The sequence below is a fragment of the Bradyrhizobium liaoningense genome, assembly GCF_018130825.1.
Lineage (GTDB): Bacteria > Pseudomonadota > Alphaproteobacteria > Rhizobiales > Xanthobacteraceae > Bradyrhizobium > Bradyrhizobium liaoningense_B.
The window spans coordinates 114,522-221,482 of the sequence record NZ_JAFCJS010000011.1 but is presented as its reverse complement, the minus strand read 5'-3'; the positions used below and the strand labels follow the sequence as shown (position 1 = coordinate 221,482).

Here is a 106,961-nt window from a genome sequence, read left to right as displayed (position 1 = left end):
GAGGACGGCAAGACCCCGATGGCGGTCGGTGTCGATTTGCGCGGTGAATCCTATGGCCTGCTGATCGACCAGATCGGCGAGGTGCTGCGCCTGCCCGAGGCTGGCATGGAAGAGAACCCCGTCAACCTCGATCCCCGCATGGCCAAGCTCGCCGGCGGCGTTCACCGCCTCGACGGCCAGCTCATGGTCGTGCTCGACGTCGATCGCGTCCTCGAGCTCGCGCCGGAGATGATGGCGGCCTGATACGGCGGCATCGCCGCCGACGTGCCAGTAATTGGAAGTGCCCCCGCAAAGGGGGAGGAAGCAGAGGTTCACATGCGAACTTGTCTCGTCGTTGATGATTCCAGCGTCATCCGCAAGGTTGCGCGCCGGATCCTGGAGGGCCTCGACTTCCAGATCCTCGAAGCCGAGGACGGTGAGAAGGCGCTGGAGGCCTGCAAGCGCGGCCTGCCTGACGCGGTGCTGCTCGACTGGAACATGCCGGTCATGGACGGCTACGAGTTCCTCGGCCATCTCCGGCGCATGCCCGGCGGCGACCAGCCCAAGGTGGTGTTCTGCACCACCGAGAACGACGTCGCGCACATCGCACGCGCGCTGCATGCCGGTGCCAACGAGTACATCATGAAACCGTTCGACAAGGACATCGTGACGGCGAAGTTCCAGGAAGTCGGACTTATCTGAGCGAACGCCCGGAGGCTGAACGGATCCTTCGGCGATTGTTTTCAACTGAACCGTTTCAGTCTGAGTTGGTGAGTAATGAGTGTTGCGTTCGCAGGTAATTCGACCACGGGCACGTCGCGCGAAGCCGGGCCGCTGCGGGTGATGATCGTTGACGATTCCGTCGTCATCCGCGGTCTGATCTCGCGCTGGATCGGCGCCGAGCACGACATGGAGGTCGCTGCTTCCTTGCGCACCGGGCTCGAGGCGGTCAACCAGCTCGAACGCATCAACCCCGATGTCGCCGTGCTCGACATCGAAATGCCCGAGCTCGACGGCATCTCGGCGCTGCCGAAATTGCTGGCGAAGAAGCGCGACCTCGTCATCATCATGGCCTCGACCCTGACCCGCCGCAACGCGGAGATCAGCTTCAAGGCGCTGTCGCTCGGCGCCGCCGACTACATTCCGAAGCCGGAATCGACCCGCGAGGCGTCCGCCGCCGACACCTTCCATCACGACCTGATCCAGAAGATCCGCCATCTCGGTGCGCGGCTGCGCCGCAAGCCCGCCGTTGCGAGCCCGCCGCTCGCGCCGGCGAGCCCGGCCCCGACCGTACGTGCACCAGCCATCGCGCGGCCGGCTGCGCCCGCACCGGCTCCGGCCTTGCATGCCCCGTCGTCGGGCGCGCTGTCGACGCGTCCGTTCTCGACCCAGGCACCGAAGGTGCTGCTGATCGGCTCCTCGACCGGCGGCCCGCAGGCGCTGATGGCGCTCGTCACCGAGCTCGGACCTGTCATCGACCGCTTCCCGGTGCTGATCACCCAGCACATGCCGCCGACCTTCACCACCATTCTTGCCGAGCATCTGGCGCGTTCGAGCCGCCGCCCGGCCGCCGAGGCGGTCGACGGCGAGCCGGTGAAGCCGGGACGCATCTATCTTGCGCCCGGCGGCAAGCACATGCGCCTCGCGCGCAGCGGCGCAGACACGGTGATCGCGCTCGACGACGGCCCCGCCGTCAATTTCTGCAAGCCTGCGGTCGATCCGCTCTTCACCTCCGCCATCGACATCTGGCATGGCGCCATCCTCTCGGTGATCCTGACTGGCATGGGCTCGGACGGCATGCGCGGCGGCAAGGATATCGTTGCGGCCGGCGGCAGCGTGATCGCGCAGGACGAAGCCTCCAGCGTGGTCTGGGGCATGCCGGGCGCGGCCGCCAATGCCGGCATCTGCGCGGCGATCCTGCCGCTCAACCAGATCGGCGCGAAGGTCAATCGCCTGTTCGCGGGAGACCGCTCGTGACGCCGACGGACTACGATTATCTGCGCAAGTTCCTGAAGGAGCGCTCCGGCCTCGATCTCTCGCCCGACAAGCAATATCTGGTCGAGAGCCGGCTGCTGCCGCTCGCCCGCAAGGCGAGTCTTCCGGGCATTCCCGACCTCGTGCTGAAGATCAGGAACGGCGACGGCCGGCTTGCGACCGACGTGGTCGAAGCCATGACCACCAACGAAACCTTCTTCTATCGCGACAAGATCCCGTTCGACCACTTACGCGACACCATCCTGCCGGGCCTGATCCGGGCACGCGCGGCGCGCAAGAGCTTGCGCATCTGGTCGGCGGCCTCGTCGACCGGGCAGGAACCCTATTCGATCGCGATGTGCGTGAAGGAGATGGGCTCGGCTCTCGCCGGCTGGCGCATCGAGATCGTCGCCACCGATCTGTCGCAGGAGGTGCTGGAAAAATCCAAGGCCGGCATCTACAGCCAGTTCGAGGTGCAGCGCGGCCTGCCGATCCAGCATTTGATGAAATACTTCACGCAAGTCGGCGAGCTCTGGCAGCTCAACGCCGACATTCGCGCCATGGTGCAGTTCCGCCAGCTCAACCTGTTGCAGGACTTCTCCCATCTCGGCACGTTCGACGTGATCTTCTGCCGCAACGTGCTGATCTATTTCGATCAGGACACCAAGGCGGTGATCTTCGAGCGCATGGCGAAGGCGATGGAGGCCGACGGCACCCTGCTGCTCGGGGCTGCCGAATCCGTCGTCGGCATCACCGACGTGTTCCGTCCGATCACCGAGCGGCGCGGCCTCTATCAGCTCAATCCCGCGCGCTCCGGCCGGGCGATGGGCGGACTGATGCCGCAGCCGCTGAAGGTCGCCGCGGCGAGGTGAATTCTCTCTGTCATTCCGGGCTCGCTCGCTTCGCGAGCGCCCCGGAATGAGGAGAAGATCTCACAAAATCGCATGCGGCAGAAACCGCGAGCCGTTGCCCGTGATCGGGCTCTCGTCCTCGCGGATCGACAGGCCGCACGGCTCGTGGTTCACCAGCCAGCTTCCGATCACCGGATAGAAGCCGGAAAAGTTCGGCAGCGGTGACAGCGCCTGCCGCACAAAACCTTCAGCGCCATAGGGGCCGGCCTGCTCGTCGAGCGGCATGCCGCCCGACACCAGCGTGACATTGGCGCCTTCGCGCGACAGCAGCGGCTTGCGTACATACGACGTTCCGAGCTCCGCCGCCCGCGCGTCATCCTCGAAGAAGGCCGGCAGCAGGTTGGGATGGTTCGGAAACATCTCCCAGAGCAGCGGCAAAATGCCCTTGTTGGAGAGCACAGCCTTCCATGGCGGCTCGATCCAGCGCGTCGGGGCCTCTTTCAGCTTTGCGCCGAAGGCGTCTTGGAACATCCATTCCCAGGGATAGAGTTTGAAGGCGAGCGCGATGTCGGCCTCGTCGAGATCGACGAAGCCGCCGTCCTCGTCGCGCCAGCCGACTTGTTCGATGTCGAGCAGCGTGGTCGAGAGTCCGGCCTGGCGCGCCGTGTCTTCGAGATAGGCGAGCGTGCCGGCGTCCTCGTCATTGCCGGTGGTGCCGGTGAGATGCAGGTGACGGCCGGCGGCGATCGACTTCCATGCCTCGATCAAGCGCTCGTGGATCGAGTTGAACTGATCGGCGCGCGAGGGAATGATGCGGCGTTCGATCGCCTGTTCGAGCCAGGTCCATTGGAACACGGCGGCCTCGAAGATCGAGGTCGGCGTATCCGCATTGTATTCGAGCAGCTTTGCCGGCCCCTTGCCGTCGAACATCAGGTCGAGCCGGCCATAGAGGCTGCGGTCGTCCCGCTCCCAGCTTTCGGCGATCAGGCTCCAGAACGCTTCCGGAATCTTCAGCCGTCGCAGATGCCGCTCGTCGCCGATCACGCGCCCGGCAAGCTCCAGGCACATCGCGTCGATCTCGCCGGTCGGCGTCTCGATGCCGCGCTCGATCTCGTCGAGCGTGAAGCCGTAATAGGCGCGCTCGTCCCAATAGCGGTCGCCGCCATTGGTGTGGAAGACGAAGCCGCATTGCGCTGCGGTCTCCCGCCAGTCGTCGCGCTCGAGACAGGTGATGCGCTGCATGGTCAACCGCCGCCCGAGAAGCCGTGCCCGAACGCGCCGAAGCCGCCGCGGCTCAAGCTGCTGTGGCCGGAATCGGATGACGTGCTCGACGAGGAATGGCTGGAGGAATCGCTGCTGAAGAAGCTCGATCGCGACGATGAGCCCGAGCCGCCGCTGCCGCCTGAGGAACTGCTCCTGCTGGTGCACGCGGTGCTCGTCTGCACCGCTGGATCCGTCCCGGGAGGAGGGGGCTCGCAGCTCTGCCGCGGCATCAGCGTGTAGGCGGTGGTGCCGACCGCGATCGTGCCCATCACGAGGAGAGCGACGTGACCGGAGCGCTTCACCGGCGGTCGGGAAGGCGGCGGCTCGGGAGGTGGCCGGCGCTTGCCGAACTGCTTGCTGGAGGGTTTGTCGGCCATCTCAGTAGATCATGCAGGCTGCGTTGAGGAGGCCGGCGGCGAGCGAGGACAGGCCGAGCCAGATGGCGGGCGCAAGCTCGCCGGCGGCGATCCGCGCCGACAGGTTCGGCACCGGCACCTTGACGAGGAAGAACACGATGACCTGCACGACCAGCGCGATCGTCGCCCAGATCAGGCAGTCCAGCACATTGGCCGAATGGGCGATCGCGCTCACCAGCGGTGCGACGAAGCCGAGCAGGCTGAGGCCGAGCGCGATCGCGGCGGCCGGCTCGTCGTCGCGGATCAGCTGGAACTCGTTGTAGGGGGTGATGCGGGTATAGACGAACAGATACGCCACGATCGCGATCAGGCCGGTGCAGAAATAGACCAGGAAGGCGGGCAGGCCGGCGAGTGATTGCAGGATCATCGTTCCCCCATCGTGCAGCGACCATTCGTCGGCGGGGAGAGCGTAGCGGTTCAACCACGGGAGCGCGACGAAGCAGCGCTCAGCTCCCCTAAAAAACGAAAACCCCGCCATTTGCGGCGGGGTCCAGGCTGGGAGGAGCAAGCCCGGGGGCTTGCGACGTAACCCTGAGATCAGGCGGGGATGCGCTCTTCGTGCTCGTGCGGCTCGCGCAGCACGTAGCCGCGGCCCCACACGGTCTCGATGAAGTTGCGGCCTTCGGAGGCGTTGGCGAGCTTCTTGCGGAGCTTGCAGATGAAGACGTCGATGATCTTCAGCTCCGGCTCGTCCATGCCGCCATAGAGGTGGTTCAGGAACATTTCCTTGGTGAGGGTCGTGCCCTTGCGGAGCGAGAGCAGCTCCAGCATCTGGTATTCCTTGCCGGTCAGATGCACGCGCTGGCCGCCGACTTCCACCGTCTTGGTGTCGAGGTTGACGACGAGGTCGCCGGTCTGGATGACCGACTGGGCATGGCCCTTGGAGCGGCGCACGATCGCGTGGATGCGGGCCACCAGCTCGTCCTTGTGGAAGGGCTTGGTCATGTAGTCGTCGGCGCCGACGCCGAGACCCTTGACCTTGTCCTCGATGCCGGCGAGGCCGGAGAGGATCAGAATCGGTGTCTTGATCTTGGAGACCCGGAGCTGCTTGAGCACGTCGTAGCCGGACATGTCGGGCAGGTTGAGGTCGAGGAGAATTATGTCGTAATCGTAAAGTTTACCGAGATCGACGCCTTCTTCCCCCAAATCGGTCGTGTAGACGTTGAAGCTCTCAGACTTCAGCATCAGCTCGATCGACTGCGCGACGGCGCTGTCATCTTCAATCAGCAAAACGCGCATGCCAGTTCCCCATAGTCGCCGCTCCTGGGCGTCAGGTCGGCCGCATTCGCGGCACTCAACAAAACGCCTTTGAACAACTGATTCGGATCCTGACAACAGATGGTTAACAAACTCTGATTCTGGAACGCAAGTCCCCCCGGTGCAATTTTTATCGAATCGCCCTAAGGTCTTGCGCTGGAAGCAGCTTTCGTTACCCCGATCCGTTCAAGCTCCACTTTAAGAGACGGGCCTAACCGACTCCCGCGACTCAGCCTTCTTCTGAAGGGGAGGCGCGCTCAGTCACAAAGACAGTGACGCAATGATTAATGATGCGGGTAAACACGAAGTTAAGCGCCGTTCAGAAATATGGCGAAACTTAAGAGTTTCACCGTGAAGGCCCGGAGCACGACGGCAATCACCCTCATGAAAGCCCTCTTATGAAGGCGGCCCCCTTATGAAGGCTCTTGCCGAACAGATCGGCGACATCGACGGCGTCAACATCTATGGCCGCGTGGTCGGCGTGCGCGGCCTGATGGTCGAGGTGGCAGGTCCCATCCATGCGATGTCGGTCGGCGCGCGGCTCGTGATCGAGACCGGCGCCAACCGTTTCATCCCCTGCGAGGTGATCGGCTTCTCCGGCAACAACGCCGTCGTGATGCCGTTCGCCGGGCTCGATGGCGTGCGCCGCGGCTGCAAGGCGGTCATCGCCAATGCGGCCAACCAGGTGCGGCCCTGTGCGGCCTGGCTCGGCCGCGTCGTCAATGCGCTGGGCGAGCCGATCGACGGCAAGGGGCCGCTGCCGCAGGGCTCCTCGCCGATGCCGTTCCGCAATACGCCGCCGCCGGCGCATTCCAGGAAGCGCGTCGGCGCGCCGCTGGATCTCGGCGTGCGCGCGATGAACACCTTTCTCACCTGCTGCCGCGGCCAGCGCATGGGCATTTTCGCGGGATCCGGCGTCGGCAAATCGGTGCTGCTGTCGATGCTCGCGCGCAATGTCGACGCCGCCGTCAGCGTCATCGGGCTGATCGGCGAACGCGGCCGCGAGGTGCAGGAATTCCTGCAGGACGATCTCGGCGAGGAGGGGCTCGCGCGTTCGGTCGTCGTGGTCGCAACCTCGGACGAGCCGGCGCTGATGCGCCGCCAGGCGGCGTATCTGACGCTCGCGGTCGCCGAATATTTCCGCGACGAGGACCAGGACGTGCTCTGCCTGATGGACTCGGTGACGCGCTTTGCCATGGCCCAGCGCGAGATCGGCCTGTCCGCCGGCGAGCCGCCGACCGCCAAGGGCTATACGCCGACCGTCTTCACCGAGCTGCCGAAGCTCCTGGAGCGGGCCGGGCCGGGCCTGGGCGAAGGCGCCATTACCGCGATCTTCACGGTGCTGGTCGACGGCGACGATCACAACGAGCCGATCGCGGACGCCGTCCGCGGCATCCTCGACGGCCACATCGTGATGCAGCGCTCGATCGCCGAGCGCGGCCGCTACCCCGCCATCAACATCCTCAAATCCGTCTCCCGAACCATGCCGAAATCAGCCGACCCGCAGTTCTGGCCGACCATCCAGAAGGCGCGGGCGGTGATGGCGACCTATGCCGACATGGAGGAATTGATCCGGCTCGGGGCCTACCGGGCCGGCTCCAGCCCCGAGGTCGACGAGGCGATCCGCCTGCACGAGCCGCTGGAAGCGTTCTTGCGGCAGCGCAAGGACGAAAATGCCTCACTGGCGGACGGCTATCGGCAGTTGGCGCAAATCCTCGGCAATTTGGAAACGGAACGCTAACTTTGTCAGTTCATCATCCGATCCCACAGAGTAGCAGAGCCGGTCTTGGCCCTAATCGGGCCTGTGGGGAGACCGGTGCCGTCCCACGTGCAGCTAGGGGACTTCTGGGGAGTACGAGTCGATGAAGTCACGTGATACCCTCATCCGCCTGAAGAAGTTCCAGGTCGACGAGAAGCGCCGCCGGGTCACCCAGATCGAGACCATGATCGCCGATTTCCAGCGGATGTCGGTCGATCTCGAACGCGAGATCCAGACCGAGCAGGAGCGTGCCGGGATCAACGATCCCTCGCACTTCGCCTATCCGACCTACGCCAAGGCCGCGATCCAGCGCCGCGAGAACCTGACGCGCTCGGCCGACGAGCTCAAGGGCCAGCTCGACGAAGCCAAGGCCGCTTTGGCCGAGGCCTTCGAGGAGCTGAAGAAGGTCGAGCTCCTGGACGAGCGCGACCAGGCCCGCGAGCGCGCCGAGGAGAACGCCCGTGAGCAGGCCGACCTCGACAGCATCGGCCTGATGCGCGCCCGCATCGGCGCCGTCGCTTAAACACACATCTATCGGTCAAACCACCGAGAATAGGCAAAACCCGGACCCGCAAGGTCCGGGTTTTCGTATGGGCTGTCCACAGCGCGGCGCCGCGCCCCTTGGTGGTCGGCTTTGCCGCGCGCTATGGTAGCGAAGTGCCGGGGCCTGCGCGGAACGCGACGGCCCACGTGTTGGGGGGCTGAATGCTGACGCCAGCAGAGCTGGTCGGGCTGATCGAGGCGGTCGCCAGGGGCGATCAGGCCGCGTTTGAGCGCCTCTACGTCGCCACCCGCGCGAAACTTTATGGCGTCGTGCTCCGTATCTTGCGTCGGCAGGATCTCGCAGAGGAGGTCATTCAGGAGACCTACGTCAAGATCTGGAACAGCGCCGGCCAGTTCAATCCGGCGCTCTCGTCGCCGATCACGTGGATGGCGTCGATCGCGCGCAACCGTGCGATCGACATCGTCCGCAAGAAGTCGGAAGTCTCCATCGAGGAAGAGCCTCAGGCGATGGAGGTTGCCGCCGACAGTCCCGATCCGCTGGCGCGCCGGGAGATGACCGAGGAGCTGAAGCGGCTCCTGGAATGCATCGGCCGGCTCGAGCCGGACCGTCAGAAGCTCGTGCTGCTCGCCTATTACAACGGCTGGAGCCGCGAGCAATTGGCGGAGAAGTTTTCGGCGCCCGTCAACACGGTGAAGACGTGGCTGCGGCGCAGCATGCTGGATATCCGGGAGTGCCTCGGATTGTGATGGCTCGGACGACGAGGAAGGTTCTGGACTGCAATTGATGGCCTACACGGAGGACCATATCGCGCTCGCCGCGGAATATGCGCTCGGCACCCTCGACGCCGACGAGCGCGCGCAGGTCGAGACCATGATGGCGGTGGACGCAGCGTTCGCCGAAATCGTGCAGGCCTGGTCCTATCGGCTCGGCGTCCTCAACCAGATGGTCGGCACGATCGAGCCGCGTCCGATCGTGTGGGAGAACATCAGGGCCGAGCTCGCGCGGACGGACTTTGCACAGGAGTCACCCGTGCAGGCCGAAGCCACGCCGCCTCCCGCGCCAGCGCTGGAATCGTCCCCGTTTGACGCTGTGTTGCCGCCTCCTTCGGACAGCGCGCCGCCGGCCGAGCCGCAGCCATCCGCAGCGGAGCCGCCGGAAGCGGCGCGGCCGGCTTCCGATACGCTCTCCGACGTCGCTCCGATCTTCATGCCGCAGGTCCATGCGCCCGATCCGGGCGTGGTGCATGCGCCGCCGCCAACCGTCGCCGACAACTCCAACGTGATCCGGCTCGAGGGCCGCGTGAAGCGCTGGCGCACCATCGCATCCGTCCTCAGTGCGCTTGCGGCCGCGCTGCTGGTGACGCTGTCGCTCCAGATCTTCCAGCCAGATGCGCTGCCGGGCGCGCTGCGTCCGCCGCCGCGCATCCAGACTGTCGAGGTCAAGGCACCGGCTCCGCTCGCCGCGTCCGCGCAATATGTCGCGCTGCTGCAGGGCCAGGGCGGCGGCCCGGCCTTCATCCTCACCATCGACGGCGCGACGCGGAATTTCACCGTGCGCAAGGTCGGCGCCACGCCGGAGCCCGGCAAGAGCTTTGAGCTGTGGCTGATCTCCGACAAGCTGCAGCGCCCGCGCTCGCTCGGCGTGATCGGCCAAGGCGAGTTCACCGCGCGTCCGCTGCTCGCCGGCTACGATGCCGACCTCGTCAACGGCGCGACCTACGCCGTCACCGTCGAGCAGGCCGGCGGCTCGCCGAGCGGCCAGCCGACCTCGGCGCCGGTGTTTTCCGGCAAGCTGATCGAGACCGTGCCGCCGGCGCAGCCGCAGGTGCCCGCGAAGAAGTAGGTGCTGCCGTAGCCCGGATGGAGCGCAAGCGTAATCCGGGGCCTTGCAATACGGAGAGACCGCCCCGGATTTCGCTGCGCTCCATCCGGGCTACAAGGTGTCGCCCTCGTCCATCCCGCCGTCGCATTTCGACAATCCCGGCCAAATCCCATCCCGGTTTGAACCTCCCCGCAATTCGCCGCGTCAAATCCCCGGAATTTGCAGTCGGCGCGGCCGATCATAGTGCCGAAGAGGGGCGAGAAATCAGATGGATGCAGCGAGAACGCCGGGCATCTTCATTCACCAATATGCAGGCCTGCCGATTGGTGCGGCCTTCGAGCATTGGCGCGACAGAGCCTTCGGCGCCTGCGGCCTCGACATCGGGCCGAGCCAGGGCGACAGCATCGATTGCCGGCTCCAGGTCAGCGTGGTCGACAATATCGTGCTCGCCATCCCCGAAGGCGCCTCCGCGCAATATTCGCGCACCCAGAGCCATCTTGCCGACGGCAGCGACGATCTCGTGCTGATCGCGGCACATGCGGGCCTCGTCCGCGTCGGGCAGAACGGCCATACCGTGGAGCTTGCGCCCGCGCAGATGGTGCTCGTCGACATGGGCATCACCGGTACCGTCGGCCACACCATTGAGGATCGTTTCACCAGCATCCGCATGCCGCGCCGCGCGCTGCTCGACATCAATCCGCGCGCCGAGGACAAGCTCTCGCAAGTGCTCTCCGACGGCGCGGTCGCCGAGACCATCTTCCGCTATCATGCGCTCGCCGCCAATCACGCGCCGCATCTCGACGCCGTCGGCCAGCGCCTGACCGCGCAGCACATGGTCGATCTCGTCGGTCTCCTGCTCGGCACCGATGCCGAGCACGCCAGCCTCGCGCGCGGCCGCGGGCACGCGGCGGCCCGCCTCGACCTGATGCAGGCCGACGTAATGGCCGCGCTCGGCCGCAACGATCTCTGCCTGGCCGAGGTCGCGACGCGCTCGGGGCTCAGCCCGCGCCAGGCGCAGCGCCTGTTCGAGCAGGCCGGCACCACCTTCACCGAATTCGTGCTGGAGCAGCGCCTCTTGCTGGCGCGAAAGCAGCTCGGCGATCCCCGGGCGAGGGCGCGCAAGATCAGCGACATCGCGCATTCCTCGGGCTTCTCCGACCTTTCCTATTTCAACCGCGCCTTCCGCAAGCGTTTTGGCGCGACGCCGTCGGAACTGCGCGAGGCGTAAGGCTCGCGATTTCGTGCAGCAGCCCTGCGCCGCCGCAGTTGGTCGATCGCGACGAATGCGCTATATCTGCTCGCGCGGGCAGGCCGCAGGATCTCTTTGGAAAGTGCGAGTAGGCGGACATGGCGCGTATCGTCGTGCTCGGCGCCGGGTTTGCAGGTCTGTGGGCGGCCATCGGCGCCGCGCGCAAACGCGACGAGATCGGCGCAGCGGGCGGTGACATCGAGATCCGCGTCATCGACCGCAATCCCTATCACAACATCCGCGTGCGCAATTACGAGACCGATCTCAGCGAGGTTGCGCTTCCGCTTGCGCAATTGCTCGATCCGATCGGCGTCACGCATGGCCTCGGCGAGGTCGAGGCCATCGACCCGGCGCATCGTCGTATATCGCTCGTCACCAGCGGCGGCGAGGAGACGCTGAGCTATGACCGTCTCGTGCTCGCGCTCGGCAGCGAGGTGATGCGTCCCGACATTCCGGGCCTTGCCGATCATGGGTTCGATGTCGATACCTATGCCGCGGCGCTTCGCCTCGAGGATCATCTCGCCTCGCTTGGGCGCAGCGCGCCGTCGCCGGGGCGTTCGACGGTCGTGGTGGTCGGCGCCGGCTTTACCGGCATCGAGGTTGCGGCCGAAATGCCGGACAAGCTGGCGCGCGCCGGCATCACCGGCAGCCGCCGCATCATCCTGGTCGATCCCAATCCGGCCGTGGGCGCCACCATCGGTGCGCAGGCGCGTCCCGTGATCGCGACGGCGCTCACCTCGCTCGATGTCGAGACGCGGCTCGGCGCGCGCGTCGTCTCGATCGAGGCCGCCGGCATTCGCCTGAGCTCGGGCGAGTTCATCCCGACCCAGACGGTGATCTGGTGCGCGGGCATGCGTGCGAGCCGGCTGGCGGCGAGCTTTCCGGGCGCGCGCGATCGCCTCGGGCGCCTGCTGGTCGATCCCTTCATGCGCGTTGCGGATCTGCCTGGCGTGTTCGCGGCCGGCGACGTCGCCTCCAGCGTGGTCGACGGGCTGCATCCGACCGTGATGTCCTGCCAGTTCGCCCGGCCCATGGGACGCTTCGCCGGCCACAACGTGGTGGCCGATCTTGTCGGTGAGCCGATGCTGCCGCTGCGGATCGACTGGTACGTCACTGTGCTCGATCTCGGCGGCGGGGGCGCGCTCTATACGGAGGGGTGGGATCGCGAGGTCCGCGCCACCGGCGCGGCCGCGAAGGCGACCAAGCAGACCATCAACCGCAAGCGCATCTATCCGCCGCTCAACGGCAGCAAGGATGAGCTGTTCGCGGCAGCGGCGCCGATCGTGCAGGCGCCGCCGCCGACCTACGGGACGCCGCGCCGTTGAGCCGGGTCATGCGTCCATCGGCCAATCGTCGGCAAATAACCCGAAGCAGACGTTCAACGCCGCCAGCTATTGAGCTTCAACGTAGCGTATGATGCTCTGGTTCTGGACGTTCGCCACCAATTCATCCGCGCGGGACAAGAGACGACGGAGCAGGGGCGACGGATTGGCCCGATTGTATCCCAGCGCCAAATCGACCGTTGGCGTGCCGCCCTCGAGCGCTCTGGCGACGACGTTCGGTGCCAGCATGTTCTGCGCATAGAGAGGGACGAGGCTAATTCCGCCCGTGGAGGCCACGAGCGACATGGCCGATGATATGTTTTCGCCTTCGTACTTCGCCTTCAGAGTAATACCGACCCGAGATGCGTAGTTCTGGATGACCTCCTGCAAGACGGGCGACGTTCTTGCCGAACTGACATAGATCTCGCGCGCGAGATCCTGGGGACGGATCTTCTTGCGCGATGCCAGACGATGTTCGGCCGGCAACACGGCTATCAAGGGCTCCTTCGCCAACATCTTGAAGACGACGCCCTCGTTGTCTTTCTCGGGACGAAGGAAGGCTATGTCCAACTTTCCCCGCATCAATGCGAGCGCGAGTTCTGGTGAAGATTGCGTGCTGAGCGTGACTTCAACATCGGGTGCTTCCTCGCGGAGGATGCGCAGAAGCTGGGGGAGCCACATCACCTCCAACCCGACGAGAAAACCCATCGAGAGGACGGGCCTTTGCGGTTGCGCCGTCTGCCGGGCCCCCTCCGTTGCCGCCTCAACCTGCAGCAGCGCCAGCCGCGCATGATCAAGAAACACTCTTCCGGCAGCGGTCAGCGTCACGCCGCGCGCCTGGCGCTCCAATAACTGTACGCCGACTTCGGCTTCCAGATCGCGGATCTGCCGGCTCAGCGACGGCTGAGAGGTGTTCAGTCGCCGCTGGGCGGCAGTGAGCAGGCTGCCTTCTTCAGCGACGGCAACGAAATAGCGCAGGTGCCGGAGTTCCATGACCCCTCGTATATCTTCCAGGCATAGCTCGAAGCGTACAAGGTCTTGGTCAGCGGCCAAAGAGAGATTTACCGTTTCGCAGTCTGCAACCAAAAAAGGACAAAGAACAATGTCGACTCCGAAGCCCAGCATCGCTTCTGCCATGGCCTTTGGGCCGATGGCTCCTGCTTCAGCAAAGTGATCCCCGCGCTCGAGGCCAAGGAAAGGGCTCGCTGGGGCCTTTGACTCTAAAACTCCGGCCACAAACTTTTCGATGAATGTCTAACAGCGCAGATGGAGCGACTCGATGCCCACGATCACGACGACAGACGGCGTAAAAATCTTCTACAAGGATTGGGGATCAGGTCAGCCAATCGTTTTCAGCCACGGTTGGCCGCTGACAGCGGACGACTGGGACGCCCAGGTGACCTTCTTCCTTCGCCACGGCTACCGCGTGATCGCCCACGACCGGCGCGGCCACGGCCGATCCGACCAGCCCGGCACCGGCAACGACATGGACCACTGGGTTGCCGACCTCGCGGCCCTGACCGAGCATCTCAACCTGCGCGACGCGATCCACATCGGCCACTCCACAGGTGGCGGTGAGGTGGCTCGCTATGTCGCTCGCCACCAGGAGCGCGTCGCGAAGGCGGCGCTGGTCGCTTCACTGACGCCGAACATGTACCGGAGCGAGGACAACCCGTCCGGTCAACCGCCGGAGTGGTTCGAAGCGATCCGGGCAGGCGTGCTGGGCAACCGGTCGGAGTTCTACCGTTTCGTCCCTGAGAATCCGTTCTACGGCTACAACCTGGATGGGGCGAAGCCTTCGGAGGCGATCATTGCCAACTGGTGGCGCCAGGGCATGGCCGGCGGTGCCCTCGCTCATTACGCAACCGTCGACTCCTGGCTTGAAGATTACACCGCAGACCTCAAGAAGATCACCGTGCCGGTGCTGGTAATGCATGGCGAGGCTGATCAAGTCGTCCCGTTCGCAAGTTCAGTGCCGCGCGCGGTCGACCTGCTGAAGAGCGGGTCACTGAAGACTTATCCCGGCTATCCCCACGGCATGCTCACCACGCATGCGGATGTCCTCAACCCCGACCTGCTCTCGTTCATCAGGTCGTGACGACATCTCTCATCGATTATCGCCTAGGAGTTTGGGGATGTAGATTGAGGAGGGTTCGGGTTTCGTCGGGTCGGCCCAGCCACAAGCCCTCGCGGTGCCCGACGGGCAAAACACGCTAACCGTGGGGCAACTCCCACCGGCAAAAATATTCTACTTTACCGAAATTCGGAGACGGCGTATCCATTGCGGCAACCCGGCCCAAGGAAGAGGGGCGTATCGCGATCGTCTCGAACGCGGGCCGGGCGGCGGTGGACGCGGGTCACATCGGCGCGAAGGGTTTTGCAGGGCGGGCGACCGTGAGCAAAATAAGTCGCGCACACGACCGGTGCGATCTGCGTACAGCAAAATCGTGTGGTCCTGGCGCCCGGGGTCTGTGCGCCAAGTCTTGCGGTGATGCGTGCGGCCCAACCGGGCCCTCGCGTCAGTCATCCGCAAGGCGACGGGGGCAATAGTGCATCGCTCCCCGGGGAGAGCACGACATAAGCCGTAAGCCCACTGCGCAGGGAAGGCCGGTTGCTCGGCTCCACCTGTATGCCGCTGTGCAGATTCTTGTTGCCACCTTTCGCACAGTGGACCGTGGGTGCCCGGCCGGCACCCGGTCTTCCCTGCGCCCTCTTTCAATCGAGGGCGAGGCGACGAAGCATAGCTCGGGCGAAAGATGCCGCGAGGATGCGAAGGTGTGTCTGCAATGAAGACGCGAATGAATGGAGCGACGCCGTGACCACTCACTCCGTCATTGCGAGCGCAGCGAAGCAATCCAGAATCTTTCCGCGGAGGGATCCTGGATTGCTTCGCTACGCTCGCAATGACGGTTGGAGAGGGCATGCGCTCGCAAGGACGAGCTAGCCCAGACGTGAGAAAGCGCCCGTGGGGGGCGGGCGCTTTCCGTAGTCGACTTGGGGTTGGGGTCGTCTACATATCCACGTGGCGACTTTGGGGGGCTGGTAAAGAGCCGCGTGAATTCACAAAACTCGTCAAATCTCCTTAGCGAACGAGGGACGCGTTCGAGCTGGTGATAGCGACCGGCTTGCCGGCCTTGATGACGCGGGCCGTCTGGGTCAGGCCTTCATCCGAACCCGAGCGTGCCGTGATGCCGAAGCCTGCCACCGCGATCCCCGCAACGAGGGCGACGACCACAATCTTCAAATGGGTCGCGCGATCGGCGCTGTAGATCGAGTGGTTCATGGAAGCCTCCTGCCGCCACCTACCCGAAGTAGTCGCCGGCCGTTCGAGGCAGGTTCATGCTTCCGGTGCCCAACAACGTAGTATTGGGTGGATTCGTTCCCAAGAGGCGATCACAAGAGCGTGACAGGACGTGAAAGATCGCGATCAAGAAGAGGCTCTTGATCGTTCTTTTTTATAATTATTTCAAAGCTGTAATGTGCCTGCCGGGCGCCTTTTCGGTCGTTGGTCCACAAGGCGCCAGGAACTCAAAAACCATTTGCCTGTGGCCGAAAAACACACGGCTTCTTAAGGCAAATCAGATGCTTCCGACCGTTTTCAACCTCGCCCTAGGGTGGATTTCAGCTTGTGACAACACAGTCGTCTGAGCCCGGAACCGCTCGACCAGGGAGCGCACGAAGGGACGAATTGCCGCGGAGGTGACCAGCACCGGCGCCTCGCCTTCGCGCGCGGCGCGCTCGAACGCCTCGCGCACGGCGGTCATGAACTCCGACAGCTTCGAGGGCTGCATGGCGAGGCTGCGCTCTTCGCCCTGGCCGATGATGGATTCGGCGAAGGCCTGCTCCCACCGCGCCGACAGCGCGATCAGCGGCAGATAGCCGTTATAGGAGGTGTTCTGCGCGCAGATCTGCCGGGCGAGGCGGGCACGGACGTGCTCGACCATGGTGGAGGGATTGCGCGAGAAGGCGAGCGAGTCCGCGATGCCCTCGAGGATGGTCGAGAGATCGCGGATCGAGATGCGCTCGGCGAGCAGCAGCTGCAGCACGCGCTGGATGCCGGAGACCGTGACCTGTCCGGGGACGATGTCCTTGACCAGCTCGCTCTGCTCCTTCGGCAGCTCCTTGAGCAGTTTCTGCACCTCGCCATAGGAGAGCAGGTCCGACATGTTGGCCTTGAGCAGCTCGGTGAGATGGGTCGAGAGCACGGTCGCGGCGTCGACGACGGTGTAGCCCTTGAGCGAGGCTTCTTCCTTGAGGCTGGCGTCGACCCAGGTCGCGGGCAGGCCGAAGGTCGGCTCGGTGGTGTGGATGCCGGGCACCTGAACCTGGCTGCCGCCGGGGTCCATGACCATGAACTGGTTCGGCCAGATCTTGCCGGTGCCGGCGTCGACCTCCTTGATCTTGATGATGTAGGTGTTGGCCTCGAGCTGAACGTTGTCGAGGATACGCACCGCCGGCATCACGAAACCCATCTCGATCGCGAGCGAGCGGCGCAGCGCCTTGATCTGCTCGGTGAGGCGGTCGGTGCCGTCGGGCCCGTTGACGAGCGGCAGCAGGGCATAGCCGAGCTCGATCTTGAGGTCGTCGATCTTCAGCGCCGCCGAGATCGGCTCTTCCGCCGCGGCCGCGCCGGCTGCACCCGGTGCACCGGCGGCAGGCGCGGCGTTTGCAGCTTCCTCGGCCTTCACGGCGGTACGCTTGTGGTTGCGGGCGTGCCAGGCGAGCGCGCCGGCGCCGGCGCCGAGCGCCAGGAAGGGGATGGTCGGAATGCCCGGCAGGGCCGCCAGCACCAGCATCACCGCCGAGGACATCGCCAGCGCCTGCGGATAGCCGGAGAACTGCTTCATCAGCGCCTTGTCGGCGGCGCCGGACACGCCGGCCTTGGAGACGAGCAGGCCGGCGGCGGTCGAGACGATCAGCGCCGGTACTTGGGTGACGAGGCCGTCACCCACCGTCAGCAGCGTGTAGCTGCGTCCGGCGTCGGCGAAAGACATGCCCTGCTGCGCCACGCCGATGATCATGCCGCCGACGACGTTGATGAAGACGATCAGAAGGCCGGCGATGGCATCGCCGCGGACGAATTTGGAGGCACCGTCCATGGCGCCGAAGAAGCCGCTCTCGTCCTCCAGCTCCTTGCGGCGCTGCTTGGCGACCTTCTCGTCGATCAGGCCGGCGGAGAGGTCGGCATCGATCGCCATCTGCTTGCCGGGCATGGCGTCGAGGTGGAAGCGCGCGGCGACTTCGGCGATACGGCCCGAGCCCTTGGTGATGACGACGAAGTTGACGATGATCAGGATGGCGAAGACGATGATGCCGATGACGAAATTGCCGCCCATCACGAAGCTGCCGAAGGCTTCGATGACGTGACCGGCGGCGTCCGTGCCCTCGTGGCCGTGCGACAGGATCAGGCGGGTCGAGGCCATGTTGAGCGACAGGCGCAGCATGGTCGAGATCAGCAGGATGGTCGGGAAGGCCGAGAATTCCAGCGGCGCCTGGATGAACAGCGACGTCATCAGGATCAGGATCGAGAGCGTGATCGAGATCGCCAGGAACAGGTCCAGCACGATCGCGGGCAGGGGAAGGATCAGCACCACCAGGATGGTGAGGATGCCGAGCGCCAGCGCGATGTCGCCGCGCTTGAGGATGTTGACGATCTCGTTGAGGGAGGGGACGCCGGGCTTGGTGCCGCCTACGCCCTGTCCCGCGGTGACGTCGACCATCGTAGCTGCCTCCCCGCGCGACTGCCGGCCGCGCGCCCCAAACGTCTGCGCGGCGGCCGATGGGCCGCCGTTCCGAAAGTGAGGCACCGCACTGGCGTCCACGGGGGGTCTCCCGTTCTACGCGGCTGACGACACTCGACTTCACTCGGCAATTCTTGCCGGGTGTATGGTTAGCAAAGGGTTAACGGAGGGTGCTGGCGGGGGCGGACCGGGGTGTTTCAGGGCTCCGCGGGCGTCATTCCGGGGCGATGCGCAGCATCGAACCCGGAATCTCGAGATTCCGGGTCTGGTCCTACGGACTATCCCGGAATGACGGGGCAGGTGGCAAAGCGCCCCTACTTCGCCTTCTGCATCTTCGTCACCGTGTACCCCGAGGTCGCCTCCTCGGCCTCGAAGGTCACCTTGTCGCCGACCTTCACCTGCTTGAGCATGGCGAGGTCCTTGACGCGGTACACCATGGTCATGGGCTCATCCATGCCGAGGCTCTTGGCCGGCCCGTGCTTGAGCGTGATCTTGCCCGCGCTCTCGTCGATCTTCTTGACCTCGCCGCCAATCGAAGCGCCTTCGGCCGCGATGGCTCCGGCAGCAAGGCTCACGGTCAGCGCCAGCGCTGCAGCGATGCGGATGATGCGGTTCATGGAAATCTCCACTGTTACTTGACGGTGACCTGGCCGACCATGCCGTACTCGCGATGGTCGGGGATCAGGCAGGAGAACTCGAAGGTGCCGGCCTTGGTGAATTTCCAGACGACCTCGGCCGTCTTGTTGGGCGCAAGCCGCACGCCGTTGGGCTCGTCGTGCTCCATGTGCGGATGCTTCTTCATCACCTCGGCATGCGCGAGATTCTCCTTGGTGGTCGCCAGCAGGAACTCGTGGTCCTCCTTGCCGACATTGCGCAGCACGAAGCGGATCTGCTCGCCGCGCTTCACGCTGATCTTCGACGGCTCGTACGACATCTCGCTCAGCGCGATCTCGATGGTGCGCGCCGGCTTCTTGGGATCGCCGGGCTCGCCCGCTGAAAAGGACGCATGGCCGTGATTTTCGTGCGCGCCGGCGGACGAGATCGAGAGCGCTGCCAGCGCGAGGACGAATGTGACGGTCTTCTTCATTGTAGTCTCCAGTTGGTGGTTCATCGAAACGCTCACATCTTCATGTTCTTCATCGGCGGACTGCCTGGTTTTTGCCGCGCCGGCTCTGCCGCCGGCGCCGTGACCTCGTAGGCGACGGTGCCTTGCGGGAATTTGTACGGACCGGGATCGCGGTAATCGTCGCGCGCGAGGTCCTCGCGGATCTTCATTACCGTGAACATGCCGCCCATCTCGATCGGCCCGAACTGGCCGGTGCCGGTCATCATCGGCAGCGTGTTGTCGGGCGCGGGCATCTCCATGTTGCCCATCGCCATGCCGGTCGAGCCCATGGCCATGCCGTCAGGCGCGAGCTTGCCGACGGCCTTGGCGAGATCCTTGCGCGACACGCCGATGAGGTTGCGCACGTCGTGCCCCATCGCGTTCATGGTGTGGTGCGACTTGTGGCAATGGAACGCCCAGTCGCCGGGATTGTCGGCGAGCACGTCGAACACCCTGACGGCGCCAACCGGCACGTCGGTGGTCGTCTCCGGATATTGTGCGCTTTCCGGAACCCAGCCGCCGTCGGTGCAGGTCACCGCAAAGCTGTGGCCGTGCAGATGGATCGGATGGTTGGTCATGCTGAGATTGCCGATGCGCACGCGCACCTTGTCGCCGAGCCTGACGGGCAGCGGATCGATGCCGGGAAATACCCGCGCATTCCAGGTCCACATGTTGAAGTCGGTCATCTCGTTGACATGCGGCAGATAGGTGCCGGGGTCGACGCGATAGGTGCTCATCACGAACACGAAATCGCGGTCGACGGGCCGGAAGTTTTGATCGCGCGGATGCACGACGACCATGCCCATCATGCCCATCGCCATCTGCACCATCTCGTCGGAATGTGGGTGGTACATGAAGGTCCCGCTCTTCTTCATCTCGAACTCGTAGACGAAGGTCTTGCCCGGATCGATGTGCGGCTGGTTCAGTCCGCCGACGCCGTCCATGCCGCTCGGAATGATCATGCCGTGCCAGTGCACGGTGGTGTATTCGGGCAAGCGGTTGGTGACGAAGATGCGGACCTTGTCGCCCTCGACCGCCTCGATGGTCGGGCCCGGCGACTGGCCGTTATACCCCCACAAATTCACCTTCATGCCCTCGGCGAACTCGCGCACCACGGGTTCGGCGACGAGATGGAATTCCTTCCAGTCGCCGTTCATCCGGAACGGCAGCGACCAGCCGTTCAGCGTGACCACGGGGCGATAGTCGGGGCCGCTGATCGGGTGCAGCGGCGGCTGCATCACCACCTTGTCCATGGTCGGCGCTTCCGGAATCGATGCGGCCTGGACGCGGCCGCTGATGGCCGACGCGCCGGCAAGCGCGGCGCTGCCCAAAAATCCTCGGCGGGAAAACATGCTGGCCTCCATCTCAGTGGCTGCCGCCATCGGCAGGTGCTGCCGCGGCGATGGTGGTTGACGTCTCGCCGCCGGCGGCAGTCGCGCCGCCGCCATTGACGGCGGTCTGCAGGTCGGCCTGGGCGAGGAAGAATCTTTGCCTGGCGTCGATGGCGCCGCGCAGCGACGCGAGGCGTTGCCGCGCTTCGGTGAGCAGTGCAAAGATGTCGACCTGCATGCTGGAGAAGCGCAGCTGCATCTCCTCGGTGATGATCTTGCGCAAGGGGATGATCTCGCGCTGGTAGTGGCTGGCGATGTCGTAGGTGGAGCGATAGGCACGATAAGCATCGCGCGCTTCGGAGCGCACATTCGCGGCCCGCTCGGTCAGGCGGTTGAAGGCGAGATTGTAGGTCTCGGCTGCCTGCCGCACGCGCACCTCGCCGCCGTCGAAGATCGGAATCTGGAACTGCACGTCGAAGCCGCGTTCGCGGAACGGCGGCCCTTCCGGATCCTGGGTGCGGCGGGAGATGCCTGCGAGATCGAGCAGAGTCACGAAGCGCGTCGCCTCGGTGAGGTTCAGGGCCTTTGCCAGCGCGGCCAGCTCCAGCCGTGCGATCTGCAGGTCGATGCGATGGGCGACCGCATCGACTTCGATCGAGGGCAGGGCCTGCGGCCGGCGCGGCAATGGCGGCAACTGGTTGGGCAGACGGAAATCCAGGCCGTCGTCCCACAGCCCCATCAGGCGCGCCAGCCTTTCGCGTGCGCTCGTCGCCGCCTGCCGCGCGGTGGCGAGATCGGCGGTGGTTTCGGCATAAAACACCTGCTCGCGGGCCTGATCGAGCTTGTTGAGCGAGCCGGTCTCGCCGAGCTTGACCGCAAGCTGCGCGGTGGATTCCGCCGTCGCTTTCGCGTCGGTGAGCAGCACCACCATCTCGTTGCCGGCAACGGTGTGGACATAGGCGCGGCGCACGTCGGCGGCGAGCCGCAGGGTCGCCAGCGCAGCGCGCAACTGCGCCCCGCGGAAACGTTCGCGGGCGATGTCGGAGCGGAACGGCAGGGTGGCGAGCGCAAGGATGTCGCCGACGACCTGGCGCTCGATCTCGCTCGCGCCATTGCCCGAGATCCGCGAGATCGAGAACACCGGATTGGGCGGCAGGCTCTGCTCCACCAGATCGGTTTCGGCCAGCGCCAGCTCGTTATAGGCGGCTTGCAGCCCCTTGTTGTTGAGCAGCGCGATCTGCACGGCCGCATCTACACTGAGCGTCCGTGCCAGCAACTGGCGAACGCGCGCGTCGACCGCGGCGGCGCCTTCGGCCGTTCGCACGAAGGCGACGTCCTTGTTGATGGTCTGGCTCGCCAGGTCCGAGACGGCCGTCATCCCGCTGTCCGGCGAAAATGCGGCGCAGCCGGAAAGGCCGAGCGCACTGAGGACGAGCAGGCCTCGCGCAAGAAGATGTGCCATGGCGCGCTCCTACCGGTCTTGCTTCGGTTGCGGCGTGACGGCGTCGTTGCGGTCCCGCCACGGCGCCGGCGTCGCAGGCCGCAGGCTGGTATAGGGCGCAATGGTCGAGCGATAGCCGACGCGCGCCACCTTCGCCGCGGGATCGGCGGGGTCGGCACTGGCGATGTGCGTCGTTGCCGGCATGCAGCCGGACAGCGCCAGCGCGGCGAAGGCCGGCAGCAGCCAATTGAATCGAAAGTGTCGTCCATCCACCGCAGATGCGGCGGCAGACTTCGCCCCGGAAAGCGCAAGCATGTCTTGTTCCTGATCTGGAGACCACAGGTTCGCGCGCGCAAAAGCGTGCGCGGACCAACGTCGTTGCGTCAGATCAGGCGATGGGGGGGCGGTAGTGCTGGGGCGGCGCCGTGCTGTGCAGGCTGGCCACGATCTCGGGCGTGCAGGTCGATGTCGGCTGGACCGGTGTGGCGACGATCGGCAGATCGGCCGGCAGCGCACTCACGCACATCATCGCGCAGCACGGGCCCACGGTTCCCTTGCCGCCATGTTGATGCGGCGCGGGGGCATCCTTCGCGGCGGTCTGGTGATGGGCGTGAGTTCCCGCATGGTCATGCGAGGCATCGCCATGCTGATGGTTCGCCATCTGGTGATGCACCGGCACGGGATCTGCGAGGAGCGCGTCGTCGAGGCATGGTGCGGGACCAGTGCCCAAGGCGAGGCTTGCCGCCGGCGCGAGCACGCAGAACAGATAGGCGAGGGCGATGATCCGCCCCACCTTGATCCGCATCGATCGCGTCAACCGCAACAACATTCCGCCGATATGCTCCTCGCGCGGCAAGGTTGCACACGCTGATTGCAAACTAATGTCAAAACGCGTCTTCGCCAAGCTCCTTCTTACCGCAGTGCACCGCGCATGCCCAATATATCGCCACGTTGCTTGACCGTGTGGCGATCCGCGGGCCATGGTCCGGCCCGTGCACGCACCCATTCATCCAGGACACGCGCCTGATTCGTTCAGCCCTGATTCCCGTCAGGCCTGGATGCGGCTCGTCATTGCGCTGGTGATCGGCTCGATCGGCGCCGTCGGCATGTGGGCGGTCGTGGTCGTGATTCCAGTGGTGCAGGCGGAATTCGGTGCCACGCGCGGCGCGGTGTCGCTGGCCTTCACGCTGATGATGTTCGGTTTCGGGCTGGGCGGCGTGATCGCCGGCAAGATCACCGACCGGTTCGGCATCGTGTCCGCCATGGCGATCAGCATTGCTTTTCTCGCCGTCGCCAATGTGCTTGCGGGCCTGTCAACTCAGCTCTGGCAGTTCGTCGCGGCGTATTTCCTGATCGGCCTCGGCACTTCCGCGACCTTCGCGCCGCTGATGGCGGAAGCCTCGCATTGGTTCGAGCGCTACCGCGGGCTTGCCGTGACCATCGTTGCCAGCGGCAACTACGTCGCCGGCACGATGTGGCCGCCGATCGTGAGCTGGGGCACGCAGACCGCCGGCTGGCGCTACACCCACATCGGCATCGGCATCGTCTGCGCGAGCACGATGGCGCTTCTGGTCCTCGTCCTGCGCGCACAGATGGGCGACGACCAGACCCGCGATCATGCCAATGCTCCGCCGCCGCGGGTGGATCTCAAGCTCTCGACCAACACGCTGACGGTGCTGCTCTCGATCGCCAGCATCTCCTGCTGCGTCGCCATGGCGATGCCGCAGGTCCATATCGTCGCCTATTGCGGCGATCTCGGCTATGGCGTCGCGCGCGGCGCCGAGATGCTGTCGCTGATGATGGCCTGCGGCATCGTCAGCCGCATCGGCTCGGGCTATCTCGCCGACAAGATCGGCGGCATCCGTACGCTGCTGATCGGATCGCTCGCGCAGGGCTTTGCGCTTGTGTTCTATTTGTTCTTCGACAGCCTGGCCTCGCTCTATCTGATCTCGGCGATGTTCGGCCTGTTCCAGGGCGGCATCGTGCCGAGCTACGCCATCATCGTGCGCGAAGCGATGCCGGCGAGCGAGGCGGCGACCCGTGTCGGCATCGTGATCTTCGCCTCCGTGTTCGGAATGTCGTTCGGCGGCTGGGTATCGGGTGTCATCTTCGATGCCACCGGCTCCTACGGCGCGGCCTTCGCCAACGGCGTCGCCTGGAACGCGCTCAATATCGGCATCGTCGTGCTGCTGCTGATCCGCTCGCGGATGGGCTCGGTGAAGACCGGTCCGGGCTTTGCGACCTAAACCGCCTGTCCCGCCTTCAGGAGCGAGCAGCCGGTGATCTTGTAGCTGCCGTCCGCCTGCTGCTCGAGCGTGTAGAGCGCCTCCCAGGCCTCGCCATTGGCATCAATGATATGGACGCGCTGGGCGATCCAGCTGCCCTCACTCTTGCTCTCGCCAAATTCGAAGCTTTTGTGACGATAGACAGGGGCGTAGCCGTTCTGCACCATCGACATGAAGATGTCGGGGGCGGGGAAGATTTCCTTGATCGCCGGTGCGGCATAGGAATAGGCGGCGCTCGCGTCGTCGCGGACGAACGCCTGCTCCTGGGCGCGGATGACGCTTTGGGCCGTCGCGACATCGTCGGCGCGTGCTGAAGGGGCGCTGAAGGCGACACAGAGGGCGACGAACAAGGCGGCAATGCGCATGGCAGGCTCCGCGTTGAAATCCCGGCGGTACCGATCCTAGCACGCCCACGGGAAATACGGGCTCGCTACCGCTTCCGTTTCACCGCCGGTTTTGCAGGCTTGGCCGCGGGGCGCGCCTTTGTCTTGACGGCCGGCTGCACGCGCAGGCCGTCGACGAACACGTCGAGCATCCGCAAGACCGACGACTGCCAGCCGGGCTGGTCGTGCATGTAGCACATGCCGATCAAGGCCCTGAGCAGATCCTCCGGGCTGATATCGGCGCGCATCTGGCCGGCCGCGACCGCGCGATCGAGCAGCGAGCCGATCGCCTTGGTTAGCCGGTCCATCGAGAAGGCGGCGAGTTCGGATGTGCTCTGGAACGTCAGCGCCAGCGCGGCCGACATGCCTTTTTTCGTGGCAACGAATTCGACAGCAGAATTCAGCCAGCGCCTGAGCGCATCGACCGGGTCCTTCGTAGTCTTCAATTGTTCGGCAAGTTCGCTGAGCTGCTCGACCTCGCGCCGGTACACCGCCTCGAACAGATCCTCCCGCGTTGGAAAGTGCCGATAGAGCGTGCCGATGCCGACGCCGGCGCGTTTCGCCACGGCCTCCAGGCTCGCCTCGGGGCCGCCGGCGTTGAACACGGCCTTGGCCGCCTCGAGCACGCGCTCGCGATTGCGCACGGCATCGGCGCGGGGCTTCCGGATCTGGTCGGTGTGGTCGTCCATATCAGGCAATGTAGATCACGAATTGGTTAGATTGAACCCTTGGCTGGCTGCATCGCGTTGTACGCGCACGGGCTTTGACGAATTCCAAATATTTCCGGGTGGCCCTTGTTAAGCGGAGGATGCCTCCGTATTTTCATTGAGATGTCGGCCGGGTTCCGCCTGGCTGGCGCATATCGACGGCGGCCACGGAGGTGGCGCGCTGGCCGATGACTCATGTCCATATCTGATCGGAGCCTTGTATGAACCACTCCATCAGCCTCACCGTGAACGGTGCGCGGCGCGATTTCGTCCTCGACGATCCGCGCGTCACGCTGCTCGATCTCTTGCGTGAGCGCCTCCATCTGACCGGAACCAAGAAGGGATGCGACCGCGGCCAGTGCGGCGCCTGCACCATTCTCGTCGACGGCAAGCGTATCAACTCCTGCCTCGCACTCGCCATCAGCCATGACGGCGCCGACATCCTCACCATCGAGGGCGTTGCGCGCGGCGATCAGCTTCATCCGGTGCAGGCCGCCTTCATCGCCCATGACGGCTTCCAGTGCGGCTTCTGCACGCCCGGTCAGATCATGAGCGCGATCGGCATGATGCAAGAGGCCCAGGCCGGCAACGATCCCGAGCGCATCCGCGAATGCATGAGCGGCAATCTCTGCCGCTGCGGCGCCTACGCCGGCATCGTCGATGCCGTGCTGGAGGCGCAGGCCGGGATGGACGAAACCAACCAGAGGCGTTCCGCATGAAACCGTTCGATTATGTCAGGCCGGCCACGGTCACGGAGGCCGTTGCCGCCGCCGCGCAGCCGGGCGCCGTTTATCTTGCCGCCGGCACCAATCTGCTCGATCTGATGAAAGGCGGCGTGAGCCGGCCGGATCGCTTGGTCGATGTCACGCATCTCGACGGACTCGATGCAATCGAAACGCTCGCCGACGGGTCGTTGCGCATTGGGGCGCTGGTGAGCAATGCCGATCTCGCGCATGATGCGGAGTTCGCGCGGTCGTATCCTGCGGTGGCGGAAGCGCTGCTCTCCGGTGCGTCCGCGCAATTGCGCAACGCCGCGACCGTCGGCGGCAATCTGCTGCAGCGGACTCGCTGCGCGTATTTCTACGATTCCGTCAGCCGCTGCAATAAACGCGAGGCAGGCAGCGGCTGCGATGCCCGCGACGGCGAGAACCGCGGCCATGCCGTGCTCGGCTGGAGCGAGAGCTGCATCGCCACCCATCCGTCCGACTTCTGCGTGCCGCTCGTCGCGCTCGATGCCGTCGTCGAGATCGAGGGCAGGAATGGCCGGCGCGAGATCGAGCTCGACGCGCTGCATCGCCTGCCCGGCAACACGCCCGAGCGTGAATCGGCGCTCGAGCCCGGCGACCTCATCGTCGCGGTACGCCTGCCGCCCGCAGCGCGTGGATTTTCCGCGCATGCGCGTTACCTCAAGGTCCGCGAGCGCACCTCCTATGCCTTCGCCGTCGTCTCGGCTGCGGCCGCGCTGCGCATCGAGAACGGCAGGATCGCGGAGGCGCGGCTTGCGCTGGGTGGCGTCGCCGCAAAGCCGTGGCGTGCCCGCGCCGCGGAGGATGTGCTCAGGGGCGTCGCGCCAACGGCCGACGCCTTCCAGGAAGCGGCCTGGCGCGCGCTCACCGACGCAAAGCCGTCCAGCGACAACGCCTTCAAGATCGAGCTGGCGCGCCGCATCGTCGTGCGCGCGCTGACCCTTGCCGCTGCCGGCACGCCCGCGCGCATCCCCGCGCTGCCGGCCTCTCCCTTTGCCTCGACCTCCGGAGCCATTCATGCCTGAGCTGAATCTCACCAGCGCACCCGCTCATCTGCGCCACGGCTCGAACATCGGCCAGCCGCTGACCCGCCGCGACGGCATCCTCAAGGTCAAGGGACAGGCGACTTACGCCGCCGACAATCACCCGCCCGGCATGCTGTTTGCGGTGATGGCGGTGTCCGGCATCGCACACGGCCGCGTGACCTCGCTCGATGTCGCTGCCGCAAAACGTCATCCCGGCGTGGTCGACGTCATGACGCCGGACCATAAGCCAGCGCTCGCGATCGACCCCGAGATCAAGACCAACCCGTTCGTGTTCCGGATGGAGGTGTTGCAAAGCAACGAGGTCCGCTACGCCAACCAGCCGATCGCCGTCGTGATCGCCGAGACGCTGGAGGCGGCGACGGAAGGTGCGGCGCTGCTGGCGCCGCGTTACGAACCGTTGCCCGCGCTCGTCGGGCTCGATGCCGGCGAAAGCTTCGTGCCGCCGGTCGTCGGTGTCGGCAATCCCACGGAGCTTCACCGCGGCGATGTCGAGGCGGGCCTCGCCTCGGCCGAGAAGCAGATCGACGCGATTTACGAGACGCCGCCGCAATATCACAACGCGATGGAGCCGCATGCGATCGTTGCCTCCTGGGACGGCGACCGACTGCAGATCGACATGCCTACGCAGGGCCTGATGCTGTCGCTGGCGCGCATCGCCGAGCTGTTCGGCATCGCGCACGACAAGATCCACATCCGCAGCCCGTTCCTCGGCGGCGGCTTCGGCTCCAAGGGTTTGATGGCCGGGCCGCCGACCCTCGGCATCATGGCCGCCAAGCTTGTCGGCAGGCCTGTGAAGCTGGTGCTGCGCCGCGAGCAGATGTACGGACCGGTCGGCCATCGCGCGCCGACGCGGCAGCGCTTGCGCATCGGCGCCGACGGCGAAGGACGCCTGACCGCGCTCGATCATCACGCGCGAACGGTCTCGAGCACGTTCGACGATTTCTACGAGCCCGCGGCCGACGCCTCGCACACGCTCTATGCGGCGCCTGCGATCCGCACCTCGCACGATGCCGTGCGCGTCAACACCGGCACGCCGCTGTTCATGCGCGCGCCCGGCGAGGCGACCGGCTCGATCGCGCTCGAGAGCGCGATCGACGAGATGGCCTGGGCCTGCGGCATCGACCCGCTCGCTTTCCGCCTCAAGAACTACGCCGAGGTCGAGCCGATGACGGGACGGCCCTTCTCCTCGAAGGCATTGCGGGCCTGCTACGCGCAGGGCGCGGCGCGGTTCGGCTGGGCAAAGCGTCCGCTGCAGCCGCGGCAGATGCGCGACGATGCCGGCCTGCTGGTCGGCTGGGGCATGGGCACCGCGACCTTCCCCGCCCTGATGTTCCAGGCCGAAGCCCGCGCGGCGATCCGCCGCGATGGCTCTGGCGTGATGGAGATCGGCGCGCACGACATGGGGCAGGGCGCCTGGACGGCGCTGGCCCAGATCGCGGCCGATGCCGTCGGCCTCGATATCGACCGTGTGGAATTCAAGGCCGGCACGTCCGACCTGCCCGATGCCGGCATTGCCGGCGGCTCGGCGCACACGGCAACCGCGGGTGCTGCGATCCACAGCGCCGGCGCGGCCGTGATCGCAAAGCTTGCCGACCTCGCCACCAAAGACGAACGCTCGCCATTGTTCGGCGCCGGCAATGCCGGTGTCATCGCGCGGGACGGCAGGCTGATCCGTCGTGATGACGAGAGCCGCAGCGAGAGCTATGCCGAGATCCTGGCGCGCGCCGGCGTTGCCGAGGTCGAGGCCCGCGGCACCGGCGCGCCAAATCCTGCGGCGATGGAAGAGTATGCGATGCACGCCCATGGCGCGGTGTTCGCCGAGGTGAAGGTCGATCCCGAGCTCGGCCAGGCCCGCGTCACCCGCATGGTCGGCGCCTTCGCCGCGGGGCGGATCGTCAATCCGCACCTGGTGAAGAGCCAGCTGTTCGGCGGCATGATCTGGGGCCTGTCCTTCGCGCTGCACGAGGAGGCCATCACCGATCGCCGCAGCGGCCGCATCATGAATGCCAATCTCGGTGAGTACCACATTCCCGTGAATGCCGACGTGCCGCCGCTCGACGTGATCACGGTCGAGGAGCACGATCCGCATGTCAACGCGCTCGGTATCAAGGGTGTTGGCGAAATCGGCATCACCGGCAGCGCCGGTGCGGTCGCCAACGCGGTCTGGCACGCGACCGGCGTGCGCGTGCGTCGCTTCCCGATCAGGATCGAGGAGTTGCTGACGCAGCCCTGAGAGGGAAGAGGCGGGGCGAGATCATCTCGCTCCGCCGCGTCTCGCTAATGCAGCTTCTTGCGGACCGCCTTGAGCGCCTCGCGCTGCATCTCGATGTAGGCGGCGATGGCCTTGCGCAGCTCGCGCGAATGGAGCTTGTCGGCATCGCGCTGGACTTCGTCGAGCGCGGCTTCTGCATTGGCGAGCGTGATCTTCATCTGCGAGCCCTGTTACGAAGCGGCCCCGGAGTGCCTAGGAGTCCGGGGCCATAACCTCAGCACCTCTAAAGCCAGGCTGCTCGGCTACGGTTCGAATATATAACGGTGTGGGCCGCAGAAATTGAGATGGCTCAAGCTCCGTAAGAAACCGGTAGCTCCGTAAGATCCCGGATGCGCCGATCGCGCGTCAGAACGTCGGCGGTGTGCAGGCCGAGATCACTTCGCACGGCTTGCCGCCGACGCAGCGGAAGCGGTGTGGGCGGCGGCTCTCGAAATAATAGGCATCGCCGGGATTGAGAATGCGGCGCTCGTCCTCGACGGTGACTTCGAGCTTGCCTGATATCACGATGCCGCCTTCCTCGCCGTCATGGACGAGATGAACGCGTCCGGTGTCGCTGCCGGGCTCGTAGCGCTCTTTCAGAATCTGCAGGCTGCGGCCGAACAGATTGTCGCCGACTTGCCGATACGAGATCGGCTTCTTGCCGACCTCCGTCAGCTCCTCCGCGCGGTAGAAGATCTTGCGCCTCGACTCCGGCTCCAGCGCGAAGAACTCGGCAAGCCCCATCGGGATGCCGTCGAGGATGCGCTTGAGCGCGCCGACCGAGGGGTTCATCTGGTTGGATTCGATCAGCGAGATCGTCGAATTGGTGACGCCGGCGCGTTTGGCGAGTTCACGCTGCGACAGCTTGTGGCGCGCCCGGATGAATCGCAGCCGTCCACCGATGTCGACGCTCATAGCCTGGTCCCGTGTTGCAGGTGTTGCGGATCGCGCAAATATGGACCGGCTGCCCCAGTGAAATCAATGGCTTGCAGGTCACCAGAAAAGGACTTGTTGCGCTTTTCAAGCCGTGGCTCTGGTAACCCGTCAGCAAAGGAGCGCGGCCGTGACCCTTCATCAGATTCCGAACACTATCAAGACCGACTCGTTCTGGATGCCGTTCACGGCCAACCGGCAGTTCAAGAAGGCGCCGCGCCTGTTCTCCTCGGCCGAGGGCATGCACTACACCACGGTCGACGGCCGCAAGGTGATCGACGGCTCCGCCGGCCTCTGGTGCGTCAATGCCGGCCACGGCCGCAAGCAGATCGCTGCCGCGGTCGAGCGCCAGCTGATGACGCTGGATTTCGCGCCGACCTTCCAGATGGGCCATCCGCTGGCCTTCGACTTCGCCGAGCGCCTCGCCGAGATCGCGCCGAAGGGCCTCGATCGCGTCTTCTTCACCAACTCCGGCTCCGAGTCGGTCGACACCGCGCTGAAGATCGCGCTCGCCTATCATCGCGCCAACGGCCAGTCGAGCCGCACGCGCCTGATCGGCCGTGAGCGCGGCTATCACGGCGTCGGCTTCGGCGGCACCTCGGTCGGCGGCATGGTCGCCAACCGTCGTGCGTTTGCGACCCTGCTGCCGGGCGTCGACCATATCCGCCACACCCACGATCTCAGCCGCAACGCCTTCGCCAAGGACCAGCCCGAGCATGGCGTCGAGCTCGCCGACGATCTCGAGCGTCTGGTGGCCCTGCACGGCGCCGAGACCATCGCCGCCGTCATCGTCGAGCCGGTGCCGGGCTCGACCGCGGTGCTGCCGCCGCCGAAGGGCTATCTGCAGCGCCTGCGCGAGATCTGCGACAAGCACGGCATCCTGCTGATCTTCGACGAGGTCATCACCGGCTTCGGCCGCCTCGGCACGCCGTTCGCCGCCAACTTCTTCGGCGTCACGCCGGACCTGATGACGACGGCCAAGGGCATTACCAACGGCACCATTCCCTGCGGCGCCGTGTTCGCGAGCCGCAAGGTGCATGATGGCATGATGGTCGGCCCGGAAAACCAGATGGAGCTGTTCCACGGCTACACCTATTCCGCGCATCCGACCGCCTGCGCCGCCGGCATCGCGACGCTCGACATCTACAAGGACGAAGGCCTGCTCACGCGCGGTGCATCGATCGCCGAATACTGGCGCGATGCGCTGCATTCGCTCAAGGGCCTGCCGAACGTCGTCGACATCCGCAATTGCGGCCTGATGGGTGCGGTCGAGCTGGCGCCGCGCGACGGCGTCGTCGGCGCGCGCGGCTATGACGTCATGGTCGACTGCTTCAACACCGGCCTCTATCTGCGCATGAGCGGCGACAGCTTCGCGATGTCGCCTCCGCTCATCGTCGAGAAGAGCCACATCGACCAGATGGTCTCGATCCTCGGCGACGCCATCAAGAAGGTGGCCTGATAATTGCTCTCGCCGTTGCGAGTTGTTTCCTTGCAGCGGCGAGCGTGATGCCGCGGGAGTTTGACGAAGCGTGAAAGTTCTGATCCTCGGCAGCGGTGTCATCGGTGTCACCTCTGCCTACTACCTCGCACGTGCCGGCCATGACGTGACGGTCGTCGACCGTCAGCCGGAGCCGGCACTGGAGACCTCTTTCGCCAATGCCGGCGAGGTGTCGCCCGGCTATTCATCGCCCTGGGCCGGTCCCGGCGTGCCGGTGAAGGCGGTCAAGTGGCTCTTGATGAAGCACGGCCCGCTGGTGATCCGGCCGAAGCTCGATCCCGTCATGTGGGTCTGGCTGCTCAAGATGCTGCGCAACTGCACCAGCGCGCGCTACGCGGTCAACAAGAGCCGGATGATTCCGATCGCGGAATATAGCCGCGATTCCTTGCGCGATTTGCGCCGCGACATCGGCATCCAGTATGACGAGCGCTCGCAGGGTACGCTGCAGCTGTTCCGCCAGCAGTCCCAGCTCGACGGCACCGGCGAAGACATCGCCGTGCTCAAGCAATACGGCGTGCCCTTCGAGGTGCTGAGCCGCGAGGGCTGCATCGCGGTCGAGCCGGCGCTCGCCGGCGTGAAGGAGAAGTTCGTCGGCGGGCTTCGTCTGCCGCAGGACGAGACCGGCGACTGCCACATGTTCACGCAGGCGCTGGCCAAGCATGCCCAGGCGCTCGGCGTGCGCTTCATGTTCAACACCGGCATTGACCGCATCGTCACCGAGGGCGCGCGCGTCAGCGGCGTTGCGACCAGTGCCGGCCTGTTGCAGGCAGATAGTTACGTGCTCGCGCTCGGAAGCTATTCGTCGCAGATGGTCGCGCCGCTCGGCATCTCGCTGCCGGTCTATCCGGTGAAGGGCTATTCGATCACGGTGCCGATCAAGGACGCCTCCGGCGCGCCGGAATCCACCGTGATGGACGAGAGCTACAAGGTCGCGATCACCCGCCTCGGCAATCGCATCCGCGTCGGCGGCACCGCCGAAATTTCCGGCTATTCGAGCAAGCTGTACGATGCGCGCCGCGCCACGCTCGATCATTCCCTGACCGACCTGTTCCCGCGCGGCGGCGATCTTTCCAAGGCGACGTTCTGGAGCGGCCTGCGCCCGATGACGCCGGACGGCCCGCCCGTGATCGGCCCGACCCAATACGCCAACCTCCACCTCAACACCGGCCATGGCACGCTCGGCTGGACCATGTCCTGCGGTTCGGGCCGCGTGCTCGCCGACATGCTGTCGGGCAAGAAGCCGGATGTCGATGTCAGTGCGCTGTCGGTGGAGCGGTACAAGCATCGGTTTGGGTGAGCGGTTTCCCCGCGAGTCCAAATCCATCACCGTCACCCTGAGGTGGCCGCTTCTTCAGCGGCCCTCGAAGGGCGACGGTCCGGCTGCATCGAGGCCGTACATCCTTCGAGGCTCGCCTTGCGATGCGATCGCATCGCAAGCCTCGCACCTCAGGATGACGGGATTGAAAGCGTAGCTGCGGAGCGAAGAGAAGCCTACCCCGCCCCCGTCACGCAATTCACCCACAGCACCACGGCCTTCGCATCATTCGCCGGGTTCGAAAACCGGTGCGGCCTGCGGCTTGCGAACCGAAAGCTGTCGCCGGTCTTCAGCGACCAGGTCTCGCTGTCCACCGTCAGCATCATCTCGCCTTCGAGCACGAGGCCGGCTTCCTCGCCGTCATGGGTGTAGAGCTCATCGCCGGTGGAGCCGCCGGGCTCCAGATGCACCAGGAACAGGTTGAGCCGGTTGTCGGCGCTCGCCGGGCTCAGCAATTGTTTTGAGACGCCAGTGCGCCAGAGCTTCAGCTCGGGTCGCTGCAGGCCGCGCGTCACCACCTGGTCGGAGGCGCCGTCGGCGCTCGGGCTCGCGCCGAACAGCGCGGCGATGCCGACGCCGAGCACGTCGGCAAGGGTTGCCAGCACCCGCAGCGATGGCGACGACAGGCCGCGCTCGATCTGGCTGAGAAAGCCGATCGATAAATCCGTGCGCGCGGCGACCGTCTCCAGCGAGAACTGCCTGACGCGCCTGAGGTCGCGGATGCGGCGACCGACCGCGACGTCCATCGCGGGCTCGGCCGGCCTGGCGACGGCCTTGGCTTTCACCTTCCTGGCCGGCTTTGCGGCGGCCGGTTTGCGCATTCTTTTGCCACCGCTCACGTCAAACCGCTTCCTTCATGTGCATGAAAACCGCTTGCATCACCTGCGAAAGTGTGACCAAATTTTCATATTGGTGAAAATAGGCCGAAACGGCTTGGCCCGCAACGTCTGCGAACAAGACATCCGCGAGCGCCGCCATGGGCCGGACCCAAAGGGGGATGTGATGAAGCGTTTCGTTCAGGCCGCAGTCGCGGCACTCGCGCTGTTTGCCGCCGCGCCCGGCTCGGCGCAGCAGGTGCTGAAGGTCGGCTCGACGCCGACAGGCATTCCCTTCACCTTCCTCGACACCAAGACCAACACCATCCAGGGCATCATGGTCGATCTCGTCACCGAGATCGGCAAGGACGCCGGCCTCAACGTGCAGATCGAGCCCATGGCGTTCTCGGCGCTGATCCCGTCGCTGACCTCGAGCAAGATCGACATCATCGCCGCCGCGATGTTCATCACCGCGCCGCGCAAGGAGGTCGTCGACTTCTCCGATCCGATCTACACCTATGGTGAAGGCCTCGTGGTGCCGAAGAGCGACACCAAGGCCTACACCACGCAGGAAGACCTGAAGGGCGAGACGGTCGGCGCGCAAGTCGGCACCGCCTTCGTCGACGCGCTGAAGAAGACCGGCCTGTTTGCCGACGTGAAAGCCTACGACACCATCCCCGACATCCTGCGCGACGTGAACACCGGCCGCCTCAAGGCCGGCTATGCCGACTATCCGATCCTTGCCTACAATCTGAAGCAGGGCGGCTTCCCCGAGGTGCGTCTCGTCGACGGCTACAAGCCCGTCACCGTCGGCTCGGTCGGTATCGGCGTGCGCAAGGGCGAGACCGCGCTGCTCGGCAAGATCAATGCCTCGCTGGCGAAGCTGAAGGCCAACGGCACGATCGACAAGATCCTCGAGAAGTGGGGACAGAAGGCGCAAGGTTGATTGGACCTGATCGAGCGAAGGCTGCCCGATGAAAGGCTTCTGGCACGACGCCGCCGAGTTCTTCCCGATCCTGATGAACGGCGTCGCACTGACGATCGTCGTCACCATCGGCTCGCTGCTGCTCTCGACGGTACTTGGCCTGATCTGGGCGATGATGCGGGTCTCCGGCATCAAGGCACTGTCGATGCTCAGCGCCAGCCTGATCAACGTGATCCGCGGCATCCCGATCATCGTGCTGTTGTTCTATCTCTACTTCGTGATGCCGGATCTCGGCGTCACGCTGTCGGCGTTGCAGGCCGCCATCCTCGGGCTCGGCATCGCCTACTCGGCCTACCAGGCCGAAAATTTCCGCGCCGGCATCGAGGCGATCGACAAAGGACAGATCGAGGCGGCGCAGTCGATCGGCATGGGCTGGTGGCTCACCATGCGCCGCGTGGTGCTGCCGCAGGCGGTGCGCATCGTGCTGCCGCCCTACGGCAACGTCATGATCATGATGCTGAAGGACTCCTCGCAGGCCTCGACCATCACGGTCGCCGAACTCGCGCTGCAGGGCAAGCTGATCGCGTCCTCGACCTTCAAAAACACCAGCGTGTTCACGCTGGTTGCGCTGATGTATCTCACCATGAGCATTCCTTTGATCCTGCTGGTCCGTCACTTCGAGAAGCGGGCCGGCAAGCGATGATCGAGCTGAGCGACGTCCACAAGAGCTTTGGCCAGAACGAGGTCCTCAAGGGCATCACGGCTTCCGTCGAGAAGGGCGAGGTGGTCTGCATCATCGGGCCATCAGGCTCCGGCAAGTCGACCATCCTGCGCTGCATCAACGGTCTCGAGAGCTACGACCGCGGCGAGATCAGCGTCGAGGGATTGAAGGTCGACCGCGATGCGCCGTCGATCGTGAACATCCGCACCCAGGTGTCGATGGTGTTCCAGCGCTTCAACCTGTTCCCCCACCGCACCGCGCTGGAGAACGTCGTCGAAGGTCCGCTCTTCGTGAAGAAGGAGCCGCGTGCCCAGGTGCTCGAGCGCGGCCGCGCGCTGCTTGCCCAGGTCGGCCTCGCCGAGAAGGCCGACGCCCATCCGCCGCAGCTCTCCGGCGGCCAGCAGCAGCGCGTCGCGATCGCGCGGGCGCTGGCGATGCAGCCCAAGGCCATCCTGTTCGACGAGCCGACCTCGGCGCTCGATCCCGAGCTCGTCGGCGACGTCCTCGGCGTGATGCGCAAGCTCGCCGACGACGGCATGACCATGGTCGTCGTCACCCACGAGATGGGCTTTGCCCGCGACGTCGCCGATCGCGTGCTGTTCATCGACGGCGGCGTCATCGTCGAGCAGGGGCCGGCGAAATCGGTGCTCAATCAACCGCAGCACGCGCGCACGCAGGACTTCTTGCGCCGCGTGCTGCATCCGCTCTGACCGGACTTCGCCATGACGCGCCTGCCTCTGCCGCCCTCGCTCTATGCCGACACCGCCGTCGCGCCGGTCGCAACGCCGCTGCTCGACGTCGACAAGTCGGTTTCCGTCGCGATCATTGGCGGCGGCTATACCGGCCTGTCCACGGCGCTGCATCTGGCCGAGCAGGGCGTCGAGGCGCTGGTGCTGGAGGCGCAGGAGCCGGGCTGGGGCGCATCAGGCAACAACGGCGGTCACACCAATCCTGGCCTGAAGCACGATCCCGATCAGATCGAGGCCGATTTCGGCGCCGAGCTCGGCCGCCGCATGATCGAGTTCTCCTACGGCACGCCGGACTTCACGCACGATCTGATCCGCCGCTACCAGATCCCGTGCGAAGCACGGCAGAACGGCACGCTGCGCGCGGCCTACAATGAGGCCAGCGCCGCCGCGATCGAAAAGACCGCGCAGCAATGCATCCGCCGCGGCATGCCGGTGTCGTACCTGAACCGCGAGCAGCTGCGCGAGATGACCGGCACCGACCGCTACATCGGCGCCATGCTTGATACCCGCGGCGGCGATCTGCATCCCCTCAGCTATGCCCGTGGCCTTGCGCGCGCCGCGATCTCTGCGGGCGCGAAAGTCCATGGCGAGACGCCGGCGCTGTCATTGCGCCGCGAGGGTACGCGCTGGCGCATCGAGACGCCGCGTGCGGTCGTGCATGCGGACAAAGTGCTGCTTGCGACCAACGGCTTCACCGACGATCTCTGGCCGGCGCTCCGCCGCACCATCGTGCCGGTGTTTTCCTCGATCGCCGCCACCGCGCCGCTCTCCGACGCGGTCGCCCGCTCCATCATGCCGACGCGCCCCGTGCTCTACGAGAGTGGCCACATCACCGTCTATTATCGCATCGACCAGCAGAACCGCCTTCTGATGGGCGGCCGCGGCCCGATGCGCTGGATCAGCTCGCCGCACGACGTCGCCTATCTTATGCGTTATGCGGAGCGGCTGTGGCCCCAGCTCAAGGGCGTCGCCTGGACCCATGGCTGGAACAGTCGGCTCGCCATCACCAAAGATCATTATCCGCATGTGCACGAGCCCGCGGAGAGCATGCTGATCTCGCTCGGTTGCAACGGCCGCGGCGTCGCGCTCTCGACGGCGATGGGCGCGCAGCTCGCGCGCCGCCTGATCGGCGGCACCAGGGCCGAGCTCGACATGCCTGTCACGGGCATCAAGCCGATCCCGATGCACGCGTTCTGGCCGGTCGGCGTGACGACCGCCGTGATTGCGGGCCGCGTGCGAGACCGGCTCGGCATATGAAGAAGGCGCCGCCTTGTTAGGGGCGGCGCCGCGTTAAAGTTGCTGCTCGCGTCAGCAGCGGCCCTGCTTCCACAGGCCGGGCGGGCAGCCCATGCCACGCCAGCCGACCTTGCGCCCATGGTACCATCCGGGTGGCGTGCCATGGTGATGATGGCCCATCCCATGGCCATGGCCATGACCGTGTCCGTGACCGTGTCCACCCTTTGCAAGTGTAGGGTTGGCAAACGCAAATCCGGCTGCAACGATCAGCGACGCTGCGAGCGCAAGTTTCTTCATCGTGTCCTCCAGTGGGGCGAGCGCACTTGTCCGTTCAATGAACCGACGGCGTGCAGCTAAGTTCCTTGCAAATGTGGAGGAGTCGTGACGCTCGCAGAGATGCGCAATCGTGCATCGGCGCAACGCGTGCTAGCACATTCGTGCTTGCAACATGCACGCGGCTCGCCGTTGGCACGCTCTCTCGTCAAACGGACTTTAGGCTTCCGCCACCGCGTCGGCCCAGGGCTGGAAGATCTCGACCGCGCCGGAATTGATCTCGCCCTCGCGCATCACCACGCTCGGGCAGGCGAATTTTTGCGGCAAAGCCTGCACGCGGCTCTCTTCATAGTCGAAGCGCGCGGCGAGCGTATTGCGCACCTCAGCCGGCAGGCGAGAATCGCCGATCACCACCGCGCCTTCGCTGGCGTCGATGCGCGGCTGGTGGATGGCGGCATCCAGGTCCATGCCGAAATCCATCGCGAAGGACACGATCTGCATGACCGACGGGAGGATGCGGCGCCCGCCGGAGGCGCCGACCGCGAGGCGTTTGCCATCCTTGGTCTCGGCGATGACGGGCGTGTAGTTGGTGAGGCAGCGTTTGCCGGGCGCGAGCGAGTTGGTGCTGCCCGGCGTCGGGTCGAACCACATGATGCCGTTGTTCATGGCGATGCCGGTGTGCGGCGTCACATATTTCGAGCCGAAGGACGAGAGCAGCGTCTGCGTCACGGCGGCCACGTTGCCGTCTCGGTCGACGACGGAGAAATGCGTGGTGCAGGCGGGTGCGAGATATTCGGCGCCGAGCGATCGCTTGCCGTCGGCATCGCCCATGTCCTTGAGACGCTCGCGATAGGCCGACTGCAGGGCGAGCGCATATTCGCTGTAGGCGGCCGCATCGGGCTCGCTTGCCGGCTTCAGATTTTGCTGCAGCAGGTGCAGCGCATGCGCCATGGTCGGTCCGGCCGTAAGCTCCGGCGTCGCAAAGACCTTGCCGCCGCGATAGGGGATCGCCAGCGGTTCGCGCAGATGGCTGCGGAACGCGGCGAGATCCTCCACCGACAGCGAGCCGCCATCGGCCTTGATGTCGGAGGCGATGCTCCTGGCGAGGTCGCCCTGATAAAAGTCGCGCGGGCCGGCCTCGGCGAGGTGCGACAGCGTCGCCTTCAGATTGTCCAACGGCAGCCGCGTCTCGGACTTGATGCCCCAGGGCGCGCTCGGCGGCAGGCCGTCCTTCAGGTATGTCGCCGCACTTGCGGGATAGCGCCTGAGATCGGCCGCCGAGTTCGCGATCGTCAGCGTGGTCCACCAATCGACCAGCATGCCTTCGCCGGCGAGTGCGACTGATGGTGCGACCAGGTCCTTCCAGGGCAGCTTCGCGTAACGGCGGTGCGCCTCCTCCATGCCGGCGACGACACCGGGCACCGCGACCGCGCCGGGGCCGTGGATGTTGCGGTCGTCCTTCACCCTCGGCCATGGAAACAGATCGGAGGCCGCGCCCTGGCCGCTGAGCGGATAATCGGCGGCGCGCAGGCTCTGCGGCGCACACATGCCGTAGTCGATCACCTCGGTGCGATTTTCCCTGGCGCGGTAGAGCACCATCGCGCCGCCGCCGCCGATGCCGCTATTCCAGGGCTCCAGCACGTTCAGCGCCATGGTGGTTGCCACGATCGCGTCCACGCAGTCGCCGCCCGCCGCCAGCACCTCGGAGCCCACTTCGGCCGCCCGCCGCGACTGCGCGGCGACGATGCCGCCCTTGGACTTGACGGCGGGTTTGCGGACGGTCTGGGCGAGGCTGAACTGGTGAGGCATGGTGTCGTCTTGATCTGTGTCTTGTTGTCTATGTCTTGGCTTCGTTGCGTCGACGTCGAGGCTTCGCATTGGCGGAGCGCGCGGACAATGGCACATTGCCGCCAACGAGAACATCCAAAGGGAGACGCGACATGGCAGGTGTGAAACAGGCGCGGGATGGCGCGGTCGGGATTCTGACCCTCGACGAGCCCGCGAGCCTGAACGCGATGACGCCGGACCTGCTCGGCGCGCTCGCTGCCGCGGTCGCCGAGACGACTGGGGACGAGGAGGTCCGCGCGCTGGTCCTGACCGGTGCGGGGCGTGGATTTTGCTCAGGACAGAATTTGAAAGCAGCCGGAGCGCTGGGCGAGGATCTCGCGGCCGGCGTCATGCGCTTCTACTGGCCGGCCTTCAAGGCGCTGCGCGAATGCCGCGTGCCCGTCGTCGTTGCCGTCAACGGGGTGGCGGCTGGCGGCGGCTTCAGCCTTGCGATGGCCGGCGACATCATCGTCGCGGCGCGCTCGGCGAGCTTCATCCAGGTGTTCAGTCGCATCGCGCTGGTGCCCGACCTCGGCTCGACCTGGCTGCTGCCGCGCCTGGTCGGCCGGCAGCGGGCGCTCGAGCTGATGCTGCTCAACGAGCCGCTGACGGCGGAACGCGCCCAGGAGATCGGCCTGGTGCGGCAGGTCGTCGACGATGCGCAGCTGATGGGGGAGGCGCTGGTGCTGGCGCGCCGCCTGGCGGAGGGCCCGACGCGCGCTTTGGTCGCAACCCGCACCCTGGTCGAGGAGAGCGAGCACGCGACCTATGAAGCGCAGTTCCACCGCGAGATCGAGCTGCAGGCCACGATCCGCAAGAGCGCGGACGCCATCGAAGGCCGCAATGCCTTCGTCGAGAAGCGCAAGGCGAAGTTTACGGGGAGGTGAAGGGCGCTGCCGTCCCCCAAACGCATCATGGCCGGGCCTTCGCCTCGCCGAAGCGGCTTCGGCCGCGCAGGCGGGACTAGCCCGGCCATGATGAGGAAGCGGAAATCAGCTTGAAAGCGCGGGAGCCGCGGAGCTCAGAGCGAGCGGTCGAGCCGGCTGGTCTGATATTTGGCGCGCCATTTCGGACCGGGCCCGCGCATGTAGTGAAGCTCGGGCCGGTAGGGGTTGCCGGCGATTCTCACCAGCGTCTGCCATTTGCTGGCGACGAAGCTCAGGGGCTGGCGGAGCAGGCTCAGTGAAGCGAATATCATGGCATCGACCTCAGTGCGGCTTGCCGAGCATGGCGGTGAAGGGGAGATCGAAGATCTCCTCGCCGTCGTCATCGCTGACGTGGATCACCCAGTCGCGCCAGTCTTCGGCACCGGGCGTCTGGATCATCGAGTGCATGATCTGGGCGGCGCGGTCGCGCGCCTCGGTCAGATTGGCGACGGCGGCGCCGTAGCGGTCGATCAGCGTGCCCTCGGTGTTGGAGCAGTGAAAATAGACCTGGACCATAAGCGCCTCCTGTAGAAAGCGGGACGGCAAACCGATACCACCCCAAGCATTCGCGAAACATTCGGGTCGAGCCCGGTAAGGGAATTTACGGAGATTGGTCGGCACCAAAGTCGTTACAGGTTTAATCACAGGCGAGTGATCACTGGACGGCGCCCGGGCGCCATGGAACAACGTCCGCGGGAAGTCGGGGGCACCGTGAACCAGTTCACATTCGGGAGCGGACGGCGAAATCTGCGCCTGCTGGCGGCAGTCCTGGCTGCCGCGCTGCTCGGTCTCTCGCCGGCTTCGTCCGAGCCGGTCAGGAAAAGCGGCTACGCGATCGGCTCGGACGTTTGCGGCAGCGGCGACCTCGCCTTTCCCAGGATCCAGATCGACATGAAGGCGGGATTTTGCGCCGGCCTCGTCGCCAGCGAAGAGGACCGCCTCAAATTCCCGCGTTCGATCATCCAGGTGCCCGGCCGCGACCTGTTCGTGGTGGCCGACATGGGCGGCTGGGGCCATACCGACGGGCGGCTGCTGCTGCTCGATCCGCATGCGCCCCAGGGCCAGCGGTTCAAGGAGCTGCTGACGGGGCTCGAATACCCGTTCGGTCTCGTGCTCGGCCCGGACAAAAAGCTCTATGCTTCGACCGCGGAGGCGATCTTCCGGTTCGATCCGCTCGCCGACAATCCGCGCAGCACGGTAGAGACCATCATTCGTCGCATGCCGGGGCGCCGGATCACGTTGCCTGACGGCACGAAGCTCGACGAGAGCGCGCACCCGCTCAAGCAGTTCGTCTTCGACAAGTCCGGACGCCTGTTCGTCAATATCGGCTCGCACAGCGACGACTGCATCACGCCGGCGCCGATCACGAAGCCCTGCGCCGCGGCCGAAGGCGGCGCCGCGATGGCTTCGATCTGGCTGTTCACGCCGCCCGCGGGCGGCGTGTTCCCGGCATTGAAGCCTGGCGATCCCGATCCGCCGCACACCGTCTATGCGCGCGGCTTGCGCAACTCGATGGCGCTGGCGCTGCACCCGAATTTTCCGGATGCCGGCTACGCCTTCCTGCAAGGCGAGAACGCCCGCGACCTGCCCGACATCTTCAAGCCGAATGAGGAGATCAACGCGGTCGAGCAGGGCAAGCACTATGGCTGGCCCTATTGCTACGACCTGTCGACGCCGAGTCCCGAATTCAGGCTCGTGCTGCAGTCAGGGACCTACAAATCGCTCTGCTCGGCCAATGCGCTCTACAAGCCACCGCTCACGCTGATGCCGCCGCATGGCGCGCCGCTCGCGATGCTCTACTATCACGGCGCCAAATTCCCCGAGCTGGAAGGCAAGCTGCTGGTCGGCCTGCACGGCTATCGTCCGACCGGCAGCCGCGTTCTCGTCTACGACGTCGACGATCACGGCTTTCCCAGGCCGAGCGCTCCGCCGGTGCGATATCACGTCAGTTGCGCGGCCGATCCCACGCGCAGCTTCCAGACCGATGCCGGCGAGGTCGCCGCCGCGCCGTTCGACGAGCTGATCACAGGCTGGCACCGCGTCAACGGCGCGCGGCCGCAAGGCGCTCCCGTCGGCATGACGGTCGCGGAGGATGGCGCGATCTGGCTGGTCGAGGACAAGAACCAGACCGTGATCCGGATCGATCGCGCCACCGGCGAGCTACCTCAGCCGCTGCCCTGCGATACGCGCAGCCAGGCGATGATCGACCAGCTCGCGGCCTTCGTCGCCAGGGATGCACAGAACAGCGTTCGCCTCACCACGTTGCGCAAGGGCCTCGTCGAGAAGCATTGCGTCGGTTGCCATTCGGATTTCGGCCTGAACGCGGGGCAATCGGATGCGGAGAAGGACAGGACGGTGCTCCGCTTCATGCTGTCCCAGGACGGCTGGATCTATCCTGGCGATCCCGACGCCGGCAGGCTGCGCACGCGCCTGCGCGGTCTCGGAGCCGAGAAGCTGATGCCGCCGGGCGGCGAGAGCCTGCCCAAGTCCGAGCCCGGTTACACGCGCCTGCTCGATACCGCGGACCTGCTCGTCGCCAAAATGGTTCCGGGCATGCGGATGCGGATCAAGCCCGGCCCGCCGCAGCGGAAGTTTTTCAGCAAAACCAACAAGGAATGCGGCGAAATACCGGCCGGAAAGGTCGTCGTCGTGACACAAAGGAGCGCTGTAGACAGACCCGGCTTCAGCCGATTCTTCCGGCCGGCCGATCCCTATCTGAATGGCGAGTGCACCGACGACGATGGCTATTACATCCGGCAGGACTTTCTGGTGCCTGTGCAGTAGCATCCTGCTTGTCGCGACGCCGCCGGCCGCTGCCGAAACAAAACTGTTCGACAGCGTGCAGGTGACGCCCGCCAGCGAATACACCTTCGGCATCGAAGGGCCCGCCGCCGATCTCGACGGCAATCTGTTCGTCGTCAATTTCGGCAAGCCCGGCACCATCGGCAAATTGCCTGCAGGCGGCGCCGCTTCGGAGCTGTTCGCGACCCTCCCCGAAGGCAGCGTCGGCAACGCGATCCGTTTCGATCGCAGCGGCACCATGTTCATCGCCGACTACAAGAAGCACAACATCTTCGCGATCGCGAAAGGCGCAACCGGGCCCGCCGTCTGGTTTCACTCCGACGAGATGAACCAGCCCAACGACATCACAATCGCACGCGACGGCACGATCTATGCGAGCGATCCGAACTGGAAGGGGCGCGAAGGCCACATCTGGCGCATTGCGAAAGCCGCGGACGGATCGGTGCAGGGGCAGGTGATGTCGGCGCCGCGCGCGATGGGTACCACCAACGGCATCGATCTCAGTCCTGACGGCAAGACGCTCTATGTCGGCGAATCCAGCAGCGGCCAGATCTGGTCCTATGCGATCAACGGCAACGAGCTCACCGCGGCAAAACTGGTCAAGGCATTTCAGCCCGACACCATCGACGGCCTGCGCACGGACGTTGCCGGCCGCCTCTACGTCGCGCGCATTCTCAAGGGCACCATCGCGCTGATGAAGCCGACCGGCGCGGTCGAGCGCGAGATCCCGCTGAAGGCCAAGGAGCCGACCAACCTGGCCTTCGGCGGCAGCGACGGCAAGACCGTCTTCGTCACCCAGCGCCAGGGCGGCTTCATCGAGGCCTTCCGCACCGACCAGCAAGGCCGCGAGCACTGCCTCCAGCGCGGGCGCTGCTGAGCACTTCAAAGGCGGTCTGCTTCCTGTGCAGGGCAGTGCGGCAGAGGCGGCATTCTTCTTGCTTGCATCTGGCCGCCGCAGGCATCAAGACATCTGTGGCATCGTCCTCAGCGACCACGGAGTGTTTGAGTGAAAGCCGTCCATACCGAACTGCACCGCAGCCACGATCCGCAATTCTTCCTGGTCCGCGGCGTCGTCAAGCGCACCACCGAGCAGCCGGAGCGCGCCGACCGCCTGCTCAAGGGCCTGAAGGACGGCAAGCATCAACTGGTCGAGCCGACCAGGTTCGGGCAGGGGCCGCGTGCGCGCATTCACAGTCCGGAGTACCTGACGTTCCTGAGCGAAGCCTGGGATGCCTGGACCGCGCTTGGCGATTCCGGTCCGGAGATGATCGGCAACATCCATCCCGTGCGCCACGCCGCGACCTATCCGACCCACATCGTCGGCAAGCTCGGCTGGCACACCGCCGACACCGCGGCGCCGATCGGCCCCGGCACCTGGGCCGCGGCCTGCGCCGCGACGGACGTTGCGGTCACGGCGGCGCAGATGGTGATGGACGGCGAGGATGCGACCTATGCGCTCTGCCGTCCGCCCGGCCATCACGCCTATCGCGACATGGCCGGCGGCTTCTGCTTCCTCAACAACAGCGCGATCGCGGCGGCGCATCTGCGCCTCAAGCACGAGCGCGTGGTGATCCTCGACGTCGACGTCCATCACGGCAACGGTACGCAAGGCATCTTCTACGCCCAGCCGGACGTCTACACGATCTCGATCCACGCCGATCCCGTCGCGTACTATCCCTTCGTGTGGGGCTACGCGCATGAGCGCGGCGAAGGCCCGGGCCTCGGCACCAATCTCAACATTCCCCTCGCCATCGGCACCGGCGATGACGGTTACATCCAGGCGATGGACGTCGCGCGCAAGGCGATCGAATCCTTTGCCCCCGGCGCCCTCGTCATCGCGCTCGGGCTCGATGCCTCCGAGCACGATCCGCTGAAGGGCCTTGCCGTCACCACGCCGGGCTTCCGCCGCATCGGCCAGGCCATCGCCAAGATGGGCCTGCCGACCGTGTTCGTGCAGGAGGGCGGCTATCTCTCGGATATTTTGGGCGCGAACCTGACTTCGGTGCTGGCGGGGTTCGAAGAGGCGCGCTGACCCTCGCCTCACTCCTTGAACAAAATCTGCTCCAGCAGGTCGATCCGCCTGATCCGGATGATGCTGCCGTCGATGGAAATGATGCGGCGGTTCTGGAAACGTTTCAGCATCATCGTCACCCATTGACGGGTCGAGCCGACCATGGCCGCGATCTGATCGTGGGTGATCTTGCGGTTGATGATGACGGTATCGCCGTCGGCCGTGCCGTGCAGCTCCGACAAGGTGAGCAGAAATTGCGCCAGCCGTTCGATCACCGACCGCGTGCCGAGAATCTGCGCCATCGACGAGTAGCATTTACCTTTGGCGACGAGGCCGTCGATCAGCGCCAGCGCGAAGCTGGGCATGCCGGTCAGGAGCTTCTCCAGAGCCGGGCCGGATAGCGCCGCGATCTCACAGGTCTCGATGGCGATGCCCGACCACATGTGGATGCCGCCGCCGGAGATCTCGGGGCCACCGATGAAATGTCCCGGCGTCCAATAGGCGAGCGTGATTTCGCGGCCTGACGGCGCGGTGTAGTAGACCCGCACCTGCCCGCGACGGATGATGAAGATGCCGTCGTGTCCATCGCCTTGGCTGAACACCATCTCGCCCTGCGGCACGGTGATCGTACGGGCGGCCGCGTGCACACGCGCCTGTTCCGGTGCCGGCAAACGATCGAGGAAATGCGCGCCGGCATTCAGTCCGTCGATCGTCTCGCTCATGAACAGGGCCGAGCTCGCGGGCCTTGCGCGTGTGCTGCGGGCGTGGCGCGCCTTCTCGGGGGCGGGCCAGTCGAACTGAACGCCCGCAAGAGGCCGCTCTGTGAAAGCGGCAGGCTCGGTCGCGGCAGCTTCCTTGAGTATGGTCATCGCAATCCGTCAGCTTTTCCGGAATCTTTGCGAATAGGTAAGAGCGGCGATGGCGCGATGTCCATCTCTTTGCGATCGTTCCAGATCACTTAGCAAAGCTTGATGTGTGCGGCGAGCGGTCGCGAAATGATTCCTCTGCCGGGGGCTTCGTCCTGAGAAAATCCTTTGCGGCGTTGCGCGTCGAAATTACGACGCGAGCGTTTCGCCATGCCGATGCAAATAATTGCTTCAAGCATTGCGACGCGCCTTCGATATTGCCGGCCAGCGTTTGTTGCCGGCACGCGCCCGGCTTGCCGAGGACAGTTCGATGATCGAATTCAGCTCTTTGAGAATAAGTGTCGCCGTTATCGCCATGACCGTTGCGATGCTCGAGCCGGCGCGGGCGGAGACGATCCGTGTGGCAGTCGGGACACAGGATACGACAATCAACTGCGCGACCGGCGGACTGCTCATTCGCGAGCTCAAGCTGCTGGAGAAGTTCCTGCCTCGTGACGGCAAGTACAAGGACGTCACCTACGACATCCAGTGGAAGAATTTCACGAGCGGTGCGCCGCTGACCAACGAGATGGTCGCGGGCAAGCTCGATTTCGGCGCGATGGCGGATTTTCCGGGTTCGCTGAACGGCGTTGCGTTCCAGAAGGCAGGACGCCGCAGCCTTTTCATCAGCGTATTGTCCGGCAGCACCGAGGGCAGCGGCAACGGCATCGTGGTGCCATCGAATTCGCCGGTGCAGTCGCTCGACGAGCTCAAGGGCAAGACGATCTCCGTTCCCTTTGCCTCGACCTCGCACGGCATGCTGCTTCGCGCCATCGAAGCCAGGGGCTGGAATCCCGAGACCGACGTCAACATCATCACGCAGGCCCCGGAGGTTGCGGGGCCGGCCTTGCAGGCGGGCAAGATCGAGGCGCATGCCGATTTCGTTCCGTTCGCCGAGCTGTTTCCGTGGCGCGGCTTCGCGCGCAAGATTTTTGACGGCGCACAGGCGAATGCCCCGACGTTCCACGGCGGCCTGGTTGATGCGGAGTACGCCGAAAAATATCCGGAGATCGTCGTCGCCTACCTTCGCGCCGCGCTCGAGGCCGATCGGCTTATTGCCGAGGAGCCCGAGAAATATAGCGAACTGATCGCCAAGGTGACCGGCATCGAGGCCGAGGTTGACTATCTCTTCCATGGCCCGCTCGGTCTTCAGACCCGGGACGTGACCTGGAAGCCGGAATACCGGCAGGCGGTCGCAACCTCGATCAAGACGCTGAAGCTGCTCAAGCGCGCGGACAGCGATCTCGATATCAATCAGTTCGTCACCGATAAATTCATCCGGATTGCGGCCGCGCAGGCCGGACGCGACTATGACGCGCAGCTGAAGAACTATGCGCAGCTGCCGCTTAGGGCCAAGGACGCCGCAACGGGTGCCGAGATCAGCGACTTCAGTCGCGTCGCGCAGGTCTGGGTCAGGGACGAGCCCCATGTGCGCCACTACGCCTCGCCCGAGAACGCGTTGAAGGCGCTCGCCGGCCTCGAGAAGGACGGCAAGGCCATCCGCGTGGTCTATGCCCAGGATCGCGAAAGCGGCATCAAGCTGTTTGCCAACCAGGCCTGGTTCGTGCGGTCGCCGCAAGGCGAGTTGAATGCGTTCCTGCTCAAGGATGCGGCCGAGCGATGGTCGAAGCAGAATGGCGGCGCCGTGCTCGACTTCGCGGCTGCGCGCGAGTCCCTCGTCGTGAGCCGGTGAGGCCATGGCGACGATTGTTCGGGCCCGGCCCGCGAAACTCCGGTGGACGATCCGCGGCCTTTCGATCCTCGCCTGCATCGCCGTGTGGCAGGTCGCTGCGACGACACATCTCAATCTCGGGATTGTCACCTTCCGCAATGTGCCGCCGCCTGTCGAGGTCGTCCAATCCGCCCTGGCCCTGTTCCGGTCGCCGAAACTGGCGGCGCATATCACCAGCAGCCTCTGGCGCGTGTTCGCTGGCTACGGTGCGGCGGTGGTGATCGGCGTGATCCTCGGTTTTGCGATCGGCCGATCGCGAGCCGCGAGCGACCTGCTGCTACCGCCGCTCGAATTGCTGCGGCCGATTCCGGCGGTGGCGTGGATACCGCTGTCGATCCTGATCTTCCCGTCGTCCGAACTCTCGATGATCTACATCACCTTCATCGGTGCGCTGTTTCCGATCGTGCTGAACACGGTCCACGGCGTTGCAAATGTCGACCGCCGGCTGGTCGCCTCGGCCCGCAGCCTGGGTGCGGGCGAGTTGGCGATCCTGACGGAGGTGGTGCTGCCGGATGCCGCGCCCAGCATCGTCACGGGCCTGGCGATCGGCATGGGCACCTCGTGGTTCTGCCTCGTCACCGCCGAGATGATCTCGGGCCAGTTCGGCATCGGCTACTACACCTGGGAAGCCTACACGCTCCAGAATTATGCCGACATCATCGTCGGCATGCTGATCATCGGCCTGCTCGGCATGGGATCGAGCTGGCTGCTGACGACGGCCGGCCGGCTTCTGATGCCCTGGCGCAGCCCGAAGGTGGCGCGATGAATATCCGGGTCGCGGATATCGGCGCGAGCAGCGTCGGCCGCATCGATGTCGCCGGTGTCTCGATTGCGCTCGGCGCGCGCTCCGACGCATTCGAGGCCGTGAGTGGCCTCGATGTCGCGATGGCGCCAGGCGAGTTCGTTTGCATCCTCGGTCCTTCCGGCTGCGGCAAGTCGACGCTGCTAGGTGCGCTGGCCGGGCATCTGCCGGTCACGGCTGGCCGGCTCATGGTCGACGGGCAGAAGATCCAGGGTCCGAGCCCCGATCGCGGCATGGTGTTTCAGCAGCACACGCTGTTTCCCTGGAAGACTGTTCGCGACAATGTCGCCTTCGGCCCGAAAATGCGCGGCCTTGCGAGGAGAGAGCGCGACCGTGCCGCCGACGCGATCCTGAAGCTGGTCGGCCTGTCCGGATTCGAGGCGTTCTATCCGGCGCAACTCTCGGGCGGCATGCAGCAGCGCGTCGAAATCGCCCGGGTCCTGATCAACCAACCGCGGGTGCTGCTGATGGACGAGCCCTTCAGCGCGCTCGATGCGCAGACGCGCGGCATGATGCAGGAGGTCCTGCTCGACATCTGGAGTAAAATTCCAACCACCACGGTCTTCGTCACCCACGACATCGACGAGGCGCTATTCCTCGCGGACCGCATCGTCGTGATGAGCGCGAGGCCCGGTCGGGTGATCGAGGATATCGTGCTGCCCTTTGCGCGACCGCGAGACCACGAGCTCGTGACTGAACCCGAATTCGTGCGCCTGAAGCGGCATGTCATGCAGCTGCTGCGGCGGCCGGAAGGCTCCGAGCCGCTGGCGCGGCTCAGCCCGCTCGGCGTGCCGTCCTAAAACATCCCGCTCGCCGCCAGCGCCTTGCAGACGTGCTGCATCTCGGTCTCGTCCGCGACCATGTCGAGCATGATCGTGGTCAGGCCCTTCGCCGCAAACGCCCTCAGCTTTGCGCCGATCTCCTCGTAGCTGCCGACGAGATAGGGGCAGTCCGCCTGGAAGGTCAGGAACGGCAGCAGCCAGTAGCCATTATCCTGAAGCTCGCCGCTCTGGCCTTCATACAGCCGCCGCTTCCATACGGAGTCGCTGTTCTCCACGGTGAGCGCGAGCAGCTCGCGATCGTCGGGGTTGTCGCGAAAGCGTGCCTTTGCCGCCTGCCGTGCCTCGTCGCTTCTCTCGCGTGCGAAGATGCCGAAGTTCATGCCGGGTGCCGCGGGGCCATGATCGAGATCGGGCGGCAGCATCTGCATCTTGATGCAGCCCGTTTCCTTCGCCACGCGCTGCGCTGCTTCCGATTGGCCGGCGATCAAGAATTCCGGCATCAGCTCCGCCGGCAGGCGTGGTCGAAGATGCAAATTGCTGGCGCGGTAGAACCGGCCCTCGATAGTCACGGGCCGCGGGCTCGAGAGCAGCTGGCGCATCAGCGCGACGAACTCGCCGAGCCTGATATAGCGGTCGGCATGGGTCTGCTCGTCGCCGAGGCCCTGCAAGTCGCTGATCGCGGTTCCCGTGATCATGTTGAGATAGACCTTGCGGCCGTAGAGCTGCGCAAAAGACGAGACGAATTTCGCCGCCGCGAACGGGTGCATGTAGACCGGGTTGACCGCGATCAGCGGCGAGCTTCGGGTCGTCTCCGCCATGATGTGCTGGGCCATGGCCCAGGGCTCGACGAACACGTCGTTGCCTTCGAACAGCAGAATGCCTTCGAAGCCGTTGCGGTCGGCGAACACCGCCACCCGCATCAGCTCGCCGACATATTGCTTGGGATCGCGGTTGCGCGAGATCGCGGGGAAGACGCGCAGCCGCGACGTCGTCATTCAGCCGCTTCCTGGAGCGGCCAGGCATTGCGGCTGATGGGAAGGCCGCCATGCGCCCGGGAGCCGTCGGCGATCGCGAGGCGATGCGAGGGGGAGGGCGAGCACAGCGAGAAGCGCCATCCCGAGGGATCGTCGGCGATGTCGGGCTTGAAGCTGATCTCGATGGCCTCGCGCGACACTTGCATCGCGAAGGCGTCGAGCGGCAGGTTGAGCCCGAAGCCTCTGGCCTTCAGATAGGCCTCCTTGAGCGTCCAATAGTCGAAAAAGCGCTCGATCGCCGCCGGCTCCGGCAGCTTGCGCAGCGTTTCGACCTCTTCCGGCGCAAAGAAGCGATTCGCGGTGGAAAGCGGGGCGACACGCCGTGACACGGTTTCGACGTCGACGCCGACAGCCTCGTGCCCCGATACGACGCAGGCGACGCAGCCGTCGGCATGCGACAGGCTGAAGTGCAGCGCGGTCGAGGTTCTGGGCGATGCGACAAACGGCCGCCCATAGCGGCCGGCCCCAAACGACCAGTCGGTGGGAGCAACATTCGGCGCGACCTGCGACAGCGCCAGGCGCAGCATGGCGTGCGCGAAAATATATTGCCGCCGATGCCGCTCGAACATGAAGCGGTCGGCGCGGATCCGTTCGTCGACCGAGAGCAGCCGTCGGCACGCGTCGGCCGCCCCCGGCGCGTCAATGGTCGCGATCAGTCCGACAAACAGTTCAATTCTGTCGTCTGCCATCAATTGGGCCTTTGGCGTCAGGCAGAGGCCAAATCCCCGGCTCTGACGGAAGAATCAACTGAGCAAGAATCAACCAGTGGACCGGTGTTAGCGGTCCACCCAGGCAAATTCTTGTCGATTTGCAGGCCGGTTTACAGGCGCAAGCTTGTGCGAGACCCCAACTCGACGAGCGAGCGGCTCAATTTCAAAACCGGAGGCCGGAAAATGAAGCCTGAAGATTCGTGCGGCGTCCCTGCCGACTAGTCTTACTTTTTCTTCTTGGCCTTCTTCGACCCGCTCAGCATCGAAAGGCTGGCGTCGACGTCCTTCAGCGCGGACTGGAGCTTCTTCTTCTCGGCGGTCAGCAGCTTTTGCAGCGCCTTGCGGTCCTTGTCGCTCAGCTTGGTGCCCTTGGTAAATTTGATGAAACCCATAACACTCCCCCGGTTGAAAATAATCGTCCAAATCAAAAAGGCGGGAATAATCTTGCGCGGCAGCGTCAAATAATCAAGATGCAACTTGATCATGCACAGCTTTGACGAGTGAACCTGTATTCGCCCTCGTGTACGGCCGGTCATGCCGCCTTGCGCGCGAGCAATTGGCCGAGTGGTGTGCCGGGTTGGTCGACGGCCGCCTCCAGCAGCGCGACGAAATTCGCCATCCATGTGCGGACGGTGTCGCCGTCGAGCAGATCGCGCTTGTAATTGCATGAACCGGTGATTCCGGTCGGGCGCTCCTTCAGCATCAGCGACAGCCAGGTCTGGTCGATCGGCAGCACCGGCTGGCCCTCGCGCGCGACGTTTCCGATCGATTGCACCGCAATCTCCGGCAGATCGAACGGCTGGCGCAGCGGATTCTGCAGCGTGAAATAAACCTGGAGCAGCGCGGCCGGGTCGATCCCCTCCCGCTCCAGATGGTCGGCCAGCATGCTGAACGGCAATTCCTGCCGCGCATGCGCATCGAGCACGCTCTGGCGCACCCGGCTCAGCGCCTGCGCGAACGACAGATCCGGCGTGATCGTCGTGCGGACGATCACCGTGTTCTCGAACGGGCCGACGATCCCGTCGGTGTCCGGCTGGGCGCGATTGGCCATGGCGGTGGCGACCGAGATGTCGGTGCGGCTGGTCCGCGCCAGCAGCAGGGCCTTCAGGCCGGTCAGCAGGCACATGAACAGTGTGCCGTTGTGCTGACCGGCGAATGCGGTGAGTCGTGCGATCAGATCGGGCTCGAGCCCGAGCGGATGGCGTCCGGTGGATACGCCGGAGCTCGCTTCGCCCTCGAAGATCGGAGCGGCGCCGCGCAAATTCTCCGTCCAGTCGGCGGCCTGGCGGCGGGCGGCGTCGGTGCTGCACCACCAGCGCTGCCAGCGCGCGACATCCGAAAAGGCCGGCGGCGGCCTCAGTAGCGGCGCCGCGGGGTGCCCGGCCAGTGCCGCATAGCGGCTCGACAATTCCTCGAACAGCACGCCGATCGACCAGCCATCGGCAATGGCATGATGCAGCGTCAGCAACAGCACGTGGTCGTCGGCATGGAGCCGCAACAGCCGCGCCCGCAGCAGCGGCGGCCGCGCGATGTCGAACGGGGTATAGGTTTCCTGCTCGATCAGGAGATCGATCTTCCTGAGCTCGAGCGCCCTGCGCCGCTTGTTGTTGTGCACCCGCCCGTCGCCGATGAGCTCGACGGTGAGGACGGGCCCGAGCTCGCTGGGTGTGGCAATGCGGCTGACGGGCTCTTCGCCGTTCCAGCCGAAACCGGTCCGCAGCGATTCGTGGCGACGTACGATGTCGCCGAATGCTTGCCCGAGGATGGCCGGATCGAGCGGGCCAGCGAGCCGGAAGGCAAAGGGCAGGTTGAACAGCGGCAGCCCCGGCAGGTTCTGCTCGATCCGAATCATCTGGTCCTGCGCGATCGAGAGCGTTGGCGACCCGCTTTCGACCAGCCGCGACACGCTTGCGGCAGGCTTGTGCGATTTCGCTGCCACGGCCTCGTCGACCCGACGGGCAAGCTCTTCGACCGTCGGCGCCTCGAAAATGGTCTTGATCGGCAGCGACACACCGAGCGCACGGGCGACGCGTGCCATCGCCTGGCCGGCCAGCAGCGAATGGCCGCCGAGATCGAAGAAATTGTCTGTCACTCCAAGGCTCTCGACCTTCAGCAGGTCGCTCCAGATGTCGGAAAGCACCTTTTCGGTGAAACGCCGCGCCGGCACGGCGGCATCCGGATCGGTCGTTTCCGGCAACGCGGGCGCCAGCAGCGCGGAGCGATCGATCTTGCCATGGGCATTGAGCGGCATCCGGTCCAGGAACAGGAAGGCGGACGGAATGGCATGGCCGGGCAGCCGGCTCTTCAAAAATTCGCGCAGTTCACTGGCGCTGACCCGGCTGTCGGGCGTGGCGACGATATGGGCGATCAGCCTGACATCGCCACCGGCCTCGCGGCGCGGTTCGACGATGCCGGCGCGCACGTCAGGATGGTCGGCAAGCGTGGTCTCGATCTCCTTGAGCTCGATGCGGTAGCCGCGGACCTTGACCTGATGGTCGGCGCGGCCGAGGCATTCGATCGTGCCATCGGCGCGGCGGCGGGCGAGGTCGCCGGTGCGGTACAGCCGGCCGCCGGCCTGGCGCGAAAACGGATCGGGCAGGAAACGCTGCCGGCTCTGCGCGGGATCGTTGACATAGAAGCGGCCGACGCCGGCGCCGCCGATGCAGAGCTCGCCGGTCACGCCGACCGGCTGCGGCTGGAGGTTGGCGTCGAGCACGTAGAGCTGGGTGTTCGGCAGCGGCGCGCCGACCGGAACGTTGCCCGTCGCGATCGCCGGCGCCCTGGTCAGACGATGCAGCGAGACGTCGTCGGAACATTCCGAGGCGCCATAGGCATTGATCAGCGGCACTTTCGGGCAGCGGGCGAACCAGGCGCGGCAGAGATCGACCGGCAGCGGCTCGCCGGTCGAGATCAGGAGCCGCAACTTCGCGAAGGCGCGCCGGACCTGTGCCTCGTCCATGTGGTCGAGGATCACACGGACCAGCGAGGGCACGATTTCCAGCACCGTGATGTCTTCGCGCTCGATTTCCCGCGCGAGTAGGATCGGGTCCTGCACGGTCGCGGTGCCGCAGACATGGACGCGCGCGCCGACCATGGGGCCTGCGAGGAACTGCCAGACAGAAATGACAAAACTCTGCGGCGCGGTCTGCGCGATCACGTCCCTAGGCGACAGCTTCAGCTCGGCAATCAGCGACGCCAGATGGTTCGACAGGCCGCGCTGCTCGATCATGACGCCCTTCGGCGCGCCGGAGGAACCCGACGTATAGATGAGATAGGCAAGGCTCGATGCCGCGCGTCGCGCGGCGCGGGCCGGTTTGGTCGCCCCTGGCGCGATGGTGTCGTCGATTTCGGCCACCTGGATGCGCTCGACCAAGGGCTCGAGCAGCGCCTCGACCATGGTCGATTGGGCGCGTCCGGTCAGCAGCACGCGGGCGCAGCTCGATCCGAGGATGGTCGCGAGCCGCGCAGTCGGTTGGTCCGGATCGAGATTCAGGAAGGCCGCGCCCACGCGCTGCACCGCGATCATGGCGGCAAGCAGATCGGGGCCGCGCTCGGCGAGCAGGGCGACCACCGTCTCGGGCCCGACACCCTCGCGCAGGAGCCAGCGCGCGATCGCCTGGCTGCGGCGCGCCAGCTCGCGATAGCTCAGGGATGCGCCACCGTCCGACACTGCGATCGCGTTCGGCGTCTTCTTCGCCTGGCGCTCGAAGCGTTCGCAGAGATTGCCGCGCATGGCGAAGTTGGCGGGAACGCCGTGGCCTTTCGCCAGCAGCTGCCGGCGTTCGGCCTCAGTCAGCAGCGGAAGGCGCGAGATGCGTTGTTCCGGATCGGCGATGACGGCCTTGAGCAGCGTCTTGAACTGCGCGGCCATGCCTTCGATCGTTGCCGCGTCGAACAGATCGGTGGCGTATTCGAAGAAGCCGGTGAAGCGCCCGTCGGCCTCGACCAGCTCGAGCGTGATGTCGAAGCGCGCCACTTTCGGGTCCACCTCCAGCCGCCGGGTCGACAGGCCGGTGAAGCGCGCCGCCTCGATCGAGGCGTTCTGCAGGATGAACATGATCCGGAACAGAGGATTGCCGTCCGTCCTTCGCGCGACCTGCAGCGCGCGCAGCACCTCCTCGATCGCAAGATCCTGGTTGCGATAGGCATCGAGCGTCACCTGACGCACCCGCCGCAACATCTCGCCGAAGCTCGGATCGCCGCCAAAATCGTTGCGCAGGATCAGGGTGTTGGCGAACAGCCCGATCAGGCGCTCGCTCTCGATCTGGTTGCGGTTGGCGATCAGCGATCCGGTCGCTACATCCTCGTGACCAGTGTGTCGGAACATCAGGCACTGGAACGCCGCGAGCAGGGTCATGAAGGGCGTGACGCCCTGGGCCTGGCTCAGCGCGCGGACGCTGCCCGAGAGGATTTTGGAGAACTCGAAATAGTGACGGGCGCCATGACCGCTCCAGACCTCCGGCCGCGACCGGTCGGTCCGCAGCGGCAGCGTGGTGACGCCGTCGAGCTGCGCCCGCCAGTAATCGAGCTGCTCCTTCGCCGCCGGCGTCTGCGCCCAGCCCTGCTGCCAGAGCGCGAAGTCGCGATACTGGAAGGCGGGCGAGGGCAGCGCCGCCACGTCCTTCTTGTGTGCCGCGGCATAATGGGCGGCGAGCTCCTCCCAGAACAACCGCTGCGACCAGCCGTCGGTGACGAGGTGATGCACGTTGACGACGAGCGCGTGGCTGGATCTGTCGAACGACAGCAATGTGACCTTCAGCGGCGGCTCGTGCGCCAGATCGAACGTGTATTGCGCGAGCTTGAGCGCCTCACGCCGGATGAGTGCCGACCGCTTGTCCGCGGGGCAGGGCTTGAGCTTGATCCGCTCGAACCGCGGCGGGGATTGCAGCACGCGCTGCACCGGCTCGCCCTGCCGTTCGACGAACACCGAGCGCAGCGCCTCGTGACGCGCGCAGATCGCGGTGAGGCCCGCAGAAAGCGCGGCGCCGTCGACCGGGCCTTTGAGCATCGCGACTTCGACGACGTTGTAATTGTAACGGGTGGGGTCGAGTCGCGAGAGCAGATACATCCGCTGCTGCTGGAACGACAGCGGCGCATCCGCTGTCGCCGCTGCGGCCTGGCGCCAGGCCGGTAGCGCATCGCGACGGGTTGCTGCAGTCTCCAGCCGGGCCGCAAGCGCGGCGACCGTGGCGCAATCGAAAATGTCCTCGAACGAGAAGTCGACGCTGAAGCGTTCGCGCAGGCGCGAGCGCATCTGCGTCACCGCGAGCGAGTCCGCGCCGAGCGCGAAGACGTCCTGATCGATGCCGACCTGCGGCAGCTCCAGCAAGCCGGCCCAAATCTCCGCGAGCTGAGTCTCCAGCGCATTGCGCGGCAGGCGCGTCTCGCCGGCATCCGACGTCTCCGCGATCAACCCGGCCAGCGCGTTGCGCTTGACCTTGCCGCTGGCGCCCTTCGGCAGCGCGGCCACGCTGCGGATCAGGCTCGGCACCTTGTACGCGGCAAGGCGCTTTCGCGCGAACTGGCGTAGCTGGTCCGAGCTCGCCTCGGAATTCGGTCGCAGCACCACGACGGCGGCGACGTTCTCGCCGAGCTTGGCGTGCGGGACGGCGAACACGCCGGCCTCCAGCACCGCGGGATGGCCGAGCAGCACGTCCTCCACCTCGAGCGGCGAGACCTTCTGCCCACCGCGGTTGATGACGTCCTTGATGCGGCCGACGATGAAGAGATAGCCGTCGGTGTCGAGATAGCCGAGATCGCCGGTCCGGAACCAGCCGTTGCGGAACGCGGCCTCTGTCGCCGCCTCGTCGTTATAGTAGCCACGCGTCATGTTGGCGCCGCGCAGCACGATTTCGCCGTGCTCGCCATTCGCGAGCGCACGGCCCGTCTCGTCCATGATCGCGATCTCGGGGCCCGCGGCGCGGCCGACCGATCCGACCTTGCGCAGCTCGAACGGATTGGCCGCGATCTGCGAGGCCGCTTCCGTCATGCCGTAGGTCTCGAGCACGGGAACGCCAAACGTCGCCTCCAGTCCGGAAAGGATCGCAGGGGCAAGCGAGGCCGAGGCGGAGCGGATCACGCGCAGCGACGAGGCCCGGACGCGGGCCGGGTCGGATTCCGCCGCCGTCAGCAGCGCGCGATGAATGGTCGGCACCGCCGTGTACCAGGTCGGCTGCAGCTCCCGCATCCAGCCGAAGAAGGACAAGGCGTCGAAGCCGTCGGTGCAGATCACGCTGGAGCCCGCGGCGAGCGCGGTCAGAAGGCCGGAGATCAAGCCATGGGCATGAAACAGCGGCAGGACGTTGAGCAGGCGATCATGGGATGTGAGCGACAGCACGCGGCCTGCATTAAAGGCAGAGAGGCACACATTGCGATGCGTCAGCGGCACCATTTTCGGCCGCGCCGCCGTGCCCGACGTCAGCAGGATGAAGGCATCGTTGTCGCCGCGCGAGGCGCCGCTCGTGCTCGCCGGCCCGACGGCCGGGCCCATGAACGTGCAGCCGCCGAGATCGTCTTTCGGACCCGGCACGAAATCGATCACCGCGATACCGAGCGCCTTGGCGACATCACGGCTCGGTGAGTTCATGTCGGCGCGGGTGACGAGCGCCGTCAGCTTCAATTCGCTGAAATAACGTTGCAGCTCGTCCGCCGTCAGGTCGGGATTGACGGGGATGCAGGCACAGCTTGAGGCAACCGCGATCAGCGCCAGCGCGCTGTCGGCCCCGCGCGGCAGCGCAACGGCAATCCTGTCGGCGGACGCAATGCCGAGCCCGCGCAGCGTACGCACGAGATTCTGTGTCCGCTCGCCAAGCGCGCCATAGGTGAGAGCCGGCCGGCCAGGGGCGAGCAGGGCGGGCGCCGCAGGACTCCTGCGGGCGTAGAAGTCGAGAAGGCCGCCGATATGAGAAAAGGTCTTCGTTTCCAGGCTCGCGCCGACCGATCCCGCTGCGGATGCAATGTCCGACAATGCCATTCCCTTTTGATCTGATTGGGCTATTCTTCCCAAGAGTTAGGGAACGCGTCCAGTCTGAGGTGAAGTTCGGGCCCCGAAATCTGTGGTTGAGGGGCCCCAAAGCCCTTCGACGGAGTGAAGGTCGGGCAGAATCACCATGCTGGAGAATGAGCCGGGCACGGCAACGGAAGGCGGGTTGAAGCGCTGGCTCGAGGGCGTCGGCCTCGGTCACTATTCCGATCTGTTCGCACAGCACCGCCTCGATCTCGACGTCCTGGGCGATCTCACCGAATCCGATCTGGTCGAGCTCGGATTGCCGCTTGGCGATCGCAAGCGGCTCCAACGGGCGATGGCGGCGCTATTCCAGGCTGAAACGGCGGAGCCGCCGGCCGCGGCAGGCCCGCAGACTCGGGCGGAGGTCGGAGCCGAACGGCGCCAGCTCACCACCATGTTCTGCGACATGGTCGATTCCACCTCGCTCTCGGTGCAGTTCGATCCGGAAGACGTGCGCGACATGATCGCGAGCTTCCGCGAGACCTGCGTCCGCGTGGTCAAGCACTACGAGGGCTTTGCCGCCCGTTTCGTCGGCGACGGCATCCTCGTCTATTTCGGCTATCCGACCGCACATGAGGACGACGCCGAGCGCGCGGTGCGTGCGGGGCTCGAGATCGTGCGGGTGCTGTCGACCGCGCGCGCGATCGAGCCGCGCGGTGCGCTCAGCCATTCGCCCGCCGTCCGCATCGGGATCGCGACCGGCCTCGTCGTGGTCGGCGATCTCGTCGGGCAGGGCACCGAAGAGCGCGACTCCGCGGTCGGTGAAACCGTCAATCTCGCCGCGCGGCTGCAAGCCCTGGCGCCGCCCAACGGCGTCGTGATCTCCGCCTCGACGCAGTCGCTGCTGAAGGGGAAGTTCGACTACCGCAATCTCGGTGTCCATGCGCTGAAGGGTATCTCGGAGAAGGCGCAAGCCTGGCACGTGGTGCGCGCCTCGCGGGTGGAGACCCGCTTCGCCGCCGCGATGGGCGCGCGGCTGACGCCGCTCGTCAACCGCGAGGAGGAGATTGCGCTGCTGATGGGCCGCTGGCAGCAGGCCAAGGGTGGCGACGGGCAGGTCGTGGTCAAGTTCGGCGAACCCGGCATCGGCAAGTCGCGCATCATCCAGGAAATCTTCGAGCGGATATCGGGCGACCGGCATGCGCAGGTCTCGTTCCAGTGCTCGCCCTACTACACCTCCACCGCGTTCTATCCGTTCGCCGAGCAGCTCAAATTTTCCCTCGGCCTCGACCGCGAGGATGCCTCCGCGTTGTCGCTGGCGAGCCTGGAGACCGCGATCGCCGCCGCCCATGGCGACATCGAGCAGGTCACGCCGCTGTTCGCCGCGCTGCTGTCGATTCCGACCGGCGATCGCTATCCGCCGCTCGACCTGTCGCCGCAGCAGCAGAAGGATGCGACCGTCGCGGCGCTGGTCGGCCACTTCCTCGGCCTTGCGCGCGAGATGCCCCTGGTGATCGCGTTCGAGGATCTGCACTGGATCGACCCGACCTCGCGTGAAGTGATCGACCTTCTGGTCGACCGGGTGCAGAACCGGCCGATCCTGGTCATCATCACCGCGCGCTCCGAATTCCAGCCGAGCTGGAACGCGCATTCGCACATCACCACGCTGGTTCTGAACCGCCTGAGCCGGCAGCTGCGCACGACGCTGGTCGAGCGCGTTGCCGGACGGGAGCTGCCGAAGGAGGTCGTCGAGGAGATCATCGTCAAGACCGACGGCGTGCCGCTGTTCCTGGAAGAGCTCACCAAGACCGTTCTGGAATCCAATCTCCTGACCGAGCGGCACGGACGCTACGTGCTGTCGGGGCCGTGGCGGCAGCTGGCGATCCCGGCAACGCTGACGGACTCGCTGATGGCGCGGCTCGACCGGATGGGCCCGTTCAAGCGGATCGCGCAGATCGGCGCCACCATCGGCCGCGAGTTCTCCTACGAGACGCTCCAGGCCGTCGCCAACACGCCGGCGGAGCAGATCGAGGCCGCGCTCAACCATCTGGAGGGGGCCGGGCTGGTCATGCGGCGTGGCCATCCGCCGGACGCACTCTACTCGTTCAAGCACGTGATGATCCAGAACGCCGCGCATGCGAGCCTCCTGCACAGCGAGCGCCGCAAGCTGCATGCGCGTATCGCGCAGGTGCTTAGCGAGATGTATCCGGAGAAGACCGATCGCGAGCCGGAGCTGCTGGCCCATCATCTCACCGAGTCAGGCCAGAGCGAGGGCGCCGCCAGCTTCTGGCTCAAGGCCGGCAAGCAGGCGGCCAGGAGCGGCGCCAATCTGGAGGCGATCGGCCATCTGCGCCGCGGCTTGAGCGTCGTGCAGGCCAATGCGCGCATGCAGGGCGCCGACGAGATGGAGCTCGAGCTGCGCATCGCGCTCGGCAACGTGCTGATCGCGGCCAAGGGCTATGCGGTGCAGGAGGTCGAGGAGAACTACATGCGCGCGCTCGAGCTCGGCCAGCAGCTCGACGACGACGAGAAGGCCTTCGCCGCGACCCGCGGCCTGTGGGTGTGTCACTTCATCCGTGCCGATCTCACCCGCGCGCACGATCTCAGCGTCGAGCTCCTGAAATTCGCCAAGCGCGAGCGGCTGAACGAGCGGTCGCAGCCGGCGCAGCAGACCGGCTATCTGATCGAGGCGCACCGTTCGATCGCGATGACCATGCTCTATCGCGGTCGCTTTGCCGCCTCGCAGCACCATCTGCATCGCTGCATCAATCTCTACAGCCCCGATCTGCATTCCGATCTGATGGTGCGGCACGGCACCGATCCCGGCGTCGTCTCGCTGTCCTATCTCGGCTATCTGCTCTGGTTCCTCGGCCGGCCCGACGCGGCGCGCCAGCACAGCGAGCAGGCGATCGCCAATGCCGAGAAGATTCGCCATCCTTTCACGCTCGCCTTCGCGCTCGTGTTCGGCGCCTATCTCTGCCAGCATCTGCGCGACGTCGAGGGCACGCGCGACTACGCCAACCGCGCCATGATCATCGCCACCGAGCACAATTTCCTGCACTGGAAGCAGCAGGCCGCGATCCTGCGCGGCTGGGCGCTGACGCAGCTCGGCGAGGCCGACGAGGGTCTCAGCCAGATGCGCCTCGGCCTCGACGAATACGAGGCGATGGATTCCTGGCTCGCCGGCTGCTGGTTCCGCTGCCTGCTCGCCGAAGCCTATGCCAAGGTCGGGATGCGCGATGCCGCCTTGCGCGCGCTGGACGGCGCGCTCGCGACCGCGCGGCGGACCGGTGATCATTCCTATCTTGCCGAAGTCTACCGCCTGCAGGGCGAGATCACGCTGTCGGACGGCGATCCGGCATCGGTGCAGGAGGCCGAGGATTTGTTCGGCCTGTCGCTGGAGACCGCGCGCAAGCAGGGCGCGCTGTCCTGGGAGCTTCGCACCGCCGTCAGCCTGGCACGGCTGTCGCATCAAGCCGGCAAGCGTGAGCACGCACGTCTCCTGCTCGTGCCGATCGTGGGCAGGTTCAGCGAGGGTTTTTACACGCCGGACCTCAAGCAGGCGATGCAGCTGGTCAACGAGCTCGATGCGGACGCGCCCGTTCGTGAACAGGCTGACGCGGCGAAATGAGCGATCTTGCCGCCGCGCGTGCGCGCTATGTGGAGTTGATCGCCAGGCGCGAGCGGATTTCCTCCAAGCGTCTGATCGACGCGCTCGCCACCGTTCCGCGCGAGGATTTTCTGGCCAGAGGCCCTTGGCGCATCAAGAGCGAGGCGGCACGCAGCTACCGGCTGACGCCGGATGCCGATCCCGTTCACCTCTACGACAATGTGCTGGTCGCGATCGACGCGCGCCGTAAGCTCGACACCGGACTGCCGAGCCTGTGGGCGCATCTGATCGACGTCCTCGACATCAAGGAGGGGGACCGCGTGCTCCAGATCGGCTGCGGGCTCGGCTATTTCTCGGCGGTGCTGTCGAAGCTGGTCGGCCCGAAGGGCCGCGTGCATGCGATCGAATGCGACGAGCGTCTGGCATCCCGCGCGGCAAGTTTCCTTCACGCCTATGCCAATGTCGATGTGGACCATAGTGATGGACGTGATCTGATCGGTGAAGTCGCCGACGTGATCATCGTGCATGCCGGCTTCCCGCACCCGCATCCACTCTGGCTCCAGGCGCTGCGCCCGCGCGGCCGCCTCCTGGTCCCGCTGACCCAGCGCGATCGCGAAGGTGCGGTGATCAAGATTACGCGGCGGGCGAAGGGCTTCGAGGCCGAGGCGGTGCAGCAGATCAGGATCTTCCCTGGCCAGGGCCGCGGCGTGACCGCGCTCGACGACCGCGTCGCCGACTGGTGGCAGCGCGCCGCCGCCCTGGCACCGCTGCGCTTTCGCGGGCTCGAGCAGGGGCTGCCGTCGGATGGCTAATTCTTCGTTTCATTTTACCTTGATTCCGTTTGTGAGTTTCCAGCATCTCGCAGTGCGGCTATGAGTGCGGCCTGACCGCCATCCGAGCGCGCCCATGCATTCCGTTGCCCTGCTGACTGCGAGCTATGCCAAGGATATCGAACGCTTTTCGCTGCTCAGCGAGAGCATCGACACGTGGCTGACGGGATACACGCGGCATTATGTTCTCGTTAACGATGAGGACGTCCCGCTGTTCGAGCGCTTCGCGTCCGACAAGCGCGTCATCGTTCCGGCCTCGCGCTACCTGCCGAAATGGCTGTTCGCGCTGCCGCCGGCGCTGCAGTTCATCAGCAAGCGGCGCGTCTGGCTGTCGCTGCTATCGTCGCCCGTGCACGGCTGGCACATCCAGCAGATCCTGAAGATCGCCGGCGTCCTCAGCGCGCCCGAGCAGCGCGTCTGCATCCTGGATTCGGACAATCTGTTCTTCCGCGAATTCGACGTCGGCCGGTATGCCGGCGGCGAGAAGACGCCGCTCTTCGTCACGCGCAAGGGGATCGACGCCGACCACCCCTTGCACGTGCTGTGGCTGCGCACCGTGGATCAGCTTCTCGGCGTCAAGGAGCGCGCGTTCCCGGCGGACGATTATGTCGGCAACGCGCTGGTCTGGGACAAGGACACTGCGCGTGCGATGACGGACGCCATAAAGTCGGCAACGGGCCTGAGCTGGGCCCTGGCGCTGTGCCGGAAGAAGAAGTTTTCGGAGTATCTGCTTTACGGCAACTTCGTCGCCAGTTCGCCGGAGCATCTTGCGGCACACCGGGTGACGGAAGACAGCATCGCGGTGTCGCACTGGGACGACACCCGCCTCGACCGCCCGGCGATCGAAGCGATGATGCGCGCAGCTTCCCCCGAGCAGGTCGCGCTCTGCATCCAGTCCTATTCCTCGACCTCGATCGAGGACATCCGCGACGTCTTCAGGCTGAACTCGGCTGACAGGCGCAGTCCGAGCCTGGCTCCCGATCAGATCGGAGACACGCTCGCCTTCGAGACGCCCAGGACACGCTAGCCTTTCAGGACATACTAGGCTTCAGGCGTTCTTCGTGAACTTGCTGATGACGTCCATGAACGGTTTTGGCTTGAATTCGCCGTCGAGCGGCAGCGGACGGTTCGGCTGCTTGTCCTTGCGGGCGAAGGTGCCGTTGATCCAGCTGTAGCGATCCGAGAGGCCCCAGGTCAGGATCGAGCGCACCGGTCCGCTGGCCGAGACGGCCGTCAGCAGGTCGTCGACGCGCTTGGCGACGATGGCGTCGCGCTCGGCGGGACCACCCGCCAGCTTCTGGTCGTCGACGTCGAGCTCGGTGACGAGCACCTCGAGGCCCCAGGAGCGCAGCTCGGTGACGAATTCGGCGAGCCCGTGCGTGTCGATCTCGAGCTCGGCATGCAGATGCGATTGCAGTCCCACGGCATGCAGCGGAACGCCCTGGTCGAGCAGCTCCATGATCAGGTTGCGATAGGCTGCGCGCTTGGCGATGAAGGAGTCCTTGGCCGACTCGATGTCGTATTCGTTGATCGCGAGCTTGACGAAAGGATCCGCCGCGGCCGCCGTGCGGAACGCCAGCGGAATCCAGTTCTTGCCGAGATGCTGCGTCCAGAACGTATCGCGCCGGTCGGTGATCCCCTTGGGATTGTCCGGGATCGGCTCGTTGACGACGTCCCACGACGTCAGCTTGTCCCTGTAGTAGGACACGACGGTGCCGATGTGGTCGAGATAGGCGCGCTCGACGCCCTTGGCATCCTTGATCTGCTTGGTCCAGTCCGGAATGTCGTGATACCAGGCGAGCGCGTGTCCGCGCATCGTCAGATCGTTCGCTCGCGCGAAATCGAGGATGGCATCGGCGCGCTCGAAGGCAAAGGTGTGCGCGTCCGGCCGCAGCATCGGCCATTTCAGCTCGAGCACCGGCACCACCTGTGTGCAATAGGTGCTGATGGCCTCGCCGAGCCTGGGATCGGCTTGCAGGTCCCAGAGCGTGGCCGCCGCACCAAAGCCCGGACGACGCTGGGCGAGCTTCGAGGCTGGTAATGCTGATGCAGAGGCGCCCGCCGCGAGAGTCGCAGCGCTGCCGAGGAGAAATTGGCGTCTGTCGAGCTTGGTCACGCGTGGTTCTGCATTACGGCTTCGGCGATCTCGTAATAGTGAAGCGCGCCCTTCTCGAGCGTCAGATTTTCGGTCACATAGTCGCTCGGCGCGAAGTCGCCGGCGCTCACATGCGACCAGAACTCGCTCCAGCCGGAGGTGAAGCCGGCCGCATCGGTGAAGGTCATGCCGCAGCGTGCGTCGAAATAAGGCACGGACGAGACGCCGCCTTCGTACCGCACCTTGTGCGGAAAATACTTCGGATCCTGCCACGGCCCGCCGCGATCCCACGCAAAGACGGGAACGCCGCTCGACAGCGCCTGCTGGCATGCGATGCCCTGGCTCTCATGCTCGCACAGAAAGATCATGCTGCGGCAACGCGCCAGCGCCGCCTTGTAGCCGTCTTCCTTGTAGTGACCGTAGCGGATCACCTCGACCGTGCGGCCGCTGGCCTCGAGATGCCTGCGGATCGGTTCGATCAGTTCGGGCTCGTATCGCTCGTAATCCCAGCGGACCTTGTCATAGAGCAGCACGTCCACGCTCTTGCGGTCGGCCGGCGTCGGCGTCCACAGGTCGGTGTCGATGCCGACGGGCCAGGCGTCGACATGGGGCCAGTGCGGGCGGAACATGTCGGCGTACCATTTACAGGGCACCAGGACGCGCTTCACCTGCAGGTCGTTCAGGCGCTCCGGTGCATCGACCGGGTGGTCATACATGGCGACCCCGAGCAGGAGCGGGTTCTTCCACTTGAACCAGTCGAGCACGAACGGTCGTCCGATGACGCAGGCGAGCTCCTCGGGGTGCTTCTGGATGTAGCGATAGTCGTTGACGCGGTAGCGGATGCCGAGCCGATCGAGACCCGCGCACAGATTGAGGAGGACGCGCCGCTGTCCGCTGATGAAGGACTCGCCCTTGACCAGGCGCCGCAGCAACGGCCGGACGTGGCGGTCTCCGGGAAACCAACGGTCGTCCCGCTCTTCAAAGAAAAGATTGAGGACCATCCTGTCGCGCTTTTGCATGCCGAAATCCGCCGGAACGAGCGGCGCGTCGGTGCCGCCATGCGGCCGGGAGGTCGGGTGCGCCCGCATTCGTTCGGCAACGTCCATGTCAGTCACTTCCACGCATCGGATGGGTCGGGCGACCTTTTGATATCATTGCTTCTTTTCAGTGATCCCGCCGGTTCCTACAAGGACAGGGCAAATTTAACGCTAACGCGCGATAACCGCTGACACGTTTCATTCGCGATCCGATTTGCAGGCTTATGCGACTATCTTGACCGGCGCTGGCGGCGCAATGCGATGGCCGCAGCAAAGGCCAACTGTTTTAACGCTCCGTTAATCCTCAAGGCGCCGCCGGTCCCGTGCTCGCATGTTGAATCGCCATTTCTCCATTTACCTCGTGGCCTACATCCTGCCGGCGGCGGTGGGCTTCTTCGCGGTTACCGCCTACACGCGGCTCCTGAACCCGGCGGAATACGGCGTCTATGTCGTCGGAATCAGCCTAGCCGGCATTCTCGGCGCGATTTTCTTTGCCTGGATCAAGCTGTCGGTGTCGCGCTATCAGGCCATGTCGGCGGAGGTGGATTTTCGCGGCACGGCGATGGTCGCCTTTGGGCTCACGGTCGCAGTGCTTTGTGCCACCACGCCGCTCGTGTTCCTGTTCCGCAGCGATGTCAGCGTCGAGCTGCTGCTCGCCAGCATGTTCGTCGCGATCATGGCCAATGCGGTCGACGTCGGCCAGGAATTCGAGCGCGCCAAGCTGCGTCCCTATCGGTTCGCCGCGATCTCGATCGTGCGCAGCGTCGCGAGCGTCGGCTTCGGCCTCGTCGGCATCTGGCTCGGTTGGGGCGGCATCGGCCTGCTGGCGGCGTTTGGCCTGGGATCACTCACCGGCATCATTCTTAATCTTGTCGGCGACCGCACCAGGATTGCGCGCTTCCAGCGCAGCCAGTTCATGCAGCTCGCGCGTTATGGCCTGCCGCTGACGCTGGCCGGACTTTCGGTCGCGCTGTATTCGAGCTGCGACCGTCTTATCGTCGCCTATCTCCTCGGCAAGGACGCCGCCGGCATCTTCGGCGTTGCCGCCGACCTGCCGCGCCAGTTCATGGTGATGATCGCCTCCAGCGTTGCCGCTGCGACCGTGCCCCTGGTGTTCCGGTCGCTGTCGGAGAACAACAATGAAGTCACGCGCGAGCGGCTGACCGAGAGCCTCGAGCTGCTGCTCGTCGTCGTCGCACCCGTCGCGATCTGGCTGGCGCTCGCCACCGACCAGGTTGCGGGCACGCTCGTGGGCGTCGATTTCCGTGCCGGCGTGTCGGCGCTGCTGCCGACCCTGGTGCTTGCCCGTTTCTTCGGCATCGCCAACCAGTTCTACGTCCAGATCAGTTTTCAGCTCGCCGAGCGTCCCTTCATGCTGGCGGCGCAGTCCTTCCTCACGCTGGCGGTGAGCGTCGTGCTGATGTTCGCGCTGGTTTCGGGCTACGGGATCTATGGCGCCGCGCTGGCGACGCTCGCGACCGAGGTGATCGGCTTCGTCGTTGCGGTCGTCCTGATGCACCGCGCCCATCCCGTGCCGTTCGACGCGGGCCGCCTCGCCGGCGTGGCCGTCTCCGCAGCGGTGATGGCGGCTGCGATCCTGGTCGCGCGCTCGCAGGCCAGTGGCACCGGCCTCGTCGCGCTGATCATCGTGAGCCTTGCCGGCGGGCTCGCTTATGCGGCAGCGGCCTGGCTGCTCAACGTCGCCAACGTGCGCACGCTCTCGCTCCGTGTCCTCAGGACCTTCAACCGGAAGGCGTTGGGCGTGTAGCGCGCCTCTGTCCGGCGGGGTTTCGCCGCCCTGACGTCAGGCCGGGCCGGCTGCAACCACCGGCGGGCCCCGGACATTCTGCCGCAGCGTGGACCGCCAGCTCCGGACCAGCCCCGGCCGCAAGCCGCCCTTCCGCCCGTGCGGGCCGTCGTATATGAGAGATTTACCGCCGGATCGTGCCGAATCTCGCCACAGACGGAACGTATGGCGGCTGTGATTTCTTAATTCAGAGATCGCAAACTGACATTTGACCGGCACGCGCGGACTGGCAGTTCGACCGAGGATGGCATGAAAAACCTGATGACAACGGCGCAATCCACCGTGGCGATGCGGCGTTGGCGGCCTCCCGGGATTGTGACGCTGGCGGCGATGGTCGCATTCGCGACGCTGGGCCCGGCGTCCGCAGCCAAGCAGGCGCGCCAGGCGGCTGAGGCGGTGGCGCAGCGCGAGGCCGGCGAGCCGATCATGGCGATCGTGTCGATCAAGAGCCAGCAGGTCACCTTTTACGACGCCGACGGCTGGATCATGCGCGCGCCGGTCTCGACCGGCACCACCGGGCGCGAGACGCCGGCCGGCATCTTCGCCATCGTCGAGAAGGACAAGGACCACCGCTCGACCATGTATGACGATGCCTGGATGCCGAACATGCAGCGCATCACCTGGAACGGCATCGCGCTGCATGGCGGGCCACTGCCGGGCTATGCCGCCTCGCATGGCTGCGTGCGCATGCCGTTCGGCTTTGCCGAGAACCTGTTCGACAAGACCAATATCGGCATGCGCGTGATCATCTCGCCGAACGACGCGGCGCCGGTCGATTTCACCCATCCCTCGCTGTTCGTGCCGAAGCGGGAGGCCATTGCGGCGGCGCCGGGCCGTATCGACAAGCTCTCGGCCGAAGCCGAGGAAGCCACACGGGCCGCCGACGAGACCAAGAAGGCCGCTGCCGCGGCCGCCAAAGAGGCGGCCTCGCTTCCGCAATCGCTGCGCAAGCTGGAGCAGCAGAAGGCCCGCGCCGACGCCGAGCTCGCCTTCGCCGACAAGACGCTTGCGAATGCAAAGACCGATCAGGCCCGCGCCAAGGCCGAGGAGCTGAAGCAGAAGGCGGCCGCCAAGGCCGCGGATGCAACGACGCAGCTCGATGCCGCCAAGGCCGCCGCGCAGCCGAAGCGCGACGCCGTCGCGGCTACGAAGGAGGCTGCGAAGATTGCAGCCACCAAAAAGGCCGACGCGGTGAAGGCGGCGACCGACGCCAAGCTCGCGCTCGAGCCGGTCTCGGTCTATATCAGCCGCTCGACGCAGAAGCTTTATGTGCGGCGGAACACGCACAAGCCGGCGCCGGACGGCGGCGGCGAGGTGTTCGACACCAGCATCGAGGTCCCCGTCACGATCCGCAATCCCGACCAGCCGCTCGGCACGCACATCTTCACGGCGATGGCGAAGACCGACACGGGCCTGCGCTGGAGCGTGGTCACGATCGAAAGCGGCGACGACGCCAAGACAGCGCTCGACCGCATCACCATTCCGCAGGAGGTGTGGGATCGCATTGGGCCGACCGCACTGCCGCGCTCCTCGATCATTATCTCGGACGAGCCGCTGAGCAGCGAGACCAATTACCGCACCGAGTTCGTCGCGGTGCTGAGCAACCATCCCCAGGGCGGTTTCATCACGCGCAAGCCGACCGCGCCATCGATGGACATTGCCAGCGACGACGGCTGGGACAATGGCGGCAACAATTTCGGCTTCTTCTTCCAGCAGCGCGATCCGTACGCGCAACCGGTCAATCCGCGCCGACAGCGCGGCCAGTATCCGTATTATCAATCGACGCAGCCGATGCAGCGGAGCTGGTGGTAAGCGCGCGGCCTCGGGCGACAACGCTTCGATTACGGCCGCGCGGTGATCACCAGCGCCTGAATCTTCGCTTCAACGGGGCCGGGGCCGTGGCAGGCCCGGATCTCCTCGGCAAGGGCGTCCGTCGCTGCCTGCAGCTTGCTCGCATCCCTCGCGTCGATCTCGTTGCGCAGCGGCGTCCCCTGGCAATAGGCGAACGCCACATATTCGGGCGTGGGCGCGCGGCTCATCGCGGCAAGCGTTTCGATCGAAATGTCGCGGAAGCCGGCTTGCTCCAGCTCTGCCTTGATGACGGCCTTGTCGTGATAGCCGTGCGGCGTCCGCGCCATGAAACGGGGCGGATCATCGGGAAAGACCTTTCCGAGCACGCGCGTCGCATCATCGGCGAACACGTTCTCCTCGATACGGTCCCAGACGTTGAACACGAACGTGCCGTTCGGCCGCAACACCCGCTTGGTCTCCGAATAGCCCTTAACACGATCCGGAAAGAACATGGCGCCGAACTGGCAGCAGACCAGGTCGAATGTGGCGTCGTCGAACGGCAGGGCGGTGGCATCCGCCTGGCGCCAGGTCATGCGCGGATCCTCACCCTGGCGCTGCGCCGCAACCGCGAGCATCGGTTCGTTGAGATCGGTTGCGACGTAGCGGATGCCGGGCGGTAGCGCTGCAGTCACGGCCCGCGTGACGGCGCCGGTGCCTGCGGCGGTTTCCAATATTGTGGACGGGGAGAGAGCCGCGACACGCTTTGCGATGTCGGCAGCGTAGTGGGCAAAGATCAGCGGGACGAGATACTCGTCGTAGATTTTCGGAATCGAGCCGGCGAAAACCTTGTCAGTGTTGGACATGCTTGCCTCGCTGAAGGTTGGACGCGAGGCGCATGTTACACAGGTTGCCGGCCACCGCACCAGCAGCGAGGTGACCCCCACCGGCGAAAAGCGCCTACGATTTGGCGACGACCTCGCGGATCGGACGCGTGCCGTCCCAGCTCAAGGCCGCCTGCCGCACCTTCTCGAAGAACGGACCCTTGGTGCCGCTGATGTCGGAGATCTCGATCACCGTTCCCGGATGCGCCTGCGTGTCGAAATAGGCAAAGCGTCCCTTGTCGCCGCCGATCTGGCCCTCATGGCCGATCCTGTAGCCCAGCCCGATCGCCTCGTCGTAGAGCGCCTGATAGTCGTGGCTCCAGTACGACATGTGCTGGAGGCCTTCGTGGCCGGCGTCCAGAAACTCCTTGTACAGCGAGGGCGCGTCGTTGCGCTGCTGGATCAGCTCGATCTGCAGATCGCCGGAGTTGGCGAGCGCAATGCTCATCTCGACCGATGAGTCCTGGCCGCGATGGCGGAACCAATCGGTCTTGACGCGGTCCATGTAATACCAGGGACCGACGCCCATCACCTCGATCCAGTGCTTCATCGCGGCCTGGATGTCCCGCACCACATATCCGTTCTGGCGCACCGCGCCGAAGATGCGGCTCATGCCCGCGCTCCCCTTGTCAGCCTGCTCACTTGACCTCGATGCCGGCGTCCTTGGCAACCTGTTTCCAGGCCGCGATGTCGCGGGCGTTGATGTCGCGCTGCTCCTCGCCCGGGACGAATTGCGGCGTGATGCCGAGCTTCAACAGCTTCTCCTTGACCTCGGCATCGCCGAGCGCGTCCTTGAGCGCCGCCGACAGCTTTTGCGCGATCGGCGGAGCAAGGCCCGCGGGCGCATACATCGCCCAGGACAGGCTGCGGTCGAACGGCACGCCCTGCTCCTTGTAGCTGGCGACATCGGGCAGGCTCGGCGAGCGTTCGCCGCAGGCGGCCAGCGCCTTGATCGAGCCGTCCTTCACCAACGGCGTCGCGGTCGCAACGTCCAGCGTCGCCAGCGAGATGTGGCCGCCGAGCAGGTCGCCGGCGAGCTTGGCGATGCCGTTGAACGGCACGTGCTCCATCTTGATGCCGGTCTGCTGCATCAGGATCTCCGCGCAGAACTGTCCGGTCGAGCCGATGCCCCAGCTGCCGTACTGGATCGGCTCGCCCTTTTTCGCCAGTGCAATCAGGCCCTTGATGTCATTGGCGGCAAAGTCCTTGGTTGCCACCAGGATGATCGAGGAGACGCCGACGCGCCCGATCGTCGTAAAATCCTTGATCGAATCGTAGGGCAGTTTTGGATAGATCGCCGGCGCCAGCACATGCGTGGTCATGCCGCCGACGGTGATGGTGTAGCCGTCGTTCGGTGACGTCGCCACCATCTGCGTGCCGAGCGTGCCGGCAGCTCCCGTGTGGTTCTCGATATAGATGCTCTGTCCGAGCGACTTGCCCATCCTGTCGGCGAGCAGCCGGCCGACCACGTCGCCGCCGCCGCCGGCCGCGTAGGGCAGCAGCATCTTGATCTTGTGGGTGGGGTAAGCGGCGGGGTCTTCCGCTCGCGCCGGCAGTGCGGCCAATAGCAATGCGAGAAACGAAAGCGTGACGGTGCGCAGCATCATGATGGCATTCCCTAATCTTCGAAACGAAATCGATAGGCCTCGCCGTGCCTGACAACGCGGCCTGCGGTCGGTGCCGGAAAATGGCCGGTGAGCAGATAGCTCGGCGTATCCGCGAGCTCCTCCAGCAGCGCCATCCGCGTTGCGACCGCCGCGGCCGGATCGACATCGGCGGCATTCGACAGCCACGGTGCCGCGCACTGGATCGGATGATGGATCACGTCGCCCGACATCACCGCGTGATCGTGGCCACCGTTGAGATGGATCTGCATGTTGCCGGCGGTGTGCCCGGGCGCGGGCGAAAAGCGTAAGCTCGCGTCACGATCGTTGAACAGGCGGTAATCAGTTTCGACAAGCTCCGCGAGGCCCGCAGCGACCACCGGCAGCACGGAATCCTCGAACGAGCCGTGGTTCACCGGGCTCTTCGGCGCCGCATTGTGCGCGGCCTCGAAATGCCGGTACTCCTCGCGGCCCATCAGATAGCGCGCATTGGGGAAGGTCGGCACCCAGCGGCCGTCGAGAAGGCGAGTGTTCCAGCCGACGTGATCGACATGCAGATGCGTGCACATGACGAAGTCGACCTGTTCAGGGGCAACACCCAGCGCCCGCAAGTTTTCGAGATAAGGCTGATTCAGGTTGTTCCACGCCGGCACGCGCGGCCGATGCTTGTGATTGCCGCAGCAGGTGTCGACGACGGCGGTCCAGCGCGGCGTGCGTACGAGATAAGAGTGGTGGCTGAGGATGAAGCGGCCGGTCTCGGGTTCGATATAGCGATGATCGAGCCAGCTGCGGTTCGCTGCGATGTCAACGTCGGTGACGTTGGCGAACAGCCAGGTCTTCTCAAAGGCGAGCGCGGGGATCTCGCTGACGAGATCCACCCGCATGCTGCCGATCCTCACCTGCCGCATGCTCAGTTCTTCAGGAGGTCGCCGAACGGGACCCAGCGCGTGCCGTCAAAGCGGATCAACTGCAGGCTCGTCATTGGCGTGTAGCGCTCGGGCGAGTTGTTCACCGCCGTGCCGTTGATCAGCATCGGCAGGCGCACGTCCTTCAGGCTGGTCGCCTGCTTCATCACATTGGCGCGGGTGAGATCGTTGCCTGATGCCTTCAGCACCGTCACCAGCGTCTGTGCGATGGTGTAGCCGTAGACGTTGAGCCAGTCGCTCTTGTTGGCGTCTGGCAGGTACTTGTCCATGAAGGCGGCCCATTCCCTGGTGCCGGCATCGTCCTTGTTGGCGGGGTCGGTCGCGTCCTTCAGGTACTGGCTGGAGATGACGCCGGTGGAATTGTCCTTGCCGGCCGGCTCCAGCACGCCGCTGATCGATGCCGAGACGTTGGAGATGATCGTCACGGGCTTCCAGCCGATCTCGCCGATCTTGCGGATCGCCTGCGCTGCGAATTTCGGCGTCGCCGCCACCAGCACGATTTCGGCACCCGCGGTCTTCAGTTGCAGGATCTGCGTGTCGACCGTGGGCGCGGAAGTCTCGTAAGCGGCGCGCGCGACGATCGCTTCGCCGCTGCCGAGCCCTTCCTCCAGCGCCTTCAGATAGTCCTTGCCGAGATCGTCGTTCTGGTAGAGCACGCCGATCTTGGCATTGGCGTGGCTCGCCTTGATGTATCTGGCGTAGGCGATCGCCTCGTCGCGATAGGTCGGCTGCCAGCCGACGGTCCACGGAAAGTTCTTCGGGTCGTCCCACTTCGCCGCGCCAGAGCCCAGGAAGAGCTGCGGCACCTTGCGGTCGTTGAGATATTTGTGCACGGCGCTGTTGGTCGGCGTGCCGACGCCGCCGAAGATCAAAAGAACCTCCTCGCTCTCGACCAGCTTGCGCGTCTGCTCCACCGTCTTCGGCGGGCTATAGGCATCATCGGCGATGATCATCTGGATGCGCCGTCCGTTGACGCCGCCCTCGTCGTTCACCTTGCGGAAATAGGCCTCCGCCGCTTTCGCGATCTGCGCGAACGCCGACACCGGTCCGCTCAGCGGCGCCGTGGTGCCGATCTTGATGGTCTTGTCGTCGGCGCCGGGATCGTATTTGGCGGATTGGGCGGAGGCGGTGTTGCTCGCGAGCAGCGGCAACAGGATGCATGCCGCGGCTAAGCGAAGGCGGGCAAAGCGCGCCATGAGGTCGTCTCCCCAAAATTGCTCTCCGCCTCTCGTTGGTGCGGAGTTGAAACGCGAGAACAGCGCCAGCAAGCAGGCTTGCGGACCGCGCCCGTTGCCGCCAGATTGGCGAAACGAACGATCGTTCGTACGGTTGACTAGCGAACGATCGTTCGTTAGTCAAGTCACATGGCTGTCCACACCTCCAGCGCGGCGGAAGCGGCTGCGCCCACGACGCGCGAGCGCATCCTCACCGAGGCGCTCAACCTGTTCGCGCAGAGCGGCTATGGCGGCGCCTCGATGCGCGAACTCGCCCGCCGCGTCGGCATCCGCGAGAGCAGCCTCTACAACCATTTCTCCGGCAAGGCCGCGATCCTCGAAGCGATCGTGAGCGAGCACGGCCCCGCAAGCTCCGCGAGCCGGCTCGAAGAAGTGCGCTACAAGCAGCTGGCGCGGCAGCCTGCCGCGTTCTGCCGGCAGTTTGCATTGGACCTTGTCGAGCAATGGTCCGATCCGCGCGAGCACCAGTTCCAGAAGGTCATCACCGCCGAGCGCAACCGCGTGCCCGGCATCCGCGCCAAGTTTGCCGACCATTTCTACGCGCGCGAGCAGAGCATGATGACGGACTATTTCCGCGGCTTCGCGCTCGCCGGCCTGATCTCGACGCCGGATCCGCGCGAGACTGCGCGGCTGTTCGCGGCCGGGCTCATCTATATCCGCCTCGAGCATTACGTGATGGGCGCGGTGCCGTCGCCGCGACCGAAGGTGATCGAGGCGATCGACCGCTATCTTGCCTTCTTCCTGTCGCTGATCGCGGCAGGCAATGACACCGACAACAAGAAACGAAAGCTCAAGGGAGAAACGCGTGGCAAGGCTGCCCCTGATTGATCCGGAGACGACGAGCGGCGACATCCGCGCCTCGTTCGACCGCATGCCGGTCAAGCTCAACATCTTCCGCATGATGGCCCACGCCGAGGCCAACATGATCCCGGCGATGCGGCTCGGCAATTCGATCCTGCACAAGCAGAAGCTCTCTGCCGTCAACCGCGAGCTCTTGATCCTGCAGGCCGCCCAGCTCGAAGGCGGCGCCTATGAATGGCGCCAGCACGTGCCGATCGCGCTCGGCGTCGGCTGCACGCAGGCGCAGGTCGATGCCGTCGAGCGTTCCGATTACGATGCCGCCGGCTTAAGCGAAGCCGAACGCGCCCTACTGAAGTTTGGCCGCGACGTCGTCGAGAACGTCCGCGTCGGCGAAGCCACCTTCGCGGCTGCTCGCGCGCATTTCAGCGATCAGGAGATCGTCGAATCCATCGTCGCGCTCGGCTTCTACATGATGATGGCGCGCCTGACTGAAGCGACCGAAACCGATCTCGATCCCGCGGCCGGCATGAAGGTCTATGACGGCGGCAAGAAGCAGGGCGGCTGACATGACTGAAGCCGAGACCAAGCCGGAGCGCTACGTCCGTCCGCCCAGCGCGGAGTCCTCCGGCGAAGCGCCGGGCAGGGGACGCTTGAAAGGACGCCGGATCCTCATTGTCGGCGGCGGCCAGCGCGTGTTCGATGCCGCCACCGACCCGATCGGTAACGGCCGCGCCATGAGCATTTTATGCGCTCGCGAAGGTGCGAAGGTCGCAGTCGCCGATCTCAACCGCAGCTCCGCCGAACAGACCGTGAAGCGCATCACCGACGAAGGCGGCGACGGTTTTGCGATTGCGGCCGATGTCACGTCGGAGGCGGATGTCCAGCGCATGATCGACGAAGCGCATCGCGCCATGGGCGGGCTCGATGGCATGGTGCTGAACATCGGCACCTTCGGCAAGACCGGGCTCGACAACGTCAGCCCAGAAGAGTGGAACAAGATCTACGACGTCAATGTCCGCGGCCCCATGCTGTGCTGCCGCGCCGCGATGCCGAAGTTCGACAATGGCGGCGCCATCGTCTTCATCTCCTCGATCGCCGCGCTTAAAGCCGGCTCGCAGATGGCGGTGTATGACTCCTCGAAAGCCGCGCTCGGCGGCCTCATGCGCAACATCGCCCATCTCGGATCGCGCCGCGGCATCCGCGCCAACCTCGTCTATCCCGGCCTCGTCGACACCCCCAACGGCCGCGAAGCCGGCGCCGGCCGCCCCAACCGCGGCAAGGGCCACATCCCGTTCGGCCGCCAGGCGACCGCATGGGAGATTGCTTACGCCGTGCTGTTCTTCCTGTCGGACGAGAGCGTCTACGTCACCGCGCAGACGCTCGCGGTGGATAGCGGTTTGAGCGGGATGTAGGCCCTGTTGCGCGTTCATCGCCCGTGCGATCGTGCGCGACAGATGAGATGGTCGACCGAGAGGTTCCCCGGCCCGTAAGCCATGATGCCGAGCGCCATGGCCGCCCAGGTGAGATGGATCGGCCAGCCGTCGGGTACCGTGAGCTCGACGATCACCGTCATGAACAACAATCCGAGCGCAGCAAACCGCGTGCCCAGTCCGAGCACCAGCAGGATCGGGAACAGGATCTCGCCCGAGCCGGACAGGAAGGCCATCACCGTTGGTGCCGGAAAATGATATGGCCCGCCCGGCAGGTGCAGCATGAACTCGTCGCTGAACAGCGTCACGGCGGTGTCGTTGAGCCGGAGGAAGCCGGCCCATTTGAGCATACCCGAGCGCCAGAACGGCACGGCGAGCGCGACGCGCAGCACGAGCTGGACCAGCGACGGGGCGGCAAGCGTCTGCACCAGTTGATTGGCCTTGTCGATGAGCAGGCCGAGGGGTGGAAGGCTGCCGCTTGCGGGCATGCGCTGGTCCGTAATCATGCTGGATCTCCAAAGGCAAATGAGATGAGCGCGCCGGCTTCGATCAGGCCGGCGATGTTCGCGGCGATGTCGAAGTCGGCTGATGCGTCGAACGCCGCCATTGCGGCCGCGCCGAGCGGCTCGCCGGACATCAGGCTGGCGGCAAAGACGGCGCCGCCGGGCGGAAGGTGGCGCACCGCGACGTCGCATTCGGGCCGGGTGATCAGGGCGTCTTCCGGCGTCGACGCATCGATGCGCACCACAGGCGCGCTGTCGCGGTTGGCGGCAAAGATCGTCACGGCCGCATAATGTGAGCGTACGATCCGTGTGGCCGGATGCGGCGTGAAGACGAGATCGCCAAGCCGTTCCGGCGCGATGGCGGACAGAAGCGCAGGCGACAGCGGTGATGCGTCGGCGGCGTGATAGGCATCGAGCCAGGCGCGCTCGATGCGCGCGACATCGGCCAGCCAGGGCATATCCTGCGCATGGGCGTAATTCGCGACGAAGTCCGGGAAGTCGCGGCCATAGTCGAACAGCAGCGGCGAGGTCGGCGGGCTATTGCGGACGTGGAAGCGCGCCATGGCGCGGAAGAAATCCGTGCCGGTGATGCGCTGCACCGCCGGATAGATCGCAGCCAGCGCATCGATCAGGCTGACCGTGACGTTGTTGCGGTAGACGTCATAGCGTCGGCCTGCCGGCTTGCCGTTTCGGCCGACCACGGTCGTCGGCTCGTCACGCGCGGGGTCGAGCAGCGGCGGCGCGAAGGCCGCGGCAAATCCGAGGTCAGCTTCAGGCCGCACGGCGATCCTCCGTCTCTGCGGCCGTCTGGCAGCGATCGAGGATCGCCTGCGCCGCGGCGGCCTCGGCGCGCAGGATCGGCCATTCCGGGATCTTGCTGTCCCATTCGATCAGCGTCGGCACGGGGCCGCGCCGCGCGATGATGATCTCGTACAGCTTCCACACGGCATCCGCGACCGGGCCGTCATGGCTGTCGATGAGGAGGAGGTTGCCGTCATCGTCGGTCTGCTCCGCGTGGCCGGCGAGATGAATCTCCCCGACGCGAGCAAGCGGAAAATCGGCCAGATAGTCGAGCGCTGAGTATCCGTGATTGGTCGCGGACACGAACACGTTGTTGATGTCGAGCAGCAGGCCGCAGCCGGTGCGCGCGGTGATGGCGCGAATGAAATCGGTCTCGCTCATCGTGGACTGGCGGAAGGTGACGTAAGTCGACGGGTTCTCCAGCAGTAGCGGACGGTGGATCGCCTCCTGCACCTCGTCGATGTGATCGCAGACGCTGGCTAACGTCGCCTCGGTATAGGGCAGCGGCAGGAGGTCGTTGAAGAAGCTGGTTTCATGCGTCGACCAGGCCAGATGCTCGGAGACCAGCGCCGGCTGATAGCGCGCGACGAGGCTGCGAAAGCGCGCCAGATGGGTCTTGTCGAGCGGCTGCGGCCCGCCGATCGACATGCAGACGCCGTGCAGGGACAGCGGATGGTCGCGGCGGATGGCTTCCAGCGCGCGATGCGGCGCTCCGCCCGCGCCCATGTAGTTCTCGGCATGCACCTCGAAGAAGCCGGCTTGCGGGCCGGCTTCGAGAATCGCCGGAAGGTGCTCGGGCTTGAAGCTGGTTCCGGCGACGCCGCCGAGCGGAAGTGAAAAGCGGAGCGGCACGGTGGCGGGCTTGGTGGCCGTGATCATGGTGCGTCTCCGCTTCCTTCGTGTTGGCGTGATGGATTGGCCGGGCCGCGTCAGACCGGCTTCAGCGAGCCCTTCTTGCCGCCGGGCAGCTCGATGCTGGTGCAGGTGCCGCCCTGGACGAATTTCCAGGCGTTGCCCTGGAAGTCGACGGTCGAGGTGCCCTGGCAGGTCGTGCCCGGTCCGGCGGCGCAATCATTCTGGCCCTTCAGCGCGACGCCGAAGCACTTTTCCTTCTTGGCGGCGATGGCGGCATCGGCCTCGGCCTTGGTCAGCGGACCGGCGGCGGCGAGGGTCGCGAGCGCGGTCGACATGGCGCCGGCGAGAGCAAGCGTAGTGACGACGTGTTTGGCAGACATCGAAGTTCTCCTTTTCAGATGCATCGCCTGGCAGGCGAAGGCGCATGGTCTTCTTCGTTTCGCGCGCAGCCGGCGTTACTGCCGGGATGCTCACGAGTCCGTGAGACCGATTGGTCGGGGCGCCCGGTTGGTGCGCTTGGGCCGGGATTAACGGGCAAGCGCCGGCGTAAATCCAATGCCTTGGCTCTATCGAGACGTTAGCCGCGGGGCATTGGTGCGGATGGCCCGCACCTGCCAGACGTAACGAAGGGCGGTCGGCGCCGTAGAGCGATGTCAGAGGGTGGGCGGATCCGCGAAGGCGAAAACGGCGATGAATGTTGATCCCGGACGGAGGCTTCAGGCGGTTGCAAAGCTGACGGTCAGCATTCGCCTCGCAGTGTCCGCCCTGGTCCTGGCCGCGATCCTGCTCACGGCCGCGCTTTCCAGCCTGCTGTGGTGGCGCACCGCGGAGGCAACCAGCCGCCAGCTCGCTTCCACCATCAACGAGCAGATCGTGGCGGCGGTGCGCAAGGAGGTCTCGGCCATCGTCGACGAGGCGCGCGCCGCGCATACCGCGATCCGCACGCTGTTCCTCCAGAACGTGCTCGACACCCGCGAGGCCGACAAGCGCGAGTTCGTTTTCCTGTCGCAGTTGCAGTCGCAGGCGACGATCTCCTGGGTCGCCTTCGGCTGGCCCGACGGCTCGTTCTTTGCTGCGCACAAGCTCGGCGATCGCCGGCTGGAAATGATGGAGATCTCGCTGACCGATCATCCGGGTCAGCGCCGCGTCGATGAATATGACGTCGTGCCCGGCGATATCGAATTCGCGAGTCGCCGTTTCGAGCCGACCGAGTTCCGTGTGGCCGATCAGGCCTGGTTCAAGGCCGGGCTCACCGCGGACGATCCGCGATGGTTCAGGGTGATGGACCATCCGACCGGCGAGCGGCCGTCGATTGCCTTTGCGGGACCGATCGACGTCTACCAGGAGCGGCAAGGCGTTCTGGCTGTCGTGATCGAATATACGAGGCTCGCGCGCTTCCTGTCGCAGCTCGAGGTCGGGCGTACGGGAACCGCCTTCATCGTCGATGATAGCGGTGAGCTCGTCGCAGCCCCGGACAAGGAGGCCGACGAGCTGCACCCTGCGCGCGGCGACATCACGCTGCTGCCGCTGGCGCGCGCAGCGCTCGAAAAGGCGGGCGAAGCCGGCCGCAAGGAGGCCCGGCGGAGCCGGCTGACATCACGTGGCGCGGCCTACGAGGTCGCGCTGACGCCGCTGCCGTTTCCCGGCTGGTCGCTCGCAACCGTGATCCCGGAGGCCGAATTTCTTGGACCCGTCGAGACGACGCTTCGCCGTCTGATCCTCGGCCTTGCCGTCGGCGCCGTGCTCGCGGCGCTGGCTTCGGCGGTGCTGGCGCGTTCCGTCATTGCGGCGCCGCTGTCGCGCGTCGTCGGCGAGCTTCGCCATGTCGAAGCGTTCGCGCTGGAGCAGGTCCGCCGGCATCCGTCGCGGCTCAATGAAATTGCGAGCCTGTCGGGTGCCATCGCCGAGATGGCCGCCGGCCTTTCCGCTTTCCGCAAGTTCATCCCCGCCGATCTCGTCCGTGCCCTGCTGCGTCAGGGCGTCGAGGCAAGGCCCGGCGGCAGCATCCAGGAGCTCAGTGTGATGTTCATCGATATCGCCGGCTTCACCGGACTGTCCGAGCGAATGGGCGATCGCGTGGTGCCGCTGCTGTCGCGCTATCTCGACCTCACTTCGGAAATCATCGTCGCCAATGCCGGCACCATCGACAAATTCATCGGCGATGCCGTGATGGCATTCTGGGGCGCGCCGCAGCCGCAAGGAGATCATGCCCTGCGCTGCTGTCGCGCGGCGCTGGCCTGCCGCAGGGCGATGGACGAGTCCGGCCTTGTCGACGATCTCGACCAGCCGCTTCAGATCCGCATCGGCATCAATTCGGGCCGCATGCTGGTCGGCAATATCGGCTCGGAGCTGCGACTGAATTACACCGTGATCGGCGATGCCGTGAACGTCGCCAGCCGGCTCGAAGGCGCCAACAAATCCTACGGAACGCGCATCCTGATCGGCGAAGCGACCGAACGCCTGGCGCGCGGCGCCATCGTCACGCGTGAGATCGAGAGCATCGCGGTTTACGGGCGGGAGGAGGGGCTCTCCGTTCACGAACTGATCGGAATCGTGGGTGAAGGTGTGACCGAAGCCGACTGGATCGCGGATTACGAGCGCGGCCTCGCCAACTATCGGGCGCGCCGGTTTGCCGTCGCGCTCGCCGATTTCGAGGCCGTGCTGGAGCAACGCGCCCACGACCGTCCCGCCGCGCTGATGCGTGACCGATGCCGGCAATTCATCGCGGCCGCGCCTGATGACGCTTGGCGTCCGATAGCGGCACTGACGTCGAAATGACGCGCTGATGCCGGCATTGTCGCGCCGGGATCGATATTGGTCGGATTCCGGCACCGGTCCCCGGCATGCCGCGCGCCCCGCGAGATTCAGATTGCGCGAGCTGACCATTCCGCCTAATAGAATTGGACAAATGACCAAATAGCATGGTCGGGCGGCCGAAAGCCGCGGCCGTGGAGGAACAGCTGCCCCGCGCGACATGCGCCGGCGGCCTCAGGGAACGGGAAGCGCAGCATGTCGCAGGCGAATGGTTTTGGTTTGGCGGGTGTCATCGGCATGCCCGTGGCGCATTCGCGCTCGCCGGTCATTCATAATTATTGGCTGAAGGCGCACGGCATCCGCGGCAGCTATGTGCCGCTCGCGGTCAAGCCGGAGCGGCTCGAGGATGCGCTCCGCGGACTCATCGCGCTCGGCTTCCGCGGCTGTAACGTCACCATGCCGCACAAGCAGACGGCGATGCCGCTGCTCGACCGCGTCAATGAAACCGCCAAGCGCATCGGCGCCGTCAACACCATCGTCGTCGAACAGGACGGCACGCTCTCCGGCTTCAACAATGACGGCAACGGCTTTGTGCAGAGCCTGCGCGACGCCAGGGCGGACTGGCGTGGCGATGCCGGGCCGATCCTGCTGCTCGGTGCCGGCGGCGCCTCGCGGGCGGTGGTGGTCGCATTGCTCGAGAACGGCGCACGCGAGATCCGCATCGCCAATCGCACGGCCGAGAAGGCCCAGGCGATCGCCAGGGAATTCGGCTCTGCGGTGAGCACGATTGCGTGGGAAGACCGCGGCGCGGCGCTTGGCGACGTCGCCCTGCTCGTCAATTGCACCGATCGCGGCATGGTCGGCAAGGCTGCTCTCGAGATCGACCTGTCGCGCTTGCGGGCGGAAACGCTCACCGCCGATCTGATCTATACGCCGCTCGAGACTCCGTTCCTCGCCGAGGCCCGCGCGCGCGGCTGCGTCACCGTGAACGGGCTCGGTCTGCTGCTCAACCAGGCCCGGCTCGCCTTCAAGGCCTGGTTCGGTGTCATGCCTGACGTCACGCCCGAGCTGATCAAGGCCATCGAGGCGACGTTCTGAACCGCCGGGGAGCTTGCGCCATGACGCTGCCGGTGTCTCCCAGGATCGATTGCCATATCCACGCCATCGATCCCGTCCGCTTTCCCTACGCTGACGACACGCCATACCGGCCAAGCGGGCAGGAGATCGCGCCCGCGGCCCAGTTGCTGCGCGTGTTCGATGCCTTCGATGTCAGGCACGCGCTCGTCGTCGCCACCAACACCGGCTATGGCAGCGACAGCCGTATCCTGCTCGACACGTTGAAGCAGGGCGGCGGCCGCTTTCGGGGCGTCGCCGTCGTCGAGAATGATGTCGACATCAGGGAGCTCGAGCGGCTGAAAGCCGCCGGCGTGATCGGCGTCGCCTTCAACGTGCCGTTCCATGGCGCCGCCTATTATCTTAAGGCCGCGCCGCTGCTGGAGAAGCTGAAGAGCCTCGAACTTTTCCTGCAGATCCAGGTCGAGCAGGACCAGTTGCTCGACCTGCTGCCGCTGATCGAAAAATCCGATGTGCGCCTGGTGTTCGACCATTGCGGCCGGCCCTCGGTCGCGCAGGGCCTGCAAGGCAAGGCGTTCCAGGCGCTGCTCGCAATCGGCCGCGAACGCGACGCGCACATCAAGCTATCCGGCTATTACAAGTTCTCCGAGCTGCCCCATCCGTATGAGGACACCTGGCCGTTCATCGCCGCGCTGGTCGAGGCCTTCACCCTCGACCGCTGTGTCTGGGGCTCGGACTATCCGTTCCTGCGCGCAGCCGAACGGCTCGACTACGGGCCGCTGCTCGCAGTGCTGACACAATTGTTTCCGGATCCGGGCGATCAGCATCGCCTGTTGTGGCGAACGCCGGCAAGGCTGCTCGGCTTCGACGGCGGGACGGATCAAACGAGATAACAACAGAGCAAATGGGAGGGAGGACGTCATGAGGCACTTTGCAGGGCCGATTGGAATCGCGATTGCGGCATCGCTGTGGGCAAGCGCGGCTTGCGCGCAAAGCACCGTGTACATCCCCGACGTCATCGAGCTGTCCGGGCCCGGCGCCGTCTCCGGCACCAATTGGCGCGACGGCGTTGCGCTCGCTGTCGACGAGATCAACAATGCCGGCGGCATTCTGGGTCGCAAGATCCAGACCGAGCACCTGGACACCCAGAGCAACCCCGGCATCTCGCGCGCCCAGGTGCAGAAGGTCCTCGACAAGGACCCTTATGCCGTGCTCGGTCCGATCTATTCGGGTTCGGTCAAGGTGAACATGGCACTGACGCAGGCCGCGGAGATCCCACAGATCGTCGGCGCCGAGGCCGCCGACATCACCACGCAAGGCAATCCCTGGGTGTTCCGCACCGCCTTCGGCCAGCAATTCTCGATGCCGAAGATCGCCAACTACCTGCACGACAAGCTCAAGGTGAAGGCGGTCGCGGTGGTCTGGGTCAACAATGATTTCGGCAAGGGCGGCCGCGACAATTTCGTCAAGGAGATGAAGGCGCGCAATATCGAGATCGCGGCCGATATCTCGACCGAGCAGGGCCAGGTCGATTTCGGCTCCGACGTCATCAAGCTCAAGGGCGCCAAGGCCGATGCGATCTTCGTCTACACCAACGAGGAGGAGAGTGCCCGCTTCCTCATCGAAGCGAAGCGGCAGGGCGTGGCAACGCCGCTGTTCGGCGAGACCACGCTGCTCAGCCAGAAGGTGGTCGAGCTCGCCGGTCCCGCCGCCAACGGCGTGCGCGGCCATGTCGGCCTGTCCGCCGATGCGCCGGTGCCGGCGATCGAGGACTTCACGAAGAAGTTCAGCGAGCGCTACAAGTACCGGCCCGATCACAACGGCATCAAGGGCTACACCGCCGTCTATCTCGTCAAATACGTCACCGAGAAGATCGGCAAGTTCGACAGCAAGGCCTTTGGCGCGGCAATGAAAGGCCTGACCCTGACGCCCGACAAGGCCCCTGGCATGCTGATGGAAGCCAGCTGGGATCAGAACGGCGACATCGACCGCGCCAGCTTCCTTGCCGAGATCATCGACGGCAAGCAGAAGATCGTCGAGACGCTGCCGAAGCTGAAGGGCGGCAAGGGCGAGTAGCGGCCCCGCCCGCGCCAGACTCAGAGCTCGTCGAGCGCGGCCCATTGCGGCACGTGCGCGGCGAGCTTGTCGAGCAGGCGCTCGAATTCGTTGCGCTCGGCCCGCGTGAGGCACGCGAGCATGGCGCGCTCCCGCTCGCGCAGGGCCGGGATGTATCGCGCATAGAGCGCGCGGCCGGCCGCCGTCATGAACAATTGCTGACGGCGGCTGTCGGTCTTGTCGGCGGCGCGCCGTATCAGCTTCTTCTTCTCCAGCGCGATGATGCCGCGACTGATATTGGCCTTGAGATGGCCGGAGAATTCGCAGATCTCGCTCGCGGTCACGCCTTCGCGGAAGTTCAGGAAGATCAGGGTGACGATCTCCGGTCGCGTCAGACCGAGCTCCATCTCGATCCGCCGGAACGACGGCTCGCGGTAGAAGTTCAGCACGTAACCCATCCGGTACGCGATCTGGAGCTCGGTCCCTCCGATCACCGCCGCGAGCGGCTCCCGCTCCGCCTGGAGGCCCTTGGTCGTGCCGTTCGATGATTTTCGAGATGGTCTCATATGAGACTTTCTGGTTGCTTTTCGATCCGGCATGATCTTAACATCGCCGCGCGGCCCGCAAGAACGGTCGTCGTCGATAGTTGTGGAGGAACGGATGGAGGCGACGCCGGCCTGGCGGAGCGCTACAGACCCGTCGTGCGAGCGCGAGGTTCGGTGTTTCTATGCGGGAACGCCGGCGCATCCGGTCTATGTCGATCATGTGGCATCGCCGCGCGCGGCCACGGGCAGGGCGCCCGTCGTCATGGTTCACGGCGCCGGTCACACCGGGACGTGCTATCTGGCGACGCCGGATGGACGGCCGGGTTGGGCGGTGCGGTTCGCCGCGGCTGGCCGGGATGTGTTGGTGCCGGACTGGCCCGGCCACGGCCGCTCGCCGCAACCGGCGGATTTTCCACGGCTGGGCACCGCCGACGTCGCCACCTCGCTGCTGGCGCTGGTCGAGCAGATCGGCCCTGCCGTGCTGCTGGTACATTCGGCGAGCGGACCGATGGCATGGTGGATGGCGGAGCGTCGTCCCGATCTCGTCCGCGCCGTGATCGGCATCGCGCCGGGGCCGCCGGCCAATCTGCTGCGCGATCTGCCCGACGATCCCGCATCGATCATCGCCTTGCGCGACGATGCCAGCGCCGGTCACCCGGTCTATTCGGATGAAACCAGGCCGGTGTGGCTGACGGCGGAGTTTGCTGCGGCCTATTGGGCCAATACGCCGCGCTTTCCGCAGGGCGCGTTCGAAAACTACTGCCGCTCATTCGCGCCGGAGAGCGCGCGCATCCTGAACGAGCGTTTCAACATCGCCGGCCGCGGGCTCAGGATCGGCGATCCCATGCGCCTGCGATCGACGCCGATCATGATCGTGACCGGGGACTGCGATCCGCGCCATCCGCGCGAGGTCGATGCGGCGACGGCCGGCTATCTCGGCGCAGAATTCGTCTGGCTTCCGGATCGCGGCATCGAGGGCAACGGTCACATGATGATGATCGAGGACAACAGCGACGATCTGGCCGCCATGATCCTGGCCTGGCTCGACGCCGTCAAATGCTGAGATATCGCATCGAGGGGGACGACAGATGAATTGGATTGCGCGCGCTCTGCTGCTGTTTGCGCTTCCCGTCGCCGCACAGGCGCAAGTCAGTGGCGACGTCGTCAAGCTCGGTGTGCTCACCGACATGGCCGGCGTCACCGCGGACATCACCGGCAAGGGCTCGCTGGTCGCTGCAGAAATGGCGGCCGATGAAATCGGCGGCAAGGTTCTGGGCAAGCCGATCCAGATCATTTCCGCCGACCACCAGCACAAGGCCGATGTCGGCTCGGCGATCGCCCGCCGCTGGTTCGACGTCGAGGACGTCGATGCGATCGTCGATGTGCCGAATTCGGGCGTTGCCCTCGCGGTCCAGGGCCTTGCCCGGGAAAAGAAGCGGATCGTCCTCTATTCCGGTCCCGGCACGACCGCGCTTACCAATGAGCAATGCTCGCCCTATGGCTTCCACTGGACCTACGACACCTATGCCGTCTCCCACGGCACCGCGTCTGCCGTGGTCAAGGCCGGCGGCAGCAGCTGGTTCATTCTGGCCTCCGACTATGCTTTCGGTCATCAGCTTCAGCAGGACGCGACCAGCGTGATCACCGCCTCGGGCGGCAAGGTGCTGGGTGTGGCCCGCCATCCGCTCAACACGCCGGACTTCTCTTCATTCCTGCTGAGCGCGCAGTCCTCCGGCGCCAAGGTGATCGGCCTCGCCAATGCAGGCAACGACACTGTCAACGCGATGCGGCAGGCCGGCGAATTCGGCTTGACGCAAGGTGGCCAGAATCTCGCCGCGCTGATCCTGTTCCTTCAGGACGTGCACGCTCTCGGTCTCAAGGGCGCGCAGGGCACTTACCTGACCACGGCGTCCTACTGGGACATGAACGAGGCGACGCGCGCCTGGTCGAAGACGTTCTTTGCGAAAACCGGGATGATGCCGTCGATGCTGCATGCCGGCGTCTATGGCGCCGTGCGCCATTATCTGAAGGCCGTCGCCAGCGCCGGCACCGACGACGCCGACAAGGTCGCAGCAGCCATGAAGGCGCTCCCCGTCGAGGACGTCTTCTCGGAGGATGCGCGCATTCGCGAGGATGGCCGGGTGACGCGCACCATGTATCTGGTCCGCGTCAAGAAGCCGTCGGACTCGAAATACCCCTGGGACTATTTCGAGATCGTACGCAAGATTCCGCCAGAAGAGACGGTCTGGCCGCTCGCGGAGAGCAAATGTCCGCTGGTCAAGGCCTCCAGCCGCTGAATCGGGGACGGCCGTCGAACGGAGTGGCAAAGCGAGCTCGCCACGGGCATGATGCGGGTGTGATATCTCGCCCTCTTGCGATCCCGGACGACCCCAACACATGAAAACCACGCTGCTCAGATCCGAAGACTACACCCGCTCGCCCTGGAAGAACGGCGGCGGCATCTTCACCGATATCGCGGGTGCCCATCGTGCAGACAGCCCGGTGAAGGACTGGAACAGCCTGCTCTGGCGCTTTGCCTCCACGCCGATCGTGGCGCCTGGTCCGTTCTCCTACATGCCCGGCATCGACCGCCTGCAGATGGTCGTCAAGGGGCGCGGGCTGGTGCTGAGGTCGCCGGGGCGGGAATTCGACGAGCGTGAACCTTTTACGACGGTGCGCTTCACCGGCGAGCTCGAGATCGTCACCGCGCTCGAGGCAGGTCCGGTCGAGGTCGTGAACCTGATGGCGCGGCGGGGCGCTGCAGAGATCGAGCTCGCGGCGCTGAGGGAACCGGGTGAGCGGCCATTGTCCGCCGGCACACATCTGGTCTACGCCGCGCATGGCGATTGCCGCATCCGTCTTGGCGGAGAGGATTTTGCGATTTCGCACGAATGTACGCTGAAGGTCGAGCTGACCGAGGCGTCCAGCCTGGCGCTCGTTTCAGGCTTGGCGGTGTTGGCGTCGATCCAGCTCGTCGGCTAGGCTGCAACCGCCCTTCCGATGCGCACGATCCGTGCAACTGGCTAGGTTGGCGCGACCCCGCCGGCGCACTATATCTGCTGTCGATGCAGACCGCCGCGAAGGGGCCGGATATGAACGCGCCACACCAGAATCCCCCTACGCTGTCCGACAGCGTTGTCGACTGGCTGACCAACGGCACGCGCGACGAGCGCTTCATCGACAACATCTTCGCGCAGATGTGCATCCGTCTCCAGCAGGCGGGCATTCCGCTCAAGCGGTCGACGATGCACGTCCGCATCCAGCATCCGCAATGGCTCGGCGCCGGTTTCATGTGGTCGGACGGCATGCGCGAGGCGAAGATAACGCGGGTCGACTTCGACGTGATCGAGCGATCCGAGTTCATCGGCAGTCCTATCAACGAAATGATGGACGGCGCGACCGAGCTCCGCGAGAAGCTCGAAGGCGATCCGTCGCTCGGCCGCAAGCACGCGCTCTATGACGAGATGCGCGCGAAAGGCTTGACCGACTACGTTGTCTGGCCGCTCCATCACACGCTCGGCAAGCGCCACTTCGTCACCTTCGCGACCGACCGGCCCGGCGGTTTCGAAGATGCGCATATCGCGGCCCTGAAGAACGTGCTGCCGGTGCTGGCGCTGGTCAGCGAGATCCGCATCAAGAACCGCCTGGCCCGTACGCTGCTGGAGACCTATGTCGGCTCGCATGCCGGCGAGCTGATCCTGGCCGGCGCCACAAGGCGCGGCACCGGCACCACGGTGCGCGCGGCGATCATGATCTGCGACTTGCGCGATTTCACGAAAATCTCCGACAACTGGCCGCGCGACGACGTCATCGATCTGCTCAACGACTATTTCGACGCGATGTCGGAGCCGATCGCGCGGCACGGCGGCGAGATCCTGAAATTCATCGGCGACGGCCTGCTCGCCATCTTCCCCCTGAGCCAGCCCGATGCCTGCGCCAACCTGCTGCATGCCGTGAGCGAAGCCCGCCAGGCCATGGCCGCGCTGAACGAGCGCAACAAGAGCAGCGCCCGCGCGCCGCTGAACTACGGCATCGGCGTCCATGTCGGCGACGTCATGTACGGCAATATCGGATCATCGAGCCGGCTCGATTTCACCGTGATCGGCCCCGCCGTCAACATGGCCTCCCGCCTCGAAGCGCTCACCAAGCAGCTCGGGCGCAACGTGCTGCTGTCGCGCGATTTCGCCGAGCAGGTCCAGCCGAAATTCGAGCTGGAGCGCGTCGGCGAATACGAGGTGCGCGGCTTCAGCGATCCGATCGAGCTGTTTGCGTTCTAGAGTGAAGAGCCTTGCCCGCCCGCGAGCGCCGCATAGCGCTCGCGCAGGTCGATGCGCCGTCCGGATGTCGCGGCCTCGGCGATGGCGAGCGTCACCAGCAGGCTGCGCGCGCCGTCCTCGACCGGCTGCAGCGACGGCGTCACGCCCCGGACCACATCGCGGAAATGATCGAGCTGGGCGACGTAAGGATCGATCGAGACCGCATGGTTGGCCTGAACCAGGATCGGCTTGTTCCAGTCCTGCGCGCCGCCTTCCTGCGTCCATTGATCGAGGCTCGGAAACTCGATCGCGCCACGGCGGCCCATCAGGCGGTAGCTGCTCTGCCCGCTGAACGGAAACTCCGGCGCCTCGCCAAGGCCCTGCTCCATGGTCCAGGGGGACACGGCGCAGTCGCTGAGAAAGAACGTGCCGAGTGCGCCGCTCTCGAACGCCAGCAGCGCGACCGCGGTATCCTCTACGGCGAAGCCGCGCTGGCGGTTCGCGGCGATGGCCTCCACGGCGACGATTTCGCCCAGCGTAAAGCGCAGGAAGTCGATCTCGTGGATCAGATTGATCAGGATCGGGCCGCCGCCGGCCTGCGACCGCCAGGGCGCGGCCTTGAAATAGTCCGCCGGCTTGTGGACGGCCCAGATCGCGGAGACGCCGACGACATCGCCGATGCGGTTCTCGCCAAGCAGCGTCTTGAGCGCCTTCACCTGCCTGTGGTGACGGCGGTGGTGACCGACCAGCGAGCGGACGCCGGCCTTGCGGACCTCGGCGATCAGACCCGCGGCGGTCTCGAGCGTACCGGTGACCGGCTTTTCGATCAGGATATGGATTCCGGCTCGCGCGCAGGCGATGCCGTTCTCGGCATGCAACTGGTTGGGCGAGGCGATGATCACCGCCTCGGGCCGCGCCTCGTCGAGCAGCTTGCGATAATCCCCGAAGACGCGCGCGCCGGGCTGTTCGGCTGCGACCTGCGCGGCATTGACGTCGGCAATGCCGACGAGCTCGTAGTCGCCATGCTCGGCGAGCTTGCGCAGGTGCTTGCGTCCGATCAACCCCGCCCCGATCACGGCAATCCTGATTTTCGTCATGTCATGCGTTCCGTTGGTTAAGCCCACCGTGACAGTCGCGTCGACCGGCGCCGCGGTCGCGGCCTTCGATCACGTGCCTGGCTGCATTGAACGCCGTGGCGATCCGCTCGCTTGCGTCCAGCGCCGGCATCGGCATCTCGACGCTGAGCGCAGCATCACCGGGCAGCGCCTCCAGCAGCGGACCGAGCGGCAAGGCACCGTCTCCGGGCGGCAGCCGTCCCTCGCGCGCCTCGGCGATGATGGCCGTTTCCGTTGCCGGCGCGTCGGCTGTGGCATCGCAGAGCTGCGCGGCGCGCAGCCAATGGTCGGGAAGGGTGATCAGGTCGGCGGCCCGGCCGCCCGAACGCGTCAGATGCAGCGCGTCGACCAGGATGGCGCCGTTCCTCTGGCCTGCATCGCGCACGACCGCCGCGGCCTGGGCGAGGTTGCCGACCGCGCGCCAGCGCATGAATTCGAGATCGACGCGCAGGCCAAAGGATGCGGCGAGCAGGCAGAGCTCGGCGAAATGGGCGGTGAGCCGCGGCCCGTCCGGATCGTCGCCGGAAGCGATGAGCGCTGTCGCGCCGAGATCGGCGGCGGCTTCGAGACAGCCTGCGAGCGAAGCAATCTCGATGCCCGGCTTGAGCTGGACCAGCTCGATATCGCTGACCCGCACGCCCTCGTCCGTCAGCACGCGCTTGAGTGCGCGGTGGGCCTCGGTGCCTGTTTGGGTCGGATAGGCCGGCCCGTCGGCGGTCGCGGGGATGAAGCGCAATGCGACCGTGGCAAATCCAGCCCGCGCGGCCTCGGCAACGAGCCGCGCCGGTGCAAGCTCCAATGCGGTGAGGTGGGCAAGACCGAGCTTTGTCACGCTTCAACGCTCCGGTGCGGACAAGCCCGCGAGCAGGAGACGGTGCGGCGGGCGCCGGTCGATTGCATCTGTCTCCTCCCATTAATTAATCCATAGGTTAATTGTTAATTAATCCACGGGATAATTGATGTCAAGCCGCCTCGATTGCGCTATGGAGGTGAGGCGATCCGGCGGCCGGAGCGAAGGACTGAACTGCGAGATGGCAAGTGTGAAGAAGCAGGGCGCGCGTGCCGCCAAGTCTGCGCCGGTCAAGTCTGCGCCGGTCAAGCGGCGCGACCGCGAGCGGACGCGGCAGGAGATCCTCGACATCGCTTTCGAGGAATTCGCCGAGAACGGCCTGTCCGGCGGCAACACCGATGCCATCGCCGCCCGCGCCAACGTCACCAAGCGGCTGATCTTCTACTATTTCAACTCCAAGGAAGAGCTGTTCACCGCGGTGCTGGAGATGGCCTATGCCGAGATGCGCGCGGCCGAGGAGGATCTTCATCTCGAGGCGCTGGAGCCGGAGGCTGCGATCCGCCGGCTTGCCGAATTCACCTTCGATTTCCACCAGGCCCATCCGCAATTCGTCCGCCTCGTCAGCATCGAGAACATTCATCGCGGACGGCACATGGCCAGCAGCCGCAGGCTCAAGGAGATGACGCAGCCGAGCATCAGCCAGATTGCCAAGGTGCTGGATCGCGGCGCGGCCGGCGGCGCGATCCGGCCCGGCATCGATCCGGTCGAGCTGCATATGACGCTGAATGCGCTGAGCTTCTTCGCGGTCGCCAACCGTCACACCTTCGAGGCGCAATTTGCCTTCGACATGTCCTCGCCCAAGGCAAGAGCCCAGCGCCGCGCCGAGACCGCCGATCTGCTTTGGCGCTACGTGCGCAAGGATTGAGCTGCGGCGAGCGCCGTGGAGGCATCGATGGATGTTGTTGCCAGCGCGGGAATGTCCGACTACGCTTCGCCTCAGGTAGCCCAGACGGACCCGCGATCAGCCGCCCGTTCATGCCCAAATTTCTTCGCATCGGTGTCCATCAGTCGAACGTCTCCGGGTACACGTCGAAGGCGTGGTGCATCAGGCGTGCCGGCTCGACGATCTTCCTGAAATGGGGCGCGGTGGAGGTCAGCGGCGCTGGTGCCGTGCGAACGGTCTACTGGACGCGCGTACCGCAGGAGAAGACGATCCGCTGCCGCACGTCGCAGCGCGCCGAGGACTATGCCAAGGCCGCGATCGCGCGGCGACGCAACCACCGCTATGAGCCACTGACCGGGGCTATCGCGAACCGGCGTCCATCGGCCGCGCGCAGTGCCGAGCTCAAGAAGGCGCTCGCCACCATCCTGATCGTCGACATCGTCGGCTCGACCGCGAAGGCCGCCAAGCTCGGCGATGCGCGCTGGACCAAGGTGATGGGCCACTATTACGCCGCCGTGCGCAAGGAGCTGAAGAGCTCGCGCGGCAGGGAGGTCGTGACCACCGGCGACGGCGTGCTGGCGACCTTCAAGGCGCCCGCCGCCGGCATCACCTGCGCGACCGCGATCCTGAAGGCCGTGCGCACGCTGGGGCTCGAGATCAGGGTGGGCCTGCACGCCGGCGAGTACACGATCAGCGGCGGCGAGATGGTTGGCCTCGCCTTCCACATTTGCACGCGCGTCGCCGCCAAGGCGCGCGGCGGCGAAGTGCTGGTGTCCAGCGCGGTGAGGGAACTGTTGAAGGCGCAGTCCGCGGTCAGCCTGAGGGATCACGGCATGCACCGGCTCAAGGGCGTGCCGGAGCGCTGGCGGCTGTACCGGGTGGAGGGGTGAGACGCGACGCTCCGGCTTTGGCCGCCAGCCCGCGATCGGTCAGCCGTTAAAACGTCTCGGTAATCTTGCTCAGGCGAGGGGGGCGATCCGGGTCAAATCCGCGGGCGCATGCCGCCTGCTCGATCATCCGATAGGCCGGAACGAGCATGGTGATCGGGTCGGTGGCAGGGTCATCCTCGGCCAGCCAGGGCAGCGAGCCATGCGGTCCGCCGCAGAGATGCAGCGCGACCTTTTGCTCACGCAACTCCTCTGCAAGTGCGTCCACACTGGCCGCAGTTTCATCCATCAGGCGCATCATGACGACGGGCGTGCGCGACGACAGCGCGGCACGTGGCCCATGCTGCAGCTCGGCGGCGCTCAGGCCGATGGAGGGCAGGCGCAGGATTTCCGAAAGCTTGAGCGCGATCTCCCTCGCCGAGCCCAGGGCCAGGCCTCGAGCTGCCACGAACACAGCCGACGCCTTGACGAGATCATCGGCAATCTCGGACCAGTCGAGCTCCAGCGCACGGTGCAGGCGCTCGGGCAGCCGGTCGAGGGCTGAGCGCAGCGCACGATCTTGCGCCAGCTCGGCAACCAGTCCGGCACTGGCGGCCATCGAGCCAATGACGGTCTTTGTCGCCGCGACCGAGTGCTCCTGGCCGGCTTCGATCGGAACGACGAACTCCGCTTCGTCGGCCACCGGCGACGAGGTCGTGTTGACGATGGCAATGGTGCGGGCGCCCGAAGCCCGCGCCGACCGTGTCGCTGCGACGAGATCCGGACTGCGTCCTGATTGCGAGATCACGATGAACAGCGCATCGCGCAGCATCAAGGGTGTGCGAAATGCCGTGATCACCGAGGGAGCACTCGCTGAAACGGGAAGACGAAGCCGCGTCTCGACAAGGTATCTCAGGAAAACCCCGGCATGCCCGGAGCTTCCCCGACCACACACGACGCACAGGGGGGCCGAGCCCATCTCAATTCGCTGCGCGATGTCGCGTGTGGCGGGGCGGCTGCGAACGATTTTCGCGACGGTATCGGCGCTTTCCAGGATTTCACTCGCCATCGCAGATGTCATCACGGCTCGACCGCTCCGCCCTGCTTGCGTACGGCCGGTGCCTTGCGATGCCGGTCACTATGCGAGTCCCGATCCCCGGCGAGCTCGGCAAACACGCGCCGGAGATTGCCGCCGCCGTCCCTCAGAATGGTCTCGGCATCAGCCCTGTCGACGCCCAGCGCCAGAAGGACCGCCGTCTTGACGTCTCCTTCTGCCTGCTCGAGCGAGCGCGCCGCGTGCGACGGATCGCAGTCGGCGATTTGCGCCACCATGGCTTCGGCGCGCCGCTTCAGCTTGGCATTGGTTGGCTGCATGTTCACCATCATGCCGCGATACACCCGGCCAAGACGCAGCATGATCCCCGAGGAGATCAGGTTGAGCACGACCTTCTGCGCAGTGCCGGCCTTCATCCGCGTGGAGCCGGCGATCAGCTCGCGGCCAGTCTCGATCAGGATAGGAAACTTGGCCGATGCCAGCAGTGCGGTGCCAGGATTGTTGGCGACACCCACCGTCATCGCACCGCAGGAGCCTGCCTGCTGCAGCGCGGCGACCGTGAACGGCGTTGTCCCGCTGGCGGCTACCGCAATCACCACATCATGCGCTGTGAGCCGCACGGCATTGATCTGCGCGACCGCATCATCAATGTCATCCTCCGCGCCCTCGATGCTGGTGACGAAAGCACTGTCTCCGCCGGCGACGACGAAGCGGACGCGCTCTTTGGGCCAGGCGAAGGTCGGCGTCAGCTCGGCGCCGTCCTGGACCGCCACGCGCCCCGAGGTGCCGGCGCCGACATAGACAAGGCGACCGTGATCGCCCAGCGCCATTTTGGCCGCTTCGGTCGCCGCCGTGATCGCGGGGAGAGCACGGCCGATCGCAGCGACTGCCGCAAGCTGGCCCTCCCACATCGCTTCCATCGCCACGGCCAGCGACCATGCATCAAGATCGGCAAAGCGGGGATCGACTTCTTCGGTGGCCATATCGTTGATCCATGCGCCATCAAACGCGGAACTTTGAAGCCGGCTCATGCTCGGTTTCCATTCTGGGTAGTTCAAGCCGCCGTCGCGCCACCAGTAACGCGCCGGCCGCCGCGTCGCCGTCAGGACGCTTCAGGCGGACGCGCAGGTCGGGCGTCAGCCAGGACGTAATCGCATCCGCAAGCCCACCCACCAGCGAGAGCCGGTCGGTTCCTCTCGCCAGGAATAGATCGAGCAGATCGCCAATGGCATCGGCTGCGCGTTCGACAATGCGGCGGCCGACCGGATCGCCTTGATTGGCGTGCCGCATCACGATCGGCGCGAATGCGGCGTAGTCCGTGGCTTTGGCTTCTTCGGACCAGGCCACCGCCTGATAGGGATCGTGATCGAATGCGCCCAGCACCTCCGAAAGCAATGGAGTCAGCTCGGCGCGGCGATCCGCGGCCCGCAGCGCCAGTCGGACAACCTGCAGGCCGATGTCGGCGCCGCTGCCTTCGTCCGACACGGGAAAACCGTACCCGGCGAGACGGATCTCGCGGCCGTCGACCAGGCCGACACCGACCGAGCCTGTGCCGGCCACGACGATGGCCCCGTCCGCGCCGCTATGGGCGCCAAGACAGGCGGCGAGGCCGTCGCTGATGAAGTTGACGGACGCAAAGGGATGCGCGATCTCGCCGAGCGCCGCTTTCGCGCCCCGGCGCCCAATACCGGCAAGGCCAATTCCGGCGTGCATTTGGGCGAAATCCTCGCGGCTCAGCCCGGCCTGTGTGGCCGCCGCTTCGGTGGCCTCCATGATGGACCGCCAAGCCTTGTCGACGCCGATCCGCGTCGTGGCCGGTCCCGAGCTCGCCTCGCCGAGCGCCGTGCCGTTTTCGTCTTCGATCCGGGCGCGGCAGCGGGTTCCGCCGCCATCAATGCCGAGATACGTGGTACCTTTTGTTCCCATGGAACGTTAACGCGAAGGTTTCGCTTGGGGTCCGCACAAGGTCCCCGTGGCGTACATATGAACTCTTGTGCGAGACTCGCCTCACGAGTCCGTGACGGCAATTCCCGGATCGATACCGATGGGCCACGCTGGTTCTGCCTCTCTCACGATTGCTGCGCAGCACATCTTCGATGGGACCGACATGCGCGGACCCGGCTCGGTCAGGATCTCGCAGGGACGGATTGAAAGCATTGGCTTCGACGAGGCCGCGGGGGCGTCAATCCGCCTTCCCCGAGATGCGATCCTTGCACCCGGATTCATCGACATCCAGGTGAACGGAGGCGGGAGCGTGCTTCTCAACGACCAGCCAACCGAGGCCGGAGTTCGCCGCATCGTCGAGGCGCACCGCAAGGCCGGGACCACGGGCTGTTTGCCGACCCTCATCTCCGATCGAAGCGAGGTCATCGAACGATTGGCTGCAACGGCCGAGGGGTGCCTCGAAATTCCCGGCGTGCTCGGCTTTCATCTGGAAGGTCCGGCCCTCAACAGGTCCCGCAAGGGCATTCATCCGGACGCCGAGATACGCTTGCCCGATCGGCGCGACCTCGCCGCCATCAAGAGTTTCGGGCGCCGCGGTCGCTCCATTGTGACCCTGGCCCCGGAATGCGTGCCCGCGTCCATGATCGATGAATTGATCGGCGCCGGATTGCGTATCGCGGCCGGCCACAGCGACGCCAGTGCAGCCGAAATCGGGCAGGCGGTCGATCGCGGTGTCTCGGGGGTGACCCACCTGTTCAATGCCATGTCGCAGTTGAACGCCCGGGAACCGGGCCTGGTGGGTGTCGCGCTGGGGGATGACCGGTTGTTTGCAGGGATCATCTGCGACGGCATCCACGTCGACCGCGCCGGTTTGCGTGTTGCCTTCCGTTGCAAGGGTCGCGATCGATTGATGCTGGTCACCGATGCCATGCCATTGGCGGGCACGAACGACCGGCAATTCATGCTCCAGGGAAGGGAGATCACGTTGTGCGACGGTCGCCTGACCGGCCGGGATGGCACGCTCGCGGGCGCTCACCTCACCATGATCGAGGCGGTCCGCAACGCTGCTGCGCTCATCGGAATCTCCCTCGTCGATGCCCTCATCATGGCGTCCCGGACGCCCGCTTCATTTCTGGGCCTTGGGTCCGAGCTTGGACGGATCGCGCCGGGATACCGCGCGGATCTTGTCGCCTTCAATCCGAACTTTGAGGTCCTCGGCACCTGGATAGCCGGTGTCGGCTCGATGGGCGAGGCGAGCGAGGCTTCCGGGCGAGGTTAGATGCGCAACCATCCCATCATCGTGCAGAAATATGGCGGTGTCTGCCTGGAAACACCGGCGAAGATTCGCGCGGTTGCGCGCAGTCTCGCCGACCTCCAGGGCCGCGGTCATCGTGTCGTGGCGATCGTCTCCGCCATGGGCACGACCACCGACCAGTTGATTGAGATGGCCCATCAGGTCAGCCCGACTCCGAACCGCCGCGAGCTGGATATGCTGCTGACGACCGGCGAGCGCATCAGCATGTCCCTGATGAGCATGGCGCTTTCCGATCTCGGCGTGCCTGCGATCAGCTTCACCGGCAGCCAGGCCGGCGTGATGACCGACGACTCCCATTCCTCCGCACGCATTCTGGATGTGCGTCCCATTCGCGTGCTCGAGGAACTCGACCGCGGACGCGTCGTGGTGCTGGCAGGATTCCAGGGCGTGAACCCGGCGACCAGGGAAATCACCACGCTCGGCCGGGGCGGCAGCGACACCACGGCCGTCGCGATGGCCGCTGCGCTGAAGGCCGAACGCTGTGAAATCATCAAGGAGGTCGACGGAATTTGTTCGGCCGATCCGCGCATCGTGCCGGATGCAAGGCCCCTGCGGCAGGTGGACTTCGCATCCCTGTCGGAGATGTGCTTCTGGGGTGCGAAGATCCTGCATTTTCGCAGCGTGGAGCTGGCGCAAAGTCAGGATGTGCCTCTGGTCCTCAAGCAGTGGGGTGGCGCCGGGCACAGCACGCAAGTGATGAAAGAGGTTTCAGGCATGGAAAACGGGAAGGTTCTCGCCGTCAACTCGATCGCCCGCATTGAGCACGTGGAAATCGATTCCACGGATCTCAATCACGGTTTCGAGAAACTCGCGCAGCATCTCAGGCAAAACAGCCTGTCGTGGCCGCAGCTCCTTGCATCACACTTCGCCGCAGGAAAAACCAGCATGACCGTGGCGTGCGATACGGAGTGGCTCGATGCCCTGCTGCGCACGCTGGAGCACGCCAAGGATCTGCGCAAGCAGCGCCAAGCTTCAAGCTCGGTGAGTCTCACCTGCTTCGGTGGCATCTCGTCGGAATTGCCGTTCAGCGCGTTGCAGGTTCTTAAGGATCACGGGATCGTCCCCGACAGGTACGTGTTGTCACCGCATTCGGTCAGCCTGTTTCTCCCTGTGGAGGACCGGGAGGCCGCCGTCAAAGCGTTGCACACGCTTGTCCAGCAAGCCTAGGATCTGTGCTCGCGATGCTGCGATATGCGGAAAGGCTCGCGAAGCTGACGCCGAACGACGCCAGCTTGTCGAAGGTGATCGAGGATTTACGCCGGGCGGCAACTCTTCCTTGAAGGCCTGTTGCGTTGCTTTGGGGCGTTGCGTTCGTCCAGCGCAAATGGGGATTGCGCATCGGTGTCCGGGGCAGGGCCAACTCTTGATTTGAATCAAACCGATTGCTCCCCTGCCATGGCAGCCCTTGTCGTGTCTTGCGGTCACAAGGGAGTGCTCGTCATGGGAATCCCTCGCGGCGCACTTGCAGTCGCAGCCATTTTGACCTTCGGTTCGACTCCGCTGCCGGCCCAACAGGTGACAGGCACTCCAGGCTCGCCGGGCGCCACCACCACCATCACCGGCAAGCAACTTCCATCACCCCCGTCGAAATTCGGCGGCGTGGTCAAGGAGAAGGCCTCGGAGTCGACGCCGTGGTGGGCGCCACGCGTCGTGCCACCGAAGGGCGCGCCCAACGTGCTGCTCATCATGACGGACGACCAGGGCTTTGGTGCACCCAGCACTTTCGGCGGCGTCATTCCTACGCCGTCAATGGATCGCATTGCCAAGGCCGGGTTGCGATACACCAATTTCCATTCGACATCGCTGTGCTCACCGACAAGGGCGGCGCTGATCACGGGCCGTAACCATCACTCGGTCGGTTACGGCGTCGTGGGCGAGATCGCGACAGGCTTTCCCGGCTACGACTCCATCATCCCGATCGACAAGGGCACCATCGGCACAATTCTCAAGGAGAACGGCTACGCAACGTCGTGGTTCGGCAAGGACCACAACACGCCGTCCTATCAATCGAGCCAGGCCGGGCCGTTCCATCAATGGCCGAATGGCATGGGCTTCGAATACTTCTACGGCTTCGTCGGAGGCGACGCCAGCCAATGGCAACCGAACCTCTTCCGCAACACGACGGCGATCTATCCATTCCTCGACAATCCCGGCTGGAACCTGGAAACCGCGATGGCGGATGAAGCCATTCAGTACATGAAGCAGCTCAAGGAGGTCGCGCCGGGCAAGCCCTGGCTCATCTACTACGTGCCTGGTGCAACTCACGCGCCGCATCATCCCACGCCTGAGTGGATCAAGAAGGTCAGCGACATGCACCTCTTCGACGAGGGCTGGAACAAGGTGCGCCAGACCATCTTCGCGAACCAGAAGCGGCTCGGCATCATGCCCGAACATGCCAAGCTGACGCCGTGGCCGAAAGGATTGCCGGAGTGGGATTCGCTCGGCCTGGAAGAGAGGAAGCTCTTCATCAAGCAGGCAGACATCTACGGCGCGTATCTCGCCTACGCCGATCACGAGATCGGACGGGTGATCCAGGCCGTGGACGACCTTGGCCAGCTCGACAACACGCTCATCATCTACATCGGTGGAGACAACGGCGCGAGCGCCGAGGGAATGGTCAACGGCACGCCCAATGAATTTACGACCTTCAACGGCGTGCCCGTGCCGGTGAAGGACCAGTTTCTCTGGTATCCGTTCTGGGGATCGGAACGGACGTTCCCGCATTTCGCCGCGGGCTGGGCATGGGCGATGGACACACCGTTCAAATGGGTCAAGCAGGTGCCGTCGCATTTCGGCGGGACGGCCCAGGGCGTGGTGATGTCATGGCCCGGTCACATCAAAGATCCCGGCGGCATCCGCCGTCAATTCCATCACGTCATCGACATCGTGCCGACGATTCTGGAGGCGGCCGGTATCGCGCAGCCCGACATGGTCAATGGCATCGAGCAGGATCCCATCGAGGGTGTGAGCATGGCGTACACGTGGGAAACGGCGACTGCGAATGCGCCTTCAACCCACACGACGCAATATTTCGAGATGCTGGGCAACCGCGCCATCTATCAGGATGGCTGGGTGGCAGCGACGGCGCCGGCAACACTGCCATGGGAGTTGAGCACCAGGACGCCGCCGGACGTGATCACCGGTTACAACTGGGAGCTCTACAACGTGCAGGAGGATCCGACCCAGTTTGACGACCTCGCTGCCAAAATGCCGGACAAGCTCAAGCAGATGCAGGATCTCTTCTACGCCGAGGCGAAGAAGTACAACGTGCTGCCGCTCGACAACTCGACATTGGCACGCTGGAACACGCCGCGTCCGAGCCTTACCGCGGGGCGCGGGGAGTTCACGTACTCCGGCGAATTGATCGGCACGCCGGCAAGTGCCGCGCCGAGCATCCTGAACAAGGGCTACACCATCACCGCCGAGGTGGTGATTCCCCAAGGTGGAGCGGAGGGCATGATCGTTACCCACGGCGGGCGCTTCGGCGGCTACGGCCTGTTCCTGAGCAAGGGCGAGTTTGGCGTCGGGCGCGGCAGGGTCGTGTTCCTCTACAACCTGCTCGACCTCAAGCGCACGACATGGGAGGGGCCCGAGCTGGAGGCCGGCAAGCACACCATCGCCTTCGAGTTCAAACCGGAGGCGACGGGCCTCGGCAAGGGCGGCACGGGCATCTTGTCGGTGGATGGCAAGGAGGTGGCACGCAACACGCTGGAGCACACCACGCCTGTCACTTTTCCCGAGGATGAGACGTTCGACGTCGGCCAGGACACCCGCACGGGGGTCGCCTTGCTGGAATATCGCTACGAGCCTCCGTTCAAGTTCACCGGCAAGCTCAACAGGCTGACATTCAACCTCGAGCCGGAGGGCCAAACCGTAGGCAAGAACTGACGATCCCTTCGCGTTTCAAAAAATCGCAAATCGGTTGCGATGGATCAAGCCGATCCCTCTCGGCTTCCTCCTTACTGGCGAGAAGGGAAAAGGGGGCATCTGCTTCGAGGAGGCAGGTCATGGTGCAACAGGTATTGGGTGGTGTTGCCGAAGACCTAAGCATTCAGGGCTGCGACGACGTCAGCGAAGCACAGTCGACTTTCGACCGCCTGTTGAGGGCCTATTTCGCAAGGCTTCTGATCAGAGAAATCCGGGCGTCGAACAGGATCGATTCCTCGTTTGAGCTTCCTGCTCCACCAAGCGGCCATTCGCTCTCGAAGTAGCATCACCCGGCGGGTGACGGTCTGGCATACCTTCGCACCGTTGCGATGCGAGATGCACGCGGTGGAGGAACGCCGGAGCCAGCTTGATCTGGATCAAGGCCGGTTCCGCAAGGTGATGTCTCGTTAGACCTGACGTTTTCCGAGTGCCGGAGATTGACATGTCTCTTGCTGCATCACGCGTCCTCATCCTCTCCTTTTGCTGCCGTGGCGATTGCGCGTACGGCATTTGCCGAGACAGCCCGCCCCCCGGGCTGCGTCAGCCGAAGGGGCGCCATCCCATGAGGACGATATGCTTGCTTGCAGTCCTTTTCGCCCTGGAAGCGGTGTTGACGACAGCCGCCTTTGCCAAGACGCCGCGCGCAAAAGTCGTGACGGTCGTCGATGTTCGCCAGGCTCCGCCTCGAGCGACGAGCTGCGGGAGCGGCTTTGTGTGCAGACAAGACTTATTTGATCGCGGCAACAGGAACAATTTGAGATCCGATTGGCCTGCTCCTCCGGCTCAGCCTGGCCAGTTCTGATCCGAATTTCTGTAATGGCATTGCAAGGTGGTTGGTTTGATAGAGCGCGAAGGAGGTCAAGATGTCGATGGCAGCACTATCTGCGGCACTTCTCGGAGCGCAATTGTTCGTAATCCCCGTCTCCGATCGCGTCCCCGAATTGAAGGTAGAGGCGACGTGCAAGGCGACCACAGCTGTTGACAAGGCAATGGGGCTTGCCCTTCCTCAGAGCTTTGCGGACTGCATGCGCGACGAGTCCGCCGCGCGGCAACAGCTCTCCGCGGTTTGGGGCGACGCTTCCGGTCCTGCTCGCGACAGCTGCGAAGGCGAAGCCACAGCCGCAGGAAGCCAGAGTTATGTCGATCTTCTCACCTGTATCCAGATGGCAGGGTGGGCGAAGTCACCCTCAACCGCGACGCGGCTGAGGGGAGCAAGCAGGACCCGAAATTCACAGTGATCGGCCTCGCGCTTCGAGAGCGCGGCTCACTCTGCCTGGCAGCCTATCGATTGTGGCTTCGGCGGGCCCGTCGGCTAAGCGGGCCGCGAAGGCAGCGGGGTCATCGCTTCCAGTTGCGCTGTCCGCGTTGCCAACACAGCGAGCAAGCTCTTGTGCAGCCGATCCTCGGGTTCGAAATTTTGCGCGAGCCTTCGGACGGTCTCGGCAAATCGCATGCGATGTGTCGCCGCGCTGTCGAGGTCTCCGCACCTCGCAAAGATCTCGGCGGCCGTGCGGTACACCCGCCAGGAAGCAATCGGGAAGTCGGCACTATCGACGATCTCCAGCGCGCGGGACAGGTGCAACTGAGCCTCCGCTGAATCGCCGAGGGCAAGCGCAGTACGTGCGAGCAGAGCGTGGGCCTGGGCCAGGTGATTGAGATCTGGCGCCGTAGCCACATAGTCGTGGAGCTGGCGTGCGCAGCTCTGAGCCTGCGTAAAGTCGTCAATCTGCAAGTAATATTCGCCGAGGCAATGATACACCTGCGTCGCGGCGGTAAATTCGATGTCGATGCCTTCTTCATGCCGGCGGCGCTCAATATCGTCAAATTGCCTGCGAGCTCCCGCCGGATCGTTCAGGCCGACATAGGCTTTCGCAAGGACCGCCCGCTTGTGGAAGTATGTCGACTGATCTCCGACCAGCAGACTATCGTCGACGTTCTCGCAGAGCTCCCGGGCTCCATCAAAGTCCATCGCTTCGACGTGCAACCACGCAAGCGTCAACCGGCACAGGGCGCTGCTGGGGCCGTTCGCGTTTCTGACGGCCAGTTCGAGGCCGGCCGTGATCTCACGTCGCAATTCGCGCCATTCGCCCAGATGAATGAGCGCGATTGATTCGAGCACGTTGAACAGAACGAACGTGTAGACGTCGCCGGCCAAACGCGCCAACCGCTTTCCTTCCGTGCCGGCGCGGCGGCACTCCTGGTACCGCGACCTCCAGCAATCTACGATGCCGGATATTCCGTTGCGCCTGATCAAGATGCCATAATTCGTGGCATTCGCGCTCAGCTCGATCGCCCTGTCGCAGAGCGTGGCATACTGTATGCGCCAGCCGTTGAGGAACAGGTTGACGCTCGCGCTGCTGCCCTGGACCAGAGCCTTGAATGTGTCGTCCGCAAGCGCCTGGCTTCGCGACAGTACGTCGTCAGCGGCCTCGAGGCAGGCGTGGCGATCCACGCGCAAGCAGAGACTGCTCACGGCCGTGAGGCCGTTGAGCTGCTGCTTGATCTCGCCCGCTTGTTCGGCGCAGGCAATCATGTCGCGCAGATCACGAATGGAGCCTGCGAGGTCGCCGCACGAGCGAAGCGCCCAGCTTCGCTCTCGCAGAAGAGCGATGCGGGTTGAGAGTTTGTCGGCGGCATCGAAACGATCAAGTATGCCAAGCGCGCGGGTGAGGTAGCTGGCGGCCTCCGCATGGCCGAGGCGTTTGGTCGAGCTGTTTGCCGCTTCCCGCAGGTAGCGCAACGCGCTCGGAAAGTCGCGACCCTGCTCAAAGTGAAGTGCGAGCGCGGGCGCTATTTCATGGGTGCGGCCGGCATAGGCTTCCTCCAGCCTCTTGCCCAGGCGCTTGTGCGTTTGTGCGCGGTGGCCGGGCGGCAGAGACTGGTAAATGATATTCTGATAGAGAATGTGACGAAAGGCGTAAGAGCCCGAATATGTTCCATCGGGCCACTCGGAAGCTCCCGAACGAACGAGGATTTGATCCTTGCGGATCGACGCTTCGATGTTCCTTTCGACGTCGATCGCATCGTCGGACAACCCGGCCGCAACGAGGGCCGCAGAAAAGTCTTCGCCGGCAACGCTGGCGACATCGAGCAGATGCCGCTCGCTATCGGTGAGGCGATCGAGCTCGTGGCCGATCATGTTCAGGAGGCTGTCTGGAATGCGATCGTGCGTAAATGCCGCCTGTGAGGACAGGCGCCATCTGCCGTCCATTTCGACGATCGAGCCCTGGTCGATCAAGTGTTTGAGCAGCGAGGCAACGAACAAGGGATTCCCCAGCGTTCGTTCGAATACGGGCTTTGACAGGCTGGAGGCAAGTCCCTCGTCGTCGAAGCGCAAGGCCAGGTAACGCTCGACCTCCGCAGGCGACAGTCGATTGAGGCGCAATTCGCTGCAGTATCCATGAATCTCGAGATCCCGGTGCAGGCGAGGGATGGGATGCCCGCCGACGGAACCGTCGGCCGGACGATAGGAGCAGAGGACCAGCACGCGCGCCTTGCCGTTCCCGCGCGCGAGGCGAGACAGCACGTCGAGTGTCGCGAAGTCGCTCCAGTGCAGATCTTCGAGAACAAGGACCCAGGGGCGGCCGGTGCTCAGCGCTTCCAGAAGATCGCAGAGTTCGCGCAGCATCCGCTCGCGCGTCGCGCCGAACACTTCATCCTGGAAAGCCGCGCGCTCCGATGCGTCGATGACGCCTGGTAATTGCAGTATCCAGGTGGGTGCGTGCGCGCGAATGGCCGAAATCAATTCCGGACCGTTTGCGCGACAACGGCTCACCAGTGCATCGATCAGTGGCAGAAAGACTTCGTCCGTTCCGAATCGTTCAGTGCAGCGCCCATAGAGCTGATCGAAGCCCTGTTCCGTCAGCTGTTCGACCGCCCTGGCGATGAAGGCCGTCTTGCCGATCCCGGCTTCCCCGGTGACAAAGGCCATCTGCCGTTTGCCGGACAATACCTGCTGCGTCATCTGGTCGATCATCGCGAAGGGGGCTGTCCGGCCGACCACCAGGGTGGAGACTTCAGTCGTCAGAGGTACGACCGCGCTCTCGACCTCCCTTTGTGCTTCCCGCACCGTGCCGATGAAGCGGACGCCTTTGCGCGGTAAAGTCTTGATCAGCCGTTGCGCGCCGCCGGAATCGCCTATTCCCGTACGGGCTGCGTTGATGCGGGTGGTGAGCGCTGACTCCGAGATGATGCGCCCGCCCCAAATCGCGCTGATCAGATCGTCCTTGGTCACCACCCGGGCGCGGTGGCGGATCAGATATTCGAGGAGGTCGAAAACCTGAGGCTGCAACGGAATCGTACGTCCGTCACGGCGCAATTCCCGCTGGTCGGTGTCGAGGACGAAATCGTCAAATAGATACAGCAAAACAATGCCTTCGGGGGAGCGCGCGAGACGGATATTCAACCGGGACACCGGCCCGAAATCAAGCACAGCGTTCAAAATGAAGGAAACGATAAGGACAAATTAAGCCCGCATTAAAGCGCGGCGCGGCGTCCCGTTCGATACTTCCGGCCGTATCCAGTCACTCACACAAGGTGTTCGTGTCATGCGCTTGGAAGACAAGGCGCGGCGTCGCACTCGCGTGTTCTATGGGTTGTTGTTTCACAAGATGTTTCAGTCGATCGCTGCATCCACCGCGCCATTATTCAACCGCAGAGTGTCAGCCAGAGGCGATGCGTCATTTTTAGCGCATTCGTTTGTCGCCTCCACGAGGTCTTCTCGAAAAGAAGGCTGGTCTGGGCGCCTCCTTCAGGCGCTCCACCATTCGCGACGGCTACAGGCAGAGCGCACTCTTCGACAGTATCGTCAGCTGGTCCAGTTTGCCTCTCCGCCAGATGTTGGAGGACACGACAATGTCGCTCGGTGAACAGTCGTCCGAGCGCAAACTTCGGATTCCGGCACCGAGCGAGACTACGCTGCTGGCAACGATCGCCATCTGCTTTCTCGTTCTGCACATCCTTGCAGCCGCGATGTTGACTTCGACCCGCCAGAACGATGTCGTGGCAGCGCCCGAGCCGCCCGGACTGTCGTCCGGGGACTAATCGCCAAGTCGTCATTCCAAGTCATCATTCCAAGTCGCCATTCAAAGTCGCCATTCCAGGATGCGACCGACCAAAAAAGGATTAGCTCATGGGCGACGTTGCGTCGTTCTGCCTGCTCAGTGTCGCTGTGTTTTGCGGGGCTTTCGTCTCGGGCCTCGCGGGCTTTGCCTTTTCGGCGGTAGCCGGCGCGATTCTCCTTCACGTTCTCCCACCAGTGGAGACGGTCCCGCTGATGATGGCCTGCAGCATCACCGTGCAAGCCGCGGGTCTTTGGGCCCTGAGAAAAAGCATCCCCTGGAAACAGAGCTCGGGACTGGTCGTCGGCGGGTTGCTCGGCGTTCCGATCGCCGTGTGGCTGCTGCAAGCTGCGGACGCGCGGATCTTCAGAGAGAGCTTTGGTCTCGCCGTCGCCTGCTATGCGGCCTATACGCTGTTCAGGCCGGTGCTCTCTCATCGCTTGCAGATGAATGCGGCACGTAATGCATTGATCGGCTTCGGCGGAGGCTTTGTCGGCGGGTTGACGGCGATGCCGGGTGCAATACCGACCATATGGTGTGACATCCACGGCGTGCCAAAAACCGAGCAGCGCGGAATGGTTCAACCCTTCATCGCCGCCATGCAGATATTCGCACTTGGTCTCATGCTGGTCCGAGGAGATCTGTCGACAAAGGTCCTGGCTGACTTCGCAGTCAGCATCCCG

Annotated in this window: 97 protein-coding genes (1 of these 97 only partly in view); 52 read left to right on the top strand and 45 right to left on the bottom strand. The window is 65.2% G+C overall.

Features of this window, described 5'->3' with window-relative positions; translation table 11 throughout:
- The 4 genes from JQ603_RS34790 to JQ603_RS34775 form a co-directional block, all read left to right on the top strand.
- Positions 1 to 243 (top strand): chemotaxis protein CheW (locus JQ603_RS34790; protein ID WP_212347069.1); only part of this gene is annotated, 243 nt, incomplete at its 5' end.
- 72 nt (positions 244 to 315) lie between these two features.
- Positions 316 to 681 carry a response regulator gene (locus tag JQ603_RS34785; RefSeq protein ID WP_007600538.1) on the top strand — a complete coding sequence of 122 codons (366 nt, stop codon included), beginning with the start codon at positions 316 to 318 and terminating at the stop codon, positions 679 to 681.
- A gap of 75 nt (positions 682 to 756) precedes the next feature.
- Positions 757 to 1,956, top strand: coding sequence for a protein-glutamate methylesterase/protein-glutamine glutaminase (locus tag JQ603_RS34780; protein ID WP_212347066.1), 1,200 nt, complete (start codon positions 757 to 759; stop codon positions 1,954 to 1,956).
- Positions 1,953 to 2,825, top strand: coding sequence for a CheR family methyltransferase (locus tag JQ603_RS34775; protein WP_212347063.1), 873 nt, complete (start codon positions 1,953 to 1,955; stop codon positions 2,823 to 2,825). Before JQ603_RS34780 ends, JQ603_RS34775 begins: the two co-directional genes overlap by 4 nt.
- A 60-nt stretch (positions 2,826 to 2,885) precedes the next feature.
- Here the strand turns inward: JQ603_RS34775 and JQ603_RS34770 are convergent, their stop codons facing one another.
- From JQ603_RS34770 to ctrA, 4 genes are all read right to left on the bottom strand, one after another.
- The gene (locus JQ603_RS34770; protein WP_212347060.1) at positions 2,886 to 4,046 is read right to left on the bottom strand and encodes a glutathionylspermidine synthase family protein; all 1,161 of its coding nucleotides are present in this window, start codon (positions 4,044 to 4,046) and stop codon (positions 2,886 to 2,888) included.
- Positions 4,047 to 4,048: 2 nt separating this feature from the next.
- Complete coding sequence (locus JQ603_RS34765; protein WP_212347057.1) at positions 4,049 to 4,444, bottom strand: hypothetical protein; 396 nt, start codon at positions 4,442 to 4,444, stop codon at positions 4,049 to 4,051.
- A gap of 1 nt (position 4,445) precedes the next feature.
- Complete coding sequence (locus tag JQ603_RS34760) at positions 4,446 to 4,850, bottom strand: DUF350 domain-containing protein (protein WP_130371096.1); 405 nt, start codon at positions 4,848 to 4,850, stop codon at positions 4,446 to 4,448.
- Between the two features lie 170 nt (positions 4,851 to 5,020).
- Positions 5,021 to 5,722 carry a response regulator transcription factor CtrA gene (gene ctrA, locus JQ603_RS34755; RefSeq protein WP_008138878.1) on the bottom strand — a complete coding sequence of 234 codons (702 nt, stop codon included), beginning with the start codon at positions 5,720 to 5,722 and terminating at the stop codon, positions 5,021 to 5,023.
- 433 nt (positions 5,723 to 6,155) lie between these two features.
- Here ctrA and fliI point away from each other — a divergent pair, with 433 nt between their 5' ends.
- The 6 genes from fliI (at position 6,156) to JQ603_RS34725 (ending at position 12,399) form a co-directional block, all read left to right on the top strand.
- Positions 6,156 to 7,481 carry a flagellar protein export ATPase FliI gene (fliI, locus tag JQ603_RS34750; RefSeq protein WP_212347054.1) on the top strand — a complete coding sequence of 442 codons (1,326 nt, stop codon included), beginning with the start codon at positions 6,156 to 6,158 and terminating at the stop codon, positions 7,479 to 7,481.
- Between the two features lie 121 nt (positions 7,482 to 7,602).
- Complete coding sequence (gene fliJ, locus JQ603_RS34745) at positions 7,603 to 8,022, top strand: flagellar export protein FliJ (RefSeq protein WP_011084990.1); 420 nt, start codon at positions 7,603 to 7,605, stop codon at positions 8,020 to 8,022.
- 182 nt (positions 8,023 to 8,204) lie between these two features.
- Positions 8,205 to 8,750, top strand: a complete 546-nt coding sequence (locus JQ603_RS34740; protein ID WP_212347052.1) for a sigma-70 family RNA polymerase sigma factor — start codon at positions 8,205 to 8,207, stop codon at positions 8,748 to 8,750.
- Between the two features lie 37 nt (positions 8,751 to 8,787).
- Positions 8,788 to 9,846, top strand: a complete 1,059-nt coding sequence (locus tag JQ603_RS34735; RefSeq protein ID WP_212347049.1) for an anti-sigma factor — start codon at positions 8,788 to 8,790, stop codon at positions 9,844 to 9,846.
- 247 nt (positions 9,847 to 10,093) lie between these two features.
- Positions 10,094 to 11,053, top strand: a complete 960-nt coding sequence (locus tag JQ603_RS34730) for a helix-turn-helix transcriptional regulator (RefSeq protein WP_212347047.1) — start codon at positions 10,094 to 10,096, stop codon at positions 11,051 to 11,053.
- A gap of 119 nt (positions 11,054 to 11,172) precedes the next feature.
- Positions 11,173 to 12,399, top strand: a complete 1,227-nt coding sequence (locus JQ603_RS34725) for an NAD(P)/FAD-dependent oxidoreductase (RefSeq protein WP_212347043.1) — start codon at positions 11,173 to 11,175, stop codon at positions 12,397 to 12,399.
- Between the two features lie 66 nt (positions 12,400 to 12,465).
- Here the strand turns inward: JQ603_RS34725 and JQ603_RS34720 are convergent, their stop codons facing one another.
- A complete protein-coding gene (locus JQ603_RS34720; protein WP_212347108.1) occupies positions 12,466 to 13,389 on the bottom strand; it encodes a LysR substrate-binding domain-containing protein in 924 nt (307 codons plus the stop codon).
- A 286-nt stretch (positions 13,390 to 13,675) separates the two neighbouring features.
- Here JQ603_RS34720 and JQ603_RS34715 point away from each other — a divergent pair, with 286 nt between their 5' ends.
- The gene (locus JQ603_RS34715) at positions 13,676 to 14,494 is read left to right on the top strand and encodes an alpha/beta fold hydrolase (protein ID WP_212347040.1); all 819 of its coding nucleotides are present in this window, start codon (positions 13,676 to 13,678) and stop codon (positions 14,492 to 14,494) included.
- A gap of 984 nt (positions 14,495 to 15,478) precedes the next feature.
- Here the strand turns inward: JQ603_RS34715 and JQ603_RS34710 are convergent.
- From JQ603_RS34710 to JQ603_RS34675, 8 genes are all read right to left on the bottom strand, one after another.
- Positions 15,479 to 15,679: a hypothetical protein gene (locus JQ603_RS34710; RefSeq protein ID WP_212347038.1), complete on the bottom strand. Its 201-nt coding sequence runs from the start codon at positions 15,677 to 15,679 to the stop codon at positions 15,479 to 15,481.
- 295 nt (positions 15,680 to 15,974) lie between these two features.
- Complete coding sequence (flhA, locus tag JQ603_RS34705) at positions 15,975 to 18,116, bottom strand: flagellar biosynthesis protein FlhA (RefSeq protein WP_212347036.1); 2,142 nt, start codon at positions 18,114 to 18,116, stop codon at positions 15,975 to 15,977.
- Between the two features lie 335 nt (positions 18,117 to 18,451).
- The gene (locus JQ603_RS34700) at positions 18,452 to 18,754 is read right to left on the bottom strand and encodes a copper-binding protein (protein WP_212347033.1); all 303 of its coding nucleotides are present in this window, start codon (positions 18,752 to 18,754) and stop codon (positions 18,452 to 18,454) included.
- 14 nt (positions 18,755 to 18,768) lie between these two features.
- Complete coding sequence (locus tag JQ603_RS34695) at positions 18,769 to 19,224, bottom strand: cupredoxin domain-containing protein (protein ID WP_212347030.1); 456 nt, start codon at positions 19,222 to 19,224, stop codon at positions 18,769 to 18,771.
- A gap of 32 nt (positions 19,225 to 19,256) precedes the next feature.
- Positions 19,257 to 20,594 carry a copper oxidase gene (locus JQ603_RS34690; RefSeq protein WP_212347027.1) on the bottom strand — a complete coding sequence of 446 codons (1,338 nt, stop codon included), beginning with the start codon at positions 20,592 to 20,594 and terminating at the stop codon, positions 19,257 to 19,259.
- 13 nt (positions 20,595 to 20,607) lie between these two features.
- Positions 20,608 to 22,035 carry a TolC family protein gene (locus JQ603_RS34685; protein ID WP_212347024.1) on the bottom strand — a complete coding sequence of 476 codons (1,428 nt, stop codon included), beginning with the start codon at positions 22,033 to 22,035 and terminating at the stop codon, positions 20,608 to 20,610.
- 9 nt (positions 22,036 to 22,044) lie between these two features.
- Positions 22,045 to 22,329, bottom strand: coding sequence for a hypothetical protein (locus tag JQ603_RS34680; protein ID WP_212347021.1), 285 nt, complete (start codon positions 22,327 to 22,329; stop codon positions 22,045 to 22,047).
- Positions 22,330 to 22,402: 73 nt separating this feature from the next.
- The gene (locus tag JQ603_RS34675) at positions 22,403 to 22,918 is read right to left on the bottom strand and encodes a hypothetical protein (protein WP_245004042.1); all 516 of its coding nucleotides are present in this window, start codon (positions 22,916 to 22,918) and stop codon (positions 22,403 to 22,405) included.
- A 76-nt stretch (positions 22,919 to 22,994) separates the two neighbouring features.
- Between JQ603_RS34675 and JQ603_RS34670 the strand changes: the two genes are divergently transcribed.
- Entirely contained in the window at positions 22,995 to 24,260 is a 1,266-nt protein-coding gene (locus JQ603_RS34670; protein ID WP_212347018.1) for an MFS transporter, read from the top strand.
- Here JQ603_RS34670 and JQ603_RS34665 read toward each other — a convergent pair.
- The gene (locus JQ603_RS34665; protein ID WP_212347014.1) at positions 24,257 to 24,664 is read right to left on the bottom strand and encodes a DUF4864 domain-containing protein; all 408 of its coding nucleotides are present in this window, start codon (positions 24,662 to 24,664) and stop codon (positions 24,257 to 24,259) included. The genes JQ603_RS34670 and JQ603_RS34665 overlap by 4 nt on opposite strands.
- A 65-nt stretch (positions 24,665 to 24,729) precedes the next feature.
- A complete protein-coding gene (locus tag JQ603_RS34660; protein WP_212347102.1) occupies positions 24,730 to 25,371 on the bottom strand; it encodes a TetR/AcrR family transcriptional regulator in 642 nt (213 codons plus the stop codon).
- A 239-nt stretch (positions 25,372 to 25,610) separates the two neighbouring features.
- Here JQ603_RS34660 and JQ603_RS34655 point away from each other — a divergent pair, with 239 nt between their 5' ends.
- From JQ603_RS34655 to JQ603_RS34645, 3 genes are read left to right on the top strand one after another with little or no spacing between them, the layout of a single operon-like run.
- The gene (locus JQ603_RS34655) at positions 25,611 to 26,108 is read left to right on the top strand and encodes a (2Fe-2S)-binding protein (protein ID WP_027562563.1); all 498 of its coding nucleotides are present in this window, start codon (positions 25,611 to 25,613) and stop codon (positions 26,106 to 26,108) included.
- A complete protein-coding gene (locus JQ603_RS34650; RefSeq protein ID WP_212347011.1) occupies positions 26,105 to 27,160 on the top strand; it encodes an FAD binding domain-containing protein in 1,056 nt (351 codons plus the stop codon). Before JQ603_RS34655 ends, JQ603_RS34650 begins: the two co-directional genes overlap by 4 nt.
- Positions 27,153 to 29,414 (top strand): xanthine dehydrogenase family protein molybdopterin-binding subunit, encoded by a 2,262-nt coding sequence (locus JQ603_RS34645; RefSeq protein ID WP_212347008.1) that lies wholly within the window; start codon positions 27,153 to 27,155, stop codon positions 29,412 to 29,414. Before JQ603_RS34650 ends, JQ603_RS34645 begins: the two co-directional genes overlap by 8 nt.
- A 44-nt stretch (positions 29,415 to 29,458) precedes the next feature.
- Here JQ603_RS34645 and JQ603_RS34640 read toward each other — a convergent pair whose 3' ends face one another.
- Positions 29,459 to 29,611, bottom strand: a complete 153-nt coding sequence (locus JQ603_RS34640) for a hypothetical protein (RefSeq protein WP_212347005.1) — start codon at positions 29,609 to 29,611, stop codon at positions 29,459 to 29,461.
- Positions 29,612 to 29,798: 187 nt separating this feature from the next.
- Positions 29,799 to 30,347: a cupin domain-containing protein gene (locus JQ603_RS34635; RefSeq protein ID WP_018646206.1), complete on the bottom strand. Its 549-nt coding sequence runs from the start codon at positions 30,345 to 30,347 to the stop codon at positions 29,799 to 29,801.
- Between the two features lie 148 nt (positions 30,348 to 30,495).
- Here JQ603_RS34635 and JQ603_RS34630 point away from each other — a divergent pair, with 148 nt between their 5' ends.
- A complete protein-coding gene (locus tag JQ603_RS34630; protein ID WP_212347002.1) occupies positions 30,496 to 31,824 on the top strand; it encodes an aspartate aminotransferase family protein in 1,329 nt (442 codons plus the stop codon).
- A gap of 70 nt (positions 31,825 to 31,894) precedes the next feature.
- On the top strand, positions 31,895 to 33,160 hold the full coding sequence (locus JQ603_RS34625) for a D-amino acid dehydrogenase (RefSeq protein WP_212346999.1): 1,266 nt from the start codon (positions 31,895 to 31,897) through the stop codon (positions 33,158 to 33,160).
- 194 nt (positions 33,161 to 33,354) lie between these two features.
- On the opposite strand, the gene JQ603_RS34620 is transcribed toward JQ603_RS34625, so the two are convergent.
- Positions 33,355 to 33,999, bottom strand: a complete 645-nt coding sequence (locus tag JQ603_RS34620) for a helix-turn-helix domain-containing protein (RefSeq protein ID WP_212346996.1) — start codon at positions 33,997 to 33,999, stop codon at positions 33,355 to 33,357.
- 181 nt (positions 34,000 to 34,180) lie between these two features.
- Between JQ603_RS34620 and JQ603_RS34615 the strand changes: the two genes are divergently transcribed.
- From JQ603_RS34615 to JQ603_RS34600, 4 genes are read left to right on the top strand one after another with little or no spacing between them, the layout of a single operon-like run.
- Positions 34,181 to 34,939: an ABC transporter substrate-binding protein gene (locus tag JQ603_RS34615; RefSeq protein WP_212346994.1), complete on the top strand. Its 759-nt coding sequence runs from the start codon at positions 34,181 to 34,183 to the stop codon at positions 34,937 to 34,939.
- Between the two features lie 28 nt (positions 34,940 to 34,967).
- Positions 34,968 to 35,621 (top strand): amino acid ABC transporter permease, encoded by a 654-nt coding sequence (locus JQ603_RS34610; RefSeq protein WP_135165066.1) that lies wholly within the window; start codon positions 34,968 to 34,970, stop codon positions 35,619 to 35,621.
- Positions 35,618 to 36,349, top strand: coding sequence for an amino acid ABC transporter ATP-binding protein (locus JQ603_RS34605; protein WP_212346991.1), 732 nt, complete (start codon positions 35,618 to 35,620; stop codon positions 36,347 to 36,349). The genes JQ603_RS34610 and JQ603_RS34605 overlap by 4 nt, the downstream gene beginning before the upstream one ends.
- 12 nt (positions 36,350 to 36,361) lie before the next feature.
- Complete coding sequence (locus JQ603_RS34600; RefSeq protein WP_212346988.1) at positions 36,362 to 37,645, top strand: NAD(P)/FAD-dependent oxidoreductase; 1,284 nt, start codon at positions 36,362 to 36,364, stop codon at positions 37,643 to 37,645.
- A gap of 51 nt (positions 37,646 to 37,696) precedes the next feature.
- Here JQ603_RS34600 and JQ603_RS34595 read toward each other — a convergent pair whose 3' ends face one another.
- Together JQ603_RS34595 and JQ603_RS34590 are read right to left on the bottom strand one after the other, a co-directional pair.
- Entirely contained in the window at positions 37,697 to 37,921 is a 225-nt protein-coding gene (locus tag JQ603_RS34595; RefSeq protein WP_212346986.1) for a hypothetical protein, read from the bottom strand.
- 195 nt (positions 37,922 to 38,116) lie between these two features.
- Positions 38,117 to 39,706, bottom strand: coding sequence for a gamma-glutamyltransferase family protein (locus JQ603_RS34590; protein ID WP_212346984.1), 1,590 nt, complete (start codon positions 39,704 to 39,706; stop codon positions 38,117 to 38,119).
- Between the two features lie 131 nt (positions 39,707 to 39,837).
- On the opposite strand from JQ603_RS34590, the gene JQ603_RS34585 reads away from it, so the two are divergent.
- On the top strand, positions 39,838 to 40,611 hold the full coding sequence (locus JQ603_RS34585) for an enoyl-CoA hydratase-related protein (RefSeq protein ID WP_212346982.1): 774 nt from the start codon (positions 39,838 to 39,840) through the stop codon (positions 40,609 to 40,611).
- Positions 40,612 to 40,745: 134 nt separating this feature from the next.
- On the opposite strand, the gene JQ603_RS34580 is transcribed toward JQ603_RS34585, so the two are convergent.
- On the bottom strand, positions 40,746 to 40,922 hold the full coding sequence (locus JQ603_RS34580) for a hypothetical protein (RefSeq protein WP_212346980.1): 177 nt from the start codon (positions 40,920 to 40,922) through the stop codon (positions 40,746 to 40,748).
- Between the two features lie 10 nt (positions 40,923 to 40,932).
- Positions 40,933 to 41,166, bottom strand: coding sequence for a DUF6894 family protein (locus JQ603_RS34575; protein ID WP_211406604.1), 234 nt, complete (start codon positions 41,164 to 41,166; stop codon positions 40,933 to 40,935).
- A gap of 195 nt (positions 41,167 to 41,361) precedes the next feature.
- On the opposite strand from JQ603_RS34575, the gene JQ603_RS34570 reads away from it, so the two are divergent.
- The 3 genes from JQ603_RS34570 to JQ603_RS34560 all read left to right on the top strand — a co-directional run bounded on the left by JQ603_RS34570 (position 41,362) and on the right by JQ603_RS34560 (position 45,484).
- Positions 41,362 to 43,434: a PQQ-dependent sugar dehydrogenase gene (locus tag JQ603_RS34570; RefSeq protein WP_212346978.1), complete on the top strand. Its 2,073-nt coding sequence runs from the start codon at positions 41,362 to 41,364 to the stop codon at positions 43,432 to 43,434.
- The gene (locus JQ603_RS34565) at positions 43,391 to 44,329 is read left to right on the top strand and encodes an SMP-30/gluconolactonase/LRE family protein (RefSeq protein ID WP_212346976.1); all 939 of its coding nucleotides are present in this window, start codon (positions 43,391 to 43,393) and stop codon (positions 44,327 to 44,329) included. The genes JQ603_RS34570 and JQ603_RS34565 overlap by 44 nt, the downstream gene beginning before the upstream one ends.
- Before the next feature lie 129 nt (positions 44,330 to 44,458).
- A complete protein-coding gene (locus JQ603_RS34560) occupies positions 44,459 to 45,484 on the top strand; it encodes a histone deacetylase family protein (protein ID WP_212346974.1) in 1,026 nt (341 codons plus the stop codon).
- Between the two features lie 8 nt (positions 45,485 to 45,492).
- On the opposite strand, the gene JQ603_RS34555 is transcribed toward JQ603_RS34560, so the two are convergent.
- Positions 45,493 to 46,332: a Crp/Fnr family transcriptional regulator gene (locus JQ603_RS34555; RefSeq protein WP_433996669.1), complete on the bottom strand. Its 840-nt coding sequence runs from the start codon at positions 46,330 to 46,332 to the stop codon at positions 45,493 to 45,495.
- Between the two features lie 352 nt (positions 46,333 to 46,684).
- On the opposite strand from JQ603_RS34555, the gene JQ603_RS34550 reads away from it, so the two are divergent.
- From JQ603_RS34550 to JQ603_RS34540, 3 genes are read left to right on the top strand one after another with little or no spacing between them, the layout of a single operon-like run.
- On the top strand, positions 46,685 to 48,061 hold the full coding sequence (locus JQ603_RS34550; RefSeq protein WP_245004055.1) for an ABC transporter substrate-binding protein: 1,377 nt from the start codon (positions 46,685 to 46,687) through the stop codon (positions 48,059 to 48,061).
- A gap of 4 nt (positions 48,062 to 48,065) precedes the next feature.
- The gene (locus JQ603_RS34545; RefSeq protein WP_212346972.1) at positions 48,066 to 48,866 is read left to right on the top strand and encodes an ABC transporter permease; all 801 of its coding nucleotides are present in this window, start codon (positions 48,066 to 48,068) and stop codon (positions 48,864 to 48,866) included.
- Positions 48,863 to 49,702 (top strand): ABC transporter ATP-binding protein, encoded by an 840-nt coding sequence (locus JQ603_RS34540; RefSeq protein ID WP_212346970.1) that lies wholly within the window; start codon positions 48,863 to 48,865, stop codon positions 49,700 to 49,702. Before JQ603_RS34545 ends, JQ603_RS34540 begins: the two co-directional genes overlap by 4 nt.
- On the opposite strand, the gene JQ603_RS34535 is transcribed toward JQ603_RS34540, so the two are convergent.
- From JQ603_RS34535 to JQ603_RS34520, 4 genes are all read right to left on the bottom strand, one after another.
- The gene (locus JQ603_RS34535; protein ID WP_212346967.1) at positions 49,699 to 50,679 is read right to left on the bottom strand and encodes an LLM class flavin-dependent oxidoreductase; all 981 of its coding nucleotides are present in this window, start codon (positions 50,677 to 50,679) and stop codon (positions 49,699 to 49,701) included. The genes JQ603_RS34540 and JQ603_RS34535 overlap by 4 nt on opposite strands.
- Positions 50,676 to 51,407 carry a 4'-phosphopantetheinyl transferase family protein gene (locus JQ603_RS34530; protein ID WP_212346965.1) on the bottom strand — a complete coding sequence of 244 codons (732 nt, stop codon included), beginning with the start codon at positions 51,405 to 51,407 and terminating at the stop codon, positions 50,676 to 50,678. Before JQ603_RS34530 ends, JQ603_RS34535 begins: the two co-directional genes overlap by 4 nt.
- Before the next feature lie 245 nt (positions 51,408 to 51,652).
- Positions 51,653 to 51,913, bottom strand: coding sequence for a hypothetical protein (locus tag JQ603_RS34525; RefSeq protein WP_212347114.1), 261 nt, complete (start codon positions 51,911 to 51,913; stop codon positions 51,653 to 51,655).
- 47 nt (positions 51,914 to 51,960) lie between these two features.
- Entirely contained in the window at positions 51,961 to 58,401 is a 6,441-nt protein-coding gene (locus JQ603_RS34520; protein ID WP_212346963.1) for a non-ribosomal peptide synthetase, read from the bottom strand.
- Between the two features lie 136 nt (positions 58,402 to 58,537).
- Here JQ603_RS34520 and JQ603_RS34515 point away from each other — a divergent pair, with 136 nt between their 5' ends.
- The 3 genes from JQ603_RS34515 (at position 58,538) to JQ603_RS34505 (ending at position 63,841) form a co-directional block, all read left to right on the top strand.
- Positions 58,538 to 62,005, top strand: a complete 3,468-nt coding sequence (locus JQ603_RS34515; RefSeq protein ID WP_212346961.1) for an ATP-binding protein — start codon at positions 58,538 to 58,540, stop codon at positions 62,003 to 62,005.
- Entirely contained in the window at positions 62,002 to 62,796 is a 795-nt protein-coding gene (locus JQ603_RS34510; protein WP_212346959.1) for a protein-L-isoaspartate O-methyltransferase family protein, read from the top strand. Before JQ603_RS34515 ends, JQ603_RS34510 begins: the two co-directional genes overlap by 4 nt.
- Positions 62,797 to 62,890: 94 nt before the next feature.
- Positions 62,891 to 63,841 carry a DUF6492 family protein gene (locus JQ603_RS34505; RefSeq protein ID WP_212346957.1) on the top strand — a complete coding sequence of 317 codons (951 nt, stop codon included), beginning with the start codon at positions 62,891 to 62,893 and terminating at the stop codon, positions 63,839 to 63,841.
- Positions 63,842 to 63,862: 21 nt separating this feature from the next.
- Here JQ603_RS34505 and JQ603_RS34500 read toward each other — a convergent pair whose 3' ends face one another.
- Positions 63,863 to 64,930: an endo-1,4-beta-xylanase gene (locus tag JQ603_RS34500; protein ID WP_212346955.1), complete on the bottom strand. Its 1,068-nt coding sequence runs from the start codon at positions 64,928 to 64,930 to the stop codon at positions 63,863 to 63,865.
- Positions 64,927 to 66,015 carry a glycosyltransferase gene (locus JQ603_RS34495; RefSeq protein WP_212346953.1) on the bottom strand — a complete coding sequence of 363 codons (1,089 nt, stop codon included), beginning with the start codon at positions 66,013 to 66,015 and terminating at the stop codon, positions 64,927 to 64,929. The genes JQ603_RS34500 and JQ603_RS34495 overlap by 4 nt, the downstream gene beginning before the upstream one ends.
- A 262-nt stretch (positions 66,016 to 66,277) precedes the next feature.
- Here JQ603_RS34495 and JQ603_RS34490 point away from each other — a divergent pair, with 262 nt between their 5' ends.
- Together JQ603_RS34490 and JQ603_RS34485 are read left to right on the top strand one after the other, a co-directional pair.
- Positions 66,278 to 67,714 (top strand): lipopolysaccharide biosynthesis protein, encoded by a 1,437-nt coding sequence (locus JQ603_RS34490; protein ID WP_212346951.1) that lies wholly within the window; start codon positions 66,278 to 66,280, stop codon positions 67,712 to 67,714.
- Positions 67,715 to 68,002: 288 nt separating this feature from the next.
- Complete coding sequence (locus tag JQ603_RS34485; RefSeq protein ID WP_212346948.1) at positions 68,003 to 69,565, top strand: L,D-transpeptidase; 1,563 nt, start codon at positions 68,003 to 68,005, stop codon at positions 69,563 to 69,565.
- Between the two features lie 29 nt (positions 69,566 to 69,594).
- On the opposite strand, the gene JQ603_RS34480 is transcribed toward JQ603_RS34485, so the two are convergent.
- The 5 genes from JQ603_RS34480 to JQ603_RS34460 form a co-directional block, all read right to left on the bottom strand.
- Complete coding sequence (locus JQ603_RS34480) at positions 69,595 to 70,407, bottom strand: class I SAM-dependent methyltransferase (protein WP_212346945.1); 813 nt, start codon at positions 70,405 to 70,407, stop codon at positions 69,595 to 69,597.
- Positions 70,408 to 70,501: 94 nt separating this feature from the next.
- On the bottom strand, positions 70,502 to 71,038 hold the full coding sequence (locus JQ603_RS34475) for a VOC family protein (RefSeq protein ID WP_212346942.1): 537 nt from the start codon (positions 71,036 to 71,038) through the stop codon (positions 70,502 to 70,504).
- A 25-nt stretch (positions 71,039 to 71,063) separates the two neighbouring features.
- Positions 71,064 to 72,032 (bottom strand): Bug family tripartite tricarboxylate transporter substrate binding protein, encoded by a 969-nt coding sequence (locus JQ603_RS34470; RefSeq protein WP_212346940.1) that lies wholly within the window; start codon positions 72,030 to 72,032, stop codon positions 71,064 to 71,066.
- An 11-nt stretch (positions 72,033 to 72,043) separates the two neighbouring features.
- Positions 72,044 to 72,937, bottom strand: coding sequence for an MBL fold metallo-hydrolase (locus JQ603_RS34465; protein ID WP_212346937.1), 894 nt, complete (start codon positions 72,935 to 72,937; stop codon positions 72,044 to 72,046).
- Positions 72,938 to 72,939: 2 nt separating this feature from the next.
- A complete protein-coding gene (locus tag JQ603_RS34460) occupies positions 72,940 to 74,151 on the bottom strand; it encodes an ABC transporter substrate-binding protein (RefSeq protein ID WP_212346934.1) in 1,212 nt (403 codons plus the stop codon).
- A 168-nt stretch (positions 74,152 to 74,319) separates the two neighbouring features.
- On the opposite strand from JQ603_RS34460, the gene JQ603_RS34455 reads away from it, so the two are divergent.
- From JQ603_RS34455 to JQ603_RS34445, 3 genes are read left to right on the top strand one after another with little or no spacing between them, the layout of a single operon-like run.
- On the top strand, positions 74,320 to 75,018 hold the full coding sequence (locus tag JQ603_RS34455) for a TetR/AcrR family transcriptional regulator (RefSeq protein WP_212346931.1): 699 nt from the start codon (positions 74,320 to 74,322) through the stop codon (positions 75,016 to 75,018).
- Positions 74,996 to 75,556, top strand: a complete 561-nt coding sequence (locus JQ603_RS34450; RefSeq protein WP_212346929.1) for a carboxymuconolactone decarboxylase family protein — start codon at positions 74,996 to 74,998, stop codon at positions 75,554 to 75,556. The genes JQ603_RS34455 and JQ603_RS34450 overlap by 23 nt, the downstream gene beginning before the upstream one ends.
- Before the next feature lies 1 nt (position 75,557).
- Complete coding sequence (locus JQ603_RS34445) at positions 75,558 to 76,403, top strand: SDR family NAD(P)-dependent oxidoreductase (RefSeq protein WP_212346926.1); 846 nt, start codon at positions 75,558 to 75,560, stop codon at positions 76,401 to 76,403.
- Positions 76,404 to 76,417: 14 nt separating this feature from the next.
- Here JQ603_RS34445 and JQ603_RS34440 read toward each other — a convergent pair whose 3' ends face one another.
- Genes JQ603_RS34440 through JQ603_RS34425 form a run of 4 tightly spaced genes read right to left on the bottom strand, consistent with a single transcriptional unit; the run spans position 76,418 to position 78,960 of the window.
- Positions 76,418 to 76,927: a DoxX family protein gene (locus JQ603_RS34440; protein ID WP_212346924.1), complete on the bottom strand. Its 510-nt coding sequence runs from the start codon at positions 76,925 to 76,927 to the stop codon at positions 76,418 to 76,420.
- Positions 76,924 to 77,706, bottom strand: a complete 783-nt coding sequence (locus JQ603_RS34435; RefSeq protein WP_212346922.1) for an HvfC/BufC N-terminal domain-containing protein — start codon at positions 77,704 to 77,706, stop codon at positions 76,924 to 76,926. Before JQ603_RS34435 ends, JQ603_RS34440 begins: the two co-directional genes overlap by 4 nt.
- Positions 77,696 to 78,604 (bottom strand): MNIO family bufferin maturase, encoded by a 909-nt coding sequence (gene bufB / locus JQ603_RS34430; protein ID WP_212346920.1) that lies wholly within the window; start codon positions 78,602 to 78,604, stop codon positions 77,696 to 77,698. Before bufB ends, JQ603_RS34435 begins: the two co-directional genes overlap by 11 nt.
- 50 nt (positions 78,605 to 78,654) lie before the next feature.
- Positions 78,655 to 78,960 carry a BufA1 family periplasmic bufferin-type metallophore gene (locus JQ603_RS34425; protein ID WP_212346918.1) on the bottom strand — a complete coding sequence of 102 codons (306 nt, stop codon included), beginning with the start codon at positions 78,958 to 78,960 and terminating at the stop codon, positions 78,655 to 78,657.
- Positions 78,961 to 79,270: 310 nt separating this feature from the next.
- Here JQ603_RS34425 and JQ603_RS34420 point away from each other — a divergent pair, with 310 nt between their 5' ends.
- From JQ603_RS34420 to JQ603_RS34405, 4 genes are all read left to right on the top strand, one after another.
- The gene (locus JQ603_RS34420; RefSeq protein WP_212346916.1) at positions 79,271 to 81,358 is read left to right on the top strand and encodes an adenylate/guanylate cyclase domain-containing protein; all 2,088 of its coding nucleotides are present in this window, start codon (positions 79,271 to 79,273) and stop codon (positions 81,356 to 81,358) included.
- A gap of 231 nt (positions 81,359 to 81,589) precedes the next feature.
- On the top strand, positions 81,590 to 82,432 hold the full coding sequence (locus JQ603_RS34415) for a shikimate dehydrogenase (RefSeq protein WP_212346915.1): 843 nt from the start codon (positions 81,590 to 81,592) through the stop codon (positions 82,430 to 82,432).
- A gap of 20 nt (positions 82,433 to 82,452) precedes the next feature.
- Complete coding sequence (locus JQ603_RS34410) at positions 82,453 to 83,301, top strand: amidohydrolase family protein (protein ID WP_212346913.1); 849 nt, start codon at positions 82,453 to 82,455, stop codon at positions 83,299 to 83,301.
- Between the two features lie 28 nt (positions 83,302 to 83,329).
- Positions 83,330 to 84,484 (top strand): ABC transporter substrate-binding protein, encoded by a 1,155-nt coding sequence (locus tag JQ603_RS34405; RefSeq protein ID WP_212346911.1) that lies wholly within the window; start codon positions 83,330 to 83,332, stop codon positions 84,482 to 84,484.
- 20 nt (positions 84,485 to 84,504) lie between these two features.
- Here the strand turns inward: JQ603_RS34405 and JQ603_RS34400 are convergent, their stop codons facing one another.
- Positions 84,505 to 85,029, bottom strand: coding sequence for a MarR family winged helix-turn-helix transcriptional regulator (locus JQ603_RS34400; protein WP_212346909.1), 525 nt, complete (start codon positions 85,027 to 85,029; stop codon positions 84,505 to 84,507).
- A gap of 94 nt (positions 85,030 to 85,123) precedes the next feature.
- Between JQ603_RS34400 and JQ603_RS34395 the strand changes: the two genes are divergently transcribed.
- The 4 genes from JQ603_RS34395 (at position 85,124) to JQ603_RS34380 (ending at position 89,285) form a co-directional block, all read left to right on the top strand.
- Positions 85,124 to 86,071, top strand: a complete 948-nt coding sequence (locus JQ603_RS34395) for an alpha/beta fold hydrolase (RefSeq protein ID WP_212346907.1) — start codon at positions 85,124 to 85,126, stop codon at positions 86,069 to 86,071.
- Positions 86,072 to 86,096: 25 nt separating this feature from the next.
- The gene (locus JQ603_RS34390) at positions 86,097 to 87,305 is read left to right on the top strand and encodes an ABC transporter substrate-binding protein (RefSeq protein ID WP_212346905.1); all 1,209 of its coding nucleotides are present in this window, start codon (positions 86,097 to 86,099) and stop codon (positions 87,303 to 87,305) included.
- A gap of 100 nt (positions 87,306 to 87,405) precedes the next feature.
- Positions 87,406 to 87,990, top strand: coding sequence for a HutD/Ves family protein (locus JQ603_RS34385; protein WP_212346903.1), 585 nt, complete (start codon positions 87,406 to 87,408; stop codon positions 87,988 to 87,990).
- Between the two features lie 110 nt (positions 87,991 to 88,100).
- Positions 88,101 to 89,285: an adenylate/guanylate cyclase domain-containing protein gene (locus JQ603_RS34380; RefSeq protein WP_212346901.1), complete on the top strand. Its 1,185-nt coding sequence runs from the start codon at positions 88,101 to 88,103 to the stop codon at positions 89,283 to 89,285.
- Here the strand turns inward: JQ603_RS34380 and JQ603_RS34375 are convergent.
- Positions 89,282 to 90,361 (bottom strand): Gfo/Idh/MocA family protein, encoded by a 1,080-nt coding sequence (locus JQ603_RS34375; protein WP_212346899.1) that lies wholly within the window; start codon positions 90,359 to 90,361, stop codon positions 89,282 to 89,284. The two genes, JQ603_RS34380 and JQ603_RS34375, sit on opposite strands and share 4 nt — an antisense overlap.
- 1 nt (position 90,362) lies before the next feature.
- Positions 90,363 to 91,211, bottom strand: a complete 849-nt coding sequence (locus JQ603_RS34370; protein ID WP_212346896.1) for a sugar phosphate isomerase/epimerase family protein — start codon at positions 91,209 to 91,211, stop codon at positions 90,363 to 90,365.
- A gap of 199 nt (positions 91,212 to 91,410) precedes the next feature.
- Here JQ603_RS34370 and JQ603_RS34365 point away from each other — a divergent pair, with 199 nt between their 5' ends.
- Entirely contained in the window at positions 91,411 to 92,094 is a 684-nt protein-coding gene (locus tag JQ603_RS34365; protein ID WP_212346893.1) for a TetR/AcrR family transcriptional regulator, read from the top strand.
- A gap of 110 nt (positions 92,095 to 92,204) precedes the next feature.
- Positions 92,205 to 93,002, top strand: a complete 798-nt coding sequence (locus tag JQ603_RS34360) for an adenylate/guanylate cyclase domain-containing protein (protein WP_212346890.1) — start codon at positions 92,205 to 92,207, stop codon at positions 93,000 to 93,002.
- A gap of 46 nt (positions 93,003 to 93,048) precedes the next feature.
- Here the strand turns inward: JQ603_RS34360 and JQ603_RS34355 are convergent, their stop codons facing one another.
- From JQ603_RS34355 to JQ603_RS34345, 3 genes are read right to left on the bottom strand one after another with little or no spacing between them, the layout of a single operon-like run.
- Positions 93,049 to 94,059, bottom strand: coding sequence for an SIS domain-containing protein (locus JQ603_RS34355; protein ID WP_212346888.1), 1,011 nt, complete (start codon positions 94,057 to 94,059; stop codon positions 93,049 to 93,051).
- Complete coding sequence (locus JQ603_RS34350; protein ID WP_212346886.1) at positions 94,059 to 95,015, bottom strand: N-acetylmuramic acid 6-phosphate etherase; 957 nt, start codon at positions 95,013 to 95,015, stop codon at positions 94,059 to 94,061. Before JQ603_RS34350 ends, JQ603_RS34355 begins: the two co-directional genes overlap by 1 nt.
- 19 nt (positions 95,016 to 95,034) lie before the next feature.
- Positions 95,035 to 95,958: a BadF/BadG/BcrA/BcrD ATPase family protein gene (locus tag JQ603_RS34345; protein ID WP_212346884.1), complete on the bottom strand. Its 924-nt coding sequence runs from the start codon at positions 95,956 to 95,958 to the stop codon at positions 95,035 to 95,037.
- Between the two features lie 118 nt (positions 95,959 to 96,076).
- Here JQ603_RS34345 and nagA point away from each other — a divergent pair, with 118 nt between their 5' ends.
- From nagA to JQ603_RS34325, 4 genes are all read left to right on the top strand, one after another.
- Positions 96,077 to 97,255, top strand: coding sequence for an N-acetylglucosamine-6-phosphate deacetylase (nagA, locus tag JQ603_RS34340; RefSeq protein WP_212346882.1), 1,179 nt, complete (start codon positions 96,077 to 96,079; stop codon positions 97,253 to 97,255).
- Positions 97,256 to 98,458 (top strand): aspartate kinase, encoded by a 1,203-nt coding sequence (locus JQ603_RS34335; protein WP_212346880.1) that lies wholly within the window; start codon positions 97,256 to 97,258, stop codon positions 98,456 to 98,458.
- A gap of 273 nt (positions 98,459 to 98,731) precedes the next feature.
- The gene (locus JQ603_RS34330; RefSeq protein ID WP_212347093.1) at positions 98,732 to 101,179 is read left to right on the top strand and encodes an arylsulfatase; all 2,448 of its coding nucleotides are present in this window, start codon (positions 98,732 to 98,734) and stop codon (positions 101,177 to 101,179) included.
- A gap of 119 nt (positions 101,180 to 101,298) precedes the next feature.
- Positions 101,299 to 101,502 (top strand): hypothetical protein, encoded by a 204-nt coding sequence (locus JQ603_RS34325; protein ID WP_212346878.1) that lies wholly within the window; start codon positions 101,299 to 101,301, stop codon positions 101,500 to 101,502.
- Positions 101,503 to 102,530: 1,028 nt separating this feature from the next.
- Here JQ603_RS34325 and JQ603_RS34320 read toward each other — a convergent pair.
- Positions 102,531 to 105,623, bottom strand: coding sequence for an ATP-binding protein (locus tag JQ603_RS34320; RefSeq protein ID WP_212346875.1), 3,093 nt, complete (start codon positions 105,621 to 105,623; stop codon positions 102,531 to 102,533).
- A 449-nt stretch (positions 105,624 to 106,072) separates the two neighbouring features.
- Between JQ603_RS34320 and JQ603_RS34315 the strand changes: the two genes are divergently transcribed.
- Complete coding sequence (locus JQ603_RS34315) at positions 106,073 to 106,261, top strand: hypothetical protein (protein ID WP_212346872.1); 189 nt, start codon at positions 106,073 to 106,075, stop codon at positions 106,259 to 106,261.
- Between the two features lie 88 nt (positions 106,262 to 106,349).
- A protein-coding gene (locus JQ603_RS34310) for a sulfite exporter TauE/SafE family protein (RefSeq protein WP_212346869.1) crosses the window boundary here: on the top strand, positions 106,350 to 106,961 show its 5' portion. Its footprint extends 117 nt past the window's final position; the window shows 612 of its 729 coding nt (coding positions 1-612); it begins with the start codon at positions 106,350 to 106,352; its stop codon lies off the right edge, out of view.

Bases quoted from the DNA above. Each gene is read 5' to 3' on its own strand.
- JQ603_RS34335 (WP_212346880.1), top strand. From the start codon at position 97,256: ATGCGCAACCATCCCATCATCGTGCAGAAATATGGCGGTGTCTGCCTG.
- JQ603_RS34615 (WP_212346994.1), top strand. From the start codon at position 34,181: ATGAAGCGTTTCGTTCAGGCCGCAGTCGCGGCACTCGCGCTGTTTGCC.
- JQ603_RS34665 (WP_212347014.1), bottom strand. From the start codon at position 24,664: ATGCGCATTGCCGCCTTGTTCGTCGCCCTCTGTGTCGCCTTCAGCGCC.
- JQ603_RS34475 (WP_212346942.1), bottom strand. From the start codon at position 71,038: ATGAGCCGCATCTTCGGCGCGGTGCGCCAGAACGGATATGTGGTGCGG.
- JQ603_RS34480 (WP_212346945.1), bottom strand. From the start codon at position 70,407: ATGTCCAACACTGACAAGGTTTTCGCCGGCTCGATTCCGAAAATCTAC.
- JQ603_RS34385 (WP_212346903.1), top strand. From the start codon at position 87,406: ATGAAAACCACGCTGCTCAGATCCGAAGACTACACCCGCTCGCCCTGG.
- JQ603_RS34600 (WP_212346988.1), top strand. From the start codon at position 36,362: ATGACGCGCCTGCCTCTGCCGCCCTCGCTCTATGCCGACACCGCCGTC.
- nagA (WP_212346882.1), top strand. From the start codon at position 96,077: ATGGGCCACGCTGGTTCTGCCTCTCTCACGATTGCTGCGCAGCACATC.
- JQ603_RS34515 (WP_212346961.1), top strand. From the start codon at position 58,538: ATGCTGGAGAATGAGCCGGGCACGGCAACGGAAGGCGGGTTGAAGCGC.
- JQ603_RS34710 (WP_212347038.1), bottom strand. From the start codon at position 15,679: ATGAACCACTCGATCTACAGCGCCGATCGCGCGACCCATTTGAAGATT.
- JQ603_RS34595 (WP_212346986.1), bottom strand. From the start codon at position 37,921: ATGAAGAAACTTGCGCTCGCAGCGTCGCTGATCGTTGCAGCCGGATTT.
- JQ603_RS34770 (WP_212347060.1), bottom strand. From the start codon at position 4,046: ATGCAGCGCATCACCTGTCTCGAGCGCGACGACTGGCGGGAGACCGCA.
- JQ603_RS34610 (WP_135165066.1), top strand. From the start codon at position 34,968: ATGAAAGGCTTCTGGCACGACGCCGCCGAGTTCTTCCCGATCCTGATG.
- JQ603_RS34550 (WP_245004055.1), top strand. From the start codon at position 46,685: ATGACCGTTGCGATGCTCGAGCCGGCGCGGGCGGAGACGATCCGTGTG.
- JQ603_RS34585 (WP_212346982.1), top strand. From the start codon at position 39,838: ATGGCAGGTGTGAAACAGGCGCGGGATGGCGCGGTCGGGATTCTGACC.
- JQ603_RS34530 (WP_212346965.1), bottom strand. From the start codon at position 51,407: ATGGCAGACGACAGAATTGAACTGTTTGTCGGACTGATCGCGACCATT.
- JQ603_RS34735 (WP_212347049.1), top strand. From the start codon at position 8,788: ATGGCCTACACGGAGGACCATATCGCGCTCGCCGCGGAATATGCGCTC.
- JQ603_RS34400 (WP_212346909.1), bottom strand. From the start codon at position 85,029: ATGAGACCATCTCGAAAATCATCGAACGGCACGACCAAGGGCCTCCAG.
- JQ603_RS34765 (WP_212347057.1), bottom strand. From the start codon at position 4,444: ATGGCCGACAAACCCTCCAGCAAGCAGTTCGGCAAGCGCCGGCCACCT.
- JQ603_RS34685 (WP_212347024.1), bottom strand. From the start codon at position 22,035: ATGGCACATCTTCTTGCGCGAGGCCTGCTCGTCCTCAGTGCGCTCGGC.
- JQ603_RS34405 (WP_212346911.1), top strand. From the start codon at position 83,330: ATGAGGCACTTTGCAGGGCCGATTGGAATCGCGATTGCGGCATCGCTG.
- JQ603_RS34315 (WP_212346872.1), top strand. From the start codon at position 106,073: ATGTCGCTCGGTGAACAGTCGTCCGAGCGCAAACTTCGGATTCCGGCA.
- JQ603_RS34490 (WP_212346951.1), top strand. From the start codon at position 66,278: ATGTTGAATCGCCATTTCTCCATTTACCTCGTGGCCTACATCCTGCCG.
- JQ603_RS34465 (WP_212346937.1), bottom strand. From the start codon at position 72,937: ATGCGGCAGGTGAGGATCGGCAGCATGCGGGTGGATCTCGTCAGCGAG.
- ctrA (WP_008138878.1), bottom strand. From the start codon at position 5,722: ATGCGCGTTTTGCTGATTGAAGATGACAGCGCCGTCGCGCAGTCGATC.
- JQ603_RS34445 (WP_212346926.1), top strand. From the start codon at position 75,558: ATGACTGAAGCCGAGACCAAGCCGGAGCGCTACGTCCGTCCGCCCAGC.
- JQ603_RS34640 (WP_212347005.1), bottom strand. From the start codon at position 29,611: ATGAAGATCACGCTCGCCAATGCAGAAGCCGCGCTCGACGAAGTCCAG.
- JQ603_RS34520 (WP_212346963.1), bottom strand. From the start codon at position 58,401: ATGGCATTGTCGGACATTGCATCCGCAGCGGGATCGGTCGGCGCGAGC.
- JQ603_RS34580 (WP_212346980.1), bottom strand. From the start codon at position 40,922: ATGATATTCGCTTCACTGAGCCTGCTCCGCCAGCCCCTGAGCTTCGTC.
- JQ603_RS34460 (WP_212346934.1), bottom strand. From the start codon at position 74,151: ATGGCGCGCTTTGCCCGCCTTCGCTTAGCCGCGGCATGCATCCTGTTG.
- JQ603_RS34355 (WP_212346888.1), bottom strand. From the start codon at position 94,059: ATGACATCTGCGATGGCGAGTGAAATCCTGGAAAGCGCCGATACCGTC.
- JQ603_RS34440 (WP_212346924.1), bottom strand. From the start codon at position 76,927: ATGATTACGGACCAGCGCATGCCCGCAAGCGGCAGCCTTCCACCCCTC.
- JQ603_RS34375 (WP_212346899.1), bottom strand. From the start codon at position 90,361: ATGACGAAAATCAGGATTGCCGTGATCGGGGCGGGGTTGATCGGACGC.
- JQ603_RS34785 (WP_007600538.1), top strand. From the start codon at position 316: ATGCGAACTTGTCTCGTCGTTGATGATTCCAGCGTCATCCGCAAGGTT.
- JQ603_RS34695 (WP_212347030.1), bottom strand. From the start codon at position 19,224: ATGAAGAAGACCGTCACATTCGTCCTCGCGCTGGCAGCGCTCTCGATC.
- JQ603_RS34505 (WP_212346957.1), top strand. From the start codon at position 62,891: ATGCATTCCGTTGCCCTGCTGACTGCGAGCTATGCCAAGGATATCGAA.
- JQ603_RS34660 (WP_212347102.1), bottom strand. From the start codon at position 25,371: ATGGACGACCACACCGACCAGATCCGGAAGCCCCGCGCCGATGCCGTG.
- JQ603_RS34350 (WP_212346886.1), bottom strand. From the start codon at position 95,015: ATGGCCACCGAAGAAGTCGATCCCCGCTTTGCCGATCTTGATGCATGG.
- JQ603_RS34535 (WP_212346967.1), bottom strand. From the start codon at position 50,679: ATGACGACGTCGCGGCTGCGCGTCTTCCCCGCGATCTCGCGCAACCGC.
- JQ603_RS34670 (WP_212347018.1), top strand. From the start codon at position 22,995: ATGGTCCGGCCCGTGCACGCACCCATTCATCCAGGACACGCGCCTGAT.
- JQ603_RS34555 (WP_433996669.1), bottom strand. From the start codon at position 46,332: ATGACCATACTCAAGGAAGCTGCCGCGACCGAGCCTGCCGCTTTCACA.
- JQ603_RS34680 (WP_212347021.1), bottom strand. From the start codon at position 22,329: ATGCTTGCGCTTTCCGGGGCGAAGTCTGCCGCCGCATCTGCGGTGGAT.
- flhA (WP_212347036.1), bottom strand. From the start codon at position 18,116: ATGGTCGACGTCACCGCGGGACAGGGCGTAGGCGGCACCAAGCCCGGC.
- JQ603_RS34565 (WP_212346976.1), top strand. From the start codon at position 43,391: ATGGCTATTACATCCGGCAGGACTTTCTGGTGCCTGTGCAGTAGCATC.
- JQ603_RS34645 (WP_212347008.1), top strand. From the start codon at position 27,153: ATGCCTGAGCTGAATCTCACCAGCGCACCCGCTCATCTGCGCCACGGC.
- JQ603_RS34575 (WP_211406604.1), bottom strand. From the start codon at position 41,166: ATGGTCCAGGTCTATTTTCACTGCTCCAACACCGAGGGCACGCTGATC.
- JQ603_RS34545 (WP_212346972.1), top strand. From the start codon at position 48,066: ATGGCGACGATTGTTCGGGCCCGGCCCGCGAAACTCCGGTGGACGATC.
- JQ603_RS34540 (WP_212346970.1), top strand. From the start codon at position 48,863: ATGAATATCCGGGTCGCGGATATCGGCGCGAGCAGCGTCGGCCGCATC.
- JQ603_RS34410 (WP_212346913.1), top strand. From the start codon at position 82,453: ATGACGCTGCCGGTGTCTCCCAGGATCGATTGCCATATCCACGCCATC.
- bufB (WP_212346920.1), bottom strand. From the start codon at position 78,604: ATGATCACGGCCACCAAGCCCGCCACCGTGCCGCTCCGCTTTTCACTT.
- JQ603_RS34650 (WP_212347011.1), top strand. From the start codon at position 26,105: ATGAAACCGTTCGATTATGTCAGGCCGGCCACGGTCACGGAGGCCGTT.
- fliI (WP_212347054.1), top strand. From the start codon at position 6,156: ATGAAGGCTCTTGCCGAACAGATCGGCGACATCGACGGCGTCAACATC.
- JQ603_RS34510 (WP_212346959.1), top strand. From the start codon at position 62,002: ATGAGCGATCTTGCCGCCGCGCGTGCGCGCTATGTGGAGTTGATCGCC.
- JQ603_RS34420 (WP_212346916.1), top strand. From the start codon at position 79,271: ATGAATGTTGATCCCGGACGGAGGCTTCAGGCGGTTGCAAAGCTGACG.
- JQ603_RS34360 (WP_212346890.1), top strand. From the start codon at position 92,205: ATGCCCAAATTTCTTCGCATCGGTGTCCATCAGTCGAACGTCTCCGGG.
- JQ603_RS34380 (WP_212346901.1), top strand. From the start codon at position 88,101: ATGAACGCGCCACACCAGAATCCCCCTACGCTGTCCGACAGCGTTGTC.
- JQ603_RS34700 (WP_212347033.1), bottom strand. From the start codon at position 18,754: ATGAACCGCATCATCCGCATCGCTGCAGCGCTGGCGCTGACCGTGAGC.
- JQ603_RS34605 (WP_212346991.1), top strand. From the start codon at position 35,618: ATGATCGAGCTGAGCGACGTCCACAAGAGCTTTGGCCAGAACGAGGTC.
- JQ603_RS34740 (WP_212347052.1), top strand. From the start codon at position 8,205: ATGCTGACGCCAGCAGAGCTGGTCGGGCTGATCGAGGCGGTCGCCAGG.
- JQ603_RS34485 (WP_212346948.1), top strand. From the start codon at position 68,003: ATGAAAAACCTGATGACAACGGCGCAATCCACCGTGGCGATGCGGCGT.
- JQ603_RS34495 (WP_212346953.1), bottom strand. From the start codon at position 66,015: ATGGACGTTGCCGAACGAATGCGGGCGCACCCGACCTCCCGGCCGCAT.
- JQ603_RS34655 (WP_027562563.1), top strand. From the start codon at position 25,611: ATGAACCACTCCATCAGCCTCACCGTGAACGGTGCGCGGCGCGATTTC.
- JQ603_RS34780 (WP_212347066.1), top strand. From the start codon at position 757: ATGAGTGTTGCGTTCGCAGGTAATTCGACCACGGGCACGTCGCGCGAA.
- JQ603_RS34470 (WP_212346940.1), bottom strand. From the start codon at position 72,032: ATGATGCTGCGCACCGTCACGCTTTCGTTTCTCGCATTGCTATTGGCC.
- JQ603_RS34365 (WP_212346893.1), top strand. From the start codon at position 91,411: ATGGCAAGTGTGAAGAAGCAGGGCGCGCGTGCCGCCAAGTCTGCGCCG.
- JQ603_RS34415 (WP_212346915.1), top strand. From the start codon at position 81,590: ATGTCGCAGGCGAATGGTTTTGGTTTGGCGGGTGTCATCGGCATGCCC.
- JQ603_RS34345 (WP_212346884.1), bottom strand. From the start codon at position 95,958: ATGGGAACAAAAGGTACCACGTATCTCGGCATTGATGGCGGCGGAACC.
- JQ603_RS34720 (WP_212347108.1), bottom strand. From the start codon at position 13,389: ATGGAACTCCGGCACCTGCGCTATTTCGTTGCCGTCGCTGAAGAAGGC.
- JQ603_RS34760 (WP_130371096.1), bottom strand. From the start codon at position 4,850: ATGATCCTGCAATCACTCGCCGGCCTGCCCGCCTTCCTGGTCTATTTC.
- JQ603_RS34620 (WP_212346996.1), bottom strand. From the start codon at position 33,999: ATGCGCAAACCGGCCGCCGCAAAGCCGGCCAGGAAGGTGAAAGCCAAG.
- JQ603_RS34395 (WP_212346907.1), top strand. From the start codon at position 85,124: ATGGAGGCGACGCCGGCCTGGCGGAGCGCTACAGACCCGTCGTGCGAG.
- JQ603_RS34725 (WP_212347043.1), top strand. From the start codon at position 11,173: ATGGCGCGTATCGTCGTGCTCGGCGCCGGGTTTGCAGGTCTGTGGGCG.
- JQ603_RS34730 (WP_212347047.1), top strand. From the start codon at position 10,094: ATGGATGCAGCGAGAACGCCGGGCATCTTCATTCACCAATATGCAGGC.
- fliJ (WP_011084990.1), top strand. From the start codon at position 7,603: ATGAAGTCACGTGATACCCTCATCCGCCTGAAGAAGTTCCAGGTCGAC.
- JQ603_RS34635 (WP_018646206.1), bottom strand. From the start codon at position 30,347: ATGAGCGTCGACATCGGTGGACGGCTGCGATTCATCCGGGCGCGCCAC.
- JQ603_RS34325 (WP_212346878.1), top strand. From the start codon at position 101,299: ATGGTGCAACAGGTATTGGGTGGTGTTGCCGAAGACCTAAGCATTCAG.
- JQ603_RS34525 (WP_212347114.1), bottom strand. From the start codon at position 51,913: ATGATCAAGTTGCATCTTGATTATTTGACGCTGCCGCGCAAGATTATT.
- JQ603_RS34690 (WP_212347027.1), bottom strand. From the start codon at position 20,594: ATGTTTTCCCGCCGAGGATTTTTGGGCAGCGCCGCGCTTGCCGGCGCG.
- JQ603_RS34425 (WP_212346918.1), bottom strand. From the start codon at position 78,960: ATGTCTGCCAAACACGTCGTCACTACGCTTGCTCTCGCCGGCGCCATG.
- JQ603_RS34390 (WP_212346905.1), top strand. From the start codon at position 86,097: ATGAATTGGATTGCGCGCGCTCTGCTGCTGTTTGCGCTTCCCGTCGCC.
- JQ603_RS34330 (WP_212347093.1), top strand. From the start codon at position 98,732: ATGGGAATCCCTCGCGGCGCACTTGCAGTCGCAGCCATTTTGACCTTC.
- JQ603_RS34715 (WP_212347040.1), top strand. From the start codon at position 13,676: ATGCCCACGATCACGACGACAGACGGCGTAAAAATCTTCTACAAGGAT.
- JQ603_RS34455 (WP_212346931.1), top strand. From the start codon at position 74,320: ATGGCTGTCCACACCTCCAGCGCGGCGGAAGCGGCTGCGCCCACGACG.
- JQ603_RS34590 (WP_212346984.1), bottom strand. From the start codon at position 39,706: ATGCCTCACCAGTTCAGCCTCGCCCAGACCGTCCGCAAACCCGCCGTC.